Here is a 113,228-nt window from a genome sequence, read left to right on the forward strand (position 1 = left end):
GAGGCGCAAAAGCTGCTGGAGGCACGCCGCCACCGCATGTTCAAGATAAAGATCGGCGCCCGTGCACCGGCGGACGACGTCGCCCATGTCAGTGCGATCGCGCGTGCGCTGGGTGGCAAGGCAACCCTCACGGTCGATGTCAACCAGGCATGGGATGGCAACACTGCCCGCCGCTGGTTGCCGGAAATGACTGCCGCCGGCGTCTACCTAGTCGAGCAGCCGGTGGCGCAGTGGAACGTGGAAGCCATGCGCGATCTTGCAGCATCTCGCGAGAATGGCCTGATCATGGCCGACGAGACGGTCTGCTTGCCGCAGGATGCAATGCGGCTGGCGCGCAGCGAGGCCTGCCATGTTTTTTCCTTGAAGGTGGCCAAGCATGGCGGACTGCTGCGCACGAAGAAGGTGGCGGCGATTGCCGAGGCCGCCGACATCGGCTGGTACGGCGGCACCATGCTGGAGACCTCGCTTGGCAGCGCGGCTTCGGCCCATGTTTTCTCGACCTTGCCGGATGGGGGTTATGGCTGCGAACTGCTCGGTCCGCAGTTACTGGTGGACGACATCGTGCAGAAGCAGATGGAGGTTCGTGACTTCGAACTTCACATTCCGGATGGCCCCGGTTATGGCGTCGAAATCGACCTGGAGAAGCTGGAGCGTTTCGACCGCAGCAACGCCGGCCGCGGGACCGTTGTCGTCGACCTGGGTGCCCGCTGACCCGGATTCAGGACACGTAATATCGAACAAGTAATACCGTACAAGTAATACCGTACAAGTAAAACAGGCAAGACCGACCTCAAGGAGATCAAGATGCTTTACCTGGTTCGCATGGATGTGAATATTCCCGCCGACATGCCTGAGGCGCTCGCTGCCGACATCAAGGCACGCGAGAAGGCATATGCGCAGGACCTGCAGCGTAGCGGACAGTGGCGTGACCTGTGGCGGGTGGTCGGCGAATACGCCAACTACAGCGTGTTCGACGTCGAGTCCAATGACGCGCTGCATCAACTGTTGTCAGGGCTGCCCTTGTTCCCCTACATGAAGATTCAAGTCACCCCGCTGGCGCAGCATCCGTCAGCAATCTGAGACGCAACAAAGCGCAATTATTCCAATCGGAGGAAACATGAAATTACTGAAAATCGCGGCGGCACTGACAGTGTCAACTCTTGCCTGGCTTCAGGCCATGCCAGCCCATGCGCAGGAATGGCCAAGCAAGCCGGTCCGCTGGATCGTGCCTTTCCCGCCAGGCGGCGGCGTCGATGCGACCTCGCGCGCGCTTGGCGAGAAGGCCAGCAAGATCCTGGGTGTGCCATTCGTGATCGAGAACAAGCCGGGTGCGGGCGGCAACATCGGCACCGAACTGGCGGCCAGGGCGCCGGGCGACGGCTACACGATCATGATCACCTCGATCGGTATGGCCGCCAACAAGTTCCTGTACAAGAAGCTGTCCTATGACCCGGTGAAGGATTTCACGCCGGTCAGCCTGCTGGTGGTGGTGCCCAACGTGCTGGTCACCAACCAGACCCAGCCGAACGTGAAGTCGGTCACTGACGTGATTGCCACTGCCAGGGCCAATCCCGGCAAGCTGACGTTTGCCTCCGCCGGAACCGGCACCTCGATTCACCTGGCCGGCGAAATGTTTACCTCGCTGGCGAAGGTCGACATGGTGCACGTACCCTACAAGGGCAGCGGCCCTGCAGTGACCGATCTGATCGGCGGGCAGGTCAACTACATGTTCGACAGCATCACCTCGGCCAAGCCGCATATCGACGCCGGCAGGTTGCGCGCGCTGGGCGTGACCACGGCCAAGCGTTCGTCGACCCTGCCGAACGTGCCGACCATTGCCGAGGCAGGACTGCCGGGCTACGACGTTTCGCCGTGGTTCGCGGTCTTCATGCCGTCGGCAACGCCAAAGGCCATCATCAACAAGATGAATGCGGCGCTGCTGGAAGCAATGAAAGACCCCGATGTCCAGAAAAAATTCGCCGCCATGGGCGCTGAGCCGGTAGGCTCGTCGCCGGAAGCGATGACTGCCCATCTGCATGCGGAAATAGCACGTTGGGGCAAGCTGATCACTGATCACAAGATCGCGCCCCAGTAAGCCTGCACAAGCTGCCCAGGCATTAAAAGCAACAGCAGCAAAAGCAAAAGCAAAAACAAAAGCAAAAGCTCCGCAAGGGGCTTTTGCTTTTTGTGCATCTGGCATGCCGTGCGTGGCCTGGCCGGCAAAAGTAGTCCACAGGCGGAGTGGATAATCATGTGGACAAGTCCAATTCGGGTGTTGCAAGTGCTTGATTTTCAAGGCCGGAATACAGATTGATGAAAATCAACGCATGTGTCCGGGTGGGCAGGGCCCAGTGCAGGGAACGTCACCATCCATTGCGCGAAGTCAATAGGGCGAGGTCTGCAGAACGTAGACTTTTGCACTTCTTTCAGATATCCCCGGAACCCGTTCGATGAATCCCACGATGATTAAGCCTGAAGAGCAACTTGAAGCCTTGGCACGCGCCGTCAGTTACGACCTGAACAAGTTTCGCGAACGCCGCCTTGCGGACCGTCGATTTCATTCGCGCGCGACGGCCGACCGCCGGCTTGGTCCCGAAGAGTCGGATAGCGAACAAGTGTCTACACCACCGGACGAGCCGGGGCAGGACCGCTAGGTGACATCTCTTTAGTGTCGCCTCTTTGCGACCCGAGTGTTGCGCGCGATCTCCGCACAGTGGACACAAAAAATTCCTGCCAGTAATATTCCCCATGAGACTCGCCATTTGGCGAGTTGTCGGAAAGACCACTGGATCAGAGAATGCTTCTTCGGAAATTTGTCGCAGCCATATTATTCGTAACCGGCCTTACCCAGGCCGCCGCCCAGGACCTGGTCCTGGCCATCAATGAAGGCGTTACTTACCAGGACGGCGGATCGACGCAGGAACGTTATCGGCCCTTGCTGGATTTGCTTTCGCGTGAATTGAAGCGGACGGTCAGGGTGGTTTCGGTCGACAAGTATGCGGAGTTCGAGAAAGGCTTGGGCGAGGAGCGTTACGATCTTGCCTTCATCCATCCGGCACACGTCGGGCTCAAAGCCGTCAAGAGCGGCAAGTACTTCGGACTGGCGACCGCCAAGGGTTTTACGGACTACCGGGCGCGCGTGCTGGTGAGCGGCAATTCGCCGCTGAAGTCCATCGAGGATTTGCGTGGTAAAAAAATCGGCGTGCCGAGCATGGAGTCGATCACGACCGTCATGTTCACCGCAGCGCTTCGAGACCTGAAGTTCGATCATCCGGAAAAAGCGTTTACGGCCACTCGTTATCAGGATGCAGTTCCATTCATGGTCGAAAATAAATTTGTCGATGCCGGCGTTACCGGCTCCGGCGCGGTGGCGAAGGCCTGGGTCAGCAAGGGCGGGAAAGTGATTGCCGAAGCCAAGCCGGTCGCGATCAAGCAGTTCCTCGCTTCGCGCAAGCTGGCCGATGCCGACCGTGCCCGGGTGCAGGCCCTGATGCTGGGGCTGTCGGGTAGCGACGCTGGCCGCGCCGCGCTTGGCAAGATCAACATGAGCGGCTTCGTGCCGTGGGACACCGCAGTCATGAACGAAGCCACAGCGCGGCTGGCGCTGTAGTTCTTCCTTGCAGGGCGAAGCTTGACGGTGGCTTTTCCTGGCAGGGTCTTCATCAGCCTGATGGAGGCGAGAATGGATGGAGCAAGAGCCAGGATCCCGACCGCAGACGTGTCGCCGGACACGATTGTGCAGTTCATCAAGCGCCATACCATCGGCCCGCTGGATCGCATGGACCAGCGTATCGAGATGGCGGAAAAAATGATCAGCCAGATGTCTGACATCCAGCGGGTGAAATACAATATCCGCATAGCCAAGGCGGCATTCCTGATCGCCAGCGATATCGTGGAAGAAGGCTGAGCGAAAGTATGTCCATTGATGTGCCTGAGCGTCCCGACACGCCTTGTGTCGCGGTGTGTTCGACTACGTTCGACGAAATCTGCCGCGGCTGCGGCCGCTCGGTACTCGAAGTGGCCAACTGGGTGTTCATGACAGCAGCCGAAAAAAATAACGTCTGGGAACGCATCACTGCCGAGGGCTACCCGCGCAGGAAGGGTTGAGCGCAAGGCAGTTGCGGCTCAGTCCCCGGCGAGCACTGGTATCGCCACTCTCACCGCGACCCCGAGTCCGGGTTTGCTGTCCAGGCTCATCGCTCCGCCGAGCATGCGCACCCGTTCCTCGATTCCCTGCAGGCCGAATGAGTGGCGCCGCCTTTTCTTTGCTTCCGGCAGTCCGGTGCCATTGTCGGCCACCACCATGCTCAGCTGCGGACCGGCGCGTCCCAGGCGCACCCATACCGCACTGGCCCGCGCATGTCGCAGTATGTTGGTAAGTGACTCCTGCAGGATCCTGAACAGTGCCGTCGCTGCATGTTCATCCAGCCCCTGGTCGAAATTGTCGGCGTCGACGATCAACTCGCAAACCATGCCGCTGCGGCGGCGGAATTCCTCCAGCTGCCACTCGATCGCTGCCTGCAGGCCGAGGTCCAGCACCGGCGGACGCAGGTCGTTGATGATGGAGCGCACGCTCTTGATGGTGGTGTCGATATGGTTCAGCGCGTACTTGGCCTTCTGGCTGATGCGCGGATGACTGGTGGCGGTGCGCTGATATAGCAGCGACGCATCGATGCGCAGCGCAAGCAGGTTCTGCCCGAGCTCGTCATGGATCTCGCGTGCGATCCGCTTGCGCTCCTCCTCCTTGATTTTTTCCTGGTGCGAGGCGAGTTGCTGCAACAAGTGCTTGGACCTGACCAGTTCCTCGGTCTGCAGTTCCAGCTTGCGTCGCATGTAGTACGTCTCGATGAACACGTGAACCTTGGCGCACAGCACTTCCGGCACGATGGGGGAAAAGACATAGTCGACTGCACCCATCGTGTAGCCGCGGAAGCGGTCGGAATCGGTACTGGCTTCGGCCGTGATGAAGATCACTGGCGTGTGCGCCGAGCGCGGGCGGCCGTGTATCAGGGTGGCGGTTTCAAAACCATCGATCATCGGCATTCTGACGTCGAGCAGGATCAGCGCGAAGTCCCGCTTCAGCAGCAGCCGCAGGGCATCGCGTCCGCACGTGGCGGTGGTGATATCGAGCCCCAGTTGCGAAACCATGGCAATCACCGCCTGCAGCTTGCCATGATTGTCGTCGACGATCAGTACCGGCGCTGGAATACCGTCGGGTGACGTCGGCGCAGGCCGCTGGCGCATTTCACGCAGAATCGGAACTTCGATCAATTCCATGCCATCAATCCCTCGTTGCGATGCCGGATCCCCGGCGCCCCGGCCCGGAGATGTTTCCTTCATTTGGCGCTGCGGGCGCCTCAACGGTAGAGCCAGACCCGGATCATGGCCAGCAACTGGTCCGTGTCGACCGGCTTGCTGACGTAATCGGATGCGCCGGCTTCGATGCACTTCTCGCGGTCGCCGGTCATGGCTTTCGCGGTCAGCGCAATGATCGGCAATTCCTCGAACTCCGGGACCCGGCGTATGCGTTGCATGGTTTCGTAGCCGTCCATCTCCGGCATCATGATGTCCATCAGGACCAGTTCGATGCCTGGCTCCTCATGCAGCAGGGCGATGGCTTCGCGTCCGGTTTCGGCGGTGACGACCTCCATCTTGTGATGCTCCAGCACGCTGACCAGCGCGAAGATGTTGCGGACATCGTCGTCGACGATCAGGACCTTGTGCCCCTCCACGCTGGTGGCCCCCTCGTACAGGCTGTCGATAAGCTTGCGCTGCGGCTGGGGCAGGTGGTCGACCTGGCGATGCAGGAACAGCGTGGTCTCGTCCATCAGCCGCTCCGGCGACCGGGCTTGCCGCACCAGGGCATCGTCGATCAGGACGCGCACGGGATCGGGCAGCTGGCGGCCGCGCTCCGGGTCGCCGTACAGCACGACCGGCGATCCGGCCGATTTCCCGCCTTGCAGCGAGTCGAGCAAGGCTATTCCGCACTCCTCGCTGTACTTGCGGTCGATGACAACACAGTCGAAACGCTTGCGGCGGGATGCGGCGATCGCATCGCGCGCATTGGCGCATGCCTTCAGGCGAACATCCCTGTTGGCCAGCAGCGCGGTGATGCCTGCACGCCGCTCGTCGTCGCCGCACAGGAGCAGCAGGTATTTCTGCTTGCGCAAAGCGAAGCTCACGGCGCTCCCGATCGCCTGCTGCAGGACTTCCGGCGTGCCAGGCTTCAGCAGGTGCCCGAACGCGCCGCTGCGGCGGCTGCGCAGCGGATCGAATTCCACAGACACGATCTGGACCGGAATGTGGCGCAGCAGCGGGTCACGTTTGAAGCGCTCCAGCAGTGACCAGCCATCGATGTCGGGAAGGTGCAGGTCGAGAGTGATCGTGGTCGGCCGATAGACCTCGACCATCGGCAGGGCATCGCCGCCGCGCGTGGCGACAACGCCCTGCATGCCGCTGTCGCGCGCCGCTTTCAGCAGCACGCTGGCAAAGCGGGCATCGTTTTCGATGATCATCACCAGTGGCTGGCCGGGCTGCAGGTCGTTGCGGTCGTCCTGCACATGTTCAGCGGGGGCTGGCACCACCCGTCGCAGCAGCGGCGGCCGGGACTCGACCTGCTGGCCGTACTGGTCGCTCATGGTGTCTATCATGTTCTGGTTGCAGCGCAAGGGAACGAACAGCGTAAAGGTGCTGCCGCCGCCCGGCTTGCTGCGCAGCAGCCGCAGCTCGCCGCCCAGCAGGCGCGCAAGCTCGCGGCTGATCGACAGCCCCAGTCCGGTGCCGCCATATTTGCGGGAGGTGCCGGTGTCGGCCTGCTGGAATGCTTCGAAAATCAGCTTCTGCTTGTCAGGCGCAACGCCGATCCCGGTATCGGTGACGGCGAAGGAGATCACCGAATCTGCATTGTTCAGGTTGTCGTGGTCTACGCTCCAGCCGGATTGCGCGGGTTCGATCATGAGAGTGACACCGCCGCGTTCGGTGAACTTGAAGGCATTCGAGAGCAGGTTTTTCAGCACCTGCAGCAGGCGTTTTTCATCGGTGGTGATGGTGCGTGGCAGGGACGGCGACAGCTCGATGTGAAGTGCCAGGGCATGCCTGTCAGCGAGTGGCCGGAATGTGCGCTCCATCTGGTTGTGGACGTCGTCGAACAGCACGTCGTCAAAGTCCAGCGTGACAGTGCCGGATTCGATCTTCGACAGGTCGAGGATTTCGTTGATCAGCCCGAGCAGGTCACGGCCAGAGCCCTGGATGGTGCGGGCGTAGTCAACCTGTCTTGGCGTCAGGTTTTTTTCGAGGTTGTCGGACAACTGTTGTGCGAGGATCAGCAGGCTGTTGAGCGGCGTGCGCAGTTCGTGCGACATGCTGGAAAGGAATTCCGACTTGTATTTCGATGTCAGCATCAGCTGCTCGGCCTTTTCCTCCAGCGACAACTTGGTGATCTCGACCTCGCGGTTCTTGTGCTCGACCTCTGCCTTCTGTTCCTCGAGCAGTGCGGCCTTGTCTTCCAGTTCCTCGTTGGTCTGGCGCAGCTCTTCCTGCTGCATCTGCAGTTCCTGCGCCAGCGACTGCGACTGCTTCAGCAGCTCCTCGGTGCGCATGTTGGCTTCTATCGTGTTGAGCACGATGCCGATTGATTCGGCCAGCTGGTCGAGGAATGTTTCGTGTATCCGGCTGTACAGCGAAAATGACGCCATCTCGATCACGGCCTTGACGCGGTTTTCGAAAAGGATAGGCAGGACGATGATGTTCAGCGGCTTGGCATAGCCCAGCCCGGAACAGATCGGGACATAGTCGCCGGGCACATTGGTCAGCAGCAGACGTCTTTTGTCGTAGGCGCATTGGCCGACCAGTCCTTCACCGATACGCCACTCGGCCTGGGCTTGCTGGCTATAGGCATAGGCGGAGAGCAGCTTGAGACGTGGATTGTCGTACTGCGTCTCGTCCATGATGTAAAACAGCCCGTGATGCGCATTGATCAGCGGCGCCACCCCGGACAGAACCATCTTCGACACTGCGGACAGGTCGCGCTGGCCCTGCAGCAGCCGGGTAAACCTGGCGAGGTTGCTCTTGAGCCAGTCCTGGTCCGCATTCTGGCGCGTGGTCTCGCGCAGGTTGCGGATCATCTCGTTGACGTTGTCCTTGAGTTGTGCCACCTCACCCCGGGCGCCGACCTGTACGTTGCGGGTCAGGTCGCCCTTGGTCACCGCAGTCGCCACTTCGGCGATTGCGCGCACCTGGTTGGTCAGGTTGGCTGCCAGTCCGTTGACATTGCCGATCAGGTCTTTCCATGTTCCGGCGGCGCCCGGGACATGGGCCTGGCCGCCGAGTTTGCCCTCGACCCCGACCTCCCGCGCGACCGAGCTGACCTGGTCGGCGAAGTCCGCCAGCGTATCGGTCATCTCGTTGATGGTGTCTGCCAGTTCGGCGATCTCGCCCTTGGCCTCGACCGTGAGTTTCTTCTTCAGGTCGCCCTTTGCCACGGCGGTCACCACCCGCGCAATGCCGCGCACCTGGTTGGTCAGGTTGGCGGCCATGAAATTGACGTTATCCGTCAGGTCTTTCCAGGTGCCGGAAACGCCGGTCACCACGGCCTGGCCGCCGAGCTTGCCCTCGGTGCCCACTTCGCGCGCCACCCGCGTCACTTCCGCGGCGAAGGAGTTGAGCTGGTCGACCATGCGGTTGACGGTGCTCTTCAATTCCAGGATCTCGCCCTTGACGTCGACCGTCACCTTCCTGCCGAGGTCGCCGTGCGCGACTGCCGTCGTCACCTGGGCGATGTTGCGCACCTGGTCGGTCAGGTTGGATGCCATCATGTTGACCGAATCGGTCAGGTCCGCCCATGTGCCGGCGACACCCGGCACGAAGGCCTGGCCGCCGAGCTTGCCCTCGATGCCGACTTCGCGCGCCACCCGTGTCACCTCGGCCGCGAACGAGCGCAGCTGGTCGACCATGGTGTTGATGGTTTCCTTGAGCTGCGCGAATTCGCCGCGCACGTCGACAGTGATCTTGCGTGACAGGTTGCCGTTGGCCACCGCGATCGTGACTTCCGCGATGTTGCGCATCTGGGTCGTCAGGTTGGCGGCCATTCCGTTCACCGATTCAGTCAGGTCGCGCCAGGTGCCCGACACGCCGGCGACTTCCGCCTGCCCCCCCAGTTTGCCGTCGGTTCCCACCTCGCGCGCGACGCGGGTCACTTCTGCGCTGAAGCTGGACAACTGGTCGACCATCGTGTTGATGGTGTTTTTCAGTTCCCGGATTTCTCCATTCGCTTCGACTGTGATTTTCTTGGTCAGGTCGCCGTTCGCGACCGCCGTGGTCACATAGGCTATGTTGCGCATCTGGCGGGTCAGGTTGGCCGCCATGCCGTTGACAGAATCGGTCAGGTCGCGCCAGGTGCCGGATAGGCCGCTCACCTGGGCCTGGCCGCCCAGCATGCCTTCGGTTCCCACCTCGCGGGCGACCCGCGTCACTTCCGAGGTAAAGGAGCCGAGCCGCAGCACCATGGTGTTGACGATTTCAGCGGAACGCTGGAACTGCCCCTTGAGCCGCAGGCCGTCGATTTCCATCGGCACCTGCTGCGACAAGTCGCCATCTGCCACCGCGGCGATCACGTGGATCATCTCGTTCATGGGCGTGACCAGGTCGCTGACTACCGAGTTGGTCGACTCGACCAGCTTTTCCCAGTCTCCGCGCATCGCCGGCAATTCAATCCGCTCGTTGACCCGACCCTGCTTGCCTGCCAGGCGCGCCACCCGGTCGAATTCGGTGACCGTTCCACTGGCCATGATGATGATCTCGTTGACCGTGTCCGATATCTTGCCGGCCAGGCCGGTCAGATCGTCTGGCATGCGAACGGAGAAGTCGCCGTTCCGATATGCGCGCAGTGTAGCGAGCAACTGCTGGAGGTCGAGTTCTTCTCCTGATGGCGCCACAGTGGACGCCAGGACCTGATCCATGAACGAAACTCCCTTGTTTTGTCAGCATGGTGCGGGCTGTTTTATGCTCTTTTTCAGGAAGGGGCGTGTCGCGGCTACACCCACGCAGGATCCTGGAAGGCACCACCCGTAGCGGACCTTTGATTGAGCAAAATATAGCACCAATGGCTGGCTTGATAACGCCCGTCAACAGCCGGCGGAGGCGGAAAAATTGCCGATGAAACCAGGCATTGATAAATATCAAACCGGGGAGTCTCGCTGAATTGCGCATTCTGTTCCCGGCTTGCAACGCAACATGAAGCACTGAGCGTGCGCACACGCTGCTGTCTGGCGTGGCCGGGAGTGATCAAAGATTGATGGTCGGGATTGACGGTAGACTGTTATCAGAAGTGCAGCGGCCTTCGATTATCGAAAAGGATCCCATGCAGGAGCAGGAGCAGGAGCAACGTCGACGGCACCACCGGATTCGAGCGATTGCCACCGGGCTGCTGGTGGCAATGGCAATGCTCTTTCTTGTCGCGCATCTGTTGCGCGGCCGCTATCCGTGGCTGGTTCATGTCGGTGCCTTCGCGGAAGCAGCAATGGTTGGCGCCTTGGCTGACTGGTTCGCCGTGACCGCGCTGTTCCGGCATCCGCTTGGCTTGCCGATACCGCATACCGCCATCATCGCGCGCAACAAGGATCGGATCGGCGCCAGCGTGGCGAATTTCCTGGAATACAACTTCATGACGCGCGAGGTGTTGTTCGAGGAATTGAAGCCCATCGACTTCGCTGGGGCGGCGGCAAGCTGGCTGGCCGTAGAGGCTAACAGTCGGACAGTAGCCGCCGAACTGGTGGCTGGATTACCGTCAGTGATCCGGATGGTGGAAGACGAGGATGTTGCCAGGCTCATCCAGTCGGCAACTGGCAGCGCGCTGGCGCGGGTCAGGCTGGCGCCGGTAGTTGCCGAGGTGGCAAGTGTGCTGATCGCGGATCAACGGCATCTTCTCCTGTTCGACCGCATCCTGACCATGGCGGCCAATGTGCTCGAGAATAATCGCGGTTTCATCCGCGAGAAAATCCACGAAAAGAGCCCGCGCTGGTTGCCGCGCATGGTGGATGAAAAGTTGTTCGAGAAGCTGCTGGCTGCGATCCACGAGACGATAGCCGGGATGCGGGAGGAGGGCAGCCCGTGGCGCGCACAGTTCCAGCAGGCGGCGCAGGAACTGATAGCGCGGCTGAAAGACGATCCGGAGTACGAGGAACGCATCAAGCGTGCGCTGTCCGGGGTAGTGCACCATCCGCTTTTCCTCAGTTACAGCGAGCAATTCTGGCAACTGGTGCGGCAGCGCCTGATGGAACAAGCCGAATCGCCGGACTCGCCGCTGGCGGGGGCCATCGAGCGCGGCCTGCGGGCGCTGGCCGAGGGCCTGCGCGACGACCCGGCGGTGCAGGCCCGGCTCAACGACTGGCTGCGCAGCTTCATCGCCGACGCGGTGGCGGCACGTCGCCATGCAATTGCCGGCCTGGTACGGCGGGTGATCGAAAAGTGGGATGCGGACACCATCGCTGAGAAGTTCGAACTGTATGTCGGGCGCGACCTGCAATATATTCGCATCAACGGCACCGTGGTTGGCGGCCTGGTCGGGCTTGGCCTGCATTTCCTTACGCTGGCGCTCTAGCAGCGTGCCCGATGGCAGTGTGCTTGACAGCGCCGGCAGCACTCACCATAGTGCCGTCCTGTACACCCGGCCGCTGCGGCACGCGGCGGCCAGCATTCACGAACGCCAGAGAACATCATGAGCAGTGACAAGCCAGAGATCCTCATCGTCGAGGACGAGCCAGCGATCGTCCAGTTGGTCGAATACGCGCTGCAGGCAGCAGGATGGAGCACGCGGGTTGCGGGCGATGTCAAATCGGCATGGGACTGCCTACGCGAGCGGGTGCCGCAACTGGTGCTGCTCGACTGGATGTTGCCGGACGAGCCTGGCCTGCGGTTGCTGACCCGGATTCGGGCCGAAGCGCGGCTGGCGGACCTGCCGGTGATCATGCTGACGGCGAAGAGCACAGAGCAGGACAAGATCGCGGGCCTGGACGGCGGCGCCGATGATTACGTCACCAAACCTTTCTCGCCGCGTGAACTGGTGTCGCGCATGCGCGCGGTCCTGCGCCGCCGCCTGCCCGAACATGGCGAGTCGGTGCTGGGCAACGGGCCGCTCGCGCTGGATCCGAATACAGGCACCGTGACCGTGCATGGCCAGCCGGTCGAAATCGGGCAGTCCGAGTACCGCCTGCTGAAATACCTGCTGGCGCATCCCGGACGGGTCCACACCCGTTCCCATTTGCTGGATCGGGTCTGGGGCGACCATGTCGCCATCGAGGAGCGCACCGTCGATGTCCATGTGCTGCGCCTGCGCAAGGCGCTGGGCGACGCCGAGACGCTGATCAAGACGGTGCGCGGCATGGGCTACATGCTGGGTTCCTAGCTGCAGCCCTCCAGCAGCTTTGCCGCCTCCCTGAGTTCCTGGGCGCGCTGCTCGTCGGTCAGGAAGCTGCGTTCGCCGTTCCGGTCGACCCGCGCCACGCGGGCACCCGATTCCAGGTTGCGCTTGTAGCTGGCGGCCCGTTCGCAGTTCTTTGCTTTCTCCTGCGCCAGCCGCTCCTGTTCGCCCGCCTTCTTGTCTTTCGCCGCCTGTTCGGCACGGCGCTTGTTGAAGTCGGCATTCCGGTCAGATAACGAGGGCGCGGGCTTGTTGCCTGCCGGCGCGGCGGATGCGGCCGGGCTGGCGCCACCCGCACTGGCGGCGGTTCCTGCGGCAGGCTCGGCAGGCTGGACCGCCGCAGCGGCCGGCCCGTTCCTGGCGGGTTTCAGAATCCGGTTGGCCGGCACCGACGGCGGCGGCGGCCGATCCGAGTATTGCTTGACACCTTTTTCATCCATCCACACGTACTGGCCCCAGGCCACGCCACAGCATGCCGCGGCGCCGAGCAGCGCAATCCCTTTTTTAACCCATCCCTTGCTGCGCGGCTGCATGCCACTCTCCCTCTGTTGGTATCGAATGATGGATTTCGCCATGCTTTGCCGTCGCCGTCAATGCGAGCCGTAGCTTGACTGCCGGTGCGGGACTTGAGTGATGTATTTCTGTATAATTCGGTTTTGCGCCTACAGGAAACGCCATGCGTCTACTCCAGAAAGCACTCACGTTCGATGATGTGCTGCTCGTGCCGGCTTACTCGGCCATCCTTCCCAAGGATACTTCGCTCAATACCCGCCTGACCCGCAATATCGCCTTGTCCATTCCGCTGGTTTCTGCCGCGATGGATACGGTTACCGAGGCGCGCCTTGCCATCGCCATGGCACAGGAAGGCGGTATCGGCATCATCCACAAGAACATGAATGCGCGCGAGCAGGCGCGGGAAGTCTCCAAGGTAAAACGTTTTGAAGCCGGCGTCGTGCGCGATCCGATCACGGTCCCCGGCGACATGAAGATCCGGGATGTGATCGCCCTGACCCAGCAGCACGGCATCAGCGGTTTTCCGGTGGTCGAAGGCAAGAAAGTAATCGGCATCATCACCAACCGCGACCTGCGCTTCGAGGAGGAACTCGACGCTCCGGTGCGTGCCAAGATGACGCCGCGCGAGAAACTGGTGTACGTGAAGGAGGGCGCCGACCCTGCCGAAGCCAAACGCCTGATGAACAAGCACCGGCTGGAGCGTGTCATCGTCGTCAATGACGAGTTCGAACTGCGCGGCCTGATCACCGTCAAGGATATCCAGAAGTCGACCGAGCACCCGTCCGCATCCAAGGATGAACACGGCAAGCTGCGCGTCGGCGCTGCCGTCGGGGTCGGCCCCGAGAACGAGGAACGCATCGACCTGCTGGTAAAAGCCGGCGTCGACGTGATCGTTGTCGACACTGCCCACGGGCATTCGCGCGGCGTTCTCGAGCGCGTCAAATGGGTCAAGCAGAATTATCCGCATGTCGACATCATCGGCGGCAATGTCGCCACCGCAGCCGCCGCGCGGGCGCTGGTCGAGCATGGCGCCGACGGCGTCAAGGTTGGCATCGGCCCCGGATCGATCTGCACCACGCGTATCGTGGCAGGCGTTGGCGTGCCGCAGATCACCGCGATCTCCAACGTGTCGGAGGCGCTGGCCGGCACCGGCGTGCCCTGCATCGCCGACGGCGGCGTGCGTTTTTCGGGCGACGTGTCGAAGGCGCTCGCTGCCGGCGCATCCACCGTCATGATGGGCAGCATGTTTGCCGGTACCGAGGAAGCGCCCGGCGAAGTGATCCTGTTCCAGGGACGCAGCTACAAGTCGTATCGCGGCATGGGCAGCCTGGGCGCAATGGCCGATGGTTCGGCCGACCGCTACTTCCAGGACCCGTCCAACAACGCCGACAAGCTGGTGCCCGAGGGCATTGAAGGACGCGTGGCGTACAAGGGCAGCGTGCTGGCCATCATTTACCAGCTGGTAGGCGGCGTGCGTTCTTCCATGGGCTATTGCGGTTGTGCGAGCATCGACGAATTGCGCGAGAAAGCCGAATTCGTGGAAATCACCTCGGCCGGCATGCGCGAGTCGCATGTGCATGATGTCCAGATTACCAAGGAAGCCCCCAACTACCGGGCGGAGTGAACCACCTCCGGTGTTGAAGCAATACTGACATACTGACAGGTACAGGGGCGGCACGTTGTGTCGCCCTGCTTTTTTTGATTAGCGGCCCATCCCATGCACTCCAAGATACTGATCCTCGACTTCGGCTCCCAGGTCACCCAACTGATCGCGCGACGCGTGCGCGAAGCGGGCGTCTTCTCGGAAATTTTTCCGTATGACGTCAGCGATGATTTCGTTCGCAACTACGGCGCGGCTGGCGTGATCCTGTCGGGCGGGCCCAGTTCGGTCACCGAAGGCGACACGCCGCGCGTGCCGCAGGCCGTGTTCGAGCTCGGCGTGCCGGTGCTCGGCATCTGCTACGGCATGCAGGCGATGGCCGAGCAACTGGGCGGCAAGGTCGAGAATGGCAAGCTGCGCGAATTCGGCTACGCCGAGGTGCGCGCCCGCGGGCATACCGCGCTGCTCAAGGACATCAACGACTTCGTGACGGACGAAGGGCACGGCATGCTGAAAGTCTGGATGAGCCATGGCGACAAGGTGATCGACATGCCGCCCGGCTTCAAGCTGATGGCGTCCACGCCGAGCTGCCCGATCGCCGGCATGGCCGACGAAGCGCGCCGGATGTATGCAGTCCAGTTCCATCCGGAAGTCACGCACACGCAGCAGGGCAAGGCGATCCTGAACCGTTTCGTGCATGACATCTGCGGCTGCCGTTCCGACTGGAACATGCCGGATTACATCACCGAAGCGGTGGACGCGATCCGCAAGCAGGTCGGCGCTGACGAAGTGATCCTCGGCCTGTCCGGCGGCGTCGACAGCAGCGTGGCTGCGGCGCTGATCCACCGCGCCATCGGCGACCAGCTGACCTGCGTATTCGTCGACCATGGCCTGCTGCGCCTGAACGAAGGCGAGATGGTGATGAACATGTTCGGCAAGAACCTTGGCGTGCGCGTGATCCACGTCGACGCCACCGAACAATTCATGGGCCAGCTGGCTGGCGTCACCGATCCCGAGGCCAAGCGCAAGATCATCGGCCGTGAATTCGTGGAAGTATTCCAGGTCGAGGCTGGCAAGCGCGCGAACGCACGCTGGCTGGCGCAGGGCACGATCTACCCGGACGTGATCGAAAGCGCAGGGAAGGGCAAGAAGGGCACGCATACCATCAAGAGCCACCACAACGTTGGCGGCTTGCCGGATACGCTGAACCTGAAGCTGCTGGAGCCGCTGCGTGAACTGTTCAAGGACGAGGTGCGCGAGCTGGGCGTGGCGCTCGGGCTGCCGCACGACATGGTCTACCGGCATCCGTTCCCGGGCCCCGGCCTGGGCGTGCGCATACTTGGCGAAGTGAAGAAGGAATTCGCCGACATGCTGCGCGAGGCGGACGCGATCTTCATCGAAGAACTGCGCAACACCCCGATACCGCTGCCGCAGGAACTGGCAGAGGGCGGGGTGGTCGGCCATTTCCACAAGAACTGGTACGACGCCACCAGCCAGGCCTTTGCCGTGTTCCTGCCGGTACGTTCGGTTGGCGTGATGGGTGACGGCCGTACCTACGAATACGTGGTCGCGCTGCGCGCGGTACAGACCCAGGACTTCATGACCGCACACTGGGCGCACCTGCCGCATGAACTGCTGGGCAAGGTGTCGAACCGCATCATCAACGAAGTGCGCGGGATCAACCGGGTGGTGTACGACATTTCAGGGAAGCCGCCGGCCACGATTGAGTGGGAGTGATTTGATGTCTGGCAACTGCTGGCACTGATAGGTAGTAAACCACACCTAAGCCCGTGATTTAACGGGCTTTGTTGTTATTTCGTCTGGCACTGCCTGGCAACGACTAGCACGGTTAAGCAATGTTTTTTCATGGCATTCTTAATGGAATGATCTCGCAACGATGCCACGATCGGCGGTCGATACCATGCGATGGTGCTGGGTGCTGCCATGGTATCTGTTTTGTGTAAAGGTTTTAAATTCAAGGCCTTAACTGCAAATTTGACGTGCTTTTCGATCTTGGTATTTCTAGCCCTTTGCTGAACAGATACCATGCTGACCGATACCAAACTTCGCAACCTCAAGCCACAAGACAAGCTCTACAAGGTGAACAACCGGGATGGTCTGTATGTCGCTGTCACAAAAGCTGGCTCGATCTCGTTCCGCTACAACTATTCAATCAACGGCCGCCAGGAAACGCTTACGTTTGGGCGCTATGGCGTCGGCGGCATTACATTGGCTGCGGCGCGCGAGCAACTGGGCGAGGCAAAGAAGATGATCGCGGCCGGGAAATCGCCGGCGAAAGAGAAGGCGCGGGACAAGGCCCGCGTCAAGGACGCCGAGACATTCGACGCATGGGCGGAAAAGTGGCTCCGCGGCTATCAGATGGCCGCCTCCACGCGAGACATGCGCAAGGCCGTCTACGAGCGCGAATTGAAGCCCAAGTTTGGCAATCAGAAGCTGGCCGAGATCACGCACGAGGACCTGCGGGCGTTAACTGACGCCATTGTGGAACGCGGCGCGCCGGCAACTGCGGTTCACTCCCGTGAGGTGATCCTACAGGTCTATCGATGGGCCATTGAGCGTGGCCAGAAGGTCGAGAATCCTGCCGAATTGGTGCGGCCTACCACGATCGCCAAATTCGAGCCTCGGGACCGCGCATTGACGCCTGGATTGGGCGGACATGATTGATGAATGGGCGCTTAGGCGACAAAGGCTTGCGGCGTGATGCTGGGGCGCACTGCGTGAGCGCCCGACAATTTGCGTGCTTCAATCCATTCTTCTATCTCGGCTAGATCCCATGCAACGTTTCTACTTGTGAGTGCGATGCGGCGAGGGAATTCACCTCGCTGCTCCAAGTTGAAAATGGTGCGATCAGAAAGCGGTATCATCGCAAGCTGAGCGAGGCGTATCATCGGATGGAGGGATGGCTCCCGCGGACAATCAAGTAGGGACTTAGCGCTTCATCATGACGATGATATTTTCAAGCCTGCGCAGCAGGTCGTCATAGGTCATTATGTCGAGCATGTTGGCGTATTTGCGCCGGATGATTTCAAAGTCAAAGCGCTGTTCGGCGTTGAAATCGTAATCGCGCCCGAGCAAAATCAGCGCCTTGGGATTCGTGATCTTCAGCTCCATCCCATCTGGAAGCTCGCTCTTGCGCTTCCTGTGGATCTCCTTCTCGCCAGCGGAGCCCCATTTGCTTAAGTGGAAGAGGTACTTTTCGGCCTGCATAATAGTGCCGGCTAATTCGTTCCTCGGTGTGTGGTTATTCCGGTATTTGTTGCGAGAAAGTAGTGCATTCGGAAAGGGCTTCTTGACCTCGATTATGTCGATGCTGCCGTTGGCATCGACTAACATTAGATCGATGTAACGATCACTTACGCCGTCTGGATTTGAATAAAAATCTTTGACGTGGACGTTTTCGAGTACTGCGATGTACTTTGGGAAAATAAACATTAGCAAGCCAAGAATCTTTTTCTGCCAGTCTTTTTCGATGTAGCCCTCCACGGTGGCAAGCATGGTTTTCAGCTCGGCGTGGATGTATTCAAACTTTTGCAGCTCAAAGGTCGCAAGCAGACCTTTCCTGGAATTAGCGGTAAGTTTTTTCTTGCTTTCTAGATAGCGGTTCAGTCGCTCGTCGGCGTCCGACAGCGTGCCAAAATAGTCCCTGAGTATTCGTGCAATACGGGACCTGGCGTAATGGGTCAGCTCGGTGGTTGTCGGGAAGTTTTTCAGCAGTTGCTCGAAATCGGCCAGCGGAAGTGCATTTGCTTCATTGCCGCCAACGATAATAGGTTCAGCGATCAGCTCGTCGATCCTGCGGAAAACAGAGATGTCTCGCTCGGCGATGAACGTTCTCGGCTCAAGCTTCATGACACTGTCAAGCCTCAGGTCGTGCTTGAGGCCAAGAGTTTCCCTACTGATCTCGTAGTATCCGGCCTCCAAAACACCCAGCACGAAGATTCGGTCACTGTCATCATCAGGATCAGCATCAGAGTCAGCGTCTGTTTGTTCAATTTGCGAAACAAGATCAGCGCTGGTGAACGTGAACGTTCGGCGTAAGGTGACACTGTCGCCTGCTTCAAGTTTCTCGTCCAGCCAACGGGCGTCCCCGAAGCGATCAGGCTGATATTTCAACAGCAAGCGCCCGTTTTCCTTAGATATCTTAATCACCGTCTGTCCCCTCAATTCCGGCCATTCTTTCAGGTTGGGCAGTATGTAGCAGCCAATACGACCGCGTTGTTATCACTGGTCAGCTTCCACGTTAAATAGTGCGCCGGCACTGCTCCCGACATTCATTCCGGGAGCGCGTTGAATAGTTACTCGTTATGAAGGAGGAGAAGCGCCGATGAACGGCGCTCCTTTCGCAACTAGATGATTACTTTGTCTTGCTGCTTTTTTGCAGAGCCTTCAACTGATCCTGAAGTACGGTCAGTCGAACGGTCTTATGCAAGCCTACCCAATGCTGGCGATTTTTTCCAAGCATATCGGGGTTGCGGCCAATATCTTTGGTCGCACGATATGTCTCTGCAACCAGCTCAGGGCCAAGGTCCTTCCAAGCTTTAAGGACTCCCTTGAAACCACCACGCCAAATCGCGTCGCCAGTCTTCTCGTCAATGGCAACGTAGTTGCGGAATGCGCCCAAGATCGGGAATGCCGCGCCTTTGGTCAGCCGGTAGGCGGCGCCAGGAAGTGGTGCGAAGGGGAACTCGAAAACACCTTTCTTGACCGGAGCTCTCTCAACGATATTTAGCTTACCTGCAGAGCCGCCGGCTTCATTATGAATTTCCGGAAAATCGTGGCGGATGTGATCCCAGAGCTTGAGTGCGTCCGCAAGGAGATTTCTAAGACGGTAGTATTTGCTCTTTGATAGGTCGTCGCGGCTAGCTTCGTGATCTGCAGCGAAACGATCAAGGACCAGAGAAGACTTCTCGTACGCTGAAATCGGATGCTTCGGCTCATCATTGTCGAAGTCGAAAATATTAATCAACTCCAGAACACCAATGAGGTCGCGAACATCGTACTCGGCCACATCGCTTTCCTTCCAAGATAACTGATCGCAGTAAGTCTCGGAGGATATGGTGTCTTTCAGCCAGTCAAATACACCATCAATGTTGTAGATTGATTTTGGCGCAACCTGTAGGCTTGTATTGAGACCGCGTGCAATGTCAGTAATCATCCGGCCGGAAATATTCGTACGAATGTACACCTCGACATGCTGCTCGGGTGGAATTGAGCCGGACGAGTTAGCATCTGCAATAATTCTTGCCGTGTGCGCTCCATCCACAATCCCGCCTTCTTCATCATCTATGACGATTTCATACTCGCCACGGGTCTTGCTGATGAGGCGCACTTCTTCCGCGAGAATTGTAATTCCCTTGTTCATCAGATCAAAAGTGCCAAGTTCTGCTGATGACAAGCCCAGCAATGATTCCTTCACGTCGCGGTACACGCGGCGATTCAAGCCAACGGGGTCACGGGCATTTACGGCTGTGCTTATTCCGGAAGGAAAATTTTTTGCGGGAACAGTGAGCCAGTATTTGGCGACACCATCAATGACAGGGTGGGTGATTTTGCGCGCTTCATGCGCGACGATACGGTGGACGGATTGTCCCATTTGACTTCCTTTCAATGCTCACGATGGAGCTTGGTTAAAATTGTCGTGCTGCACGATGGCGGACGACGGCTGTGGTCACGATGAACCACTGCTGGGAAGGCTACTCTTGGGAAAGTTTCCTGTCAACAGGATGACTGCTGGTAAAATTTTGTGGCGTTCCGCCCGAGCTGTACCATGAGAATGGTGTTTTTCATGGTATTGGCGCGCTGATGTGTAGTAACCTATTGAATTAGAACATGATTTTGGTGCAAAACATAAGAGTGGGAGTGACTGGCAAAGACCAGGAGACGGGGCTCGCTCAACGTGACATGGCTGGTCTATGCAATGTCAGCCTGCCATTCGTGAATCAGGTGGAGCAGGGGAAACCGACGGCCCAAATCGGCAAGGTGCTGCAGGTGTGCCGGCGACGCGGGATTGAAGTGGTATTTCACCTGCCTGAAAAGCCTGATGGCGTAGGGGACAAAACCCGGCTAGGGGAGCCCTGCGGAGATAAGCCCTCCCGATCTCAGCAATTAGTGCGGAGAAAAGCTGGTCACCACATGTAGCACGTGAGTGCTACCATGACGGTTAATCTCTCGCCGGAGTGCCTGCCATGACGACCACGACCATTCGCCTCCCCGAGGACCTGAAGGCCCGGGTGACTGCTGCTGCGAAACGCTCCGGAACAACTGCTCATGGATTCATTCTCGAAGCCATCGCCGAAAAGACTCGACAGGCTGAACTCAGGGCGGATTTTGATACTGTTGCTGAAGATCGTTACGCCAACATCGTGTCCTCCGGGAAAGCCATTCCCTGGGCTGAGATGCGCAAGTATCTCGAAGCGCGTGTCGCTGGAAAACCTGCCAAGCGTCCCGTAGCCCGAAAACTGGCACGCTGAGGTGGCCAGGATCGAACTGGCACCCGAAGTTGCCGAGGACTTTGATCGCATCCTTGATCACTTGGCGACCTGTCAGGTTGAGAATCCCGATCACCGCATTGGCGAAATTATTACCGCTCTGGATGTCCTGGAGCACAACCCCCTCATCGGTCGTCCGGTGGCGAATGGCAAATCGGCGCTCGTCATTGGGCGACGTACCAGCGGCTATCTTGCGGTCTATCGGTATGTACCGGAAATGGACATTGTCTTTGTACTGGCGATCCGCAGCCAGCGTGAAGCGGGGTACGCCGAGAGAGCGGAGGTGGGCTAGGAAATGAACGTGGCATGAGTCGCACTAGCCATACCCTGCGCCTGGTCCTCGGCGATCAGCTCAATCCCGAGCATTCATGGTTTCAATCCGTGGATCCGGAAGTGGTTCATGTGCTCATGGAGGTGCGGCAGGAAACCGACTATGTGCTGCACCATGCACAAAAAATCCTGGCCATCTTTGCCGCCATGCGCGACTTTGCCCGCCATCTGCGCGAAGCGGGACACCGGGTGCGGTACGTGGCGCTGGACGATCCGAGCAACCGGCAATCCATCACGGAAAATCTGGATGCGCTGATGCAGCACTACGAGGCTCGGCGCCTGGAGTGGCAGTCTCCGGACGAATGGCGGCTCGATACCCTGCTGCGCACCTGGGCTGAGCAGCAGCAATTTACGACGGTGGAAGTCGGCAGCGAGCATTTCCTGACTGCTCGAAACGAGTTGGCCGAGCTGTTTGCAGGCCGCAAACAGTGGCTGATGGAGCATTTCTATCGCCACATGCGCCGTCGCTTCGTGCTGCTGCTGGACGCGCAGGGCAAGCCGGAAGGCGGGCAATGGAACTTCGACCACGACAACCGCAAGCCTTGGCCGGGTACGCCATCTGAGCCGGTCGATGCGCGTCCAGTGCACGACCATCGCGCCCTGTGGGCCATGCTGCAGCGCTGTGGCGTGAGAAGCTTTGGTGATCCGCAGGCCGAATCCATGCGCTGGCCCTTGAATCGCAGCGAGGCGCTGGTTTGCCTGGACACCTTCATCCAAACCACGCTGCCGCACTTTGGCGATTTTGAAGACGCCATGAGCAGCAAGAGCCAGCGCCTGTTTCACTCGCTGCTGTCGTTCGCGCTGAACGTGAAAATGCTCCACCCGCTTGAAGTGGTGCGGCGTGCCGAAGCGGCCTACCGTAGCGGTGATGCGCCTTTGGCGGCGGTGGAGGGTTTCATTCGCCAGATTGCGGGTTGGCGCGAGTATGTGCGCGGCATCTATTGGGCGCACATGCCCGGGTACGACGAGCGCAATGCGCTTGGTCACCACCTGCCATTGCCGCACTGGTTCTGGAGTGGCGACACACGGATGCGCTGCATGCAGCATGCGATTGGCCAGTCACTGCAAACTGCGCATGCCCACCACATTCAGCGCCTGATGGTGATCGGCAATTTTGCCCTGCTAGCCGGATTGGACCCAAAGGCACTGCACGGCTGGTACCTCGGGGTATACATCGACGCCTTCGAGTGGGTGGAGCTTCCCAACACCCTGGGCATGAGCCAATGGGCTGATGGCGGCCTCATTGCCACCAAGCCCTATGTCAGCAGTGGTGCGTACATCAGCCGCATGAGTGATTACTGTCAGGGCTGCACCTACGACCACAAGCAAAAACTCGGCGAAGGAGCGTGCCCCTTCAATGCCTTGTACTGGGATTTTTTCGACCGCCATGAGCCGATTTTGGGCGGCAACACTCGCCTGGGGATGGTGTATCGGCAGCTGCAAAAAATGCAGGGGTCGCAGCTTGACGCCCTGCGGGCGCAAGCAGCAGACATCCGTGCGCGTATTGAAAAGCTTTGAATGCCTGGAGGGCGAGTCGGACGATGCACTCGCATCCTCTGGGCTATCGCGCCTTGTCTCGGCTCCTCCGCTGTCATCGGTGCTGCCATCGGCAGCCAACTGAACCCGGTTTTACTGGGGATGATTTCCCTCTCCGCTATGCGAGGTCCTGGCGCATGCCAGACCATTCGAAGTTGCCGTGCTCGTGGCACGGACCTGCCTGGATTGCTCAGCTAATCGTTCACGGCTTTCATGTGCTGGCTGGTTTCATTATCATGGCACAGCTGCCTTGTTGGCCAGGGCTTCGACTTCACTGCAAGCCTGCATCAGTTGATCGAAGCTCAGAGCGTCACCGAGCATGACTTGGTCGGCACGCATGTTTGCGTAGTCGTCGGCCAATGCGATGCGCGCGTCGCCCGTGCGAAAAGCAGGCTTCAGCCACGGGCCGCTTCCTCACCGATCGCGCGTGCCATCCAGGATGGCAATGCCGCACGTGAGGATGCCAATGCACGCCATTCAGATGGAGGCAGAGTCCGGCGCAAGGTCGCCAACGACTCGTCAGCATGTATCGGCCCCATCCGGGCGAGGGCGCGCACTGCTGGGCCAGCCGGGCCGGTGCCCAATGCCAGCATCCATCGTGGTACGTGCTTCACCAGCACTTCAGAGCGGCCAATTTTCAGTTTCCGGGTGCGCCCCGAAGTCAGGTACACCTCGCGGATAGGCACCTGCTGGGTTAGCCCTAGCGCATTGGCAGCGAGTGCGCCGTGCTCGGCAACCACTTCGCCACTTTGCGCAGCAAGGGATTCCACGACTTTTCCTGGCGCGGGCGGGCGCGTGCCGAACCGGCTGGATATTGGCGTGACATAAGTTCCGCGCCCCACACGCAACAGCTTGCCTTCCTTGGTCATCCTGGAAAAAGCTTGATCGATGGCGGCCCGGCTGCCCAGATGCAGGAATTCCTTGGGCGAAAGCACGCCGCCCTCGGGCAGGGATTGAGCGTACAGCAGGATGGTCTCGGGCAGCGTGTTCATAAGGGCCCTTTGAATAGTCAGTGTCTTATGCCTGTTTCTGACATTTATCCGGGAGGATTCGGTACCGGGAGAGCATCTCGGAAGGGCTTGAGAGCGCGTCTGCAGCTTTCATTGGCCTTCTGGCCGGACGAAATCTTGGCAAGCAACTGGTACGCCTTGTTCCCGCGGATCCGCTCAGTGAGAATTCAGCAGCAGCCAAATAAACCGCGGTTGAAGTTACATTTCAGTGATTTCGGCACGGCTTTGTTCTGATGTCGACCCCATGCCGCCGTTCTGCACAAACGCCTCGAACTCCTGGACTGGAAGCGGTCGGCTGTACAGATAGCCCTGGTAGGTGTGGCAGCCCAGGCGGGCGAGGGCGTCACGCTGCGCTGCCGTTCCTACGCCTTCGGCAATCACTGTCAGCTCCATGCTGTCAGCCAGTGCAATTACCATCCTGGCAATGGCGGCGTCGTTCCGGTCGACCAGGATATCGCGCACGAATCCCTGGTCGATCTTGAGTTGATCCAGCGGCAGGCGCTTGAGGTAAGCGAGCGAGGAATAACCGGTACCAAAATCATCCAGCGAAAAGCCGACACCCCTGGCCTTCAGGGCGCGCATCTTGGCGCTGACGATGTCAATATCGGTGACCAGCATGCTCTCGGTCAGCTCCAGTTTGAGGCGATGCGGGTTGGCGCCGCTACGCTCCAGCGCGGACGTTACCTGATGGACGAAATCATCCTGGTGGAACTGGCGCGAACTGACGTTGACCGACAATGTCAGGTTTGCCATCGTTGAGTCGTTTCTCCAGCGGGCAAGCTGTTTGCAAGCGGCCTCCAGTACCCATTGCCCCAGCGGCAGGATCAGGCCAGTCTCCTCCGCGAGCGGGATGAAATCTGCTGGCGAAACCAGCCCGAAACGGGGATGCTGCCAACGCACCAGTACCTCGGCGCCAAGGATGATTTCCTTGTCAGTCACCTGGGCCTGATAGTTCAGGAACAATTGATTCTCTGCGATGGATTCACGCAGCGCTGTCTCCAGATCTGCCCTGGCAGTGACGGCGTCCTGCATCGCCGGATCAAAAAAGAAAATGTTGCCTCTGCCTGCGGCCTTCGCTCGGTACATGGCCAGTTCAGCGCGCTTCAACGGCTCCGTGGCGCTTTCAAATTGGCCGTCCAGCAGGGCAATGCCGATGGAAGAAGTGCCCTGGTAGGTCGAGCCTTGCGAAACTTGCGAGCCTCCCAAGTCATAGGGCTGGTTGAGCGCGGCGTGAATCATTTCGCTCACCAGCTTGGCCTGGGTGGCTGCTTCCTGCATCCTGGGGCCCAGATTTTCCATCAGCACGACAAAGTCGTCACCGCCAATACGGGCCACGGTGTCACCCTTGCGGATGCAATTGCTGATCCGGCTGGCAACCTGCTTCAGCAAAAGGTCTCCCTGCTCATGACCTCTCGATTCGTTCAGCGTCTTGAAATCATCCAGATCAACGAAAGCCAGCGCGCCAAAGTGATCTGGAAGAGCCTTGCCGAGCAGCACCTGCGTGAGCCGGTCCATGAAAAGCCGCCGGTTGGGAAGCGTGGTCAATGGGTCAAAATACGCCAGGCTGTGGATCTGGGCTTCTGCACGCTTGCGCGCAGTAATGTCCCGGTTGACTGACAACACGCACTGCTTGCCATTCAGGGTGATGACCTGCGCTGACATGAGCGTCGTCACTATCTTGCCGTCCCTGGTGACGAAGTCGGCCTCGAGATTCTCGACTGTGCCATCACGCTTCAAGGTGTAAATCACCTTATCCCTGTCTGCTATGTGGCGCCAGCCTTTGATGTCCGCCGCCCGCTTGCCGATGACCTCGTTCCTGGTCCAGCCAACCAGTCGGGTAAATCCATTATTGACTTCCAGATAACGCCCCGTCTCAAGCTCGGTGATGACGATGGCATCCGGACTGGTCTGGAATGCAGTGTGAAAGAGTTCCTCGCTGGCCCGCAACTTCACCTCTGCTTGCAAGCGTGCGTCCAACATTTCATTGAGCTGGGTCGCGATCTGGCGCATCTCCCTCGAACCGGTCGGATTCACGCGAGCATGGACATCTCCACGGCGAATGGCGCTCATGACATTGAAGATGTCTTTTATTTGCCTGGCAAAACGTCGTGCCAGCGCGATCGTGGACATGACTATCAGGAGCAGGATGGCCAAGATGTAAGCAATTCGCTCAAGCGCCAGGCGAACGGCCGGCGAGATTACGGCAGCTTCATCCAGGGAAACAAAAATTATCCAGTCCGAGAGCGCTACCGGAGCGAAAGAGTAGAGCCGTTTATTTCCCTGGTGATCGCTGGAGCGGAGCGTGCCTAGCTTGTCCCTCACCATGATCTTCACCCCTTCAGCGTCAGACTTGACGCCCACGCGCGCGGCAGCGTCGACCGAACGGGCGATGATGACGCCTTCGCCGTTGGCAATGCCGATGACTGTATTGGGCGGTAGCTTTGCTTCCGGAAGCAAAGGCGCGTAATTAACCAGGTCTACCGAAACGGCCACAACACCGGCGAATTTACCGGTCTCGTTCAGGATCGGGTAGGCCAGGGTCGACACCCAGCGTCCGGAAAGGAATCCCTTCGCCGGCTTGCCTACAGTAAATTCGTGCGTGCGAGCGACTTCATCGAAATAGTATTTCGGGTCAGGCCTGTTTGGCGCCTTTGGATCGATGGGATTTGCAGAGCAGACCAGTTTTCCGCTCGCATTCAGCGTGAGCACGTTGGCGTATGCGGGTTGCCTTTCCTTCAATGCGGCAAGCTCCGGGTCGCAGCCTGCCGGATCCAGTGCTTTCACCCTTGGATGTCGTGCAAGCTCGGCCAGGATGATCCTGGACTGCGCCAGGAATTGCTCGGTGTGCGCCGCTGATGCGATACGGATTGAACTTGCGTCCCGGTAGGCATCGCTGATCGCGCGTTCGTACTGCCGGTAGGACTCCAGTGACGCCAAGGCTATTAAAGCGAACAGGGGGAGGGCAACAACCCCAAGCAGGGCTGTGAGAACGCTGACCCCCTTGCCAGGTGGGCCGACCGCGCGTTCTGCGATCACCGGGGACGCATCAGGCGCTACTCCGAGGGGGGATTGCTCGATTGACAAATATTTCCCGATTACTTGGGCAACGGTAATGCCGTGTCCCGGCTCTCAGGGTAATAAAAGTCGGGGTGATTGCCGGCGTCTGCGAACCATGGCGAAGCATGAATCCAATGTGTGGATCGTAGAGAATTCGCAATCTCTTGTCACGCCATAAATGACTGAAGACAACAAGATCCGGCCATGCTGGCGATTGCGGCACTTGTTCGGCGCATTGCCGGGCTTGGCTCCGCTCCGGCACATCGGGGGAAAAGGGAGCCTCGCCCTCAGTTGCAGTTGCCGGCAGGAAGCTGACTGGCAATCTTTTTTAGCGCCAGATCAGTCCTTTAATTTGCTGCCATCCACATCCAGGACCACGATCTTGATGGGAATGCCTTGCCCCACGCTTTGGGTGACGGTGCAATAGGTCTCAAAAGTACTGAGCACCCGGTCCAGATACTGGAGTTGGCCGCTCGCCACACCGATTTGCAGGGTCGCCGTCATCTGCAGCACGCGCAGGCGTCCTTCCGCGTTGCGGCCCACTTCTGCCTGGACTTCGCAACGCAGTGGATCGGGGTTTTGTTTGAACTTACGCAAAGCGAAAAGCAGCGAATCGCTCAGGCAATTTCCCACCGCTGCGCACAGCAGGTGCACTGGCGACGGACCCGCCCCCTGGCCCAGTGGCGGCGGTTCATCCGCCAGCAAGCGCGGTATGGGCGCGCCAAAGTCGACCTCGAATTGGTAGTCGTGTTGCTGGATCAGGCTGACGGTAACGGAAGAATTGCTCATGTCGTAGCTCCATCCTTGGTTGGGGGACTTGGATTTACAGCGCGTTCAGCGGAATTTTGATATAGCTCAGGCCATTGGCTTCGGGCGGCGGCATTTCGCCGGCCCGGATGTTCACTTGTACCGAAGGCAAGATCAACACAGGCATTGCCAGCAGGGCATCGCGCTTGGTCCGCAATGCTACAAAGTCCTCTTCGCTCACGCCATCGTGGATATGGATGTTCCTCGCGCGTTGCTCGGCCACAGTGGTTTCCCATTGCGCCTGGCGCTCGGCTGGCGGGTAGTCGTGGCACATGAAGAGCCGTGTTTCAGGCGGAAGGCTCAGTAACTTGCGCATGGAGCGGTAGAGCGTTTGGGCATTGCCACCGGGGAAGTCGCAGCGGGCCGTACCCACGTCGGGCATGAAAAACGTGTCACCCACGAAGACGGCGTCATCCACCTGGTATGCCATGCAGGCAGGGGTATGGCCCGGCACCGACATGGCCTGTGCTGTCAACTGGCCGATGGCAAAGACCTCGCCGTCCTGGAACAGGTGGTCGAACTGCTTGCCATCCGGGTGGAACTCGGGCTCCAGATTGAAGATGCCCTTGAACACGTTTTGCACTTGGGTGATGTTTCCACCGATCGCAATTTTTCCGCCCAACGCACGGCGCAAGTAGGGGGCTGCAGAAAGATGATCCGCGTGTGCATGCGTTTCAAGGATCCAGTCCACAGTGAGGCCCTGTTCCTTGACGAACTGGATGAGCTGGTCGGCAGAAGTGGTTTTGGTGCGGCCGGACTTGGCGTCGTAATCGAGCACGGAGTCAACCAGGGCGCAGTGTCCACCGGGGGCGTCGAACACGACATAGGACACGGTCCATGTGGCTGGATCGAAGAAAGCTTGCACTTGTGGCTTCATGGCGAACCCCTTGGTAACGTTTAATGAGTATATATTCTATTGACAGACAAAGTATCTGTCAATAGAATGTAGGTTATTGAAGTGTTGAAGGGATTCTCTTTATGGGCGAATTACTTGAAGCCAATATGGATGTGGGCCAGATGCGCCGCGCGGCCGACGGGGCCTGCAAGCTGATGAAGGTGCTGTCCAACCCCGACCGCCTGTTGCTCTTGTGCCAGTTGAGCCAGGGCGAGAAGCGGGTGGGCGAGCTGGAAGAGTTGGTTGGTGTGGTTCAGCCAACCCTGTCGCAGCAGTTGGGTGTGTTGCGGGAAGAGGGTTTGGTCACAACCCGTCGCGAAGGAAAACACATTTATTACCAGATCGACAGCCCGGCCACCCTGGCGGTGATGGGCGTGCTATTTAAACATTTTTGCGAAACTAAGGAGTGCAACTGATGACGATCGATTGGGCAAATTTCACCCCCTGGGCGGCTTTGGCGGGCGGGATTCTTCTGGGACTGGCTTCGGCCATGTTCGTCTTGTTGAATGGCCGCATCCTGGGGATAAGCGGAATTCTGGGTGGGCTGTTGCGCCCCAGGACGCGTGATGTAGTCTGGCGCTTGTCCTTCTTGCTGGGAATGCTGGTCGCACCGTTGCTGTACCAGGCAGTCATGGGGCCGACCCAACCCCGAATTGATGCCAGCTGGGGCATGGTGATACTGGCAGGTCTGCTGGTCGGTGTTGGCACCCGGTACGGTTCTGGTTGCACCAGCGGTCATGGCGTCTGCGGCCTGTCGCGCCTGTCGCCACGTTCGCTGGTCGCCACACTGTCCTTCATGGCGGCGGGCTTTGTAGCTGTCTTCATCATTCGCCACGCGCTGGCCTGATCCCACCCGTCTACAGGAGTTGAGCATGAAAAACCGTTTAACCGAATTTCTCGTGGGCCTGGTGTTTGGCATCGGCCTGATCATTTCCGGAATGACCGACCCCGGCAAGGTGTTGGGTTTCCTGGACCTGGCTGGTAACTGGGACCCGTCGCTGGCCTTTGTGATGGGCGGCGGCATCATGGTGGGTCTGGTGGCATTCATGGTGGCCAAGAAGCGCACCACCAGCTTCCTGGGCGGAGCAATGCAGCTGCCGACCGCGAGTCAGATCGATCGTCGTCTGGTGGTGGGTAGCCTGATTTTTGGTGCGGGTTGGGGTGTCGCCGGTTTCTGTCCGGGACCTGCCATCGTGTCTGCCGGTGCGGGGCAGCCGAAGGCGATCGTGTTCGTGATTGCGATGATCGCCGGCATGGCCATTTATGAATTGCTGGAGGCGCGCCGCGTCAAAGGAGTAGCGTGACATGTCGGTTCAAGTCAAACAGGTGAGCGCGTCGTTTGCGGTTTGCCCGCAGTTGGGTCCCGATGACATGTCCTGGGTGGCCTCCCAGGGCTTCAGGACGGTCATCAACAACCGGCCTGATGGCGAGGGTGGGGCAGTGCAACCTGATAGTGAGGAGATGCAGCGTGCCGCACTGTCCCAGGGCCTGCACTATGTGTATCTGCCAGTCGTCAGTGGCGCGATCACCCAGGAGCAGGCAGCGGCCATGGCTCAGGCGCTGAAAAGTGCTCCGGGTCCCGTGCTGGCCTTCTGCCGCTCTGGTGCGCGATCGACACAGCTGTTCAGCATGGCCCAAGCCTTCACCTGATGGTACTCCCCACGACACGACCGAAAGAGTGTCATGAGGCTAGTTCCGACTGGTTGCGCAAGCACTGGCAGTCCTGACAGTCCTTTGCATTGATCATGAAAAAAGGCCCTTGTTCAAGGGCCTTTTTTCTTTGCTTCCAGCGAGCATCAGCACGCAGCGGTTCACCCTGCTGCGGCCCCGCTGCTTGGCTTGGTCCAAGCGTGACATGACCGGCCACCGGGTTTTCTCTGCGATTGTCAAAGCGCTCCCGATGCCAGATTTAGATCCGCCCGACCGGAGCGCTTGCCCGCATTCCGGCGCCGATTCAGGTCAGACCGATACCCGCATCCGGTCCGATGCGACGAAGAATTTGCGGGCATGCGCCAGCAACTGGCCGTCCGTCGGATGATCCGATGACTCGACCGAAACCACTTTCTCGGCAACCACATGGTGGTTTTTTTGCATGTGCTTGAGCAGCGCCAGCTTTTCCAGGCCTGGGCCGACGATCAGGATCGCTTCCGAGTCTTTCACGCCATTCACGACCGCGTCCAGGTAGGTCCGGTCCTCGGCTGCGTGGCCGCTGCCGCCGCTACCGCTTGCCTTCACATGCAGATGCGGCTTGCCGGACGCATTGATATGAGTCACTTCCGAGGTTTCGCGGTTGAAATGAATGATGTGGGCTTCGCTGTGGTCGAGCCAGACGACGACGTGTTGTGTTTGCATTTTTTATTTCCTTTGAGGGGTTTTGATTGTCTTTGGTCTAGGCGCGGCGCGCCTGTCGCTGTTCGAACTTCTGCTGGCAGGCCACGCAAGTCATCGCTTCCGGTTGCGCTGCCAGCCTTTGCGCGGGTATCGCCTGGCCGCAGTCGTGGCAGACGCCGAACTGGCCGGAATGCAGGCTTTGCAAGGCGGCGTCGATCTTTTTCAGGGATTCGACTTCATGCTGGATCAGTGCGAGGTCTTGCAGGTTTTCATTGCTTGCCTCGGCCCAGTCTCCTGTTTCTTCGAGATGGTTGACCAACGCAAGTTGGTCATGCTCTCCATCGGCGTGCAGCCGCCGGCGAAGGTCGTCGATTAGCAGTTTGCGCCGGATCTGCAGCGCGGAAATGATGCTCTTCGTGTCTGGAATTTCCATTAACCTTTTTCCCTGGATGAAATCAGCGTTCCTGTTCAGGGTAAGGATTGGCGTCCGGAATTTGTTTGATTCAGATCAAGTTTGTCTGGATGGAACAATTGAAGCGGGGAAAGCGGGCAAGAAAGTGCGGCCATGCGCTGCTTCCAGTTAGCAGGCCGCTTGTGCCTGGATAGCGGAAAGCGCGCAAGCAGTTATCGGTGCAGCCTGTGCGCGGGCCGAGATCTGGCCCCAAGAAAGGAAGATCAGCGCAAGTATCAGATATTTTCTCAGTGTTGGTCTCATGTTGTCTCATGTTGTCTCATGGCGGCTCATGGAAGGAATCTGGCGGTGAGTAGCGCCGCCAGCCTTCCAGTTCCCGCAACACGCCGCCAATGCAAACTCAGTTGGAAGCCGCCTGGCTGTAATCAGCGGCCAACTGGCGCAGGGCTTGCTCGAACACGTCGACCGGCTGGCCGCCCTGGATCAGGTGACGGTCGTTCACGATCACCGATGGCACCGAGTTGATGCCGAGGCCAAGGTACAGGCGTTCGCGCTCGCGCACTTCCTGCGCATGTTCGTCCGATGCCAGGATCGCCCTTGCGCGGTTCTCGTCGAGGCCGGCCTCGCGGGCCACGCTGGCCAGCACCTCGTGGCTAGACGGATCGCGGCCGTCGGTGAAATAGGCCTTGAGCAGGCCCTGCTTCAAGGCTGCCTGCCGCCCCTCACTTTCTGCCCAGTGCAGCAAGCGGTGGGCGTCGAAGGTGTTATAGACGCGGGTGCGGCGATCGAGGTTGAAGCGGAAGCCCACTTCTGCACCACGCTCGGCAATCACCTTCTGGTTGGCCTGCATCTGTTCTTCGCTGGCGCCGTACTTCTGCGTCAGGTGCTCCATCGTGTCCTGGCCCTCGGGAGCCATGTCCGGATTCAGTTCGAACGGCTGGAAATGCAGTTCGGCCTGCACTTCGCCATCCAGGCGTTCAAGCGCTCGTTGCAGCGCGTTGAGTCCCACTGCGCACCATGGGCAGGCAACGTCGGATACGAAATCGATCTTGAGAGTAACGGTCATTGGGCTTCCTTTCGGCATGGCATAGCCGGATTGTTTGATTTCGGTCGGGTGGCGTGGCGTCGGCATTGCATGTTCATCAACGGAAAAGATTGCCGAATCGATAATGTGGCTGGAGTGTCTTTTTCAAACCCGTCCCGTTTCCTTCCGGAGTGTTCCATGCTTACGTCTTCACAGGCCCGACTCTTTCCCGTGATTCTATCCGCCTTGCTGTCCGCCTGCGGTGGCGGATCGTCGGGCGGTATCGACACCACCATCGCCAACGCCAGTAGCGGCAATGCGGCAGTGGGCAACGGCGGCAATCCGGCGGGGGGCAGTGGCGACACGCTGGCCAACCTGACCATGTCCTGTGCTGACGGCAGCGGCTGGCAGTGCAGCGGCGGCTCCATCCTGCGTGTTGACAATGGCATTGCGCTGACGCGCTCCGGGGTGCAGGCGTATGGCAAGTCCACCAACGATCTTGAACCGGTGGTGGTCGAGACGGGGAGGGCGATTGGACTGATGCCCGCATCGGGAGGAACGGCCGAGGTCCGGATCAGGAAGGACGGCAACAGCGCGGTCAGCACGCCGGCGCTGCTGCTGAGCAATCTCGGCATTTCGTGGGATGGCAAGACCGACCGGCCCATCATCATCGAGACCTTCATGACTTCGCAGGGGCGGGTCGAGCTGGGCAACGGCGGCACCCTCAGCTTCCGTGCGCTGCCGCCCGCGACCGACCTGAGTTACTGGGACGTCGGCATCAAGGGGGCAAGCGGCACCAAAATCAACTATGCCAACAACTCCTATTTCCCGCGCTCGGATCCATCCCGTTGTCCGGCCGACCTGATTCCCTGTCCCACCATCGAGTCGACCGGCCTGCGGATCACACAGGGTGACTGGCGCAGCGGCGGCATCGAGCCCGATCTGCTGGTCGGCGGCCGCTTGCACGAGGACGGCGATACCTATGCCGGCAATGGCCCGACGGATGCCAATGGCAATGTCACCTACATCACCACGTCCACCGGCCCTGGCGTGCCGTTCCCGGGCTCCAAGGGCTATCGCACCCTGGATAACTGGAGCTATCGTTACGGCAACTTCGCCAGTTGGGTAACCCAGGACACCGTCGACATCATCGAATGGGGCGGCACCTACGAGATCAATCGCGGACGGCGCGGCGTGCTTGCATACGGCGATGCCACCGATCCGGCTGCCGTGCCGGCCACCGGGTCGGCGACATACACTGGCCTGGCCTACGGGTGGTATTCGCCAAATGGCACTGACGACCCGGTGGTGTTTCGTGCCGCAGCGACGATCACGGCAAACTTTGCCACCCGCCAGGTTACTGTCGCGCTCAGCAACGCGGTCACTTACGACGCCAGCCTGGCGCCAGTGCCGACGGCGGTGTCCGTGATCACCACCCTCGGCGCGGCCGGGCAGGCCAGTGCCAACTACATGACGGGCGCGGGCGCGAATGCCGTGCTGTCGGGTGGCCTGAGCGCGCGCTTCTTCGGCCCGGTGGCAGCAGGCGGCAGTGGCACCGGTCCGGCCGAACTTGCGGGCGTGTTCTCGATGAACAATCCGGCCACCGGCCAGGTTTCGCTGGGCGGCTTCATCGGCGCCAGGCAATGATGGATCGGGCGGCATCAGGTCGGCGCTGCGGCGAACGGCCGGTGCCCCCGGGTGCGGTCCGAGCGCTTTTGCGGAGCATCAACGCCGCGGCAGAAACGCAGCGCAAGCTGCTGTTGTCCACTCATGATGATGCTACCTTGGAAGCTCATCCGGGGCGAGGTCAGGCATTGGCGCTGTCCCATACCGGTTCTTCCTTGCCATGAACAAAGTCGGTCTCTACAGCAGGTCGCCGAAGTCCCGTCGCCAGCCGGACCGCGATGGCGAACTTGCTGCGGAGCTTGAAGGTGGCACCGGTTCGCCGGCCAAGGAGCGCACGCAGCGCATCGAGCCACCTGCCTCCGGCGCAACCCGCTCCACCCATGAAGATGATCCCCTGCCGGCGGCAAGCTCTCGCCCTGCAGCGGCGCGCTCACGGCTGCGTGCGGCGTGCGCACGCCACGAGCGGATGCTATTGTTCCTGGGTTGCGTGCTGTTCAGCCTGGCTGCCTTTGCCGCCTGGCAGCATTGGATGACGGCGCCGGTGCGCCAGTTGACCCAGAAGGAAATCGACCGCGCCGTGTTGCATGCGCTGGACAAGAATGTGCTGCCCGCACAGGAGGCCAAGGCCTTCGAAGCGATCCGGCGTTCCGTGGTGCGGGTACGCCAGTTCGGGAACAAGGCCGGGAACGGGGATGAGCCGCTTACCGGGATCGGAACCGGGGTCGTGATCGTGGAGCAGGGGACCATCCTGACCAACCTGCATGTAGTTGCCGGCGCGCAGCGGGTGCAGGTGATTTTTCATGACGGCAGCGTGTCCGATGCCACTGTGATCTCGCGCCAGCCGGAAAACGACCTGGCGGTGCTGCAGGCGCGCAGTCTTCCCGATGACCTGGCTCCCGCCACCCTGCGATCCACCGGCGATCTGGTGCCTGGCGACCGTGTCATCGCGGTCGGCTTCCCGTTCGGTATCGGTCCTTCGGTGTCATCCGGCGTGATTTCCGGCCTGCGGCGGCAGTACTCGTCCCCCGATGGCGAAAAGGTGCTGAGCAACCTGATCCAGTTCGACGCCGCTGCCAATCCCGGCAATTCGGGCGGGCCACTGGTGACGATGGATGGCGCGGTGGTCGGCATAGTGACCGCCATCCTGAATCCGGTCGACCAGGGCGTGTTCATCGGCATTGCTTTTGCAGTCCCTATCGAAAATGCTGCTGCGGCAGCCGGCGAGTCGCCGTTCTGACCTACCTGCCAGGGAAACGCCATGAATCAATTCCGGCCATTGAATGAATCTGTCGCGCAACAGATGGAGCACGTGCTGTATGAAGTGAAAAAAGTGGTGGTAGGGCAGGATCATTTCCTGGAGCGGGTGCTGGTCGCGATCCTGGCCCAGGGCCATCTGCTGGTCGAGGGCGTGCCCGGCCTGGCAAAAACCCTGACCATCAAGACCCTGGCCAGGACCATAAGCGGATCGTTCAAGCGCATCCAGTTCACGCCCGACCTGGTGCCGGCTGACCTGATCGGCACCCGCATCTACAACCAGCGCAACGGAGAATTCGGTACCACCTTCGGACCGGTCTTCACCAACCTGCTGCTGGCCGACGAAATCAACCGGGCGCCGGCCAAGGTGCAGAGCGCGCTGCTGGAAGTGATGCAGGAATACCAGGTAACCATTGCTGGCGAAACCTGGCCAGTGCCGCGTCCCTTTCTTGTGATGGCAACCCAGAATCCGATCGAGACCGAAGGCACCTACCCCTTGCCTGAAGCCCAGGTCGACCGCTTCATGATGAAGGTACTGGTCGACTATCCGACCGAAGAAGAGGAGTTCGTGATCGTCAATCGCGTCACCGGCGAGATGGCCGCTGTCGCTGCGGTCACCGATACCGGGCAACTGGCCGCGCTGCAGCGTGAATGCCGCAACGGCTTTGTCGATCCGTCACTGGTGCAGCACGCGGTGCGACTGGTGGCTGCCACCCGCGACCCTGAAAAGTACGGTGTTCCCAACCTGCGCAAGTACCTGAATTACGGCGCCAGTCCGCGTGCGACCATCCAGATGGTCGAGGGTGCGCGGGCTCTCGCATTCCTGCGCGGCCGCAGCTACGTGCTGCCAAAGGATCTGGTCGACATCGTGCCGGATGTGTTGCGCCACCGGCTGGCGCTGTCCTATGAGGCGTTGTCGGACGGCGTCACCGCTGACCAGCTGATCATGCGCCTGATGAAACATTTGCCTGCGCCAGAGCGCCCACTGGAGAGCCATGTACGAGTCAGTGCAAACGCCTGAAGCCCTGCTGCGGCGGCTGGAGTGGACCGTGATCCGGCGGCTGGACGGCATGCTGCATGGCGACTACCGCTCGCTGTTTCGGGGCAGCGGGATCGACCTTGCCGACCTGCGCGAATACCAGTATCACGATGACGTGCGCCACATCGACTGGAATGTCACCGCCCGCCAGCAGATGCCGTACGTGCGGGTTTTCAATGAAGAGCGCGACATCACCGCCTGGTTCCTGCTGGACCTGAGTCCATCCGTCGATTTCGGTTCAGCGGCAATCAACAAGCGGGCGGTCGCAACCGAGCTGGTCGCGGTGCTGGCGCGCATGCTCACTCATCATGGAAATCGCGTCGGCGCGCTGTTTTACGGCAACGCGATGGACACTGTGATACCTGCCCGCGGCGGCCGCAGGCAGGTTCTGCATCTGCTGCACCGGATGCAGGCGCGTCCCGAAACAAAGGCTGCATCGGCGACCAATCTGCAGGATTTCCTGCAGCGCGCCCAACCCTTGATGGCGCGCCGCTCGATGGTGTTCATCGTGTCGGACTTCATCAGCACACCGGGCTGGAGCAAGACGCTGGTACAACTGTCCCAGCGCCACGAGGTGGTCGCCGTGCGCCTGTATGACCGCATGGAGATGGATATGCCCGACCTTGGCATGTTGGTGGTGCAGGATGCGGAAACCGGCGAGCAGCTCACCGTCGACACGCATGACCGCGGGTTCCGGCAACGTTTTTCAGCCGCCGCCCGTTATCGCGAGGCGGCACTGCGGCTGACGCTGTCCGAGGCCGGCATCGACGCGCTAGAACTGGCCACCGACGACGACCTGATGGACGCAATCCAGCGCTTCGCCGACATTCGCAAGTTGCGCACGGCGGTTTGCGCCGGCGGCGTCATGCCGCGCCATATGGAGCATTGACGTGAGCTTCCTGTGGCCCGAGATGCTGTTCCTGCTGCTGGTGCTGCCGGTATTGGTGGCGACCTACCTGCTGATGCTGCGGCGGAAAAAGAAGCTGGCGCTGCGCTATGCCAGCCTGGCCGTGGTCAGGGAAGCAATGGCCGCCAGCCAGGGCTGGCGGCGGCACCTGCCGCCAGCCCTGTTCCTGCTGGCGCTGACGGCCATGCTGGTAGCGATCGCGCGGCCGGCGGCGCTGATCACCTTGCCCTCGCAGCACGAGCTGGTCGTGCTTGCGATCGATGTGTCGGGAAGCATGCGTGCGGCTGACGTCGAACCGACGCGGCTGGCGGCGGCACAGGCCGCGGCGCGCAGCTTTGTCGAAGACACGCCAATGAATACGCGGATTGCCGTGGTGTCCTTCGCCGGCACTGCGGCGGTGGTGCAACAGCCGACCCTCTCGCGCGAAGATGTGATCGCGGCAATCGACCGCTTCCAGTTGCAGCGCGGCACCGCGGTCGGAAGCGGCATACTGGTCTCGCTGAAAACGATATTCCCTGACATCGAATTCGATCTCAACTCATCCGATCCCCGCCCGGGTGCCAACGCGCGCAGCGCAGAGCGCGGCATGTCGCTCGACCAGCCGCCGCGCAAGGAGAGCGAATCGTTCAAGCCGGTCGCGCCCGGGTCTTACAAATCTGCTGCGATCATCCTGCTGACCGATGGTCAGACCACTACCGGGCCGGAACCGGTGGAGGCGGCCAAGATGGCCGCCGAACGTGGCGTGCGCGTGTTCACGGTCGGCGTCGGAACGCCGACCGGTGAAATCATCGGCGCCGAAGGATGGTCGATGCGGGTCCGGCTGGACGAGGATGTGCTCAAGCAGATCGCCACCGCTACCAACGCGGAGTATTTCTATGCTGGCAACGCGCCCGACCTGACCAGGGTGTACAAGACCCTGAATTCAAAGTTGGTCATGGAAAGGAAAACCACCGAGGTGACGGCGATATTCTCGGCGCTGGCGGCATTGCTGGCAGTGATGTCGGCGATGCTGTCGATGTTGTGGTTCAACCGGATACTGTGACCCGGCAGGAACCGTCCGGTCTTTCCGGCAGACTCTTTCTGCAATAAATGCGAAAATGCCGCCTTGTAGCGGCGCATTTTTGCCACACATACACGATACCGGTCCAGCCGACCGGCCGCCGCGAGCCTTGCAGCGGCCCCGCCGATCGTATGCATGCCCGTGCTGGCCCGCCAGCCTGGCCGTGCCCGCCTACCCCTCTCTCGGAAAGCCAGCGCCTTGACTTACAGCGTAAAGGAAATCTTTTATACCCTCCAGGGCGAAGGCGCCCAGGCCGGGCGTCCCGCCGTGTTCTGCCGTTTTTCCGGATGCAACCTGTGGTCCGGGCGCGAGCAGGATCGTGCCACGGCGGTATGCCGCTTTTGCGACACCGACTTTGTCGGCACCAACGGCGAGGGCGGCGGCAAATTTGCCGCGCCGGAGGCGCTGGCCCAGGCAATTGACAGTCTCTGGCCGCAAGAGCATCCCGCGCGCAAGTATGTCGTCTTCACCGGCGGCGAGCCGCTATTGCAGCTCGACACTGCACTGATCGACGCCATGCACAGTCACGGTTTCGAGATTGCGATCGAGACCAACGGCACACTGGAAGCCCCGGCCGGCGTCGACTGGATCTGCGTCAGTCCCAAGATGGGGGTGCCGCTGCGCCAGAGGCGAGGCAACGAGTTGAAGGTGGTCGTGCCGCAGCCGGGGCAGTCGCTGGCCGGATACGAGGAGCTCGATTTCGAGCACTACTACCTGCAGCCGATGGACGGCCCGCTGCTCGAACAGAACACCCGGCTGGCGATTGAAACCTGCAAGGCCCGGCCCAACTGGAAACTCTCGCTGCAGACGCATAAACTGCTGCAAATACCATAATCGACATGCTCACCATTACCCGCAAGCTGGAATTCGACGCCGGCCACCGTATCCCCGACCACAAGAGCCAGTGCCGCAACCTGCACGGGCACCGCTACACGCTGGAAGTGACTCTGGTGGGCGAGGTCATCGAACAGGAAGGCCATTCCGACAATGGCATGATCATGGACTTTTCGGACATCAAGACCATCGCCCGCGAGAAGCTGGTGGATGTGTGGGACCATGCATTCATCACCTATTCGAAGGACACCGCCGTGCGCGAATTCCTTGAGTCGCTGCCGGGGCACAAGACAGTCGTGATCGACTGCATACCGACCGTGGAGAACCTGGCGCGCACCGCGTTCAACATCCTGAAGCCGGCCTTTCATGACCGCTTTGGCACCGGATTGCGGCTGCAGCGGCTGGTGCTGCATGAAACACCGAACTGCTGGGCCGAGATCAGCGCCGATGAGTGAGCCGATGGGTGAGCCGATGACAGAGCAGATGAGCGGGCAGATGACCGCGCAGCGCGATGCCAATTTCATGCGCCAGGCGATATCCCAGGCGCACAATGCCTGGGCGCTGGGCGAAGTGCCGGTCGGCGCACTGGTGGTGCGCGACGGCGAAATCATCGCGACCGGATTCAACCAGCCGATCGGCACCCATGATCCGACCGCACATGCCGAGATCATGGCGCTGCGCGCTGCCGCCACCATATTGGGCAACTATCGCTTGCCTGGCTGCGAACTGTACGTGACGCTGGAGCCGTGCGCCATGTGCTCGGGCGCGATGATCCATGCCAGGCTGGCGCGTGTCGTGTACGGCGCACCTGACCCCAAGACCGGTGCTTGCGGCTCGGTAGTGCATTTGTTTGCGCAGGAAAAACTGAATCACCATACCGAACTCGTGGGTGGCGTGCTGGCCGGGGATTGCGGCCAGCTGCTCAAGGATTTTTTTGCAGAGCGGCGCGCGCGGTCACTGGCGTCCTGACCAGCGCGGGCCTGCACAGGCGGAGGGAATCGATTTGCCGGTAGCTTCATCGAACCAGCCCGAAAACAGCGGCATGGGCCTGACCCGTCCCGGGATTGCGATCGTCGCGCCCGGCGGCTATGCGCCGGACGGCGAAGCCCTGGCCCGCGCCGTCGATGGGCTGCGCGAGCGCGGCCATCTGGTGCGCAACTATTACCAGCCGGATGACCGCTACCAGCGCTTCGGCGGAACCGACCAGGCGCGGCTGGCCCAATTGCACGATGCGGCCGGTGATCCGGACATCGAGATCGTGATCGCGTTGCGCGGCGGCTACGGCACCTCGCGCCTGCTGGGAGAAATCGACTTCGACCTGCTGGCGCGCAGCGGCAAATTGTTTGTCGGGCACAGTGACATCACCGCGCTGCAGATGGGCCTGCTGGCCCGCACCGGCATGCCGAGTTTTTCCGGGCCCATGATCTGCGACGATTTCACGCGGCCGGATCGCAGCGAATACACGATGCGGCAGTTCCGGGATTGTATTGCGGGTCCGCGGCACAATATCGATTGGGAAGCCGCAGGCAACCCTGAACTGGAAGTGGAGGGCACATTGTGGGGCGGCAACCTGACAATGCTGGCGCATCTGGTCGGAACGCCCTACATGCCACGTATCGACGGCGGTATATTGTTTCTTGAAGATATCAACGAGCATCCCTATCGCATCGAGCGGATGTTGCTGCAATTGCTGCATGGCGGGATCCTTGAGCGGCAGCAGGCGCTGGTGCTGGGCGATTTCGGCACGGTTCGCATGAGCGACTACGACAACGGCTACGGATTCGACGCGATGCTGTCGTGGTTGCGCCAGCGCCTGCCGCTGCCGGTCGTGACCGGCCTGCCTTTTGGCCATGTTCGCGACAAGGCGACGCTGGCGATTGGCGCCGATGCGGTGCTGGTGACGGGCGAGGGCAGGGCCAGGCTGGACATGCGCAATTACCCGGCCTTGCCGGCGCGGTTCCGGAATTCCCTGCTGGCGCGAGGTGACGGGTAAGCCGCCGGATGCCTGGCTGATCGGCTTCAGAACCTTTGGCTTGCACTTCCGGTCCCAATGGGATTGGCCGGCGTGAACGATGACCGAGGCCCGATGCGCGAGGCTTGGCATGGGGCGCATCAACGAACGAGTTTTGTGGAGCATGCAAATGAACGAGCCGCAGCCGAACCAGTCGGACCAGTCGGACTACGGGCAGCAACCAGACCTGGAACAGATGGCTGCCATGATGGCCGCCGCGCTCGACCAACTCGATTGCCCGGACTGCCCCGGCGCCACGCATGAATTTATCGAAATCGGCGCGACCATTCACCAGGAAGAGCTCGAATGGGCTTGCGTGGTCCATGTGGTGCTGCGCGCCCAGCGCTGAAGATCGGCAGTACTGCGCGGCTCTACTGCGCGTCTGTACTGCGCGTTTGTACTGCGCGGCGGCACTGACATCCACGGACAAGCGGCAGCAATATCTCCACATCCCCGATTCCGGGCGGCTTCAGCATCCTTCATGCGCCAGGTCGTCGATTTCGATCAGTGCCCCAAGTCTCAACCGCATGCGCTCCCAATGCGTCCCTCCCCAATAGACCCGCCCGCATGACGGGCACGACTTGAAGCGCCGGTGGCGCGCCCATACACCCGGCGGCACCTGCTTCTCGACGGCTTGCCGCGCCACTGCCACCAATTCGACATTGCAGACCAGGCACCGGCTGAACGGCCGGGCTTGCCGCGTCAGCGGGAAGCGTCTCGCCAATTCGCCCAACTGTTGATCCGGCTTGAGTGACCTGACATGGCAGCCGAGTTCGACATCCCTGCGTTTTAGCAGGTCGGTGTCCCGCGTCAGCACGATCCGCTCACCTGCGCCTGACAGCAGCACGATTTCGTCGTCCTGGAAGCCACTGTCATAGAGCGTGTCGAAACCCGCCATGCGCAGCAAGCGCGCCAGGCCGCCGAGATGGGCATCCGCCACGAAGCGTAGCCGCACCTCATCCGGCCCGCCTTTACCGGGCGCGCAATCCTCGCTGCGGCTGTGAGGATAAACCTCGACCTGTGCCCCTTCGTGCAGGCGCTCGTTCATGCCGGCGCTTTTTCCGTCTATCAGGACCAGGCCGACTTCGGTGTGCGGCACGCCGAGCGCCTCGACCATGTGCTTGACGGTCGCATCCGGCGGGCAGGCGCAGGCGAATTCGCGTTCCCGGTTCTGGCGCGCAATGAACTGGCCCAGTTCGTCGTGAAAGCGAAAGCGGGCGCCCAGCCGGGGGGCTTTTTCGTGGCTTGTGATCATCTCAATCAGACGCTGCAGGTGGAACAGGGTTCCGGCGGCAACTTGCCAGGGCGATATTGTCGATATGGGAATAATGAAGCAAATTGTCACAACTTAAAGACAAGAAAGGCGCTGTTGTTGTCTTTTGGAATATTGTGGCAGGGCAATCAGGATGGTCAAATCGGCCTTTTCCATGTTCCGGCGGCCGCTGGTCGGCTTGCCACCATCGATGACATCTTCCCTGACGATTCTGCTACGACGTTCCATTCCCGCCCTGCTGGGCATTTCGTTGATTGCCTGTGGCGGCTCTGGCGAACTGGCTGCCGGTTCCCAGGGCGCTCTGGCGAATGCAAGCGGGTCGGCCCCCTCGCCGGGTGCAGGCACGCCGGTCGTCCTGCCGCCTATCCTCACGCCGGACACTGCACTTCCGGCGCTGGCCGTTCCGGCAACGATCGCCAATGGCAGCGTGGTCGAACTCAGTTGTGGCCGGACCTACCGCGGCACGCTCGACCTGCGTGGCAAGTCGAACGTCACGGTTCGCACTGCCGGCACCTGTGGCAAGGCCGTCATCAGCCCCGGGCAGCCGATCACGGGCTGGAGCCAATACCAGGGGCAGATCTGGTCGGCGCCGATTTCTTTCGATGCGGCACAGGTGCTGGTCGATGGCGCACCGGCCGAGCGGGCGCACTGGCCCAACCGGCCGCAGACCTGGGCAAAGGCGAGCGGGTCCAGCGCCACGACCCTGAGCTACGCGATGCCGAACGCCGACCTCGCTGGCGCCACGCTGGTGTTCCGTCCGTTCGAATGGGCGATCGAGGCGCGCCGGATCACGGCTTATGCGAACGGCGTAATGAGCCTTGCAAGCCTGAACGATGCTGCGTTCGGCGGATTCGCGCCTGCCGGCCAGCCTGACTTCTATGTGGAAGGAAAGTTGTGGATGCTGGACGCGCCGGGCGAATGGGCGATCGCCAATGGACGACTGTACCTGTGGACGGCAGACGGCCAGTCTCCCGAGGGACGTGCCTGGGCCTCGCCGGACCAGCATGGCGTGGATGCCGACAATGCCAGCAATGTGATCCTGCAGGACATCAGCATCTTCGCAGCGGCAAACGGGATCAACGCAGCCGGTGCCCGCAACCTGCAAGTGAACGGCGTGGATATCAGCAATGCGTCCCGCTACGGCATCTGGAATTCCGGCGGCAGCGCGCTGCAAGTGGATGGCGCCAACATTCGCAATGTGCGCAATGACGCCATTGCGGTGCGCTGGGGTGGTGGCGGCGAGGTGGTGCGCAACTCACGCATCGAAGCAGCGGGCGTGGTCGGCATGCCGACCAACTCGCGTGCGGCGATCAACCTCACGCTCTCGGCCAATTCGACGATACAGAACAACACCGTGATCAACTCCGGCTATATCGGCATCCGCTTCTTCCGAAACAGTTCGGTGCTGAGTAACACGGTGGACGGCGCTTGCCTGGTGCTGACCGATTGTGGTGGCATGTATGGCATGGCCGACGACGGATCTCCGCTCGGTGGCCGGATAGACGGCAATACGATCAGCCGCGTCGGCGCCGGGCAACGGCTGGCGTGGGGGATTTATCTCGATGCGGCGAACGGCATGTCCATCCTGAACAACCGCTTCAGCGGCAATGCCAACGGCATCAACATCCAGGACAGCAGCAACCTGACGGCGAGCGGGAACAGCTTTGAAAACAGCCAGCGCGCTCATGTGCAGATGGTCGAGACCGCCGGCGCGCCAAAGGTGCGTGGCAACAGCTTGCGCGGCAATTCCTTTGTCGCCCGTAACGGCGAGGAATCGTACCGGCTGAGCAGCGACCTGGGCACCGAGTCAGTCCTGCAGTTCGGTGTCTTCGACGCCAATGGCTACCTGGGTTCATCCCCGGTTTTCGCCAATTTCAATGGCGAGGCACTGTCTTTCGCCCAGTGGCAGGCGAGGACAGGGCAGGATGGGGCGTCGACCTCAGGTGTGCCCTGAGCATGCTTTACAGCGGAGCCGGCAAACCCACCCCCAGGATTGCCGCGGCAGCGGCCAGCGCCTTGAAGGCGCTGGCTCCAACCGGCACCCCTTGCTGCACCGCTTCCCGTTTTTTCTTCAGCGCCTGTTCGCCCGGCACCCGTACCCGGTCCACGCCCGGCCGCGGCGGATTGCTGTGGCATTGCTCGACCAGCCAGCTGGTCTGGCGCTTGTAGGCGTCGATACCGGCGAACGCGTTCGGGTCGATCACCTGCAGGTACACGCCCATCAGGATCCCGCCCGGATTGTCCATCCGGCCGTATCCAGGCAGGCCCTGCGTCAAGGCCTCGATCAGCAGTGCCATGCTGTAACCCTTGTGACCGTGGTCCAGCCCGCCGGTCGGCAGCAGCGTGCCGCCGCCGCTCATCACCACTTGCGGATCATCGGTCGGATTGCCTTGCGCGTCGATGGCCCACATGGCCGGATATTTTTCGCCGCGAGCATGCAGCTGCCGGGTACTGTTCATGGTCGTGATCGACGAGCTGATGTCGAGCAGGATCGGGTCGCCATCGGTCGGTATGCCGGCCGCCAGCGGGTTGGGGGAGAGCAGCCCTTTGGTCCCGCCGTAAGGTGCGATGCCGCGGGTCGGCGGCGCCGAGCAGGCCAGCACGGCCATCAAGCCGCGCTCGGTCAGCTTCGGCATGTACACGGCCAAGGCGCCGGTGTGGTAGCTGTTTGCCATCACGATGGTGACCACGCCCAGCTGCTGCACACGGTCGATTGCGATGTCGATCGCCTCCGACAGCAGCCAGGCGCCGGGCAACTTGCGCCCGTTCCAGGTAATGCAGGCGCCGTGGTCGGCGATCACTTCTGGTTCGCCAGCCAGCGTGACCCAGCCATTCTTGATCCCTTCCAGATACCAGGGCACCAGCGCCACGCCGTGGGTGCTGTGACCCATCATGTCCGCATCGACCAGCGAAGCGGTGACCGCGGCGGCAATATTTTCCTGCATGCCGGCGGCGCGGAACATGGCATCGACCGCTGCGCTCAATTGCGCGGCAGGATAGCGGGAGGTGTCGTTTGCTGCTTGCATTGTTGTGTTTCCTTGAATTCGGCGGTGGGCTCAGGGTAGCAGGCGGCCCGGGTTCATCAGGTTGTCCGGATCGAAGGCGGCTTTCAGGCGCGCCATCAGCTTCAACTCGACTTCGCTCTTGTACCGGGACAGCTTGTCGCGCTTGAGCTGGCCGATGCCGTGCTCGGCCGAGATCGATCCGTTGGCCCTGGTTACCGCTTCATACACGATGTCGTTGAACAGACCCTGTTGCGCACGGAAGGCCGGACCGCTGCCGCCAACCGGAGCGGTCACGTTGTAGTGCAGGTTGCCGTCCCCGAGGTGGCCGAACACCACCATGCGGATTCCCGGGCTGGCATGCTCCAGCGCTGCGTTGGTCTGGACCACGAAGTCGCCGATGGCCGAGATCGGTACCGAGACGTCGTGCTTGATACTGTCGCCTTCACGGCCCTGGGCCTCGGCCAGGTGATGGCGTATGGTCCAGAATGCCTCCGACTGTGCCAGTGAGGTGGCCACTGCGGCATCCGAGATCAGTTCTTTTTCCATCGCTTCCTCCATCAGCCGGTCGAAGCTGTCGCGCGCGTGCTCCTCGCTGATCGGATCGCTGCTTTCCAGCAGCACATGCCATGGCGACGGCGTCGCCAGCGGCCGGCGGCTGGCAGGGAAATGGCGGGCTACGCTCTCGATGCAAAAGTCGTTCATCAGCTCGAATGCAGTCAGCGAGGATGACAGGCGTTGTTGCGCCAGTTCCAGCAAGCGCAGCGCCGCATGCGGCGAATCGACAGTAGCGATTGCCGTCATGCGTGCCGCCGGCTGCGGATACATTTTCAGCGTGGCTGCGGTGATGATGCCAAGCGTGCCCTCGGCGCCGATGAAGAGATCGCGCAGATCGTAGCCGGTGTTGTCCTTGCGCAGTCCGCGCAGCCCGTTCCAGACCTGGCCATCGGCGGTCACCACCTCCAGCCCCAGGCACAACTCGCGCGCATTGCCATAGCGCAGGACCTGCACGCCGCCGGCGTTGGTGGAAAGGTTGCCGCCGATGTTGCAAGTGCCTTCCGCGCCGAGTGACAAGGGAAACAAGCGGCCAGCCTCACGGGCCGCCTGCTGCACTTCGAGCAGTGTCACGCCGGCTTCGACGGTCAGGGTATTGTTCAGCGGATCCACTGCGCGCACGCGCCGCAGGCGCTGTGTGGACAGCACCAGCGAGCGGCCATCCTCGCCGGGAATGCCGCCCCCGACCATGCCGGTATTGCCGCCCTGGGGAACGATCGGTACCCGGTTGGCGGCGCACCAGCGCACGATGGCTGCCACGTCTTCGGTGGTGTCGGGCTGCGCGACTGCCAGCGCGCACCCGCTCCATCGTTTGATCCAGTCAGTCAGGAACGGCGCGGTATCGGCAGGGGCTGTGAGCAGGCGGCCGGAAAAGCTGGCCGCGAGGGACTCGAGCGCGGCGGATGGCACCGCGGAGGCTGGCTGTATCAACAAATTCTCCTTTGATCGATCGGCCAGGATTGCGGGGCGATTGCGCCTGCTGCATCCGGCCAAGTGTTAGCGGCCGTAATGATGCGCCAGATTTGGCATGACTTGTGGATGAGGGACCACAAGTGAAGACGAAATGATAAACGTCGGACGCACGCCACGAACGCTCCCTCCCCTTGAAAGCAGAGTATCGCCCATGACCTTGGGTGAGCGGTATTGTGGCTTTGTGGCTCTTGGGCTTGCGGTTCGTGTGGCTGGGTTTGTTGGTTGTCGTTGTGAAGCCGGGAGACACCCCGGCGGGTGTGTTCCTTTCTTTTAGAAAAAGAAAGGAACCAAAGAAAAAACGTCAAAACCCACTTGGCCAACGCCCGCTTCGATAGGCAACCAGACTCGGATGTCTGGGCTAATCCAGTGCGACGTTCGCGAGAGATGATCCCTCGGCTGGGTGCCGCTTACCTAATCAGCCAACCCCATGAAGTGTCTTATACCGATGCCCGGCGCACCGTTGACTCTTAATGTTTTTCGAAGCCTCAAACAAGCGACGGGTCTGTTTCACGAAAGGCCGAGCACCGCAGTTGTTTCCGGAGATCCCCGCGCCCCCTGGCAACCCGCCCTCAAGAATCAATTAGCAGCTTCGAAAAACATTGAGAGTCAACGAGCGGTAGTGTGCGGTCGGCGGCATTGAAGCGGGTTGGCTGATCCCGGTCAGAGGCGAACGTGTGGCAGGACCTTCCTCGCGAACGCAGCAATGGTTCGGCCCAGACATCCGCGTCTGGTTGCCTATCGAGGCGGGCGTTGGCCAAGTGGGTTTTGACGTTTTTTCTTTGGTTCCTTTCTTTTTCTAAAAGAAAGGAACACACCCGCCGGGGTGTCTCCCGGCTTCACAACCACAGCCATCAAACACAGATAAACCAACCGCAAGCCAGAGAGCCGCATATCCACAAAACCACAAAACCGCACACCCACGGTTATGGGTAACGATCACCCGCTACTTTTCCTTCTCCATCTCCACCACCGTGTACTGGCCCTCGATCTTCTCGGCAGTGAACCGCACCTTGTCGCCGGCCTGCACCTGGTCCAGCATCGCCGGATCCTTCACGCGGAACACCATCGTCATCGGCGGCATATCCAGGTTCTTCAATTCGCCATGACGAATGGTCAGCTTGCCCGCTTCCTTGTTGACCTTGCGCACTTCGCCTTCGGCCAGCGGCGCGGCCCAGGCGAGGGCAGGGGCTGACAATGCCAGTGCCATCAGACCCGCCCGGATTGAACGATTGATTGTCTTCATGCTCCACCTTTCTTGCGTACGGTAATGCGGCCCACCATCCCTGCATCGAAATGGCCGGGAATCAGGCAGGCGAAATGAAAGCGCCCCGGCTTTGCGAATTGCCATGTCAGTTCGCCGCGGGCGCCCGGCTTGAGGTGCAGGCCGTCTTCTTCCTCATGCTCCATGTCGGGATGCTTCTTCATCAGTTCGGCATGCGCCTTCAATTCGGCCATGTCGCCGATCACCATCTCGTGCATCAGCCGGCCCTTGTTGATCAGAACGAAGCGCACGGTCTGGCCTTCATCGACCACGATTTCAGATGGCGTGAAGCGCATGTCGTCGCTCATCGTAATCGTGATCGTGCGGCTGGCCCTGGCTGCCTTGCCAGGTTTGCCCCAGGCTTTCTTCTCGTGTGACTGCGAACCATGCGCACCGTTCGTGTCCTTGTGTCCCGGCCCGGCCATTGCGGCCGACGGCATCAGCGCCGCCAGTCCGACCAGGCCTGCGAATACTGCTGTAATTCCTGCCTTGTTCATTCTTTTCTCCTGTGTTTTCTTGAATCAGGCCGCTCAGTGATGGCTGCCATGTCCATCCGGCTTGCGCACGTTCAACTCGATCGTGCCCTGTTTGCCCGGACCTTCTGCCCTTGGCATGGACTGCCCGCCGGCGTTGCTGCTGCGCACCGCGTCCGGCGCGGCGCCTTTCCACTCCCACGCCACGGTGCCTTGCGGATGGGCAAACCATCCGGGGTCGCGATAGTCGCCCGGCTTCTGTTCGCGGCGCACCTTGAGCACAGTGAACATGCCACCCATCGCGACGCCGCCGAACGGGCCCTTCCCGGTCATCATCGGCAGCGTGTTGTCCGGCAGCGGCATTTCCATCTCCGCCATGTCGTGCATGCCGCGCTCGCCCATCACCATGTAGTCCGGAACCAGCTTGCTGATTTTCTGGGCAATGCCGCGCTGGTCGACGCCTATCATGGTCGGGACGTTGTGGCCCATTGCATTCATGGTGTGATGCGACTTGTGGCAATGCAGCGCCCAGTCGCCCGCTTCAGTGGCGTCGAACTCGATCGCGCGCATCTGACCGACGGCGACGTCGGTAGTGACCTCCGGCCAGCGCGCGGCTGGCGGGACCCAGCCACCATCGGTGCCGGTGACGACGAATTCATGGCCGTGCAGATGAATCGGGTGATTGGTCATGGTCAGGTTGCCGACCCGGATGCGGACGCGGTCGCCCTGGCGCACCACCAGGGGATCGATGCCCGGGAATACCCGGCTGTTGAAGGTGAACAGGTTGAAGTCGAGCATGGTGTTCACGCGCGGCGTGTAGCTGCCGGGCGCGATGTCGTAATTCGACAGCAGGAACACGAAGTCGCGGTCCACCTTCATCTGCGCCGGGTTTTTCGGATGCGTGACCCAGAAGCCCATCATGCCCATCGCCATCTGCGTCATCTCGTCGGCATGCGGGTGGTACATGAAGGTGCCGGCGCGGCGCGCCACGAACTCGTAGACGAAAGTTTTGCCCGGCGCGATGGCCGGCTGCGTCAGGCCGCTGACGCCATCCATGCCATTGGGCAGCCGCTGGCCGTGCCAGTGAACGCTGGTGTGCTCGGGCAGGCGGTTGGTGACGAAGATCCGCACGCGGTCGCCTTCGACCACTTCGATCGTGGGCCCCGGCGACTGGCCGTTATATCCCCACAGGTTGGCCTTCATGCCGGGCGCCAGTTCGCGCACGACAGGCTCTGCCACCAGGTGAAATTCCTTGACGCCATTGTTCATCCGCCATGGCAGGCTCCAGCCGTTGAGCGTGACCACCGGATGGAAGGGCCTGCCGCTCGGTGGCGGGGGTGGCGGCTGGGTTCCGGCCGTGGCTGCGCTTGCCGCTTCCGGCAGGCTGGCAGCGCCGACGCGGCTGACCAGCGTGGCGCCGACCGCCAGCGCGCCCGCGCTCCTGAAAAAATTCCTGCGTGATTCTGAAGACATCTTCATTCCTTTCAGTGTGCTGCACGGGGCGCTGAGGCTGACGCGGCGCTGCGCGACGGGGCGCTACCGCTGCTGCCGGTACCGCTCCCATTCACGGCTGATTCCAGGTCGGTCTCGGCCAACCAGAAGTCGCGTTGCGCATCGATCGCCCCATTCACGGTGTTGATCTGCTCGCGCGCATCGGCGAGCAGTTCGAAGACGCCAGTCAGCATGCCGTTGTAGCGCAGCAGGACTTCTTCCGAAATTCGCTTGCGAAGGGGCACCAGGTCCTGCTGGTAATGGCGGGCCAGGTCGTATGAAGTGCGATAGGCCGACCATGATTGCCGCACTTCCGAGCGCGCGCGCACGGCCAGGTCGGCGGTGCGCTGCACCGATTGCATGTAGATCGCCTGTGCCCTTGCCACGCGCGCGCCGCCCCAGTCGAACAGCGGCAGTTCCAGCGAAATTTCATAGCCGTCGCTGCGGTTCTTGCCGGTGTCGGTCTTGTTCTGATATCCGAGCTCGACGGCATTGATGACGCCGGTCTTGCGCGTCAGCCCAAGCATGCTGGCGGTGGCCTGGGCACTGCGCGTTGCCATCTGCAGGTCCAGGCGCTGGCGCATGGCGTCTGCCTCCAGCTGGCCAGCCGCGCGTGGGCTTGCCGGTAATGCAGGCAGTCGATCCGGCAGGGAGAAGCCGGCCTGCGCGCCCCATACCCCCATCAACCGCGCGAGCTCTTCGCGCGCCGCAATCGCCGCATGCCTGGACCGTGCCAGTTGCGCCAGCGCGTCAGACTGGAATGCCTGTTCGCGCAGCCGGTCCAGTTGCGGCAGGTTGCCAACCGCGGCCATGCGGCTGGCCAGTTCCGCACTGGCCTGTGCGGCGTCGCGCACCTGTTCCATGTACTGCGCGGTCTGGGCCGCCGCCACGGCGCGGAACCAGGCGCGGCGGGTGGCGTGCGCAAGCTGCACCGCCTGCGCTGCAGCCTGCAATTTCGCCTGTTCGAAGCGCTGTTGTTCAATGCCGGTGCGCAGCGGCATGGTCAGCAGGCCGACCAGGTCGAACATGATGCTGCGGTCGATCTCGATCTCGTCGTCGCGCCGCATGCGGGCGAACGAGAAGCCCGGGTTGCGCAAGCGGCCGGCCTGCACCAGGTCGGCTTCGGCTATGCCCATGGCCTGCAGGTCCGCCTTGAATCCGGCATTGTTCAGCAGTGCGACCTGGACTGCGGCATCCGCCGTCAGCGGACGCGACAACAGCGCATCGACGGTCTGCGCGGCAGCGGCCGCCGCTTCGCTGGCGGGATGCGGGATGGCATGGCCGATCCGTTCCTGCGTCAGCGAGGAAACCGTCGACATGCCGCCATCCGGCGAGAAGCTGCTGCAGGCGGAAAGCAGCAAGGGGATCAGCAGCAAGGCAGGCAGGCGATGGCATGACGCACGCCGGCCCGCGGCACGCCGGAAACGGGAAAATCTCAAGGTGTTCATGCTAGTGCTTCCCATGCTGGCTGGCGCCAGCGGCTGGCTTGATGTGCCCCGCGTGGCCGCTCAGCTGGCGTACCTGGTCGTTGGCTGCGCGCCAGTTACGGTCCGGCCGGGTTTCATCCGGACGACCGCCGGAATCTGCGCCGAAGACAGATGCGTGCATCAGGGGTGGCACAGGAGAGGCCGGATCGGCCGGGTCGCGTGCCTGGATGGAGGCGGGTGGCCGGGACGGCGGGCCGGACTGAGCGCTGGCGCCAAGCGGCAAGCATAGCGACAGCCACGCCAGCGCGGCCGGCAAAAGCCGGTATTGAAAGGACATGTTTTCCTCGTGCAAAAAAGCGTGAACGTACTGTGGCAGCAGCGGCCCTCAGGCCGCGGCGTGCCGCGTGATCAGGCGTGACGAGGACGGGGTGGTCTTTCCAGACCGGGCGGGATGAAATTCACAAGCAGCGTGGACGGTGCGGCGAACAGCGCGGCCGTCGGCGGCACATCAGGAGCAGCCAAGGCGGCCGGGGGAGGCGCTGTCGCGCCTGCGCAGCAACTGGAGCAGGCGCTGCAGGCGCTGTGGTCGGGCAGGCTGTCGGCAGCTTGCGCCGCGCTGGCAGGCGGCTCGCCGCTCGCCTCAAGCGAGGCGTGTTGCTGATCCTGCGTGACGCCATGATGGGCGTGATGATCGTGCGAGTCGCCATGCCCGTGAGCGGAAGCCTGCGGCTGCTGGATAGCCCCTGGTGCCAGAGCGGAGGCATGCAGCGATGGAGCGTGGTGGCGCGTATCGCAGGAAGCCTTCAGCACGGCGGCCCAGCCCTGCAGGGGCAGGGCGGCAACCAGCAGCCAGAGCATCATCAGCTTCACAAGACGCATTGCGCGCAAATCCAAGGGTTGATCAGTCGGGTGATGATAAGGCTTACAGGTGCAGTAAGGTCAAGTGCTTGTTATTTTTATTATCCATGAGTTTGAAGCTTTGTTCCTGACCCCGAACCGCCTGACCTGGTTCAGAATGAAGGCTGGACCCCTGATTTTTTCCAGAATGACAAGCAATCTCCTCACATCACAAGCCGCCGGGCAGCTCCGGCCACTGTTCCCGCCGCTGGAGCCGCACCGCAGCGGTCGCCTTGCCGTCGATGCAATCCACGAGATCTACTGGGAAGAGTGCGGAAATCCTGGCGGCATTCCTGTGCTATTCCTGCATGGCGGGCCAGGAGGAGGCCTGTCGCCGGCCCACCGCCGTTTCTTCAATCCTGCGTATTACCGCATCATCCTGTTCGACCAGCGCGGTTCCGGAAAATCAACGCCGCTGGGCGAGGTCCGCGCCAACACCACCCAACTGCTGATCGGCGACATCGAACAACTGCGCGAATTGCTTGGCGTGCGGCAGTGGCTGGTTTTTGGCGGCTCATGGGGTTCGACTCTGGCGCTGGCATATGGGCAGGCGCATCCCGATCGCTGCCTTGGCTTCGTGCTGCGCGGCATCTTCCTGTGCGGGCCGGACGAGATCGACTGGTTCATGAATGGCATGCGCTGGTTCTATCCCGAGGTACACAACGCCTTTGCCGGCCATATTCCGGAAGCGGAAAGGGGTGACTTGCTGAAGGCCTATGCCAGGAGGCTGTTCTGCGACGACCCTGCCGAGTACCTGCCGGCGGCACGGGCATGGGCGCGTTACGAAGGCAGTTGCTCCTATTTGCAGACCAATCCGGAAGCGATCGCCGATTTCAGCGCTGATCCGGTGGCGCTGGGCGTGGCCCGCCTGGAAGCGCATTATTTCCTGAACGGCGGGTTTTTCGGACCGGACCAGTTGATCGGCAGTGTGGATCGCATCCGGCATCTGCCAGCGGTGATCGTACAGGGGCGGTATGACATGGTGTGCCCGCCGGCAACGGCGTTGCGGCTGCATGAAAAATGGCCGGAAGCGCGGCTGGAAATCGTGACGACAGCCGGTCATTCCGCGCTGGAGCCGGGGATTACGGATGCGTTGATAAGGGCTACCGAGGAATTTCGCCTGCGGCCTTGATGTCAGAGGATCGAGAGGGTCAGGTGTCCAGTCGTTCCGGCCGATTGCTTCACATTGATCTCGATGTCGTAGCCAAGGCGGTTAAGGCATTCCATCAGTTTGCGCTCGGACAGGTTGTCGAATTGACCGCGCAGCAAGCCGGAAACCTTGGGTTGCGGAATACCCATGCGGCGGCCGGCCTCTTCCTGGGTCAGGCCAAGGCGGCGGACGGCGCGGGCGATTTCGATCACCAGGCCTGACTTGATCCTGAGCCTGTTGGCATCTGGCACGCCCAGGTCAGCAAAGACGTTGCCGGATCCGGCTTCCACGTCAATTCCGTCAATGCTTCGTGTGACAGTGCTCATTTTGAAGCTCCTTTACCAGTGCCTCGGCCACCTTGAGCCGGGCACGTATCAATTCAATATCTTTTTTTGGGGTGGCAATGCCACATTTGCTCTTCTTCTGGAAGCAATGGAGCACGAACACAACTGCTTCGAAGTTGACGGTATAGACTGCCCGGTACGTGCCGCCCCCATCGTCTTCAACGACTTCCAGTACCCCGGCACCGCCGAAACCTCTCCGCGGCTTGGCGGCGGGGTGCTGTTCGCCATGTTGGGCCCAGTGCAGTGCGTGTCCGAAGAATTTCCTGACTTCGAGGGGCAGCCCCATCAAGTCTTTCTTGCTGCTACCTATCCAGAACAGAGGTTTTTCTTCTTCCTGATTCAATATACTTGAAGTGGTATAAATATTCAATTGGCGTCGATTCAATCCGGGCTGATGAAGCCACTTCTAGCCGTTGATGATCATGATTCGCAAAAAAATTAGGCCACCGCGAGCGTAATTTGACCAAGGCATCAGATTTCCGACCATCCCTCCGGTAGCCGGAGCGTTCGCGTTCAGGATTGACATCGCATCGGAGTGAAACGCCGGCTTCCGTTAAAATCGGGTCATACAAATTTCCTGGCACCACAATGACCGACAACACCGGCAGCGATAGCGACATCGCCTATCTTTTCGACAACAACCGCAAGTGGGCCAAGGCCCACCTCGACCAGGATCCTGATTTCTTCAACCGGCTTGCTTCCCAGCAGGCGCCGGAGTTCCTGTGGATCGGCTGTTCCGACAGCCGGGTGCCGGCCAACGAATTGCTGGGGCTGCTGCCGGGCGACGTTTTCGTTCACCGCAATATTGCGAACGTGATCGTCCACAGCGATTTGAATTGCCTGTCGGTGCTGCAGTTTGCAATCCAGTTGCTGAAGGTGAAGCACATCATTGTTTGCGGGCATTACGGATGCTCCGGCGTGCATGCTGCGATGACAAATCGCCGCATCGGACTGGCCGACAACTGGCTACGACACGTCCAGGACGTGCACCAGAAACATGGCCGCTACCTGGGCGAGGTATTGCCGGATCGCGAGAAGGCGGAGCGCCTGTGCGAACTCAACGTGATCGAGCAGGTGACCAATGTCAGCCAGACCACGATCGTGCAGGATGCCTGGGAGCAGGGGCAGCCGCTGACCATACACAGCTGGGTTTATGACGTGCGGGACGGCTTGCTGCGCAACCTGGACCTGACCCTGGCGGGGGCGGACGACCTGGCAGTCAAGCTGCCGGGTGTCTTTGAGCGCTACCAACCGCGTTCGCTGCCTGAATCGGAGAAATAAGCTGTACCGAAGCTGGGGATGCTGGGCTCAATAGCCCAGCATGTTCCTGCGTACCTGCAGCAGGTGACCGGTCAGCAGCGAACGCGCGCGGTCGATGTCGCGCTCCTTCAATGCCGCGACCAGGTCGCGGTGCTCGCGCTGGTACAACTGGCGCCGCTCTGGTGTCACGCTCTTCTTCTTCAGCATGCCCCAGTCGCCCTGTTCGCGCACCGTGTTCATCATCTGGAACAGGCTGCGCACGAAGTTGTTGTGGGTGGCATCCGCAATTGCCTGGTGCAGCGCGCCATCCCAGTGTTCGAACTCCTCCAGCGTCTGTGCCGATTCGCCGCGCGCGCAGCAGTCCTCCATGTGCACGAAATCGGCAGTGGTGCCATGCCGGATCACGAGGTCGATCATTACCGGCTCCAGCAATACCCGCACTTCCATCAGCTCCGCGGGGCTGGTATGCATGGTCGGCATGCCGCCATCGGCTGACTGCAGGCGGGCGGCGGCGTCGGGCGAGACATAGGTGCCGCTGCCGACGGTTTGCGTGATCAGGCCCTTTTCCTTCAACTCGGACAGTACACGCCGGACCAGGGTACGGCCGATGCCATAGGTTTCGCCCAGTTCGCGTTCAGGAGGCAGGCGGTCTCCGCTTTTCCAGATGCCGGCTCGCAGCTTGTCGAGCAGCGCCTGCCGCAAACCTGTTGCGCTGTCAGTCGAGGATTTCATCGGGGCTCCGGAGCTTATGCATAATTGGTTCAAATTATAAACCAATTCCCTTCGGTGAAGATTGGACAAATCATGTTCGCCTGCCTGAACAGGCTTCTGCCCCTTGCCAAGTAATATAGGTGAATTCTGGTGGTTGACGGCCCGTCCAACATGTTTTATCTTGGGCGACCTTTCCAACCCAATACGTACCAAAAGGACCAAGCATGCGTTTTGCGACCATCGAAGTGAACGGCGCCCCCACCGTCGCCATCGTCAGCAGTGACAGCCAGCGTTACTGGCCAGTCGAGGAAGCGCTGCCTGGCTTCAAGGGCGACATGGTTGACCTGATCCGCGCGGTACCCAATCCGCAGGCCACGCTCAAGACCAGCGGCGAAGGCCGGCCGCTCGCCGGCGTGCGCATCCTGGCGCCGATCGCCAATCCGCGTCGCAACGTGTTCTTGGTCGGCAAGAATTATCACGAGCACGCGAAGGAGTTCAACAAGTCCGGTTTCGACGGTTCCAAAGAAGATGCGCCGCCATTGCCTTCCTTCTTTACCAAGCCGGCCTCGACCATTGTCGGTCCCAATGACCCGGTGCTGTCGCACCAGGAAGCGACCAGGGAAGTCGACTACGAGAACGAGTTCACCGTCATCATCGGCAAGGGCGGACGCGGCATCAAGAAAGCGGATGCCTACAGTCATGTATGGGGCTATACGATCGTCAATGACGTCACGGCCCGCGACCTGCAGAAGCAGGCCCGTCAGTGGTTCCTCGGCAAGGCGCTCGACACCTTCTGTCCGATGGGCCCATTCATCGTGACCCCGGACGAAATCGATCCGGAGAACGTCCAGCTCAAGACCTGGATCAACGGCGAATTGCGCCAGAACGCGAACACCGGCGACCTGATCTTCAATATCCCGACCATCATTGAAGTGCTGTCGGCTGGCATGGCGCTGGAGCCGGGCGACATCATCGCGACCGGCACCGCAGCCGGTGTCGGCATCGGCTTCACGCCGCCCAAGTTCCTGAAACCGGGCGACGAGATGAAGCTGGAGATCGAGGGAATCGGGACACTGGTCAATCGTATGCAGTAAAGCGGGTATGCAGTAAAGCGCACTTGCAGTAAAGCACGCATGCAGCAAACGCGACGGCGCCCGGCAAAACGGGCGCCGCGTGGAACACACAATAAAACTATCAGAAACCGGAAGGAGACATTCCAGATGAAACATGAAGCAATCCGTATCGCCGCCTGCCTCGCGCTGTTCGGCGCGGTGGCCGCGCCAGCGCTGGCGCAGGATGCCTGGCCTTCAAAGCCCTTGACCATGATCGTGCCGTTCCCGCCGGGCGGCGTTGCCGATACCGTCGGCCGGCCCGTGGCGCAGGCAATGTCGCGCGAGCTCAAGCAAACTGTGCTGGTCGAGAACAAGGGCGGCGCTGGCGGCGCCATCGGCATGGGCGCAGCGGCCAAAGCCGCGCCGGACGGATATACGATCCTGATGTCGCTGGCCTCGATGACCACGATTCCCGAGGCTGACAAGATCAACGGCAAGCAGTCGCTGTTCCAGTTGTCCCAGCTGAAGCCGATCGCCCGATTCACCGCCGACCCGACCGTGCTGGTGGTGCGCGCTGATGCGCCGTGGAAAAACATCCAGGAGTTCGTCAAGGATGTGGGAAGCAAGCCGGGCAAGTACAGCTTCGCCTCGTCCGGCAACTACGGCACCATGCACGTGCCGATGGAAATGCTGAAGTCAAATGCCAACCTGCGCATCCTGCACGTGCCGTACACCGGTGCCGGCCCGGCACTGATCTCCTTGCTGGGTGGACAGGTCGATGCAGTCGCGACCGGCCCGGCCAGCGTGCTGCAGCACATCAAGGGCGGCAAGCTGCGCGCCCTTGCGCACTGGGGCGATGCCCCGTTGGCGTCGATGCCCGACGTGCCGAGCCTGAAAAAATCCGGCTACGCGGTTGAATATGCGCAATGGGCGGGTCTGTTCGTCCCGGCCGGCACGCCGGACGCGATCGTCGAGAAACTGCGTGCGGCCGCCCGCAAGGCAGCCGAGGATCCTGCAGTGCGCCAGACCATCGGCGCTGCCGGCAGCCCCATCCTTTACCTCGACATGCCGCAGTTCCAGGAGTACGTGAATGCGGACGCCAGGAAGATGGCCGAGGTTGTCAGGAAGATCGGGAAGGTTGAATAAGGGTATCGGGGGCCGGTGTCAGGTTGAGCGAGTTTTTCAATAGATCGAGGACTGGCTCCCCCATGAAATCAGGACTTGCGGCGTGGTGAATGCTTTGCCGGCCGCAGCGACAGCATCGGTGGCTGGTCGGCTTTATGGCTTCGTGAGTGGTCTTGGAGTGTTGTGGTTTTGTGGTTTTGTGGTTTTTTGGCTCTTGGGCTTGCGGTTCGTTTGGCTGGGTTTGATGGTTGTGGTTGTGAAGCCGGGAGACACCCCGGCGGGTGTGTAACTTTCTTTTGGAAAAGAAAGTCACCAAAGAAACCAAATTCAACACCCACTTGGCCAACGCCCGCTTCGAACGCCAACCAGATGCGGATGTCTGGGCTAATCCAGTGCAACGTTCGCGAGAGATGATCCCTCGGCTGTGTGCCGCTTACCTAATCAGCCAACCCCATGAAGTGTCTTATACCGATGCCCGGCGCACCGTTGACTCTTAAATTTTTTCGAAGCTTCAAACAAGCGATGGGGCTGTTCAAAATCAGCCAACCCCATGAAGTGTCTTATACCGATGCCCGGCGCACCGTTGACTCTTAAATTTTTTCGAAGCCTCAAACAAGCGATGGGGCTGTTCAAAATCAGTCAACCCCATGAAGTGTCTTATACCGATGCCCGGCGCACCGTTGACTCTTAATGTTTTTCGAAGCTTCAAACAAGCGACGGGACTGTTCGACGAAAGAAAAGGGACAGCGAAAAGGGACAGCGAAGAACGACAGTAAATTTCCAGGTCGCCTTGCCCCTTGGCAACCCGACCTCAAAAATCAATTAGCAGCTTCGAAAACAATTGGGAGTCAACGAGCGGTGGTGTGCGGTCGGCGGCATTGAAGCGGGTTGACTGATCCCGGTCAGAGGCGTACGTGTGGCAGGACCTTCCTCGCGAACGCCGCACTGGTTCGGCCCAGGCGACCGAATCTGGTTGGCTATCGAAGCGTGCGTTGGCCAAGTGGGTGTTGAATTTGGTTTCTTTGGTGACTTTCTTTTCCAAAAGAAAGTTACACACCCGCCGGGGTGTCTCCCGGCTTCACAACGACAAACAACAAACCCAGCCACACGAACCGCAGGCCCAAGAGCCACAAATCCAAAAATCCGCTCACCCACGGCTACGGGCAATGCCCATCCTTGAAAGGGAGAGAGCGCCCACAGTGGTTCGCCTCCGCATCAAGATGTGCAAGCTCTCCATCAAGAGGCGCATCACTTTCCGCCAGCATCCCCCTGAACCCTCTTATTCTCCCGTTCCTGCAATTCCCGCCACTGCACCTTGCCCGACGGCGACTTCGGCAAGGCATCCACGAACGCGACGATCCGCGGGCACTTGTAGGCAGCCATGTTGTCATGCGCCCAGGCGATGATTTCGTCTTCGGTCGGCTTCGGCGACACGCCATCCCGCAGCACCAGCAGCGCCTTCACTGTTTCTCCGCGCTTCTCGTCGGGAGATCCGATCACGCAGGCTTCGCGGATTGCCGGGTGCCCGTATAGCAGTGCTTCGACCTCGGCCGGCCAGACCTTGAAGCCGGACGCGTTGATCATCCGTTTCAATCGGTCGACCATGAAAAAGTAGCCTTCCTCGTCGACATAGGCCAGGTCCCCGGTTCGCAGGAAGCGCTTGCCATCGCGTTCGATGAAGGCGTCGCGGTCGGCCTCCGGGTGGTTCCAGTAGCCGCGCATCACGTTTGGCGCATGCACGATGATTTCGCCGGCTTCGCCCGCTGGCAGCGGATGAAGATCGGTCGGGTCCACGACACGCGCATCGACATCGTACAAGGCAATGCCGAGGCACTGTTTCTTCGGGCGCTCCGGCGGGTTGATGTGGGTCGCTGCCATGGTCTCCGACATGCCGTAGCCCTCGACATAGGGAAGACCCAGGACCTCGTGCATCTTTTGCGCCACCGCTTCCGGCATCGCGGCGCCGCCGCCGCGGATGCCGCGCACGCTCGACAAGTCGAATCGGGCCAGGTCCGGATGGGATAACAGGTCGACCACCATCGTGACGATCATCTGCAGGCTCGTTACCCGATAACGTTCGACCAGCCGGGCAGCCATGTCCCGGTCCCAGCGCGGCAGGATCACGATGGTGGCGCCCGCATGGAGCGGGGTGTTCATGCTGCCCGTCATGCCGGTCACATGAAAGTAGGGCAGCGTCGCCAGGATCGTGGCGTCCTGCTGGGTGTGAAACCACTGCATGCTGGCGACCAGGCTGTACATCACGCCATGATGGGTGTGCATGCATCCCTTCGGGTGTCCGGTGGTACCGGAGGTGTAGGGCATTACGCACAGGTCGTCCGGACCTGCGGTGGCGGGGCCCGGCACGCAGCTGCTGTCCATCATGCGGGTCCACAGCGTTACGCCGGGGGTGGTGATCTCTGCCCGCGGCGCCGCCACGAAATCCGGCACTTTCAGTTCCGTGGGCTGGCGCAGGAAATCCGAATAGGCAGCGACAATCGCATGCTGCAGGCCCGCGCCCAGCAGCGGCTCCATTTCGGCGAACAGGTCCTGCGACACGAAGGCAGTGGCGGCGCCAGTGTCGCGTACGAAATATTCCAGCTCGCCGGTCCGGTTCATCGGGTTGACCGGAACCACGACGGCGTTGGCGCGCAGGATGCCGTAATATGCCAGCACGAACTGCGGGCTGTTCTGCATGCAGAGCAAGACCCGGTCGCCGGCCCTGACCCCGCATTCATGCTGGAGGAAGCCGGCGATACGTTCCATTTCCTCCTTGAATTCCCGGTAAGTGATTACCGTGTCATAAAAGATGATGCAGGGCTTGTCCGGGAAGCGCGCGGCCGATACCTCGATGTTGAACACCAGGCTGGTGTGCGGGACGGTCAGGTGGCGTGGCTGGGTCGGCGGCCAGTAGGTGCGTGCGAGAGCTGACATGGGGTTCCTGCAACTGAGCGAACGACCATTCTAGCGCGGCGAACGGGCGGTTGGACGCATACGGCCCTGCCGGCCCTGCAACTTTCCGGCGCGATAATTGTCTCTCTTTTGATATCGGGCAATATACTTGCCTGGACGCATTACTTGAAGCCGGCATGGTATCTGCCATGCCCGGTTCCGGGTTGCAACCCGGATTCAAAGCTCGCTGAGGAGGAAACATGCGAATGGGCGGAGCCGTTTTCGGCCTGAAATTCATCATTCCGCTGGCGATCGTGCTCGGCCTTTCCGCCTATGCCGTGGTGCCGCTGGTGGACGACCTGACGCTGCGCTGGTTCGTCAAGGACCTGGACATCCGCTCCAGCCTGCTCGCCAACACATTGCAGGAACCCTTGCAGGAATCCATTGCCGAGCGCTCGCGCCGCAAGGTCGTGAGCTTGCTGGACCGCGCTGCCAGGGATGAGCGCCTGCTCGCGCTCGCATTCTGCGGGCCGGATGGCAATGTGCAGTACAAGACCTCGGGCTGGCCGGCTGCCGTGGAATGCCGCGACCCGCAGGTCGAGGGGGCGGCGCCACAACCGTTGGTGAAGCTGCTGCAGGGCCCGGTACATGTGAAGCGCAGCCGCATCGAGCGCGACGGTGACTACATGGGCGACCTGATCCTGGTGCACGACATGAGCTTCATCGAGCGCCGCAGCGCCGATACCAGGAAATATGTGGTGGTCCTGTTCGCCATCCTTGGCATCGTCATCTCGATGATCACCGTGTTCATCGCGTGGCTCAGTTGGCGTGGCTGGATCACGGCCATGAAAGGCTTGTTGCGCGGCGAACTGACGCCGCAGTTGGGCAGCAGCAATTCATCGCCGGCGGTGCAGCCGCTGCTGAGCGACCTGCGGGCGCTGGTGCATGAACTCAATCTCGAACGGCGCCAGCAAGTGGGGAGCGGGCAAACGTGGACGCCCGAGCGGCTGCGCGAACTGCTGCGGGACGAATTGGCCGGCGACGAAATCCTGGTGCTGTCCAACCGCGAGCCCTACATCCATCAGCGCACCGCCGACGGGATCGAGGTCAGCCGCCCCGCTAGCGGGCTGGTGACCGCGGTCGAGCCGGTGATGCGTGCCTGTTCCGGCACATGGATCGCGCACGGCGCCGGCTCGGCCGACCGCGAAACGGTGGACAAGAACGATCGCGTGCAGGTGCCGCCGGGCCAGCCGTCTTACATGCTGCGCAGGGTCTGGCTGTCGAAGAAGGAAGAGCAGGGCTATTACTACGGCTTTGCCAATGAAGGATTGTGGCCCTTGTGCCATATCGCCCATGTGCGGCCGGTATTCCGGGTGACCGACTGGGAAGAATACGTCGCGGTCAACCGGCGCTTTGCCGACACCGTGGTGGCAGAGGCGCGCACCGACAATCCGGTGGTGATGGTGCAGGACTACCATTTCGCGCTGGTGCCGGCCATGGTGCGTGAGCGGCTGCCCAAGGCGACCATCCTCACCTTCTGGCATATTCCCTGGCCCAATCCCGAATCTTTTGGCATCTGTCCCTGGCGCGAGGAGATACTGAAGGGCCTGCTGGGCAGCACAATCCTGGGCTTTCATACAGCTTTCCACTGCAAGAATTTCATGGAGACGGTCGAGCGCTACCTGGAGGCCCGCATCGAGCAGGAGGCGTCCATGATCTCGTTCGGCGGCAAGCTGACGCAGGTCGAGGCTTACCCGATTTCGATCGCCTGGCCCGAGGACGACAGGTCGCCGTCGATCGAGCATTGCAAGCTGGAGGTGCGGCGCCTGAACGCATTGCCGGCGACGCACCGGATCGCCGTCGGCGTCGACCGGCTCGATTACACCAAGGGCATACTGGAGCGCTTCCAGGCGGTGGAGCGGATGCTGGAACTGCATCCGGAGATGATCGGCAAGTTCTCCTTGATCACGATCGCGGCGCCCAGCCGTTCCTCTCTCGACGAGTACCAGAATTTCGAAGCGCGGGTGAGGGCGCTGGCGCAGCGCATCAACAGCCGTTTCTCGGATGGCGGCCCGGCACCGATCATCCTGCGCATTGCCCATCATGACCACGATGAAGTGCAGCGCTATTACCGCGCCGCCGAAGTGTGCATGGTGACCAGCCTGCACGACGGCATGAACCTGGTGGCCAAGGAATATGCCGCTGCCCGCGATGACGAACGCGGGGTGCTGATGCTGAGCCAGTTCACCGGCGCCGCGCGCGAGCTGGCCGAGGCCCTGATCGTCAACCCCTACCATATCGAGCAAGGCGCCGAGACGCTTTATCGGGCGCTGACCATGCCGGAGGCGGAGCAGCGCGAACGGATGCGCAGCATGCGCGCGCTGCTGAAGGATTTCAACATCTACCGCTGGGCCGGAAGGATGCTCAACGACGCCGCCCGCCTGCGCCGGCGTGAACGGATCCAGGCCAAGATCCACCAGCACAGCGAGCCGGCGCTGCTCAAGCGCGTGGTGTAAGGGACAGGCCCGGCAGCGCCGGCAGCCCGTCCAGGTAGCCCGGCCAGGCGTCGGGCTACGCGTTCGCCCGCCACTCCGGATCGTTTCCCGCGTTGATCTCATATTCAGACTTTCTGGTAAATCCGCGGACTGGGCGGTAATGGCATGCCCGACTGCATCGCATAGCATCCTGACCATAGTCGCCCTCAGGGATCACGACTGCGGCGGCCAAACGGTCGTTAAAACAAATAACAGGAGACAAAGATGCCGATCCTTCAAAGGGCGAAACGGTTCGCCATGTTCGCTGTAGCCAGCATGGGTTTGTTCGCTGGCAGCGCCCACGCCACGCCCGGTTCATGCACTGACCCGATCGTCTTCGGAACCACGATTTCGGAGTCTGGTCCGTTCTCCACCCTGGCCGACAAATGGCGCAAGATGTCCGAGGTGTTCGCCGAGGAGATCAACAAGGGCGGCGGCATCGAGGTCAAATCCTGCAAGAAAAAACTGCCGCTGAAGTTCGTGATCTATGACGACCAGAGCGTGCCGGCCACCGCCACCTCGCTGTTCGAGCGCATGGCGACCGTGGACAAGGTTGACTTCTTCGTCGGCCCGGACTGGTCCTCGCTCGGCGGCCCGGTGCCCCCGATCGCTGAAAAGCACAAGATCCCGATGGTGGCGGCGAACATCGCCACGCCTTCCTTCTACGAACGCGGTCTGAAGTATTTCTGGGGCACGCCGTATCCTGTAGTGCCGCGCTGGTCCGAGCGCTACTTCGACATGCTGTCGAAGATGGATCCGAAGCCGAAGACCATCTACTTCATCACGCATGACAATCCGGTGATGAAGGCAATCACCGGTTACTGGTCCAAGAAGGCAGCGGAACAGGGCCTGACGGTGCAGGGCAATGAAGTGTTTCCTGCCGACCTGAAGGATTTCACCGCACTGATCTCCAAGGTGCGCGCCGCCAAACCGGACGTCATCTACATCAGCTCCTTCGACGGCGCCTCGGTGCCGCTGGTGCAGCAGATGCGCCAGCTCAAGGTGCGTGCAATGGACGTGCATCACGCCATGCTGACCGGTTCGCTCCAGCGCCAGGTGGGCAAGGACCTGGAAGGCATGACCGGCGAGCTGTCATGGTATTCCGGCCTCAAGGGACCATATGCTGAATTCGTCGACCGCGTGCTGCAGCGCTCGGGTATCGACATGTTCGATTACATCTTCACGCTGGGCCGGGTCGGTTCCTACCTGACCATGGTGCAGGCAATCGAGCGCGCCGGCGCCGTCGACCGCGAGAAGGTCCGTGAAGCGCTGACCAAGGGCACGTTCAAGTCGCCGGCCGGCGATATCGTGTTTGACGAGCGCGGCTTCCCGACCACCAACGGCGCATTCACGATCCAGATGCAAAACGGCAAGACATCCGTTGTCTGGCCGGCAGGCGTGGCTACTTCGAAGCCGATCTGGCCGTCACCGACCTGGCGTTGAGTCGTCAATCCCGTTGATTCATTCGTCAATCAGTTAATCAGCCGGCGCAGGCCGACCAACCAACATGACAATTGAAACCATCATCCAGGTCTCGCTGGGTGGGTTGCTGCTGGGAGGGCTGTATGCGCTGGTCGCATTCGGCCTTTCCCTGATCTACGGTATCGTGCGCATCCTGAATTTCGCGCACGGTACCCTGCTCGCAGTGACTGGCGTCGTCGCCAGCATCCTGTTCTCGACCTACAAGATTCATCCGTTCTTCATTACGCTGATGCTGGCGCCGGCAGTCTTCATCGCCGGCTACGCGTTCTACCTGAAGCTGCTGCATCCGCTCGGCAAGCGCAACCACTTCGAAGGCACGGTCGGCACCGTGCTGGTGACGGTGGGGGCGATGCTGATCATCAGCGACATCACCGCGGTGCTGGCAGGTTCGACCCAGCGCAACATCGCGATGCGCTTCGACGCTTTCGAAGTCGGCGACATCGTGATCTCGACCACCCAGTTGAACATCCTGCTCGGTATTGCCGCGCTGACGATCGCCATGCACCTGTTCCTGACCCGCACCTGGTTTGGCCGTGGCATCCGCGCCGTCACCCAGGACCAGGTGGGCGCCATGGTCTGCGGCGTCAACAGTACTGCGCTGCGGGCGCTGACTTTTGCCTTCGGCTCGGCTACGGTGGCGGTTGCTGCGGTGCTGTACACGATGTCGTTCCCGGTCAGCCCCTACATGGGTTTCCCGCTTACCGTGAAGGCCTTCACCATCATCGTCGTCGGCGGCATCGGAAACCTGCGCGGCGCACTGCTGGCCGGCATCTTCCTCGGTATTGCCGAAAGCCTGACCGCGCTGTTCTGGAAAGCGGAGTGGGCGCCGGCGCTATCGGTGGTGCTGATGCTGCTGATCCTGGTGGTCTGGCCTGAAGGACGTTCCCGGAGGCCTGCATGAGGACTTTCCTGACACTCGGCATTGTGGTTGCCGCGCTGGCGGCGGTGCCGTTCTTCGGCAGCGCCTACCTGACTTCCTTCCTGTTCACCGTGCTGATCGCCTACATCCTGGGCCAGAGCTGGGATTGGGTCGCAGGAGAGATGGGCTATGTCAACCTTGGCCATTTCGTCTTTTACGGATTGGGCGCCTATGTGTTTGCCATTGCGCTGGTAGCCAAATATCCCTCGACGGTTGCGATCCTGATCGCAGTGCTGCTGACGGTCGCGGTGGCCGCCTTGCTGGCGTTCCCGCTGTTCCGGCTGCGTGGCGACTACTTCGCATTCGCCACGCTGGCCCTGCTGCCGCTGGCGGAGCTGCTGGCCTACAACCTGAGCGACCTGACCAAGGGTGGCGACGGCATTGTGCTGCCGATCGAAAACGTGATGCGCCAGACCTACATGATCGCGCTGGCGATCTGCGTGGTCACATTCATCGTCACGATCCGTATCAACGGCGTCCGCTTCGGCTATGCCCTCAAGAGCATCCGCAATGACGAGGATGTGGCCGAGGTGCTTGGCGTGCGCATCGCGCCCGTCAAGACTGCGGTGCTGGCGCTGTCGGCAGCCTTCGCTGCAATGGCCGGCGCCACCCAGGCCTGGCAGATGAGCTATATCGACCCGGCTACGGTGTTCGGCCTGAACGTGGCCCTGATCCCGGTGGCGATGGTGCTGTTCGGCGGCTCCGGCCTGCGCTGGGGGCCGCTGGTTGGCGTGGTTCTGTTGGCCTGCCTGCAGCAGTGGCTGCTGGTGCGCATGGAAATCCTGCACGCCACCGTCTACGGACTGATCATCCTGTTGATCGGACGCTTCATGCCCGGCGGCCTGTTGCGCGCAGCCTGGGTACGGAACAGCCGCTGGCTGGCGCCGCTATCGCGCGAACATCACAGCTTCATCGTGCAGGCGCCGGTGGCTGTTGCCGCCGTCAGAGCCGAAGGAAGCTGGCCCAGGTTGCCGCTGCCGGCGATCAAGCCGCGTCCGGGTACGCCGCTGCTCCAGTGTCGCGGCGTGCGCATGGTTTTCGGCGGAAACGTGGCTGTCGACGACGTCACGCTGGACATCAACGAAGGCGAGATAGTCGGCCTGATCGGGCCGAACGGATCCGGCAAGACGACCTTGTTCAACTGCATCTCGCGCGTCTATACGCCGACCGCCGGCGAACTGAGCTTCGGCGGACAGGCGCTGGCTTCGATGCGGCGCGACCAGATCGCCAAGCTTGGCGTTGGCCGCACCCATCAGATTCCACGTCCGTTCGGTGACCTGACGGTACAGGAAAACATCGCGATCCCTCTGATGTTCCACGACCACAGCCTGAGTCCGGCGCAGGCGTTCGAGCAGTCGCGCGCCTTCATGGCCTTCGCCGACCTGGAGCGACGCAGCGGCGACCGCGCCGACTCGCTGTCGTTGCAGGAGAAGAAAGCACTGGAATTCGCGCGTGCACTGGCCTGCAAGCCAAGGCTGCTGCTGGTCGACGAAGTGGCGTCCGGCCTGACGCCGGCAGAGGTCAGGCGCTTCGTCGAGCAGATCCGCCACGTGCGTGACGAGTACGGCATCACGGTGATCTGGGTCGAGCACATATTCTCGGCGCTGGCACAGGTGGTGGACCGGGTGGTGGCGCTGGAGCAGGGCGCGGTCATCGCCAACGGCTCGCTGGATGATGTGGTGAAGAACGAGCGCGTGCTGCAGGGCTACCTGGGCAGCGCAGCAGAGGAGGCAGCCTGATGCTTGAACTGAAAAGCCTGGCCGTCGACCACGGCAAGCTGCGCGCATTGTGGGATATCAGTCTCGAGGTGCGGCAGGGAGAAAAAGTGGCGCTGCTCGGCGCCAATGGTGCGGGCAAGTCGACCACGATCGGCGCGATCGCCGGTATCTATCCGGTGGCAGCAGGCAGCGTCACCTATGAAGGCCAGTCGCTGACCAACGCCAGCCCGGCCGAGGTCGTGCGGCGCGGGATTGCCGCAGTGCCAGAGGGGCGGCGGCTGTTTACGGCAATGAGCGTGCAGGAGAACCTGACCATGGGTGCTTACTCGCGCCATTTGCGTGGCAGCGTGGACGAGGGGCTGGAAAAAGTGTTCTCGCTGTTCCCGATCCTGCGCGACAAGCGGCGCCAGAACGCCGGCGAGCTGTCAGGTGGCCAGCAACAACAGGTGGCGATTGCGCGCGGCCTGATGGCCTCGCCCAGGTTGCTGCTGCTGGACGAACCCTTTATCGGCGTTGCCCCCAAGGTGATCGATGAAATCCTCGATGCGTTGCGGCGCATCGTGGCAGAAGGGGTGACGGTCCTGCTGGTGGAGCAGAACATCCATCGCGCGCTGAATTTCGCCAATCGTGCCTACGTGATCGAGAACGGCCGCACGGTACTGGAAGGGAACCGGGAAAGCCTGCTGGACAATCCGGCATTCGCCGACAAGTTCCTCGGGCTGGAGTGAGGCAGGGAGGCAAGGAATACCAGGAGCAAGACCAGGAGCAAGACCAGGAGCAAGACCAGTACGAAGTTCAAAAGGAAAACGGAGACTGACATGCACTATGACGACGAAACCGAGGCGCGCTCGCGCGCCTACCGCGACCAATACCGGGAGAGCACCCCGTCCTGGTACCGCGGGGAGATGCACCTGGCTTTCACGCTGCTGTTTACCGGTGGCGTGCTGGCATACTGCGCGTCGAAGCTGAGCGGCACGACCTGGCAGGAATGGATGCTGGTAGTGCCGATGTTCCTGTTCGGGAATTTCATCGAATGGGCCGGGCATCGCTACCTGCTGCATCGCCCGACCAAGCTGATGAAGGCAGTCTACAAACGTCATGTCGGCACCCATCACCAGTTCTTCAGCCACAAGTCGCTGGACTACAATGGCCAGCGTGACTGGCGGGCGCTATTGTTCCCGCCGTTTGCGCCGGTGCTGTTCGTGCTGACGGCGCTGCCGGCGGCGCTGATCCTGGGCATGGCGTGGACGGCCAATGCCGGCTACATCGTGATGCTGACGATGGCAGGCTATTTCATCATGTACGAGGGGTTGCATACCTTGTCTCACATAGAAAACAGCCCGTTCCTGGACAAGTTGCCGCTGGTGAACAGCGTGCGGCGCATGCACGTGATGCACCACAACCCGGACTTCATGCATACGCACAATTTCAACCTTACCTTCCCGATCTGCGATGCGTTGTTCGGCACCAGCGATCTGGACAAGGGGGTCATAGGCACGCTCTTCAACGGCATGTCGGATGAGGCCATGAAGCCGGAATACCAGGAAATCACAAGAAAGCAGCGCCGCGAGGGCTGATCACAATCAACAACAGGCAATACAGAGGAGAGATACAGATGGAGCAGGCAGGCAGGCTGGCCGGGCGGGTGGCAATCATCACCGGCGCCGCGCAGGGGATCGGGGCGCAGTATGCGCATGCGCTGGCAGCAGCGGGCGCGGGCGTGGTCGTGGCCGACATCCAGGATGCGCAAGCGGTGGCGCAAGCCATCGTTGCGGCGGGCGGGAAGGCGCTGGCAGTCAAGGTCGACGTCACCGACGCCGAGTCCGTGCGCGGCATGGTGGCGGCCACCGTCAAGTATTTCGGGCGGGTCGACATCCTGGTCAATAACGCAGCGTTGTTCGGTAATGTGTCGCTCAAGCCCTTCGAGGAAATCGAATCCGCTGAATGGGACCGCATGATGATGGTGAACGTGCGCGGCTCGTTCGAGTGCAGCAAGGCGGTGTCGGCTGAAATGCGCAAGAACAAGTACGGCAAGATCGTCAACATCGCATCCGGCACGGTATTCAAGGGCGCGCCGATGATGCTCCATTACGTCGCCTCCAAGGGCGCGGTGGTGGCGATGACGCGTGCCCTGGCGCGCGAGCTCGGTGCCGACGGCATTCGCGTCAACACGCTGGCACCGGGACTGGTGATGAGCGAAAATGTGCTCGCCAATCCGGCCTGGAAGGGCGCCATCGTGGAAAACAACGTGGCCAGCCGCGCCATCAAGCGCGAGGCGACGCCGGAAGACATGTGCGGAACGATGCTGTACCTCTGTTCCGCGGACAGCGACTTCGTCACCGGCCAGGTCCTGGTCGTGGACGGTGGCTCAGTAATGCATTGAAGGGGAAGAAAATGGACAATATTTCAGCAAAAAACCTGATCAATGGCGTCTGGAGCGGCGCCCAGGACGGCGCCAGCGCCGCCAGCCGGAATCCGGCTAACCAGGAAGTCATCGGCAGCTTTCCGGCCAGCGGCCGTGCCGATGCGCAGGCGGCGATCGCCGCCGCAGCAGCAGCTTTCGAACTGCCGAACTGGGCCCAGAATCCGCGCCTGCGCCAGCTGGTCATGCTGCGCTGGGCCGACCGGATGGAGCAGCGCGCCGAATTCCTGGCGCAATTGCTCACGCGCGAGAACGGCAAGGTAATTGCCCAGTCGCGTGGCGAGATCATGGGGGCGGTCTCCGAGATCCGCTATTACGCAGGCCTGACGCGTTACATCCCCGGCCACGTTTTTGAAGTGGAGCCGGGCGTGTTCTCCACCATGCTGAAGGAGCCGGCCGGCGTGGCCGGCATCATCGTGCCGTGGAATGCGCCGGTGGTGCTGTTGATCCGCTCGCTGACGCCGGCGCTGTGCGCCGGCTGCACCACGGTGGTCAAGCCGGCGCCGCAAACCGCGCTGATCACCTACGAGGTGCTGCGCGACCTGCATGATGCGCAGGGCCTGCCGCCTGGCGTGCTGAACCTGGTCAGCGAAACAGGACATGCGGTGGCACAGGAAATGGTCAGCAGCCCGGACGTGGCCGTATTGAGCTTCACGGGTTCCAACGCCACCGGCGCTCGCATCATGGCCGATGCCGCACCGACCATGAAAAAACTATCGCTGGAACTGGGCGGCAAGTCGTGCTGCCTGGTGTTCCCCGATGCCGACATCGCTACCGCGGCACCGGCAATTGCGCAGGCCGCGGTCATCATCTCCGGCCAGCAATGCACGGCTGCGCGCCGGGTGCTGGTGCATGGCAGCCGCTACGATGAAATGAAGGCTGCCCTGACCAAGGCTTTCACCAACATGCGGGTTGGTCCTGGCGCAGCCGAGGGAATGCAAATGGGCCCGCTGATCGATGTCCCGGCCCTGAAGCATATCCAGGAGCGAGTGCAACTGGCGCTCGATACCTGCGACGAAGTGATCCTGGCCGGTGGCCGGCCGGAAGGCGATCTGAAGAGCGGTAACTTCATGACGCCGACACTGGTGGCGCACCGGGACACCAGCGCCTTCTTCTGCCAGGAAGAGATTTTCGGACCATTCGTCGTGCTGGAGCGCTTCGAGGATGAAAAAGAGGCAGTAGCGCGCACCAACCACACCGAGTACGGCCTGTCCGCCAGCGTGTGGACGCAGGACGGTTCCCGTGCATTGCGGGTGGCGCGTGCCTTGCGCAACGGTACGGTCTGGATCAATGACCACAACAAGCTGTTTGCGGAAGCAGAAACCGGCGGCTACCGCAAGTCCGGTCTCGGGCGCTTGCATGGCTATGATGCGCTGGTCGACTTCATGGAAATCAAGCACATCTACCAGAACGCCGGCATGGTCTGATCGCTTTCCAGCGGCTCAGCTTGAGCAGCTGGCAAGATGAAAAAGGGAGCCCCAACGGGCTCCCTTTTTCGTTCACCGCTCAAGCCGGCAGAAAGATTTCCGGCACCGCGCCGCGCAGATCCATCTCGTATTCCAGTCCCTTGACCGGTGGCCGCGCGAAATGCCAGGTCAGCCCGCTGCGCATGCGCCCGCGAGTGGCCATCATCTCACCGACCAGCGCGCCAATGTCATGCACGGTGTACGCTTGGGCGCGGCCTACGTCCTCCCAGCCGAATCCCAGCTCGACCAGGCGTTGCTCCATTTCGTCCAGCACATGGGCCATCTTGAGGCGCAGCCCCGCCGGCGAGGTGTCACCCAGGGCGACGATGCGTTCATGGTAGGGCTCGCTGCCGTTGCGGGCATCGCCACCGCCGGACAGCATGAAGCTGGCGGGCGCCGCCGAACCCGTAGGCAGCGTATAGGTGAACGCATACATGCAAACCTGCTCGACACCGCCGTGTTCCGGGCACACATTGGTGCGGGCAACCGGATTGACGACGCTGCTCGACGGCGGGTTAGCCGGCTGGTACAGGCCCCATTCCTGCAGCGTCTTCACGTACTCGCGGTTGAAATCGATGAAGCCCTGGTCGCTGAACTGGCCCGGCGAACGCAATTCGCAATGCGCGAAGGCCGTCATCGGCCGGCCGAGGGCCTGCAGGTGCTGTTCGACCGCCCGGAAGGCTGCCTGCAAGGGCAGCGGCCGCAGGAAGCGCGCCTGCTGCAGCATGAAGCCCGGTTCGGCCGCCACGCCGGCGGAGTACTGGAACACGGCCGGCAGGTAGCGGTAACCGCCGGCGGGAAAGGATATGGCTTTGCTCATTGTCGGGGGCTCAATCTATTTTCATGTTGGATGTGGTGACAATCTGCGCATACTTCGCGATCTCGCGCTCTATGTGCTGGCCGAAGCTTGCACTGCTACCGCCCATTATCTCGATTCCGCGGTCCCCGAGGTTCTTGCGCACGGCCGGTTCCTGCAGCGCGCGGTTCACCAGTGCATTCATTTTCTCGACGGTCTCGCGCGGCATCCCCGCCGGCGCCAGCAGTCCGTACCAGGAGTCGGTTTCGAACTTTGGATAGCCCTGTTCGGCTATCGTCGGAATTTCCGGTGCCAGCGGCGCCCGCGTCAGGTAAGTCGTGCCCAGGGCTTTCAGCTTGCCGCTGCGGATGTGCGGCAGGAAGTCAGGCAGGTTCCCGAACATCAGGTCGATGTTCCCGGCCAGCAGGTCGGTCAGCGCCGGCCCTTGTCCGCGGTAGGGAATGTGGACCATGTAAATGCCGGCCATCTGCTTGAGCATCTCGCCGGCGAAATGCGCGGTGGTGCCATTGCCGAAGGAGCCGTAGGAGAGCTTGCCGGGATTCTTTTTGGCCCACACTATCAGGTCGTTCAGGTTGGTGAAGGGCAGCCCGGGCCGTACCGCCAGTACGTTGGCCGTGCGTGCCATCAGCAGCACCGGTTGCAGGTCGCGGGTGCTGTGGTAGGGCAGGGTCTTGACCAGTGTATGGTTGACGGTGAAGCTGTTGGCCACGCCGCCGAAGCTCAGGTTGTCGGTGGCCTTGGCGGTAGCATCAACGCCGATTACGGTGCCGGCGCCGGGCTTGTTGTCGACAATGACCGGCGAACCCAGATAGCGGGAAATTTCCGGTGTCAGCACGCGTACCACCGAATCCATGGTGCTGGCGCCGCCGGGGAAGGGCACGATGATGCGCACATTGCGGCCATCGGGCCAATTCGAAGCAGCGCTGGCCGCTGGAGACTGGGCCAGTGCAAGCTGCGACATTGCCAGCAAGACGGTGCCGGTGGCAAGGAGCAGGCAGCGCTGCAGGAAGGAATGACGCGGAGCGTGAAGCGGAAAATGACGCTGGGAAGGGACTTCGGACATCAACGGCCTCCAATGGAAACACTCGAATGAAATCGTCGTCACCGAAGGATTGCCCGGCGCATATGTCCTGATAGTAATGGAGCGCGCGAAATCCTGGCAAGATTTTGGTGAGTCCGATTGCCTGGGAATCGACAATGCATTAAGCATGCCCGGTAGAAACCATTACTGAGGCCGCGCGCTGCTGCGGCGCAGCACATCTGCTGCCCACGGTGTCGTGGTTTACAGATAAGATGGCACGCTCGTGCGGTTGACTCCGCCTCTGCAATGCAGCATCCGATCAATAGCTAAGCAATAGCTAACGCGCACAATGTCCACTGCCATTCGTATTTTCCAGGGCAAGTTCGGCAGGGTGGCTCTCCTCGACATGGACGGGCCACTGGTGACGCACGCCCATTCGCAGTGCCATGTGTTGCTCAAGGCCAGCGGCGCGGATACGTTTTTTTCGGTGCGCGACCAGTTGCAGCCCTTGGCGGACAACACTGCGGTGCTGGTCAACAGCTGGGAGCCGCATTGTTATGCGCACCAGAACCCGGATGCGCCGCGCACGCAGATCCTGGCGCTTTACATCGAGCCGATCTGGCTTGGGGCAATCGAGAGCAAGCTCACTTCCAGCGCCCATCCCGGATTCTTCCGCCGTCCCTGCGTGGAGATCTCTCCGCATATCCGCCGGCTGGCCAATGAGCTGGCGATGCAGATGATGTGTGGCGAACACTTCAGGGAAGAACAGCTCGAAGTGTCGCTGTCAAACCTGATGATGTCGGTGATCGATGCCTTCTCCGAATGGCGCAGCTTCGATCTGGTGGGGGCGACCCGCCCGCAACTGGTGCAGGATCGCCGGATCCGGCGCGCGATCACGCTGATGCGCGACAACATGGGTGGGGAACTGAATGTCGACCGGCTGGCGAGCGAAGCGTGCCTGTCGCGTGCACATTTCTTCAAGCTGTTCCAGCAGTGCACTGCCGTCACGCCGCATGTTTATTCGAATGTGCTGCGCATGGAGGATGCCATCTCCAGCCTGGCCTGCAGCGACGATACGCTGTGTTCGATCTCGCAGCGCCTGGGCTTTTCAGCCCAGAGCCACTTCACCCGCTTTTTCCAGCAACATCTGGGAATTGCGCCCAGCCAGTATCGGCGCGTGGTCGACCTGTACGAGGCGCAACAGGGCCGGCTCGATCAGAGCGAGATCGCGGCCATCAATCGTTCGCGGTCGCTGGCCGAGCTGGCATCGCCGCTGAAGATGACCTGGCCCCGCTCCAAGGCATAGAAACGGTCCGACACCTTGATCGCACGGTGGACGTTCTGCTCGACCAGCAGCACGCCCATGCCTTCCTCGCGCAGGTTCTCGATGATCGCGAAGATCTCGTCCACGATCATCGGCGCCAGTCCCTCGGTCGGTTCGTCGATCAGGACCAGGCGCGGCGCGCCGACCAGCACGCGCGCCACCGCCAGCATCTGCTGTTCGCCGCCCGACAGGGTGGTGCCGGCCTGGCGCCGGCGTTCCTGCAGGCGCGGAAAACGTTTGAAGGTGGATTCCAGCGCGTCGCGCTCTTGCGCGCGTGAGCGGCCGGGGTGCTGCAACAGTCCCAGGCTCAGGTTTTCCTCGACGGTCAGGCCGGGGAAAATGCGGCGGTCTTCCGGCACGAAGCCCACGCCCATGCGGGCAATCCGGTCCGGGCTCAGGCTGCCAAGATCGACGCCGTCGAGACTGATGCTCCCGGCGGACGGCTTGAGCCATCCTGCGATCGACTTCATGACCGTGGTCTTGCCGACGCCGTTGCGGCCGAACAGGCCGACCACTTCGCCCGGCTTGACGACCAGGTCGACGCCCTGCAATACATGGCTCAGGCCGTAATGCGTGTTGAGGTTGTTCAGTTCAAGCATGATCCACTTTCTCCGTGCCGAAGTAGGCTGCCTGCACGGCCGGATTGGCACGCACATCCTGCGGCGTGCCCTCGGCCAGCCGTGCGCCCTGGTTCAGCACCACGACATGGTCCGACAAATCCATCACCAGCGCGACATCGTGCTCGACCAGCAGCACCGACAGGTCGCCCTGCGCCAGTTCGCGTATCAACTGCGCCACCTGGGCAGTGTCGCTGTGCGACATGCCCTGGGTCGGTTCGTCCAGCAGCAGCATTTGCGGCTTCGACGCCAATGCTACGGCTATCTCGAGCCGGCGCTGTTCGCCGTGCGACAAGGTGCCCGCAATCTCGCCGGCCTTGGAAGCGAGCCCGAAACGGGTGATCAGTTCGTCCGCCCGTTCCACTGCGCGTGTGCTTCGTCCCAGCGGCAGCGCCAGCAGGCTGGCCGGCTCCAGCGCCTGCGCTGCCAGCCGCAGGTTTTCATAGACCGACAACTCGGCGAACAGGTTGGTGATCTGGAACGAGCGCGAGAGTCCCTTGCGCAGCAGCGCATTGGGGCTGTAGCCGGTGACGTCATCGCCATTGAAGCGCACCCGCCCGGACGACGGCCGGATGGCGCCGCTGACCAGGTTGAACAGCGTGCTCTTGCCGGCGCCGTTGGGCCCGATGACGGAGGTGATATGGCCGCGCTGCGCACGGAAGCTGACGTCGTTGACGGCAACCAGGCCGCCGAAGCGTACGGTCAGGCCCTCGACTTCGAGGATGGTGTCAGTTTTGCTCATTGACTTGCCTTGCGCCGCGCCAGCCATGCAGCCAGGCGCGGATGGAGATAACCGATCAGGCCCTTGGGGAAAAAGATCACCGACAGCATGAACAGCACGCCGATCACGATCAGGTGATGTTCGGTGTAAGTGCCCAGCACCGATTTCAGGCCGGTCAGCAGCACGCTGCCATAGAGCGGGCCGATCAGCGTGCCGAGTCCGCCGACGATGACGGTGATGACTGCATTGCCCGAGGTCTGGAAGTACAGCAGTTCCGGCGAAACGAAGCCGCGCAGCATGGGATACAGCGCACCGGACAGCGCGGCGACATTGGCAGCCAGGATGAAGGCCACCAGCTTGACGCGGCCGGCATGGAAGCCAAGGAAGGGCACCCGGGTTTCATTGGCCCGCACCGCCTTCATCAGCCGCCCGAACGGCGTATCCAGCAAATAGGCCAGCAGGAAATACATGCCCATGACCATGGCCAGCACCAGCAGGAAGAAGCCCAGCGGGTTGGCCGCATCGACCGAGAACAGCAGGAAGTTGGCCTTGACCACCGGGATGCCGATGATGCCGTCCGAGCCGCCGATCTCGCGGGTGTTGAACACCGCCTTGGCCACGACCTCGGCCAGGCCGAAGGTGATCAGCGCGAAGTAGACGCCGCGCGCCTTGATCGCGATGAAGCCGGCGAGCGCGCCAATCAGCGTCGCCGCCACCGCCACCACCAGCAGCGCCAGCCAGAACGATGGCGTCAGTTCCTTGAGCACCAGCCCCGCAACGTAGGCGCCGAGGCCGAAGAACAGCGCATGCCCCAGCGACAGCAAGCCGGTGAACCCCAGCAGCAGGTCCACGCTCATCGCGAAGCCGCCGTAGATCAGCGCCTCGGTAGCCAGCCGGAAGAAAAATGTGTCGCCGCTGACCCAGGCAGCACCTGCGAACAGAAGGCCGATCAGGATGAACACGACCGCCAGCAGCCGCGACGCGCGGCGCACCGAGCTCTCGCTTTCCTGCACGGCATTGCGGGCGGGCAGGACGCCAGCAGCGGCGCCCGCTTGTTGAGCGAGGATTGCGTCAGCCATGACCGAGCCTCCCGAACATGCCCTGTGGCCGCACCATCAGCACCGCAACCATGATCCCGAACACCAGCGGATCGGCCCACGAAGGCGAAATGAAAAGGCTGGCGATGGTCTGGATCTGCGTCAGCACCAGGCCGGCCACCACGGCGCCGGTAATGCTGCCCAGTCCGCCGACGATCACCACCGAGAACGCCATCAGGATGAAATCCTTGCCCATGGTTGGGAACATCGAATACAGCGGCGCCAGCAGCACGCCCGACAGTCCCGCCAGTGCCACGCCGAACGCGAATGCGCCGGCGTAGACCTGGGTAACCGGCACCCCGAGCGACGACGCCATGTTCTTGTCGAACGCGGCAGCGCGCACCATCGCGCCCAGTCTGGTGCGGTACACCACCAGCCAGACTGCAACGATGATTGCGCTGCCGATGGCAATCAGGAACAGCCGATAGTTCGGCAGGAATACCCCGAGGATCTCGCTGCCGCCGGTGATCGGGGACTCCGGCTTGATTGCCTGCGGCCCCCAGATCAGCTTGTAGACATCCTCCAGCACGATCGCCAGTCCAAAGGTCAGCAGCAGGGTCAGCATGTGCCGGTCCTTCTGGTGGAATACCCTCTGGATCAGCAGTCGCTCGGCACCGTAGCCGATGACCGCCATGGTCAGCGGCACCAGCACCAGCAGGAGCCAGAACGGCGCCCCCATGGCGGCCATCGAAAGGCCAACATAGGCGCCCAGCGCGTAAAACTCGCCGTGCGCCATGTTGATCACGTCCAGCAGCCCGAAAATGATCGTCAGTCCGAGCGCCATCAGGATCACTGCGACCCCGATGGACAGCCCGTTGGCGACCTGCGGCGCAAGTACGAATTGCAGCCAGTCGATGAAAGCAGCCATGTTGCGGTTAAACCCCTTGCCTTAGTAGCGTGACTTAGAAGCGTGTGCAGGTATCGGGGCCGATTGCCTGGTCGGCCGGCACCTTGCTGATCGGCTTGAACTGGCCACCGGTCATGCGCAGAGCGTACATTTCCTGCATGGCCTGGTGGTCGCCGGCGCGCATCTGCTTCTTGCCTTGAGGCGTCATCCATTCCAGCCCGCGCATCGCAGCACGCAGTTTGTCGGTGTCGGTGCTCTTGGCCTTTTCAACGGCGGCCTTGTAGAAATAGATCACGCCGTAGGAGTCGGCGCCGTACAGGTCGGGCGCAGCCTTGTTGGCAGCATTGAAGGCGGCAACGAACTTCTTGTTTTCCGGGGTATCGAGGTCGATCGAATAGCCCACGCCGGTTACCAGGCCTTCAGCGGCGGCGCCGATTGCCTTCACGTTCTGGGAGGTCACGGTGCCCGAGGCGGATACCAGCGTCATGCCTTTCAGCACGCCGTATTCACTCATCTGCGTGAGCAGGCGCACCGTGTCGTTGCCTGCTACCGAGGTGTACACCACGTCAGGCCGGGCTGCGCGCAATTGCCCGAAGAACGGCGAGTAGTCCTTGCTGTCGAGCGGCGGGAACACTTCGCCTACGCTCTTGGCGCCGGCCTTCTCGGCAGCAGCCTTGAAGGCGGCAACCGTGCTGCGGCCCATTTCATAGTCCGGGCCAAGGTAGAACACCTTGGCGCCCGGCTTTTCCTTGGCCAGCCATGCTGCCAGCGCTGCCGACTGCTGTCCTGCCTTGGCATTCACGCGGAACACGTTGGGCGAGCATTTGTCGCCCGTGATGGCGTCCGAGAAGGAGACCGTGGTCGCGATCAGGCGGCTGTTGCGCTCGGCGACCTGGCCCACTGCCAGCGTCGAACCGGAGTTGACGGTACCGGTCAGGAAATCGACCTTGGCCGACTGGAACAGCTTCTCTGCTTTCTGGGTGGCGACGGCCGGATTGGCTTCTTCGTCCTCGAACAGCAGCTCGATCTTGCGGCCCATGATGCCGCCGGCGGCGTTGACTTCCTTGGTCGCCAGCTCCAGGCCCCATTTCACCTGCTGTCCGATGCTGGCGTAGGTGCCGGACAGCGGCGTGACCACGCCGATCTTGATCGGGCCGGTCTGTGCTGCGGCCGACGTGCAGAAGGCGGCGCCGACCAGCGCTGCCAGCAATGTGAGTTGATGTCCGCGTGTATTCATTTGTCTCTCCATTTTGTGATTATCAGAATAAATCCGGTGCGCCCGCCTCTCAGCGGTCGCGTCTCCAGGGCAGTACCAGCATTTCAACTTCATTCAACAGCAAGGTGATCAGGAATCCGAGGATGGCGATCATGACAAGGCCGACGTACATGATCTCGACCGACAGCACCTGCCATGCGTCCCAGATCATGAAGCCGATGCCGGTCTTGGCCCCGACCATCTCGGCGATCGCGATCAGGATCAGTCCCATGCCGACGCCGAGCTTGATGCCGGCCATGATCGACGGCATCGCGCCGGGCAGGGCGATGGTGCGGAAGGTCTGCCAGCGGCTGGCGCCGAAGTTCTTGCCGACGTCGAGATAGATGCGATCGATCTGCAGCACGCCGGTCAGGGTGTTGATCACCACCGGGAAGAACACGCCGAGCGCCACCATCACGATCTTGGAGGATTCGCCGAGGCCGAAAATCAGCAGGATCAGCGGCAGGATCGCGCTCTTCGGTATCGGATAGGTGGCGGCGATCAGTGGATCGATCGCGACCCGGATCGGACGGTACAGTCCCATCAGGATGCCCAGCGCCAGCGCCGGTATGCCGCCCAGCAGCGAGCCCAGCAGCAGCCGCAACAGGCTGGCCGACAGGTGCTCCCACAATTCGCCGGACGCTGCCATCGTCAACGCTTTTTGCCCGATCACGGTGGGGGCCGGAAAGAAGCGGGTGTCGATCCCGCCGGTGCGTGCGGCGACCTCCCATGCCAGCAGCAGCGCCAGCGGCGACGCCAGGGCAATCAGGCGTTCACTTGTTTTCGATATGCGGCTCATGCTCGTGCCTCTTCTTGTTCCTTGGCGCGGCGAACCTCATCACGCAGATGGCTCCAGATCCCGTACACCATCTCGCCATATGCCGGCTGGGCACGCAGTTCCAGCACGTTGCGGGGCCGCTCGAACGGCACATCGATCAATGCCTTGATACGTCCGGGGTGGGCAGACATGACCATGATCCGGTCGCCCAGCGTGACGGCTTCATCGACGCTGTGGGTGATGAAGACGACGGTCTTCTTGTCCTCATCCCAGATGCGCAGGACTTCCTCCTGCAGCAGGGTCTTGTTCTGCTCATCGAGCGCCGAGAACGGCTCGTCCATCAGCAGCACTTCGGGGTCATTGGCGAAAGCGCGGGCGATCGATACCCTTTGCTTCATGCCGCCGGAAAGCTGATGGGGATAACGGTCGGCGAAACGCGTCAGTCCGGTCTTGTCCAGGTAATGGCCGACCACCTCGCGGATCTCGGCCTTGGGCGCGCCGCGCATGCGCAAGCCGTAAGCGGCGTTGTCCCACACGGTCATCCAGGGGAAGATGGAATCGCCCTGGAAGATCATTGAATTGAGCGGCTTGCCCGGCCGCTCGGCGCGGATCTCCATGCTGCCACTGCTAGGTTGTTCCAGTCCGCCGAGCATGCGGATCAGGGTGGTCTTGCCGCAGCCGCTGGGGCCGACGATGACGAAAAACGAACCAGCGGCAATATCCAGCGTCATGTCGTCGACGGCCGTGAACAGGCCATCGCGCGTGTCGAAATGCTTGCTTACGTTACGCAGCGAAATCTTGGGCTGGGCGCTTGTGGCTGCGCCTGCAGCCGAGCTTGCAGCCGTTATTGCGGCTGGTGCATCAGAAGCGTAGTTCAATCTGGAGTCCCGTTACTTTGCTTTGTAGGGGCCGAGCGCCTTGACAGCGGCTTCGGCAAAAGACCTGTCCACCACCTGGTCGACCGTGACGCTGCCTTCAAGGTAGCCCTGATCCTTGTAGAACGCGAAATCTTTCTTCAGGCTGGCGTCATTGAGCTTGCCATTCGGGTCGACGGCGCTGGGCACCATCTTCTTGTACAACTCGGGGTCCTTGACGTTGGTGTCGACGGTCAGCATCGAGATCAGCTCGGCGGCATTGGGGCCGGCGAACTTGCCGTCCTTCAGCGCGTCGTTGTAGAAGCGTGCACCCTTCAGGTAGGCGATCATGAATTTGCCCGCCAGCTCCGGCCTCTTCTTGATGAAATCGCCGCCGTACAGCAGTACTGCCACCTGCTGGTCGCCATAGGCCTTGTCGGTCGAGATCTTCACCGCAATGCCGCCCTCGACTGCCCGGGTGGCCGATGGCTCGGTCGTTACTGACGCATCCACTGCGCCATTGGACAAGGCCGTCACATGTTGCGGATAGCCCATGTACTCGTGCTGGACATCCTTGTAGCCCAGGCCGGCGCTTTTCAGCGCCTCGTTGAGCTTGGAGCCGGGCGAACCGCCCTTGGCCGCTTCGGCAACCTTCAGACCCTTGAGGTCGGCGAAGCTCTTGACCTTGCCGCTGTCGACCAGCGCCTTGCGCACCAGGATCGGCATGTAGTCGTAACCCGGCTCGACCGATCCCTTGTCCGCGACAACCTTGATGTTGATGCCGCGAGCGGCGGCGTTGTACAAGCCGGCCGACATGGCGCCGGCGGCAGCATCGAGCTGGCCGGTGCCCAGAGGCGCGATCATCTTGGGGCCGGCATCAAAGGGAACCAGGGTGATGCGTATCCCCTGTTCCTTGAAATAACCCTTGCGATTGGCGATGAAGAATGGGGCGTCGCTGACCACGCCGTTGGTGCCGACCTTTACTTCAGCCAGTTCCTGTGCGATGGCGGGCGCCGCCGGCAGCATGGCGATGCCGGCGGCAACGCAGGCTGTGGCGAAGCTTGTGGCGACCAGCAGCCTGCGACCCTTGCGCAATGGTTTGTCCATCGATGTCTCCTCTGTTTTATGAATTATTGTGTACTGCTTGCAGCGGATTTTTCCTGGATCTATTTGCCCTCGAATTTCGGGGGGCGCTTGCCGTGGAAAGCTTCGACGCCTTCCTTGAAATCCTGCGACTGGCGCAGCCGGCTATAGCAATGGCCTTCGAGTTCGATGGCGATCGACAGCGGCGAATCTTCGGTATCGTTCAACATCTTCTTGGCGGTGCGCTGGGCCAGCGGCGAGAAACCGCGCAGCTCGTCAACCAGGCGGTCGGTCGCGGCTTCGAGTTCGGCATCCGGCACGCATTCGGTCGCGACACCCCAGTCATAGGCCTGCTTGCCCGGAATGCGGCGCGAGCGCATCACGATGTCCTTGGTGCGGGTGATGCCGACCATTTTCTGCAGCCGGGCCGATCCGCCGGAACCCGGGATCTGGCCCAGCTTCTGCTCGGGCAGCGCGTACAGCGTGGTTTCGCTCGCAATACGGAAATCGCAGGCCAGCGACAGTTCAAAGCCGACGCCGAAGCAATAGCCGCGGTTGGCGGCGATCACCGGCTTCGAGCAGCGCGTCGGCGCCGCGATATTCCAGGCCAGCTTGGACACGTGCTCGGGCGATGCTTCCATGAAGCCCTTGATATCGCCGCCGCTGGAGAAATGCTCTCCCGCCGCGCGTACCACGATCACTCGCACCGAAGGATCTTCATCCAGCGCCTCGAACACCAGGCGCAATTGGTCGCGCTGCGGCATCAGGATGATGTTGAAGGGCGGGCGGTCAAGGATGATATCGGCGCGTTCGCGGGCGGCATCGATGACCACGGAAAATCCGTTCAGGTTTTCCAGCATCGACTGGGCGGGGTGTTTCAACTGACTCATGAGAACTCCTTGTTCCTTGTTTATATTCGTTGTTGGCGTATCCGCTCCGTGGCGGAGATTATGGCAGAAGGGAAAGCGCGTGCGCATCCCCCGTTATCGGTTCAGTTTTCAGCTTCGTATTCGTTGGACAGCAGCTTGCGGCGCAACAGCTTGCCGACCGGCGAGCGCGGCACTTCGCGCACGAACACATAGCCGCGCGGGCGCTTGAAGTTGGCCAGGCCGGAACTCACGCAATGCTCATTGAGTTCCTCGCCGGTCACCGGCGCGCTGCGCTTGATGAAGGCGGTGACGCGCTGGCCCCAGCGTTCGTCGGGCAGGCCGACCACGGCAACTTCATCCACCGCCGGGTGCAGCGACAGCATGCTTTCGATTTCCACCGGCGAGATATTTTCGCCGCCGCTGATCATCATGTCGTCCACCCGGCCGGTCACGAACAGGTCGCCTTGCGCATCGACATAACCGGTGTCGCCGGTGAAGTACCAGCCCTGGTGCAGCGATTTGGCATTGGCGTCGGGGCGGTTCCAGTAGCCTTCGAAGGACTCCTCGCTCGCCATGTCGCAGATGATCTGGCCTTCTTCGCCGACCTCGGCGCGCTTCTCGACGTCGAAATTTTCGAGCTTGATGACGCGGATGCGCTGGTTGATTCCGGCGCGGCCCGCGCTGCCAGGTTTTTCGGCGGCGCTCTGGTCGATGGTGAAGGTGTACACCTCTGACGATCCGTAGTGGTTCACGAACAGCTCCGGCTTGAAGCGATCCACCAGCTTGTGCACCAGCGCCTCGTTCATCGGCGCGCCGGCGAAACCCAGCTTGCGCACGGAACGGAGGTCGGCGGCGGCGGCGTCGGGATGCGCCAGCACGTCGTGGTACAGCGTCGGCACCAGGTAGAGATTGGTGATGCCCTCGGCCGGAATCGACTTCAGCACGGCAGCCGGGTCGAAGCGGGGCACGCAGACGAAACGGCCGTCGATCAGCGCCATGGACAGCAGCGAACGCACGCCCATCGTGTGGTACAGCGGCATCACGCCCAGCGTGCGCTCGCCATAGCGGTACAGGTTCTGGGCGACGTGGGCGAGGGCGGCGTGGCGCTCATGGCGGTGCCGCCGCGGCACGCCCTTGGGCTTGCCGGTGGTGCCGGAGGTGTAAAGCATCAAGGACCAGTCCTCGGCCGTTGCCTCCAGCAGCGTGCCTTTGGCCGCGGTGGCCAGCAAGGACGCGAAGGGGACGTCGCCGGGTGCATCGATGCCGACCGCAATCCTGGTCATCTTGCCAGCCACCGATGACTCCGCTACCGCTTCGGCCGATGCGTCCTGATAGACCAGCACGCGGGCGCCGGCATCGCTGGCGCAGTAGTCGATTTCGTCCGGCTTCACGCGCCAGTTCAACGGCGTCATGATCACACCGGTAAACTGGCAGGCCCAGTGCAGCGTCGCCATTTCCCAGCGGTTCTGCAAGATCACTGCGATGTGGTCGCCGCGCCCCAATCCCAGTCCGGCCAGCCCCGCGGCCACGTTTTGTATGCTGGCGAACCATTGTTCGTAGCTTAGCCGGCAATCGCCGTCGACGATCGCCGTCGCGCCCGGATTGCGTTCGACCGATGCCAGGAAACTGCGTCCCAGATCAAGCATTTTCGGATCCCCTTTTTTTATTATTCCGCTCGTCGGCAACGTCCAACACTGCCTTGACGATCGGGGTATAGCCAGTGCAGCGGCACAGATGGCCCGACAGCATCTCGCGGACTTGTTCTTCAGTCGGGCTGGGCACGCGTTCCAGGAAATCGCTGCACGACATCAGGATGCCGGCGGTGCAAAAGCCGCACTGGAGCGCGTGATGGCGGCGGAATGCCTGCTGCAGGTCGTTCAGTCCCTCGTCGCGTGCGGAGATGCCTTCCACGGTGTCGACCTGGCGTCCATCCACCTGCACCGCCAGGGTCAGGCAGCTGCGGGCGGCGACGCCGTCGATGCGGACCGTGCAGGCGCCGCACACGCCATGTTCGCAGCCGACATGGGTGCCGGTCTGGCCCAGCGTGTGGCGCAGGAAATCCGACAGCAACATGCGCGGCTCGGCGTTCCCGCGGCACTGAACACCGTTCAGGGTGAGGTTGATCGGATGGCTTGCATCCCGTTCCAGGCGCTTCATTGCGCAGTCTCCATGATCAGTTGCCGGCCCAGTTGCCGCACCAGGTGGCGGCGGTAGGCTGCGGTGGCGTGCGTGTCGCTTTCTGCTTCCAGCGACCAGCTGAAATCGTTCAGCGCGGCGTCCAGGTCGAACCCGACCAGCGCGTCAGGCTTCACCTGCCAGCGGATGCGGGTCGGCCGGTCGGCGACACCGCCGGCGCTCAGTTCGATGGCATCCGGGGTAATGGTGGCGGCCAGCGCCACCAGCGCAAAGTCGCCATGGCGCATCGCCACTTCCTTGAAGCCGTGACGATGGCCGGGCCGGTGCAGCGGGAAGCGCACCTCCTCGACGAACTCCCCGGGCTCGAGTGCGGTGGAGAGCATGCCACGGAAGAATTGCTCGGCTGCCAGCACCCGCCGGCCGCTGGCCGAGCGCAACACGACGCTGCCCTGCAGGGCAACCAGGCACAGCGGCAATTCCGCGCTGGGATCTGCATGCGCGACCGAGCCGCATACGGTGCCGCGGTTGCGCACCTGGAAATGCGAGATCCACGGGAACACCTTGTGCAGCAGCGGCAGTTCCGTCGCCAGCTCGGGCCGCCATTCGATGCTGGCCTGGGTCGCTGCCGCGCCTATGCACAGGTGGCCGTCGGCGATGCGGGCATAGTTCAGGTCGGCGCAGCGGCTGATATCGAGCAGCACCTTCGGCTGGGCCAGCCGGATGTTCAGCATCGCCATCAGCGACTGGCCCCCGGCCAGGATGCGCCCGTCGGAACCGACCTGGTTCAGCAGGGCGGCGATTTCGTCGCTGCTGTCGATGCGGATGTAATCGAAGGATGCGGGTTTCATGAGCGGATTCCGAGCAGGGACAGCAGGCGCTGAATCAGGCCCGCCGGTTTTGCGGCAGCAGCCGCAGCAGGGGCATCGGGCGCCCCTGCTGCGCTTCCCGTGTTTTCTGTCGCGGCAGCATGGCGTCCGAGTTGTTCGAACAGTTGCCGCAGGATGATCTTGGCGGCGCCTTCCAGCATGCGGGAGCCCACCGCGGCGACCTTGCCGCCGACGGCGACGTCATAGTCGTAGTGAAGGAGGGTGCCGCCGGCGACTGCTTCCAGGCGCACGCTGCCCGCGCCCTGGGCCTGGCCCAGGCTGCTGGTGCCGCTGCCGGCCAGCCGCAGGGCGTGCGGCGGCTGCAGGTCGGACAACTGGACCTCGGCTGCATAGCGCGCCTTGACCACGCCGATTCCTAGCGTGATATCGGCACGGTAGTGATTCTCGCCAACCTGCTCCAGCGAATGGCAACCGGGAATGACCTTGGCCAGCACGGCTGGATTGAGCAACACGTCGTACACCGCTTGCGGGGTGGCTGCCAGTTCGATCTGGCCGCGCATCGCCAGCGTGCGGGCGCCGGGTGGCCTGGCCGGCATGGACACGGCTGGGGCCGGCGCTGCATGGCCCGCTTGCGCGGTTTGTGCGGCTTGCCTGCGCGGCGGCGGATCGGGTGGATCGAGCATGGCGATCACCCGGGCTGGAGTCAGCGGCAGGCGGATGTCGGATTGGCCCAGGGCATCGGCCACAGCGTTGGCGATGCAAACCGGCGTGCTCATGTTATTGCCTTCGGCCAGGCCCTTGGCGCCGAGCGGCGTGAAGGGCGAGGGCGTCTCCAGATGCACGATCAGCGGGTCGGGAACTTCGACCGCGGTCGGCAGCAGGTAGTCGGCCAGGGTGCCGGACAGGAAGCTGCCGTCGGCGCCATAGGCAAACTCCTCCATCAGCGCCGCGCCGACCGCCTGTGCGAACGATCCGCGCACCTGGCCATCTGCCATGCCCGGATGCAAGATGCGGCCGGCATCATGGGTGGTGACATACTTGTCGATGCGCACGCGGCCGCTTGCCGGGTCGATCTCGACACCGCAGATGTCGAACACGAAGCCGTAGGCAAGCGAACTGTTGATGATGTCGTTTTCGTCCGGCGGCTCCAACCCCGGTGGCGACCAGTACACGGTTTCGCGCACGCCAGGCATCATGCCTTCCGGCAGCGAGCCGGGTGACCAGTGGGTGGCGCCGGCCAGCCGGTGGAAGGCGATGCTGCGGGACGGATCGTCCGCCACGCCGGCCTTGCCGCCGGCGAACACGATCTGTTGCGGCGCCACCTTGAACAGGTCGGCGGCGATCAGCGCCAGCTTGTCGCGCACCTTGACCGCAGCCAGGTGGACGGTGCCGGCCACGGCACCGGCGAAGCGGCTGGAATAATTGCCGGAAGCGATCGACCACGCATCCTTTTGCGTGTCGAGCTCGGTATTGACCATGATTTCGCGCGGCTGCAAGCCGAGCACGTCGGCGACGACCTGCGAGCACACCGTCATGTGGCCTTGGCCCTGCGGCGCCGAGGCGATCACGACGCTCACCGCCCCGAGCGCATCGACGGAGACCGTGGCGCTGGAATTGGCGCCGCCTTTCGGGCCGGCCTTGGCGCGTTGCCCGGGGGTCAGGGCGGTGGTGATGTAGCCCATGTTCGAGATCGACGGCTCGACGATTGCCGCGTAACCGATGCCATACAGGCGCCCGGCCTTGCGCGCCTCGTCGCGCCGCCGCCGCAATCCAGCCAGGTCGCCGCGCTCCTCGGCCAGCTTCAGCGCCAGCTGGTAGTTGCCGGAGTCGACCAGGGCGCCGGCTGGGGCACGATAGGGAAATGCATCGGCAGCGATCAGGTTGCGGCGGATGACTTCGAGCGGATCGAGGTCGAGTTCGACCGCGATCCTTTGCATCAGCCGTTCCAACGCGAAATACACCTGGGGTCCGCCGAACCCGCGCACCAGGCCGGCCGGGGTCTTGTTGGTCAGCACCACCCGGTTATGAACCTCCAGGTGCTGGATCCGATAAGCGCCGGTCAGGATGCCGTGCATGCGGTAGAAGGTCGCCGGTTCCGGCGCGCGCAGGTAGCCACCGCAATCGTCGAGCTGCTGCCACCGGAGCGCGCTGACTTCACCCTGGGCGTTGACCGCGGCCGAAAGCGTGGTGACGCGGTTGGTGGCCGAGGTTGCAGCCTGCAGGTGTTCAAGGCGATCTTCAACCCATTTCACCGGCGCCCCGGCCTTGCGCGAGGCCATGCACATCAGCACGATATAAGGGAAGACGCCTTGCTTGACGCCGAAGCTGCCGCCGGAGTCGCGCGGCAGGCGCAAGCGCAGCTTGGCCCCGGGCACCTTCAGCGCCAGCGCCATCACCGGATGCAGCGCAAACGGGCCCTGGAAATTGGAAAACACGTCATAGCCGAGGTCGGCCGACAGGTATTCGGCCTGCACCACATAGCATTCGATCGGCGTGCATGTATTGCGCGGGTAGTGAACCTTGAGCGACACCACTTTTTCCGCTGCCGCGAAAGCCTGGTCGGGCTGTCCGTATACAAAGTGACGGTCGTTGACGACGTTGCTGCCCACGGCCTCATGCAGCAGCGGGCTGCCGTCCTGGGCCGCCTGCTCCGGATCAACCACTGCCTCCAGCGCTTCGTAACTGACCTTGACCAGTTCGGCGGCGTCTTCCGCGATATAGCGGTTTTCGGCCACGACCACCGCCACCGGCTCGCCCGCATAGCGCACCTTTTCCATCGCGATGCACCAGTGCTCCATCGGCTGCTTGACGCCGACGACAAAGGGATTGGACCACTGGCGTACATCGGCGCCGGTCAGCACCGTGCGGACACCGGGAACGGCCAGCGCAGCGCGCGCATCGATTTCCAGCACGCGGGCATGGCCGTGCGGGGAACGCACGATGGCGGCATGCAGCGTGCCCGGCTTCACGCCGGCATCATCGGCATAGACGCCGTGACCGGTCAGCAGGGCGGCATCTTCCACCCGTTCCACGGAACGGCCGAGGAATGGCGTGCTCGCCGCTACTGCTTCTTTTTCCTTTCTGCCTTGCTCCACCTTGCATCCTTGACGGATTTGATCACGGATGGAGTGTAGGAGTGAAGCGCACCCGGCGCGTTACCGCGGAGTGAGACGATTTACCCAGAAGTCTCATTTTTGGAAGAGTTTGATCTGGCGCCCAGATTCCGGTGAGGGGATCACGGTTTCATCCTGGCATGCCGCCGTCATGGTCGGCCCGGACGGGGAAGTCGGCGGAAAGCGGACGAGCCCTGGTCGGTCACTTCGGATGGGGCTTCCAAAATCCAAATGAGAAGTGTTATCATTCGCATTCAGAAGAAGGCCAGCGACAAGGGATCTCCCGAAATCGTCTGTCCAGGCGGCTCCTGTGCCACAAAGCAAAATGAATATTTCCCTGCCATCGCGGACGGGCCTGCTGGCCCTGATTACTGTCACGCACATCGCCATCCTGTGGATGCTGGCGACCCGCATGGCCGCGCCTGATGCCACCGCGCCCGTGCCCTTGCCCGCGGTGATGGTGGCGATGCTCGCACCCAGCCCGGCAGTGGCGCGGCCGGAGCCGCCCCAGCCCAAAGCACCGATTCCGACGATAAAGCCACAACCGGCGCCTAATCCGAAGCAAGAGACGCCGCGGCCGGCGCTTGCCGAAAAGGCGCCCGCAGCTGCACCAACATCTGCAACAGCAGCATCGCCCGCAGTGTCCGCAGCTACAGCGGCAGCCGCCGAACCGTCACCGCCTCCCGCGCAGTCGGCCACTGCCGCGGCCGGGGCCCCGGTTTCCGCGCAGCCTCAGCTCACACCGCCACGCTACAACGCCGCCTACCTCAGCAATCCGGTGCCGGTCTATCCCGCGATGCTGCGCCGTGCCGGCGAGGAGGGCAGGGTGGTGCTGCGCGTGCTGGTGACCGCGGAGGGTAACGCGGGCGAGGTGCAGGTATTCAAGCCGGCAGGCTCACCCTTGTTCAACGAGGCCGCCATGACGGCAGTACGCAAGTGGCGCTTCGTGCCGGCTCGCCGCGGCGATGTCGCCGTGGCCGAGTGGGTGCAGGTGCCGATCGAATTCAAACTGAACTGAGGCCGGCACCGGAGAATTTTCGGCGCCGCCTGACCAACTCTCATCAAACATATAGTGAGCGCAAAGCAGATGAACAATCCCTACGGCATAGCCAACCTGTGGCAACAGGGCGATTCCGTCACCCGCACGGTAGCCCTCGTGCTGCTGGTGATGTCGGTGCTGTCCTGGTACGTGATGATCGTCAAGGCCCTGGGCCTGATACGCCTGCAGCGGCAAGCCACGGCAGCGGCCGACGAATTCTGGCACAGCAAGAGCATGGAAGAAGGCATGCAAAAGCTCGGATCCGACCGCAATGCCAACCCGTTCCGGGCGCTGGCCGAGGATGGCGTCAACGCCGCCCGCCACCATGCGATGAGCCGGGACGACCTGCACGGCGCGCTGAACGTCAGCGAGTGGGTCACCAGTTGCCTGCGACGTTCGGTCGAGAATGCAACCGGCCTGCTGCAGGGCAAGCTGCAGATCCTGGCATCGGTCGGCAGCACGGCGCCCTTCGTTGGACTGTTCGGCACGGTATGGGGCATTTATCACGCGCTGGTCGGCATCGGCGTCTCGGGGCAGGCCAGCATCGACCGCGTCGCCGGCCCGGTGGGCGAGGCGTTGATCATGACTGCTTTCGGGCTGGTGGTGGCGATTCCTGCAGTGCTTGGCTACAACGCACTGGTACGCAGCAACAAGACGATGCTGTCGCGCCTGTCCAATTTCGCGCACGACTTGCATGCCTACCTGGTCACCGGCGGGCGCGTCGGCCAGCCGGAGAATGTGGTCAGCCTGCGCGCCAGGGGAGAGTCGGCATGAGCCTGTTCACCGCCGACAGCGAGGATGACGTGATGTCGGAAATCAACATGACGCCGCTGGTCGACGTCATGCTGGTGCTTCTGATCATCTTCATCATCACCATCCCGGTCATCAACCATGCGGTCAAGCTTGATCTGCCGCGTGCGGCCAGCCAGCCCAATGATGTAAAACCCGCTCATGTGGCTGTCTCCATCGCCGCTGACGGCAACATCAGCTGGGACGGTACGGTGGTCGACGAGCAGGCGCTGAAAGACCGGATTGTGGCGGTGGCTGCGCAGTCGCCGCAGCCCGAGTTGCACCTGCGCGCCGATCGCAAGACGCCCTACGAGCGCGTCGCGCAGCTGATGGCTGCGGCGCAGGCCGGTGGACTGCTCAAGATCGGCTTTGTCACTGAACCCAATGCGGCCCGCTGAGCGCGGCAACACTGAACCATGATTATTTTTGTGTCCCCGAACAAGAAAGGAACAACGATGTCCAGCTTCCCGGCAAAACGCATTTCCGCTGCGGTGCTCGCGCTGTCAGCGATCGCCATCACCGGTGCCGCCAGCGCACAGGAAAATGTGCTGAACCTGTATTCGGCGCGTCATTACCAGACCGACGAGCAGCTCTACACCGGCTTCACCCGCCAGACCGGCATCAGGATCAACCGCATCGAAGCGGACGACAACGCGCTGTTCGAACGCCTGAAGACCGAGGGCAAGAGCAGCCCGGCCGACGTGATCCTGATGGTGGACGCAGCCCGCTTGTGGCGGGCAGAAGCGGAAGGCTTGTTCCAGCCGGTGCAGTCGAAGCTGCTGAAGGAGCGGATTCCGGCCAACCTGCATGGCGGCGACGAGGGTCGTGGCGCGCAATGGTTCGGATTGTCGACCCGCGCTCGCATCATCGTCTACAACAAGGTCAGCGTGAAGCCGGAGGATGTATCGACCTACGAATCGCTGGCCGATCCGAAGAACAGGAAGAAGGTGTGCACCCGTTCCGGCTCGCATCCCTACATGCTGTCCCTGATCGGCGCGATGGTCCATCGCAGCGGTGAAGCAGCCACTGAAAAGTGGGCGCAGGGCATGGTCAGCAATTTCGCCCGTCCGCCGCGCGGTGGCGACACCGACCAGATCAAGAGCGTTGCCTCCGGGGAGTGTGGCGTGACGCTGGCCAACTCCTACTACTACGCCCGCATGCTGCGCTCGACCAAAGCCGAAGACCGTGAGGCGATGAACAAGGTCGGCTTCATCTGGCCGAACCAGCAAACCTCGGGCACGCATATCAATGTGTCGGGCGGGGCGGTCGCGCGCAATGCGCCGCATCGCGACGCCGCAATCAAGTTCCTCGAATACCTTGCCAGCGACCAGGCCCAGGGCTATTTCGCCGACGGTAACAACGAATGGCCGGCGGTACCCACTGTGGTGGTGAAGAACCCCGCCATCGAATCAATGGGGAAATTCAAGGCGGAGAACGTGCCCATCGGCGCAATCGGCCGCAACCAGATCGCAGCGCAGAAGATATTGGATCGGGTTGGGTACAAGTAGCGCTGACCGGCGCACGGCACGAACGCTCCCTCCCCTTGAAAGGGAGGGAGCTATAAAGTCTATCGGCCATTAGAGGGAAGGGCTCGACCAAAAGTAAGTGCACGACCGCAGTAATTCGCACAGTTTTTAACCATCGCAGCCAGCCACTCTGCTTCAGATAGCCAGCCCGACGATACCAGCATCTTCACCGTATCCGAAAGGTTTGACCATGTCTGAACGATTCACCCCCGGCCTCGCGCCGGACCATGCCATTCCCGCTCTCGCTGACCGGCCTTCCAGCCGTCCTTCACCCCGCATGGCGCTCGGCGCCATGATGCTCGCGACTTCGATGTCGACACTCGCCCAGACCGCTGCCACCGCTGACCAGGTGATGCCAGCGGTCGAAGTAAAAGGTGCGCGCGAAAACGAGGCCAAGGAATCCATCCGCACCAGCACCTCCAGCATCGGCAAAGGCCAGCAATCGATCCGCGACATCCCGCAGTCGATCAACGTGATGACCGAAAAGCTGATGGACGACGCCAAGCTGACGACGCTGCGTGAAGCTTTGCACTATTCCGCCGGCATCACCTTCGCGGCGACCGAGAACGGCACCGACCAGGACATCCGCCTGCGCGGCTTTCCTGTTGCCACCACCGGCGACCTGCTGATCGACGGCATGCGCGATCCCTCGCAATACGACCGTGATACCTTCAACGTCGATCGGGTGGAAGTCATGCGCGGTTCCGCGTCCATGCTGTTCGGCCGCGGCTCCACCGGCGGCGTGATCAACCAGGTGACCAAGAAGCCCTTCCTGTCCACCCAGCATGAAGTGATGACCACGGTCGGCAGCCATGGCAACGCACGCGTCACCGGCGACTTCAATTTCAAGACCGGCGAAAATGAAGCATTGCGGCTTAACGTGATGCGAACGAAGGCCGGGAACAAGGGCGCGGAAGTGGACAAGTTCGGCATCGCACCCACCTACTCCTGGGGCATAGGCACGCGCGACGAAGTCAGCCTCGGTTTCTTCCATCTCGAGACCGACAACGTGCCGATGGCCGGCGTGCGCTACCTTGGCGGCACCGTGCCGGACCTGAATGCCGGCAACTTCTATGGCACGAACAGCGACTATGTGCTCGGCACCGCGAGTTATGCGACGGCTTCGCACATCCATCGGTTCGGCGAGGGCGCCGAGTTGCGCAGCCAGTTGCGGGTCGGTCAGTTCGATCGCTCGCAGTGGGGTACCACCGCCAGCTTTGCCGCCGGCACCACGCCCGCCAACCTGACTGGATCGACCAGGCTCAATCTGGTCGGCCTGGCTCCGCGCAAGGACCAGTACCGCGGCACCTACCTGCAGAGCGACTACAACGACAAGTACAACTGGTTCGGCCTGGAGCACAAGATCACGGCCGGCATCGATGCCGCGGTCGAGGAGGCCGACCGCTATGGCGCCTATGGCGCGGTCACCACCAACTTCAACAAGGGCTCGACCACGGCCGGCAATCCGGATGCCGGCCTGCAGTTGAACGCGATCCCGACCTTCCGGCCCAACAGTGCCTATTCGGCGCAGGCAATCGGCCTGTATGCGCAGGACCTGGTGCAGATCGCACCGGCGTGGAAACTGCTGGGCGGCATCCGCTTCGACCATTTCAACGGCCGCTTCAGGCAGATTGCCTATCCGATCGGCGGTGCGCCGTCGGAAACCACCACCAGCTTGTCCGAATCGCCGTTCAGCTACCGGGGCGGCGTGCTGTACCAGCCGACCGACCGCGCTTCCTTTCACTTTTCCTATGGCACCTCCTTCAACACCTCGGCCGATACCTATCAGTTCGTGACCGCGCAAAATGCCAACACCCCGCCCGAGAAGAGCCGGAATATCGAACTGGGCGCGAAGCTGGACTGGCTGGATGGAAAATTGTCGACCCGCGCCGCGATCTTCCATACTGAAAAATTCAACGAGCGCACAACTGACGCCGATTTCGCGGGCAGCGCTTACCTGCTGTCCGGCCGCCGCCATTCACAGGGAATTGAGCTCGACGTGGTCGGACGCCTGACGCGCAAGCTGGAGCTGTACCTGTCGTATTCGCTGATCCCGACGGCGGTAATTGACCAGATCGGCAGCGCCCAGGCCAATGTGGTCGGCTCGCGGGTCGGCCTGACGCCGCGGCAAAGCGGCGCGGCCTGGCTCAGCTACCAGGTAACGCCGCAGTTGCGCGTTGCCGGCGGCCTGCACGGCGCATCGCAGAACCGTCCGCTGCAGGGAACCTCTGGCGCGGCCTCGACTACTGCGCAGGCGCCTGGCTACGTGGTTGGCGACTTGATGGCGGAATATGTTTTCAATGAAAAATACACCGCCCAGCTCAACGTCAACAACGTCGCCAACCGCAATTACGGCGACCAGCTCTATCCGGGCTTCGTGATCACCGGTGCGCCGCGCACGGCGCTGTTGTCGCTGATTGCCCGCTTCTAGCAAAGGCCATCATGATTCTTCATCTGCAAAACGTGTTGTCCAAGGACGAGGTCCGACGGGCCAGGGCGCTGCTCGACAGCGCGCCGTGGAGCGACGGCCGGCCGACTGCGGGGGAGCAGGCGGCGCAGGTGAAGAACAACCTGCAACTGCCTGAAGCCTGCGAGCAGGCGCAGGCGGTGCGCGAACTGGTGTTGTATGCGCTCAAGCGTCATGAGCTGTTTTTCTCGGCGGCGCTGCCGAAAAAGATTTCGCCGCCGCTGTTCAACAGCTATGGGGGCCAGGCCAATACCTTCGGCAAGCATGTCGACACCGCTGTGCGCTTCGTCGGCAGCGGAAACCTGGTTCGCACCGACCTGTCCTGCACCCTGTTCCTGTCCGAACCGGATCAATACGATGGGGGCGAACTGGAGATCATGGACAGCCCGTCCGGGCACCGGGTGAAACTGCCGGCGGGTGACATGGTTCTGTATCCCGCCAATACCCTTCACGGGGTGGAGCCGGTAACACGCGGCCGGCGTACTTCCAGCTTTTTCTGGATCGAGAGCATGGTGCGCAGCGAAGAGCAGCGTGCCTTGCTGTTCAACATGGACCAGAACCTGATCCGCCTGCGCTCATTGATGGGGGAAACCGACCCGGCCACGGTTGGACTGACCAGCACGTATCACAACCTGCTGCGGATGTGGGCCGACACCTGATTCAGGCGCCAGGCCAGGTTCTGCGCTGGCCCTGACCCATCAGGGCCAGCTCGGCAGGCGGGACTGCTACTACGTAGCCTGTGCTCCCTGGCCGGATCCAGCCAAGGCCTCTGCCGCCAGCATGCGGGCCAGTTCTTCATGCGTCATCGGCGCGCCATACAGCATGCCCTGTGCCTTCCCGCAACCGTGCGTGCGCAGGAAGTCGGCCTGGCCGCGCTTTTCTATCCCCTCCGCGACCACCTGCAGTTGCAGGTTGTGCGCCAGCGCCAGGATGGTCTGTACGATTGCGCAGTCGCCGCTGTCTCCCGGCAGGTCGCGTACGAAGCTCTGGTCGATCTTCAAGGTATTGATCGGGAACATTTTCAGGTAGCTCATCGATGAATAGCCGGTCCCGAAGTCGTCAATGGCCAGGCCGATGCCTATCGACCGGAGGGCATGGAGTTTTTCGATGGTCGGGTTTCCGGCATCCATCAGCATGCTTTCGGTCAGCTCCAGTTCCAGTGCGCGCGGATCGATGCCGGTGCGTGCGACCACGTCCTCCACCTGGCGCACGAAATTCGGCTCGCGCAATTGACGTCCGGAGAGGTTGACCGCCATTTCCAGGTGCCTGTGTCCGTCGTCATGCCAGCACTTCAACTGCTCGCATGCGGTGCGCAGCACCCATTCGCCGATCTGGATGATCATCCCGGTCTCCTCGGCCAGGGGGATGAACTCATGCGGGCCCAGCAGCCCCAGCTCCGGTGAGTGCCAGCGCACCAGGGCTTCTGCGCCGATGATACGTCCGGACAACATGTCGACCTTCGGCTGGTACAGCAACTGCAGTTCGTTGCGCTCCAGCGCCCTGCGCATGCTTCCTTCAATGGCAAAACGCCGCTCGGCAGCGCCGCGCATCGATGGCGCAAAGATGCAATAGCCATTCTTGCCGCTGTTCTTGGCGTGATACATGGCGGAATCGGCATATTTCAGCAGGTCCTGCATGTCGGTCGCGTCATCCGGGCAGACGCTGATGCCAATGCTGGCGCTGATGAAAATCTCGGTGCCGCCGATGAATACCGGCGCCGCCAGCGCTTCGAGAAATTTCTGCGCGACCCGCTCGGCCAGCTGCACATCCGGAATGTCCCTGACGATAATGGCGAACTCGTCGCCGCCGACCCGGGATAGCACGTCGTCGGCGCGCACCGTATGTGAAACCCGCTGGGCGACGATGCGCAGCACTTCGTCGCCCGTCGCGTGGCCGAGCGTGTCGTTGAAGGTCTTGAAGTTGTCGAGGTCGATGAATATCAGCGCGGCGCACTGCTGCAGCCGACAGGCCCGGCCCACCGTCAGTTCCAGTTGCTCGTTGAAATAGTGACGGTTATGCAGGCCCGTGACATTGTCAAAATGCGCCAGGTAGTCGAGTTGTTTCTGCACCCGTTCCCGTTGACTGATCTCTTCGGTCAGTTCGACCTCGCGTCGCTGGATGCGGTCCAGCATGGTGTTGAAGGTCTGGGCCATGCGCCCGATGTCGCCGCCCGGGTGAACCTTGGCACGGATCGAAAAGTCACCCCGTTCGGAAATTTCTCCGGCGGTGTGCGACAAGGACTGCAAGGGTTGCGTGATCAGTGCCTGTATCCGCGTCAGCGCCAGGTTCGCCAGCGTCAGGCTGGCAGCCAGCAGCAGGACGAGCATGCCGATATAGCTCAGTAGTTGGGTGTACAGGATATTGACGTCGGCCAGCACGAGGATGGTACCGAGCGGCTCTCCCTGGTAGTTGAACGCCTGGTGCCAGCCAACTTGTTTCCAGGAAATGCGTTCACCGGCACGTCCCGCGGGGAGCGCCTCCGGTGCCGGATCCGGGGAAGCGGGGACGCCACTTCGATGGTAGTCGGCGAACAGCTTCCCATGCTTGTCGTACACCCAGGCCGACTGGATTGCCCGGGATGCATGAAGGAACGACAGGATGTCCTGGGCCGATTTCCGGTCCTGGAAAACCATCGCGACCGCCAGGTTTTCGCTGGTCATCATGGCGTCTGTCCGGGTCCGGTCCAGCAAGGCGTGGATGGAAAGCCATGCTTGCAGGAAGAGCAGGAAGATGCTGGACAGGACGATCACCGTCCCGCTGGTGACCAGGTTCGCCATCTTGAGCTTGGCGCTCAAGGGTTGCTTCGCCAGCCAGCCGTGCAGCCACTTCATCGGCATTCCCCCCGATCACAGGACGACATCGCTCGGCAGCCACGACTGAAGGCGTGGTGCCCGGCGCTGCAGGCAGGAAGAGTGGCAGGTCCCAAACGCTATCCCGGATGGCAAATGTTAGTAAACCGGACCCTGGGGCGCCCGCCCGTGCCGTCCTTTATCCAGCGCCGGGGGGGCGGGCCGCTTTCATTCGGACAGCAGGCTAATCCGGTGATAACCCGGTAACCATCGGTCACCCATTCTTGCCAAACAACAATTGTTAGAAGATTAGTGTTTTTCATAACATCTGTTGTCGCAGGAAGCCTCGATGGGAAAAGTGGTTCCCGGACGCAATAGTTCGGTACCCGAGCACATGGTTCCAATTTATTCGGGGTAGCAACACATCCCCCTGCCGTCCCGGCAGCGTCCTATTTCGGCTCAACAGGAGATCGAGACACCATGAATAGAGACTGCAGGATCACGGCCAGGCGGCCATGCGGATGTATTCCACTGCTGCTGGTCATGCAGCTGGCGTTGATTCCAGCGGCGCGGGCCCAACTGACAGCGGACAGCGTCCTGAAGATGTCACCGGAGGAGCTGGTCAACCTGCAGGTGACGTCGGTTTCCAAGAAGCCGGAGCCGCTGGCGGACGCGCCGTCGTCTGTCTATGTGATCACCGCCGAAGACATCCGTCGCTCGACAGCGACCACGCTGACGGAGGTTCTCCGGCTGGCACCGAACCTGCAGGTAGCATCCGATAACGGCATCCCTGGCTATGTCAGCGCCAGGGGGCATAACCTGGCTGTCTATACCGGCCCGAACAAGATGCTGGTACTGGTCGACGGCCGATCGGTGTACTCGGGCTTCTTCTCGGGCGTGCTGTGGGATGCGCAGGAGATGATGCTGGAGGACATCGAGCGCATCGAGGTCATCAGCGGTCCGGCCGGCGTGCTGTGGGGTGTGAATGCGGTGAATGGCGTGATCAACATCATCACGCGCCCGGCCCACGCGACCCAGGGCGCGCTCGTCAGCCTGAATGCCGGCGAGCGTGCGCGCGACAGCAGTTTTCGCTACGGCGGGCAGCTCGGGGAGAGTGCAAGTTACCGAGTATACGGACGGGTACTGGATCGCGGCAGCAGCGTCCGCGAGGCCGATGGAAAACACACCATGGACGACTGGCGCAGCCACACGGTCGGGGCGCGCGGTGACTGGAACCGTGGACCGGAGAAATTCAGCGCGCAGGTGAATGCACTCTCCGGTTCGTCAGGACAACCCGAGCCGGGCGCGATCAACATCAATGCGCCAGGTCCTTTTCCGCGCGTGCGCTTCCAGGGACTGAACGGCACCGTACGCTGGACCCGGCCCACTGACGATGGCGGGTCGCTGGCAATCCAGGCCTATTACGATCACTCGGCCCGCACCATGCAACCCGCTGCGGACGACGCAACCGATACCCTGGACTTCGAATTCCAGCGCAATTTGCCGGCCGTCGGCCGCCATAGCCTGACCCTGGGCGGCAATTACCGCCATGCCTGGGATCGGACCAACAATAGCGCCAGTTACGGCATGTTCCCGGATAGCGTACGGCAGCATTGGCTAAGCCTGTTCGTGCAGGACGAGGTGGCTCTGCGCCCGAACCTGAAAATGACCGCGGGCCTGCGCATCGAAAGAGGTGCCTATGGCACAGTCGACGCCTTGCCCAGTGCGCGGCTGGCCTGGCGCCTGTTGCCTGAACATCTGCTATGGAGCGCTGTATCCCGCGGCGCCCGCGGACCGTCCCGGTTGGACACCGACTTCGTGCTCAGGGTGCCAGGCGGCCCTGTCATCTTTCAAGGCGACCCGAACATGCGTTCCGAGATCGTCGATGTGGTCGAAGTCGGCTACCGTACCCAGGGCCGTCGCGGCAGCTTCGCAGCAAGCGTGTACCGGAATTTCTACGACAAGCTGACTGCAGTGACCACGCAGACCGGCGGCATCCCTTTTTCAACGGCAAACACGGCAGACGGCAATTCGCTCGGAATTGAAATGTGGGGCGAGTGGAAAGTCACCCCCAAATGGCGCCTTGCCGGAGGACTGACCGCCCTGACCGAGACCTACCGCGGCCGGCCGAGCAGTCCCACGGACGGGGTGGTTGCCATTGCTGGCGCAACCGCGGGCCAGACAGCGCAGTTGCGCTCGTACTGGAATGTCGGTCCGGGCAAGGAAATCGACGTTTCCGTGCGGCGGGTTTCTTCGCTGGGACTGTTCCCGGTGGATTCCTACAATGCGATCGATGCGCGCTTCGGCTGGAAGCTGGCGAAGAACCTTGAACTCTCCATTTATGGCCAGAATCTCTTCGGTACCGCGCACGCCGAATTTGGCGACCCGGCACTGCGTGCCACCATGGCGACCAGGGTTTTCACAAAACTGACATGGCGGCAATGAGATCCTGATACGACCTGTTAACACTGGAGTGCAGTGCATTTGGCTTGTCCTGCTCATCGCAGTGGCAGCGCTGGCGGCGCTTTGTCCGGCGCTGGCGCAAGCCGATGAAATTCGCGCCGAGCGACTGGTCAAGACTGCATATCTGTTTCATTTTTCCGGACTGGTCGAATGGCCTGACGGCAGCTTCGCCAGCCCGGACAGCCCGCTTCGGGTCGGAATCATGGGCGCGGATGACATCGCCGACGAGCTCGTTCGCATGATAGCCAGCAGGCAGTTGCAGGGGCGCCCGATCATCGTCAGCAAACTCAAGCCCAGCGCACCGCGTTCCATGGTCCACATGCTTTTCATCGGCGATTCCTTGCGCGAACAATTGCCGGATATCCTGGATGCAGTAAAAGGCCAGCCGGTATTGACGATAACGCAAACCGAGAACGCATTGGCCTTCGGCAGCATGATCAACTTCCTCTCGATTGACGGATCGCTGCGTTTCGAGATTTCCCAGCAGGCACCGGCGCAAGCCAGGCTGACAATCAGCAGCCGGCTGCTATCCGTGTCTCACAAGTTCTCGCCGGGCTCGCCAAAATTCAGGTAACAAGTGAAGGTTCCCGCTTCGCACGAGAACGGTGTAAGGTCTGTGACCGGACGTCGCAGCCTGAAGATGCGTCCAGGCTGGCAACATCAATTCCAGATGAGGATGCATATGGAGCAGCGTGTAGCAGTCATTACGCTCCCGGTCGAGGATCTTGCCGCTTCCAGGTCGTTTTATTGCAGCGGCCTGGGCTGGTCACCGGTTTTCGATAACGGCGAAGTAATTTTTTTCCAGTTCAATGGCTTCGTGTTCGCGCTCTGGTCCCGAGCGGCATTTGAAGCCGATATCCGGGTGCCGGTGGCACGTAATGGCCATACCTTCGCGGTCGCCCACAACGTCGGCGGTCGCGACGAGGTCGACTCCATCATTTCGCTGGCCCGGTCCATCGGGGCCAGCATATTGCGCGAGCCGGAGGCGCAGCCGTGGGGCGGGTACAGCGGCTACTTTGCCGACCCGGACGGGCATGTCTGGGAGATCGCCCACAATCCGGCGTGGGAAATCTCGCCGGAGGGCTACACATCGTTCAGGAGCTGAAGCTCGCAGATGGCGCTGCCGCAACGAAGCCGCATGCGTTGACCGGAATGAGCGGCGCGCGCAGCAAGAGGGCGGGAATCGACTCCGGCGCACCCGGACGGTGGAAATAAAAACCCTGGACTTCGTCGCAGCCTGCGGTTTTGAGATGAACCAGCTGCTCGCTGCTCTCGACGCCCTCGGCAACCACACGCAATCCGAGGTTATGCGCGAGGATGATGGTGGACGAAACGATCATCATGTCGCTGGTATCGTTGCGGATGTCCTGGACGAAGGAGCGGTCGATCTTGATGGCGCCCACCGGCAGGCGCTTGAGCTGGTTCAGGCTGGAAAAACCGGTGCCATAGTCGTCGAGCGATATCTTTATTCCGATCTGCTGGAGATTCAGCAATTGCTCCGTGGCGGAATGGGCATTTTCCATGAAGCAGCTTTCGGTCACCTCCAGTTCCAGCAGGCAGGGCGCGATGTCATGCGCCTCCAGTGCCTCCATTACCCGCCGTGACAGCGAGCCGTCGTTGAGCTGCCTGGCCGAGATGTTGACGGCCACCGGAACCACCGGCAATCCGGCGTCCTGCCAAAGCCGCAATTGCCGGCAGGCGGCATCGATCACCCATTCACCGAGCAATCCGATCAAGTCATTCGTCTCTGCCAGCGGTATGAATTCGCTCGGATAGATCAGTCCATGTTCCGGATGGCGCCACCTGACCAGCGCCTCAAGCCCGGCGATGGAAAAATCGGACAGCCTGACCCGTGCCTGGTAATGCAGGCAGAATTCATTTTCGCTGATAGCACGCCGGAAGCGTGACACCAGCTCGTAGCGGCGGGCGGTGGTTTCGTTGAGCGCGGGATCGCAGAACCGGAAATTTCCGCGGCCGCTTCCTTTTGCAAGGTACATCGCGCTGTCTGCGCGAGCCAGCAGCGTCGCCATGTCATTACCATCGCGCGGAGCGAGTGCGATGCCGATACTGGCGCTGATCTCGATGTCATGGCCTTCGATGTCGAGGAAGGGCGTGCATATGGCGTCGATCAACTTCCTGGCGAGCGCTGACATATGATCCTCGGACGGAAGCTCTGCAACCAGCAGGACGAATTCGTCCCCGCCGAAGCGGCCGAGCAGGTCGTATTCCCTGACCAGGCCGCGCAGGCGAACTGCCACTGCCTTGAGAAGCTCGTCGCCCACGGCATGGCCGAGGGTGTCGTTCACAGGCTTGAACTTGTCCAGGTCCAGGAAGAAGAGGGCGCAAAGTTTGCGGCTGCGCCGGGCGCGCGCCAGTTCCTTGTGCCCCAGCGCCAGGAATTCCATCCGGTTCGGAATTCCTGTCAGGTAGTCATGCGATGCGAGCTGGAAGGCGCGGTTACGTTCTTCGCGCAGTTGCTCGATCAGATCCTGCTTTTGCCGCTGTGCGTGCTCCAGCTGGACGTAAAGTCGCTGCTTGCGGCCAAACACATGGATGATGGAAGCGGCGGCCAGGATGATCAGCAAGGAAGCAATCCCGGCCCGCAGATACTGGGTTTGATGACTCGCATGAAGTCCAGCACTGATCGCTTCGCGATCGCGCAGCACTGTAATTGCCAGGGATTCCTGCTCCTGCACCCGGATCCGGGTCTCCAGTCCGACAACGCAGATCAGCATGACTGCTAGCAGTCCAACAATCCTTCGGATGGTTTCCTCGGAAAATCTGAACTGGGTGCGGAATCGGGACGACGTACGAGAACTTTCCTGTGTCACGCATTGAACGATGCCGCGCATCTGGTTGAGAATGATGAGTGCATTGTCTATTTGCAACATTACTGCTTGATGACATTGCTGATATGGCATGACGGCGTGGCGCGCCATGGCGGTGCGTGGTGCCGGTTCACCCAGCCAGTCGCATTCATCCCTTCGCAGCCATCCCGTCTCAGCCATCCCTTTGTTGCGCGGCCCTTTGTCCGATGCAGATTCCGTCAACCCGGGATTCTCCTGACGCGCTAGACTCCACCAGCAGTTCCATCAATCATGGGCGGGCAGGTCTCTCATGGCGATACCATCTTCCGGCACGATCTTCTGGTGCGCCACCGGCAGGGCAGTCCTTGCCTGCTTGCTGGCACTCGTGATGGCCGGATGCGCGGCATTGCCTTCGCTGGATGCGCGCAAGCCAATCGTACCGACCGGAGATACCGGTAATACGACGCTGGGTCGCGCGGTAGCCAGGCTTGCAAGTGCCCATCCCGGCCATTCGGGAATCTATCCTCTGCCGGATGCCGGCGACTCATTCGCGGCGAGGATACAGCTGGTCGATGCCGCCGAGCGCTCGATCGACGTGCAGTCCTACATCTGGCGCAACGACCACTCCGGATCGCGGCTTTTCCAGGCTCTTCTGCGAGCAGCCGATCGCGGGGTGCGTGTCAGGATCCTGCTGGACGACAACAACACCTCGAGCCTGGACGTGGTCCTGGCCGACCTTGCTGCCTGCCGCAATATCGAAGTCAGACTGTTCAATCCTTTCACGCTGCGGCGGGCGCGCTTGCTCAACTACCTGACTGAATTCGGCCGGTTGAACCGTCGCATGCACAACAAATCCTTCACGGTCGACAATCAGGCGACGATAGTCGGTGGGCGCAATATCGGCGATGCCTATTTCGATGTCACCGACAGCACCACCTTTGCCGATATGGACGTGATGGCCGTTGGTCCGGTGGTCAATGAAGTTGCGCGCAGCTTCGCGCAATACTGGACCAGCGACTCGGCCTATCCGGCCGAGTCCTTGTTGCCGCCTGCCGTTCCGGGGCGACTTGACGAGACCCTCGTCATGGCATCGGATGAGGGAGGCGACAAGCTGACTTCGGCAGAGGATGTGCTTGCTGCCCATGCCTATCTGGATGCATTGAGGCAGTTGCCGATTGTGAAGGACCTGCTGCGGGGAAGCTTGTCGCTGGAGTGGGCACCGGTGGCATTGGTGGTCGATGCGCCGGCAAAAGGCCTGGGCCAGGCCGCGGAGAGCGAGTTCCTGATCAGCCGCTTCCGGGAGATGGTCGGCAAGCCGGAGCGAAGCCTGCATATCATCTCGCCCTATCTGGTGCCGACGGCCGGGGCCGTGAAGAATTTCACCGCATTGGCCCGAGCGGGGATCAAGGTCCGGATACTGACCAATTCGCTGGAAGCGACCGATGTCTCGATCGTTCACGCCGCGTACGCAAAATGGCGCTTGCCCCTGGTGGCTGGCGGCGTCGAGTTGTTTGAAATGAAACGTCTAGCGGGAATGCCGCAACGGCCAAAGCACCGGCTGCTTCGCGGCAGCTTGCCTACCAGCAGTGGCACCAGCCTGCATGCGAAGGTAATGGCGATCGATGACACCCGTTTCTTTGTCGGATCGTACAACCTCGACCGCCGCTCCCGCGACACCAATACCGAAATGGGCTTCCTGATCGACAGCCCGGTACTGGCCAAGCGCCTGGCCAATGCGTTCCTCACGGCTATTCCGAGCACGTCTTATCGTGTCGGGCTGAGGGAATCAGGGGGATTGCAATGGACCGAGCAGAAGGATGGGGTGCCTGGCGTGGTGCATGATGCTGAGCCAGGCAGGTCGGTCTGGAGCGGGATCGGGCAGGATTTGCTTACTGTGCTGCCGCTGGATTTTCTGTTTTGATTTCGGGCGAACTATTGTTGGTGATTTTTTTGGTGGCTTGCGGTTCGTTTGGCTGGGTTTGATGGTTGTCGTTGTGAAGCCGGGAGACACCCCGGCTGGTGTGTTCCTTTCTTTTGGAAAAAGAAAGGAACCAAAGAAAAGCAGGTCAAAACCCACTTGGCCAACGCCCGCTTCGAACGCCAACCAGACTCGGACGCCTGGGCCGAACCAGTGCGACCTTCGCGAGGAAAGCCCTGCCACACGTTCGCCTCTGACCGGGATCAGTCAACCCGCTTCAATGCCGCCGACCGCACACCACCGCTCGTTGACTCCCAATTGTTTTCGAAGCCGCTAATTGATTCTTCAGGTTGGGCTGCCAAGGGGCGCGGGTACTCCGGGCATCTCTGCTGTTCTTTGCCCGACTTTGAACAGATCCCCTCCGTCGCTTGTTTGCAGCCTCGGCATTGCTGGGGTCAGGTCTTGACTTTTACTGCACAATCGTTCGGTACATATCAAGATCTGACCCCATATTCGCTGATCTCATATTCGGTCGCTTGTTTGAAGCTTCGAAAAAATTTAAGAGTCAACGGTGCGCCGGGCATCGGTATAAGACACTTCATGGGGTTGGCTGATTAGGTAAGCGGCGTACAGCCGAGGGATCATTTCTCGCGAAGGTCGCACTGGGTTAGCCCAGACATCCGAGTCTGGTTGGCTATCGGAGGGGGGCGTTGGCCAAGTGGGTTTTGAATTTGGTTTCTTTGGTGACTTTCTTTTCCAAAAGAAAGTTACACACCTGCCGGGGTGTCTCCCGGCTTCACAACCACAACCACCAAACCCAGCCACACCACCCGCAAGCCAAAGAGCCGCAAAACCGCAAAACGGCAAAACCACCGAGCCAGAACGCTACAAGCGCCCACCAAGGCGGATGGACTCCAATAGCGTCATACCGGAGTTGAAGTTGTGCAGCATCTCGCAGTGCCAATGACAAACGTGCAGGCCTGTCACCCCAACCACCTCGCCCCCGGCCACTTCCCCTGATCCACCACCGCTTTGATCTGCGTGCGCAACTCGTTCGCCGCGCACCGTATCGCAACCGACGGGCTTGAATTGGCGCGTCGTCCCAGGACGATGCGGCGATCCAGGTCCGGTTGGGTGATCGGCGCCGCCGTCAGCAGTTTGCTCGCAAGATCCTCCGCCACCGCCACGCTCGGCAGCAAGGTATATCCCAGCCCGTTCATCACCAGGTTCTTCTGCACGTTCATCGCATTCGTCTCGGCGGCAATGGTCAGCGGTATCCCTTGCTCCTCGCAAGCCTTGTCGATCAACAGCCGCAAGCCATGCGGCAGGCTGGGCAATATCATCGGCTTGTTTTCCACGAAAGCCAGCGGCACCGGCCGCGACGGATCAAGGTCTGCGCCTGCCGGCCCGACCAGGTACAGCACCTCGTCCAGCAAGGGCTCGGTTTCGAGCGCGGCAGAAGGCTTCGGGTCATACAACATGACGACGTCGACTTCGCCGGCTTCCAGCCATTTCTGCAAATAGCCTGCATAGCCGGTGGCGATCCGTACCGACAGCCGCGGGTACTGCCGCTTCAGCGAGATCACCAGCGGTGCCGCCAACAGGTCGGCAGTGCTGGGCAGCAGGCCGATCGTGACAGCGCCGGTCACGGTGCCGGGGACCGGCGCGATCTCGGCGGCGGCCTGGTCCAGTTCACGCAAGGCGCGGCGCGCATGCTCCACCAGTATCTGGCCCGCCTCGGTCAACTCCATGCCACGCCGGCCGCGCGAGAACAGGGCCGCGCCCAGGTGTTCTTCCAGCATGCGCAGCTGCCGCGATACCGCGGGCTGGACTATGTGCAAGGCTTCGGCCGCGCGCGACACGCTGCCGGTATCTGCGATCGCGAGCAGTGCGCGCAGCTGTTTGATATCCACTTGTATTCCCCATTGCCTTCAGGCCGGCTGGCACCATCGCTGGCGGCTTGCAGGGCATCGCTGCCCCGCTTTTGCCGCATTTTGTCCCGCACTGCCGATGCTGGTATGCCGAAAATTGATCGAAGCCGGTCGTTTTCTTGATTGGACACGCCATTCTGCCATTCCTATCATGTGCCTTTCCCTGAATTGATACTAAATATAAACATGAGTGGAGCAGATACTGCGGTCCTGCCGTGGCAGGAAGAGATCTTCAGCATCCTGAAGGAAGGCGGAGTCAGGCAGGTCGCCTACGTGCCGGATGCAGGCCATGCGCACGTGATCCGTCGGGTGCATGCAGATCCCGACATGCGCCCGGTGGTGCTGACCACCGAGGAAGAGGGCGTGGCAGTGGCTTGCGGCGCCTGGCTTGGCGGCCAGCGCGCAGCCTTGCTGATGCAAAGCAGCGGCGTGGGCAATTGCATCAACATGCTGTCATTGGTTCAGAACTGCCGTTTTCCGTTCTTCACCATCATCACCATGCGCGGCGAATGGGCAGAGTTCAATCCCTGGCAGGGGCCGATGGGCCGCGCCACCCAGGCATCGCTGGAGCTGATGGGCGTGACCGTGCTTCGGGCCGACACGCCGGAGCAGGTCGCCGATACGGTAAGTGCCGGATTCGACATGGCCTTCCAGGCGGGCGACGCGGTCGCCGTGCTGCTGTCGCAAAAACTGATCGGGCGGAAAAAATGGGTGAAGTGATGGGTGAAGCGATGGGTGAAGCGATGGATCAAAACATGGACAGCCGTGCGGTCGATCGCCGCGAATTCGTCGCCAGTCTGCTGGCTGCCTGCCCGCAGGCGCTTGTCGTGACCGGGCTCGGCTCGCCGGCCTATGACGTGTTTGCGGCCGGGGACCGGCCTGAAAACTTTTACTTGTGGGGCGCGATGGGCGGCGCTGCCGCAATTGGCCTCGGACTGGCATTGGCCCAGCCAGAACGCAGCGTGCTGGTGATTACCGGCGACGGCGAGGCCCTGATGGGCATCGGCGCGCTGGCGACCATCGGCGTGCAGCGGCCGCCCAATCTGGGCATTGTCATCCTGGACAACGGTCATTTCGGCGAAACCGGCATGCAGCGCAGCCACAGCAGCCTCGGCACCAACCTGTCATCGGTGGCACGGGCCTGCAGCATCGCCGATGCTTTCGACGTCAGCGACATGGATTCGGTGGCGGCCATTGCGCGCCGCTCGGGCCAGCGCGAGGGGACCTTCCTGGCCAGGGTGGCGATTCGCGCCGAAGAAAAACCGCGCGCATTGCCTTCGCGCGACGGCGCTTTTGTCAAGGAGCGGTTCCGCACGGCGCTCGGCTTGCCGACATTTTGATCGGGCACGCACCAATACATGGCTAAACAAAAAATTACCGGCCGCGATGCATTCCTGCAGCTGCTGGTCGATGAAGGTGTGACCCACCTGTTCGGCAACCCCGGCACCACCGAGCTGGCGATCATGGAAGCGGTGCCGCAATTTCCGCAGCTGAAATACGTGCTGGGCCTGCAGGAATCATGCGTGCTTGGCATGGCGGACGGCTTTGCCCGCGCCTCCGGCAAGCTGGCGGCAGTCAACCTCCACTGCATGCCGGGCCTTGGACACGCGATGGGTGCGCTGTACAGCGCAAAATTCTCGGGCTCGCCGTTGATCATCACCGCCGGACAGTATGAGATCGGCTATGGCCTGACCGAGCCCTTGTTGTACGAGCCGCTGGTGCCGGTGGCGCAGCCGCTGGTCAAATGGTCGTTCGAGGTGACCCGGATAGAAGACTTGCCGCGCGTGATCCGGCGCGCCGCCAAGATCGCCATGACGCCGCCCATGGGGCCGGTGTTCATCAGCCTGCCCGGCAGCGTGCTGGACCAGGAAGCAGAGATCGATCTCGGAACGCCGACGCGGGTGGATGCCGCCAACCGTCCCTCCGACGACACCATCACGCGCATGGCCGAGCGCCTGTTGCGGGCTGAAAACCCGGTCATCATCGCCGGCCGCGAACTGGCCAGCCACGGCTTGTTCGAGGAAGCCGGCGAACTGGCCATGCTACTCGGCGCAGCGGTTTACCAGGAGCCGGTACCGTATAACGCCCGCTTTCCGTCCGATCATCCGGCCTGCATGGGCGACCTGACCCGCAACCAGGAAAAGGTGCGTGCCACGCTGCTGCCGCACGACTTGCTGTTGTGCCTGGGCGCGGACCTGCTGCGCATGTCGCCCTACAGCCCGGTCGAACCGCTGCCGGATGGCATGCCGGTGATCCACGTCACCGAACGCGACTGGGAACTGGGGAAAAATTACCCGACCGAGATGGCGCTGCGGGCCGATGTCGGCGAAACCCTGCGCGCGCTGCTGCCGGTATTGAAGGCACTGCGCACGCCCGCCATGGCATCGCGGGCAGAGCAAAGGCTGGCCACGATTTCTGCGCGCAACTGGAGCGCCAGGCGCGAGCAGGCGCGCACGGTCGCGCGGGCGGCGGCGTCGGCGCAACCGATCGATCCGCGCTATCTCATGCTGGAACTGGTCGCGGCGCTGCCGGCCAATGCCATCGTGGTGGAGGAAGCATTGACCTCAACCATCGCGCTGACCAACCTGCTGCCAGCCAGCGACCCGCACAGCTTTTACGGCCTGGCCAGCGGCGGCCTTGGCTTTGCCGTTCCGGGCGCGGTCGGGATCAGCCTGGCGCAGCCGGGGCGGCCGGTGGTGGCCGCGATCGGTGACGGCAGCTCGCTGTACAGCATCCAGGCGCTGTGGAGCGCGGCCCATCTCGGCTTGCCGGTCACCTATGTGATCCTGAACAACCGCAGCTACCGTATCATCAAGGAGCGCTTGCTGGCGGGCCGCAAGACAGACCGCTTCACAGGAATGGATTTCCGCGATCCGCCGCTGGATTTCGTGGCGCTGGCATCCGGTCTCGGCATGCAGGCGCAACGCATTACCGAGCCGGCGGACCTGCGTCACGTATTGCAGCAGGCTGTCGCCAGCGGCAAGCCGAACCTGATCGAAGTCATGATCGACGACGGTTTCGGCAACTCAAAATAAAATTTATCAAGGAGACCCCATGACATTCATAAGAAAAAGCATTGCCCTCGCCGTCGCCACCGCCTCGCTGGCCGCAGTGCCAGCCGCCATGGCGCAGGACGCTGCGGCCGGCTACCCCAACCGGCCGGTGACGCTGGTGGTCGGCTTCCCGCCTGGCACCGCCACCGACAGCGTCGCCCGTGTGCTGGCCGAACGCTTTGCCGCACGCCTGGGCCAGCCTTTCATCATCGAGAACCGGCCGGGGCAGGGCGGCAGCATCGGCGCCGCCGTTGTGGCCAAGGCCAAGCCGGATGGCTACACGCTGGTGGTGTCCGCCACCGCGCCGATGAGCATCAACCCTTATGTGTACAAGAACCTCACGTACGAGCCGATGCGCGACTTCGCGCCGATCGGACTCCACACCTGGTTGCCGTACTCGCTGGTGGTAAACACGAAATCATCGATCAATTCATTCGAGGACCTGAAGTCCAAAGCGGCGGCCAATCCGGGCGCGCTGACCTTCGCATCGATCGGCAACGGCACTACCAGCCATCTGGTGATGGCGTTGCTGATGCAGCGAACAGGGATGAAGCTCACGCACGTTCCATACAAGGGCAGCAGCCAGGCGCAAACCGACCTGATCGGCGGCCAGGTCGACATGACCTTCGATACGGTGGTCTCGATGATGCCGCACATCAAGAGCGGCAAGCTCAAGCCGCTGGCGGTCAGCACGATGAAGCGTTCCAGCCATTTGCCGGAAGTGCGCACGCTCAATGAAATGGGTGTCCCCAACTTCGAGGTCGGCGCCTGGCTCGGCATGCTGGCCCCGGCCGGGACGCCTCCGGCCATCATCGCCAAGCTGAACCGCGAACTCAATGCGATCCTGGATGAACCGGCACCGCAACAGAAGCTGCTGGGCATGGGCTCGGAAATCCTGAAGAGCACGCCGGAAGAATTCACCGCGCACATCAAGGCCGAAAACGAGCGCTGGAGCAAGCTCGTGCGCGACACCGGCACCAAGATCGACTAGCACCGGCCCGGGCAGCAAGGGAAGACAGTGACCGGACCCCTGCGCCAGCCGCTGGCGCAGGGATCCCGATTCAAATGATGGAGAAAACATGAACGCTGCAGTCAGCGATGTCCGTTCGCAGGTTTCGGAAGCGGAATGGAACACCCGGGTCGAACTGGCCGCCTGCTACCGGCTGGTGGCGCATTTCGGCATGAGCGACCTTGTGTACAACCACATCACCGCCCGCGTGCCGGGCGGCGAAGAACACATGCTGATCAACCCCTACGGGCTCATGTACGAGGAGGTCACCGCTTCCTCGCTGGTCAAGATCGACCTTGCCGGCAACATCGTGTTCAACCCGGATCCGGCCTTCGGTATCAATGCCGCCGGCTACGTGATACACAGCGCGGTGCATGGCGCCCGGCCCGAGGTCGGTTGCGTGCTCCATACCCATACCCGTGCCGGCATGGCGGTGTCGGCGATGAAGTGCGGACTGCTGCCGCTGACGCAAACCGCGATGCGCTTCGGCGACATCACCTACCACGACTATGAAAGCGTGGCGATCGACCTCGACGAACGCGAGCGCCTGGTGCGCGATCTCGGCAATTCGAACGCGATGATCCTGCGCAACCACGGCCTGCTGGCTGCCGGCCCCGACATTGCCCAGGCCTTCAACACGCTGTACTGGCTGGAACTGGCCTGCCGTGCCCAGGTCGATGCGATGTCATGCCAGACCGAACTGGTGATGCCGCCGCAAGCCGTGATCGAGCGTACCCATCATCTTTACCAGCCAGGCACCCGCCGTCCTTTCGGCGTGATGGAATGGCCGGCGATGCTGCGCCTGCTCGACCGGCGCGACCCTTCATTCCGCGACTGACTTTCCGCGATTAATATTCCGCGATTGACTACAGCAAAGACAGCGTCGCCCGGCGCCCTCCGCCGGGTGCATTCCGATTCGCGTCTGCTGATTCGCGACTTTTCTTTTCGGCTCCTGCCCCACGACTTCTGGTCCTTCAATTGAACACTTCTTCCCACGCATTCATTTCCGTCCTTGCCGACAATGGAATAGACCGCATTTTCCAGGTGCCGGGCGAGAGCTACCTCGGCCTGCTGGACGCGATCGCGGATTTTCCGCAGATCGACCTGGTCACCTGCCGGCATGAAGCAGGTGCCGGCTTCATGGCCTGCGCCGACGGCCGCCTGACGCGCCGACCCGGCGTGGTGATGGTCAGCCGCGGTCCCGGTGCGACCAATGCCTCGATCGCGGTGCACACTGCCCAGCAGGACGCGATACCCCTGATCCTGGTAATCGGCCAGATACCGAAGAAGGACCTGCGGCGCGAGGCTTTCCAGGAGATCGATTATCACAAGATGTTCGGCTCGATCGCGAAATGGGTGGTTGAAGCGACCGATCCTTCGCAACTGGCCGAGATTGCTTTCAAGGCGGTGCGCATCGCTACTTCCGGCACGCCCGGACCGGTGGTGATCGCCGTGCCGGAGGACGTGCAGCAGCAAGCCGTGCCGGCGGTCCACTACGTCGCCCGGCCCAATGCCCCGGTCACCGCGACCGCCGAGACCATCGCGCAGATCGAATCCCTGCTGCAGCGCGCCGAACGGCCGCTGGTGATTGCCGGCGGCGCCTTCGACCAGCCCGGCGGGCGCGAAGCCTTGCTGGCGTTCGCGCAGGCATGGCAGGTGCCGGTGGCGGTGTCGTTCCGCCGGCACGACGTGTTCCCGAACAGCCATCCTCTATTTGTCGGCGACCTGGGCCTGGCAAATCCGCAGCGGCAGATCGAGCAGTTCGCCAGCAGCGACCTGATCCTTGCGCTCGGGACCCGCTTCGACGATGTCACCAGCCAGAATTACAGCTTCCCGGCATTGCCGCAGCCGGCCCAGACCTTCGTGCACTGCTATCCGGACCCGCACATGGTCGGCCTGCATTTCGCGCCGACGATCGGCCTGGTTTGCGACCCGGCGCCACTGGTGCGGGCGCTGACGCCAGCCACACCTCCCGCTGTCCCGGGCGTGCGCCGCGCATGGGCCGCTTCGCTACGCGCCACGCAGCAGGAAATAGCGGCCTGGCCGCAGCGCCGGGAGGATGATGGCGTGGTGTTTTACGAAGTGGTGCGCTCGCTGGCAGCGCAAGCGCCGGACAACATCCATGTTTGCCTGGATGCAGGAACTTTCGCGGCGCCGGTCTACCGGCATTTTCCTTTTGTCCATCCACAGCGCCTGATGGCGCCGCTGGCCGGCGCCATGGGTTACGGCACGCCGGCTGCGATCGCAACCCAACTGCGCCATCCCGAAGCCCGCGTGGTCTGCATGGTGGGCGATGGCGGCTTCATGATGACCGGGAACGAGATGATTGCTGCCGTCGAGCGCAAGCTGCCGATCCTGTTCATCGTGTCGAACAACGCCTGCTATGCGTCGATCCGTATCCACCAGGAACGTTCCTATGACGGGCGGTATCCGGGGACGTCCCTGTTCAATCCCGACTTCACCGCGATTGCGCGCGGCTTCGGCA

General features: G+C 61.8%; 102 protein-coding genes and 2 pseudogenes (2 of these 104 running past the window's edge). 59 read left to right on the top strand and 45 right to left on the bottom strand.

The annotated features are described in order from the left end of the window. The 7 genes from FVE66_RS06415 to FVE66_RS06445 form a co-directional block, all read left to right on the top strand. Nucleotides 1–711, top strand: partial view of a muconate cycloisomerase family protein gene (locus FVE66_RS06415; RefSeq protein ID WP_151446587.1) — the 3' portion only. It extends 459 nt beyond the left edge of the window; only the last 711 of its 1,170 coding nucleotides appear in the window; its start codon lies beyond the left edge, outside the window; its stop codon occupies nt 709–711. Nucleotides 712–804: 93 nt separating this feature from the next. Continuing rightward, nucleotides 805–1,080: a muconolactone Delta-isomerase gene (catC, locus tag FVE66_RS06420; RefSeq protein WP_151446588.1), complete on the top strand. Its 276-nt coding sequence runs from the start codon at nt 805–807 to the stop codon at nt 1,078–1,080. Between the two features lie 37 nt (nt 1,081–1,117). After that, nucleotides 1,118–2,095, top strand: a complete 978-nt coding sequence (locus FVE66_RS06425) for a Bug family tripartite tricarboxylate transporter substrate binding protein (protein ID WP_151446589.1) — start codon at nt 1,118–1,120, stop codon at nt 2,093–2,095. A 367-nt stretch (nt 2,096–2,462) separates the two neighbouring features. Beyond that, nucleotides 2,463–2,654: a hypothetical protein gene (locus FVE66_RS06430; protein ID WP_151446590.1), complete on the top strand. Its 192-nt coding sequence runs from the start codon at nt 2,463–2,465 to the stop codon at nt 2,652–2,654. Between the two features lie 143 nt (nt 2,655–2,797). Then, on the top strand, nt 2,798–3,610 hold the full coding sequence (locus FVE66_RS06435) for a phosphate/phosphite/phosphonate ABC transporter substrate-binding protein (RefSeq protein ID WP_151446591.1): 813 nt from the start codon (nt 2,798–2,800) through the stop codon (nt 3,608–3,610). A 72-nt stretch (nt 3,611–3,682) separates the two neighbouring features. Next, nucleotides 3,683–3,907 (top strand): hypothetical protein, encoded by a 225-nt coding sequence (locus FVE66_RS06440; RefSeq protein ID WP_151446592.1) that lies wholly within the window; start codon nt 3,683–3,685, stop codon nt 3,905–3,907. Between the two features lie 8 nt (nt 3,908–3,915). Further along, the gene (locus FVE66_RS06445; RefSeq protein ID WP_151446593.1) at nt 3,916–4,107 is read left to right on the top strand and encodes a DUF1289 domain-containing protein; all 192 of its coding nucleotides are present in this window, start codon (nt 3,916–3,918) and stop codon (nt 4,105–4,107) included. Nucleotides 4,108–4,125: 18 nt separating this feature from the next. Here FVE66_RS06445 and FVE66_RS06450 read toward each other — a convergent pair whose 3' ends face one another. After that, nucleotides 4,126–5,277: an ATP-binding response regulator gene (locus FVE66_RS06450; RefSeq protein ID WP_151446594.1), complete on the bottom strand. Its 1,152-nt coding sequence runs from the start codon at nt 5,275–5,277 to the stop codon at nt 4,126–4,128. Between the two features lie 80 nt (nt 5,278–5,357). Further along, on the bottom strand, nt 5,358–9,956 hold the full coding sequence (locus FVE66_RS06455) for a HAMP domain-containing protein (protein ID WP_151446595.1): 4,599 nt from the start codon (nt 9,954–9,956) through the stop codon (nt 5,358–5,360). Between the two features lie 401 nt (nt 9,957–10,357). On the opposite strand from FVE66_RS06455, the gene FVE66_RS06460 reads away from it, so the two are divergent. Next, entirely contained in the window at nt 10,358–11,596 is a 1,239-nt protein-coding gene (locus FVE66_RS06460; RefSeq protein WP_151446596.1) for a DUF445 domain-containing protein, read from the top strand. A 117-nt stretch (nt 11,597–11,713) separates the two neighbouring features. Further along, the gene (locus tag FVE66_RS06465; RefSeq protein ID WP_151446597.1) at nt 11,714–12,400 is read left to right on the top strand and encodes a response regulator; all 687 of its coding nucleotides are present in this window, start codon (nt 11,714–11,716) and stop codon (nt 12,398–12,400) included. On the opposite strand, the gene FVE66_RS06470 is transcribed toward FVE66_RS06465, so the two are convergent. Beyond that, nucleotides 12,397–12,948 carry a DUF4124 domain-containing protein gene (locus FVE66_RS06470; protein WP_151446598.1) on the bottom strand — a complete coding sequence of 184 codons (552 nt, stop codon included), beginning with the start codon at nt 12,946–12,948 and terminating at the stop codon, nt 12,397–12,399. The genes FVE66_RS06465 and FVE66_RS06470 overlap by 4 nt on opposite strands. 143 nt (nt 12,949–13,091) lie before the next feature. Between FVE66_RS06470 and guaB the strand changes: the two genes are divergently transcribed. The 3 genes and pseudogenes from guaB to FVE66_RS06485 form a co-directional block, all read left to right on the top strand. After that, on the top strand, nt 13,092–14,552 hold the full coding sequence (guaB, locus tag FVE66_RS06475) for an IMP dehydrogenase (RefSeq protein WP_151446599.1): 1,461 nt from the start codon (nt 13,092–13,094) through the stop codon (nt 14,550–14,552). Between the two features lie 93 nt (nt 14,553–14,645). Further along, nucleotides 14,646–16,265 carry a glutamine-hydrolyzing GMP synthase gene (gene guaA / locus FVE66_RS06480; protein ID WP_151446600.1) on the top strand — a complete coding sequence of 540 codons (1,620 nt, stop codon included), beginning with the start codon at nt 14,646–14,648 and terminating at the stop codon, nt 16,263–16,265. A gap of 309 nt (nt 16,266–16,574) precedes the next feature. Further along, a pseudogene (locus FVE66_RS06485) lies at nt 16,575–17,192 on the top strand (tyrosine-type recombinase/integrase); the annotation flags it as partial. A 32-nt stretch (nt 17,193–17,224) separates the two neighbouring features. On the opposite strand, the gene FVE66_RS06490 reads toward FVE66_RS06485, so the two are convergent. The 3 genes from FVE66_RS06490 to FVE66_RS06500 form a co-directional block, all read right to left on the bottom strand. Continuing rightward, a complete protein-coding gene (locus FVE66_RS06490) occupies nt 17,225–17,437 on the bottom strand; it encodes a helix-turn-helix transcriptional regulator (protein WP_151446601.1) in 213 nt (70 codons plus the stop codon). 40 nt (nt 17,438–17,477) lie between these two features. After that, nucleotides 17,478–18,668 carry a Shedu immune nuclease family protein gene (locus FVE66_RS06495; RefSeq protein ID WP_206668718.1) on the bottom strand — a complete coding sequence of 397 codons (1,191 nt, stop codon included), beginning with the start codon at nt 18,666–18,668 and terminating at the stop codon, nt 17,478–17,480. A 235-nt stretch (nt 18,669–18,903) separates the two neighbouring features. Beyond that, nucleotides 18,904–20,142 carry an AIPR family protein gene (locus FVE66_RS06500; RefSeq protein ID WP_151446603.1) on the bottom strand — a complete coding sequence of 413 codons (1,239 nt, stop codon included), beginning with the start codon at nt 20,140–20,142 and terminating at the stop codon, nt 18,904–18,906. A gap of 592 nt (nt 20,143–20,734) precedes the next feature. Between FVE66_RS06500 and FVE66_RS06510 the strand changes: the two genes are divergently transcribed. Genes FVE66_RS06510 through FVE66_RS06520 form a run of 3 tightly spaced genes read left to right on the top strand, consistent with a single transcriptional unit; the run spans nt 20,735 to nt 22,885 of the window. Beyond that, nucleotides 20,735–21,019, top strand: coding sequence for a CopG family transcriptional regulator (locus FVE66_RS06510; protein ID WP_151446604.1), 285 nt, complete (start codon nt 20,735–20,737; stop codon nt 21,017–21,019). A 1-nt stretch (nt 21,020) separates the two neighbouring features. Next, on the top strand, nt 21,021–21,329 hold the full coding sequence (locus FVE66_RS06515; RefSeq protein WP_151446605.1) for a type II toxin-antitoxin system RelE/ParE family toxin: 309 nt from the start codon (nt 21,021–21,023) through the stop codon (nt 21,327–21,329). A 14-nt stretch (nt 21,330–21,343) separates the two neighbouring features. Beyond that, complete coding sequence (locus tag FVE66_RS06520; protein WP_151446606.1) at nt 21,344–22,885, top strand: cryptochrome/photolyase family protein; 1,542 nt, start codon at nt 21,344–21,346, stop codon at nt 22,883–22,885. Between the two features lie 413 nt (nt 22,886–23,298). Here the strand turns inward: FVE66_RS06520 and FVE66_RS06525 are convergent, their stop codons facing one another. The 4 genes from FVE66_RS06525 to FVE66_RS06540 form a co-directional block, all read right to left on the bottom strand. Beyond that, entirely contained in the window at nt 23,299–23,895 is a 597-nt protein-coding gene (locus FVE66_RS06525; RefSeq protein WP_151446607.1) for a DUF6088 family protein, read from the bottom strand. Between the two features lie 216 nt (nt 23,896–24,111). Then, the gene (locus FVE66_RS06530; protein ID WP_206668719.1) at nt 24,112–26,850 is read right to left on the bottom strand and encodes an EAL domain-containing protein; all 2,739 of its coding nucleotides are present in this window, start codon (nt 26,848–26,850) and stop codon (nt 24,112–24,114) included. Between the two features lie 459 nt (nt 26,851–27,309). Continuing rightward, a complete protein-coding gene (locus FVE66_RS06535) occupies nt 27,310–27,759 on the bottom strand; it encodes an OsmC family protein (protein WP_151446609.1) in 450 nt (149 codons plus the stop codon). A 34-nt stretch (nt 27,760–27,793) separates the two neighbouring features. Continuing rightward, a complete protein-coding gene (locus tag FVE66_RS06540) occupies nt 27,794–28,654 on the bottom strand; it encodes an MBL fold metallo-hydrolase (RefSeq protein ID WP_151446610.1) in 861 nt (286 codons plus the stop codon). A 101-nt stretch (nt 28,655–28,755) separates the two neighbouring features. Between FVE66_RS06540 and FVE66_RS06545 the strand changes: the two genes are divergently transcribed. From FVE66_RS06545 to FVE66_RS06560, 4 genes are read left to right on the top strand one after another with little or no spacing between them, the layout of a single operon-like run. Then, nucleotides 28,756–29,088 carry an ArsR/SmtB family transcription factor gene (locus FVE66_RS06545; RefSeq protein ID WP_151446611.1) on the top strand — a complete coding sequence of 111 codons (333 nt, stop codon included), beginning with the start codon at nt 28,756–28,758 and terminating at the stop codon, nt 29,086–29,088. Next, the gene (locus FVE66_RS06550; protein WP_151446612.1) at nt 29,088–29,519 is read left to right on the top strand and encodes a YeeE/YedE family protein; all 432 of its coding nucleotides are present in this window, start codon (nt 29,088–29,090) and stop codon (nt 29,517–29,519) included. The genes FVE66_RS06545 and FVE66_RS06550 overlap by 1 nt, the downstream gene beginning before the upstream one ends. A 25-nt stretch (nt 29,520–29,544) precedes the next feature. Then, on the top strand, nt 29,545–29,976 hold the full coding sequence (locus FVE66_RS06555) for a YeeE/YedE family protein (RefSeq protein WP_151446613.1): 432 nt from the start codon (nt 29,545–29,547) through the stop codon (nt 29,974–29,976). Nucleotide 29,977: 1 nt separating this feature from the next. Further along, on the top strand, nt 29,978–30,322 hold the full coding sequence (locus FVE66_RS06560; protein WP_151446614.1) for a protein tyrosine phosphatase family protein: 345 nt from the start codon (nt 29,978–29,980) through the stop codon (nt 30,320–30,322). A gap of 309 nt (nt 30,323–30,631) precedes the next feature. On the opposite strand, the gene FVE66_RS06565 is transcribed toward FVE66_RS06560, so the two are convergent. The 3 genes from FVE66_RS06565 to FVE66_RS06575 form a co-directional block, all read right to left on the bottom strand. After that, complete coding sequence (locus FVE66_RS06565) at nt 30,632–31,024, bottom strand: translational machinery protein (protein WP_151446615.1); 393 nt, start codon at nt 31,022–31,024, stop codon at nt 30,632–30,634. Between the two features lie 37 nt (nt 31,025–31,061). Next, complete coding sequence (locus FVE66_RS06570) at nt 31,062–31,436, bottom strand: TraR/DksA family transcriptional regulator (protein ID WP_151446616.1); 375 nt, start codon at nt 31,434–31,436, stop codon at nt 31,062–31,064. A 379-nt stretch (nt 31,437–31,815) separates the two neighbouring features. Then, entirely contained in the window at nt 31,816–32,481 is a 666-nt protein-coding gene (locus FVE66_RS06575; protein ID WP_151446617.1) for a DsbA family oxidoreductase, read from the bottom strand. A 156-nt stretch (nt 32,482–32,637) separates the two neighbouring features. On the opposite strand from FVE66_RS06575, the gene FVE66_RS06580 reads away from it, so the two are divergent. The 10 genes from FVE66_RS06580 (at nt 32,638) to FVE66_RS06625 (ending at nt 41,519) form a co-directional block, all read left to right on the top strand. After that, complete coding sequence (locus FVE66_RS06580) at nt 32,638–34,086, top strand: HupA family protein (protein WP_151446618.1); 1,449 nt, start codon at nt 32,638–32,640, stop codon at nt 34,084–34,086. 199 nt (nt 34,087–34,285) lie between these two features. Continuing rightward, nucleotides 34,286–35,302 (top strand): S1C family serine protease, encoded by a 1,017-nt coding sequence (locus tag FVE66_RS06585; protein WP_151446619.1) that lies wholly within the window; start codon nt 34,286–34,288, stop codon nt 35,300–35,302. Between the two features lie 21 nt (nt 35,303–35,323). Continuing rightward, nucleotides 35,324–36,340: an AAA family ATPase gene (locus FVE66_RS06590; RefSeq protein WP_241673058.1), complete on the top strand. Its 1,017-nt coding sequence runs from the start codon at nt 35,324–35,326 to the stop codon at nt 36,338–36,340. Further along, on the top strand, nt 36,315–37,247 hold the full coding sequence (locus FVE66_RS06595; protein WP_151446620.1) for a DUF58 domain-containing protein: 933 nt from the start codon (nt 36,315–36,317) through the stop codon (nt 37,245–37,247). Before FVE66_RS06590 ends, FVE66_RS06595 begins: the two co-directional genes overlap by 26 nt. Nucleotide 37,248: 1 nt before the next feature. Beyond that, nucleotides 37,249–38,307, top strand: a complete 1,059-nt coding sequence (locus tag FVE66_RS06600) for a VWA domain-containing protein (protein ID WP_151446621.1) — start codon at nt 37,249–37,251, stop codon at nt 38,305–38,307. A gap of 216 nt (nt 38,308–38,523) precedes the next feature. Further along, the gene (gene queE, locus FVE66_RS06605; RefSeq protein WP_151446622.1) at nt 38,524–39,159 is read left to right on the top strand and encodes a 7-carboxy-7-deazaguanine synthase; all 636 of its coding nucleotides are present in this window, start codon (nt 38,524–38,526) and stop codon (nt 39,157–39,159) included. A 5-nt stretch (nt 39,160–39,164) separates the two neighbouring features. Continuing rightward, nucleotides 39,165–39,614 carry a 6-carboxytetrahydropterin synthase QueD gene (gene queD / locus FVE66_RS06610; protein WP_151446623.1) on the top strand — a complete coding sequence of 150 codons (450 nt, stop codon included), beginning with the start codon at nt 39,165–39,167 and terminating at the stop codon, nt 39,612–39,614. A gap of 16 nt (nt 39,615–39,630) precedes the next feature. Then, nucleotides 39,631–40,128: a tRNA adenosine(34) deaminase TadA gene (gene tadA / locus FVE66_RS06615; protein ID WP_151447222.1), complete on the top strand. Its 498-nt coding sequence runs from the start codon at nt 39,631–39,633 to the stop codon at nt 40,126–40,128. Nucleotides 40,129–40,162: 34 nt separating this feature from the next. Further along, on the top strand, nt 40,163–41,152 hold the full coding sequence (ldcA, locus tag FVE66_RS06620; RefSeq protein ID WP_338325376.1) for a muramoyltetrapeptide carboxypeptidase: 990 nt from the start codon (nt 40,163–40,165) through the stop codon (nt 41,150–41,152). 148 nt (nt 41,153–41,300) lie between these two features. Further along, the gene (locus FVE66_RS06625; RefSeq protein WP_151446624.1) at nt 41,301–41,519 is read left to right on the top strand and encodes a hypothetical protein; all 219 of its coding nucleotides are present in this window, start codon (nt 41,301–41,303) and stop codon (nt 41,517–41,519) included. Nucleotides 41,520–41,639: 120 nt separating this feature from the next. Here FVE66_RS06625 and FVE66_RS06630 read toward each other — a convergent pair whose 3' ends face one another. Both FVE66_RS06630 and FVE66_RS20670 read right to left on the bottom strand, forming a co-directional pair. Beyond that, nucleotides 41,640–42,218 carry a Mut7-C RNAse domain-containing protein gene (locus FVE66_RS06630; protein WP_421829476.1) on the bottom strand — a complete coding sequence of 193 codons (579 nt, stop codon included), beginning with the start codon at nt 42,216–42,218 and terminating at the stop codon, nt 41,640–41,642. Between the two features lie 3 nt (nt 42,219–42,221). Then, a pseudogene (locus FVE66_RS20670) lies at nt 42,222–42,329 on the bottom strand (ubiquitin family protein); the annotation flags it as partial. Nucleotides 42,330–42,576: 247 nt separating this feature from the next. Here FVE66_RS20670 and FVE66_RS06635 point away from each other — a divergent pair. Beyond that, a complete protein-coding gene (locus tag FVE66_RS06635; RefSeq protein WP_151446626.1) occupies nt 42,577–44,397 on the top strand; it encodes a right-handed parallel beta-helix repeat-containing protein in 1,821 nt (606 codons plus the stop codon). Between the two features lie 7 nt (nt 44,398–44,404). Here the strand turns inward: FVE66_RS06635 and FVE66_RS06640 are convergent, their stop codons facing one another. The 8 genes from FVE66_RS06640 to FVE66_RS06675 all read right to left on the bottom strand — a co-directional run bounded on the left by FVE66_RS06640 (nt 44,405) and on the right by FVE66_RS06675 (nt 52,503). Then, nucleotides 44,405–45,469, bottom strand: a complete 1,065-nt coding sequence (locus FVE66_RS06640; RefSeq protein ID WP_151446627.1) for an Ldh family oxidoreductase — start codon at nt 45,467–45,469, stop codon at nt 44,405–44,407. 30 nt (nt 45,470–45,499) lie between these two features. After that, nucleotides 45,500–46,909 carry an FAD-binding oxidoreductase gene (locus FVE66_RS06645; RefSeq protein WP_241673121.1) on the bottom strand — a complete coding sequence of 470 codons (1,410 nt, stop codon included), beginning with the start codon at nt 46,907–46,909 and terminating at the stop codon, nt 45,500–45,502. A gap of 1,006 nt (nt 46,910–47,915) precedes the next feature. Further along, nucleotides 47,916–48,215 (bottom strand): copper-binding protein, encoded by a 300-nt coding sequence (locus FVE66_RS06650; RefSeq protein WP_151446628.1) that lies wholly within the window; start codon nt 48,213–48,215, stop codon nt 47,916–47,918. Further along, nucleotides 48,212–48,730: a cupredoxin domain-containing protein gene (locus FVE66_RS06655; protein ID WP_151446629.1), complete on the bottom strand. Its 519-nt coding sequence runs from the start codon at nt 48,728–48,730 to the stop codon at nt 48,212–48,214. Before FVE66_RS06655 ends, FVE66_RS06650 begins: the two co-directional genes overlap by 4 nt. A gap of 33 nt (nt 48,731–48,763) precedes the next feature. Further along, nucleotides 48,764–50,185 (bottom strand): multicopper oxidase family protein, encoded by a 1,422-nt coding sequence (locus tag FVE66_RS06660; protein ID WP_151446630.1) that lies wholly within the window; start codon nt 50,183–50,185, stop codon nt 48,764–48,766. A 5-nt stretch (nt 50,186–50,190) separates the two neighbouring features. Beyond that, entirely contained in the window at nt 50,191–51,645 is a 1,455-nt protein-coding gene (locus tag FVE66_RS06665) for a TolC family protein (RefSeq protein WP_151446631.1), read from the bottom strand. Nucleotide 51,646: 1 nt separating this feature from the next. Next, nucleotides 51,647–51,961, bottom strand: a complete 315-nt coding sequence (locus FVE66_RS06670) for a hypothetical protein (RefSeq protein ID WP_151446632.1) — start codon at nt 51,959–51,961, stop codon at nt 51,647–51,649. Nucleotides 51,962–52,032: 71 nt separating this feature from the next. Continuing rightward, complete coding sequence (locus FVE66_RS06675) at nt 52,033–52,503, bottom strand: hypothetical protein (protein ID WP_151446633.1); 471 nt, start codon at nt 52,501–52,503, stop codon at nt 52,033–52,035. Nucleotides 52,504–52,669: 166 nt separating this feature from the next. Here FVE66_RS06675 and pip point away from each other — a divergent pair, with 166 nt between their 5' ends. After that, nucleotides 52,670–53,653: a prolyl aminopeptidase gene (gene pip / locus FVE66_RS06680; RefSeq protein ID WP_151446634.1), complete on the top strand. Its 984-nt coding sequence runs from the start codon at nt 52,670–52,672 to the stop codon at nt 53,651–53,653. Nucleotides 53,654–53,655: 2 nt separating this feature from the next. Here the strand turns inward: pip and FVE66_RS06685 are convergent, their stop codons facing one another. Beyond that, nucleotides 53,656–53,997 (bottom strand): helix-turn-helix domain-containing protein, encoded by a 342-nt coding sequence (locus FVE66_RS06685; RefSeq protein WP_151446635.1) that lies wholly within the window; start codon nt 53,995–53,997, stop codon nt 53,656–53,658. Further along, nucleotides 53,972–54,301: a type II toxin-antitoxin system RelE/ParE family toxin gene (locus FVE66_RS06690; protein WP_151447225.1), complete on the bottom strand. Its 330-nt coding sequence runs from the start codon at nt 54,299–54,301 to the stop codon at nt 53,972–53,974. Before FVE66_RS06690 ends, FVE66_RS06685 begins: the two co-directional genes overlap by 26 nt. A gap of 302 nt (nt 54,302–54,603) precedes the next feature. Between FVE66_RS06690 and can the strand changes: the two genes are divergently transcribed. Then, nucleotides 54,604–55,296 carry a carbonate dehydratase gene (can, locus tag FVE66_RS06695; protein ID WP_151446636.1) on the top strand — a complete coding sequence of 231 codons (693 nt, stop codon included), beginning with the start codon at nt 54,604–54,606 and terminating at the stop codon, nt 55,294–55,296. 27 nt (nt 55,297–55,323) lie between these two features. Here the strand turns inward: can and FVE66_RS06700 are convergent, their stop codons facing one another. After that, nucleotides 55,324–56,007, bottom strand: coding sequence for a FadR/GntR family transcriptional regulator (locus FVE66_RS06700; RefSeq protein ID WP_151446637.1), 684 nt, complete (start codon nt 56,005–56,007; stop codon nt 55,324–55,326). 203 nt (nt 56,008–56,210) lie between these two features. On the opposite strand from FVE66_RS06700, the gene FVE66_RS06705 reads away from it, so the two are divergent. Both FVE66_RS06705 and FVE66_RS06710 read left to right on the top strand, forming a co-directional pair. Next, nucleotides 56,211–57,080, top strand: coding sequence for a fumarylacetoacetate hydrolase family protein (locus FVE66_RS06705; protein WP_151446638.1), 870 nt, complete (start codon nt 56,211–56,213; stop codon nt 57,078–57,080). A gap of 126 nt (nt 57,081–57,206) precedes the next feature. Further along, complete coding sequence (locus FVE66_RS06710; protein ID WP_151446639.1) at nt 57,207–58,184, top strand: Bug family tripartite tricarboxylate transporter substrate binding protein; 978 nt, start codon at nt 57,207–57,209, stop codon at nt 58,182–58,184. A gap of 1,227 nt (nt 58,185–59,411) precedes the next feature. On the opposite strand, the gene FVE66_RS06715 is transcribed toward FVE66_RS06710, so the two are convergent. Beyond that, nucleotides 59,412–61,094 carry a long-chain fatty acid--CoA ligase gene (locus FVE66_RS06715; protein ID WP_151446640.1) on the bottom strand — a complete coding sequence of 561 codons (1,683 nt, stop codon included), beginning with the start codon at nt 61,092–61,094 and terminating at the stop codon, nt 59,412–59,414. Between the two features lie 224 nt (nt 61,095–61,318). Between FVE66_RS06715 and FVE66_RS06720 the strand changes: the two genes are divergently transcribed. The 8 genes from FVE66_RS06720 (at nt 61,319) to FVE66_RS06755 (ending at nt 71,554) form a co-directional block, all read left to right on the top strand. Next, complete coding sequence (locus tag FVE66_RS06720; RefSeq protein WP_206668720.1) at nt 61,319–63,568, top strand: alpha,alpha-trehalose-phosphate synthase (UDP-forming); 2,250 nt, start codon at nt 61,319–61,321, stop codon at nt 63,566–63,568. A gap of 243 nt (nt 63,569–63,811) precedes the next feature. Next, a complete protein-coding gene (locus FVE66_RS06725) occupies nt 63,812–65,029 on the top strand; it encodes an amino acid ABC transporter substrate-binding protein (protein WP_151446642.1) in 1,218 nt (405 codons plus the stop codon). A 64-nt stretch (nt 65,030–65,093) separates the two neighbouring features. Next, a complete protein-coding gene (locus FVE66_RS06730; RefSeq protein WP_151446643.1) occupies nt 65,094–65,969 on the top strand; it encodes a branched-chain amino acid ABC transporter permease in 876 nt (291 codons plus the stop codon). Continuing rightward, entirely contained in the window at nt 65,966–67,726 is a 1,761-nt protein-coding gene (locus FVE66_RS06735) for a branched-chain amino acid ABC transporter ATP-binding protein/permease (RefSeq protein ID WP_151446644.1), read from the top strand. The genes FVE66_RS06730 and FVE66_RS06735 overlap by 4 nt, the downstream gene beginning before the upstream one ends. Beyond that, complete coding sequence (locus tag FVE66_RS06740) at nt 67,726–68,433, top strand: ABC transporter ATP-binding protein (protein WP_151446645.1); 708 nt, start codon at nt 67,726–67,728, stop codon at nt 68,431–68,433. Before FVE66_RS06735 ends, FVE66_RS06740 begins: the two co-directional genes overlap by 1 nt. A gap of 90 nt (nt 68,434–68,523) precedes the next feature. Beyond that, nucleotides 68,524–69,282, top strand: coding sequence for a sterol desaturase family protein (locus FVE66_RS06745; RefSeq protein ID WP_151446646.1), 759 nt, complete (start codon nt 68,524–68,526; stop codon nt 69,280–69,282). Between the two features lie 38 nt (nt 69,283–69,320). Beyond that, nucleotides 69,321–70,088: an SDR family NAD(P)-dependent oxidoreductase gene (locus FVE66_RS06750; RefSeq protein WP_151446647.1), complete on the top strand. Its 768-nt coding sequence runs from the start codon at nt 69,321–69,323 to the stop codon at nt 70,086–70,088. 11 nt (nt 70,089–70,099) lie between these two features. After that, the gene (locus tag FVE66_RS06755) at nt 70,100–71,554 is read left to right on the top strand and encodes an aldehyde dehydrogenase family protein (RefSeq protein WP_151446648.1); all 1,455 of its coding nucleotides are present in this window, start codon (nt 70,100–70,102) and stop codon (nt 71,552–71,554) included. 79 nt (nt 71,555–71,633) lie between these two features. Here the strand turns inward: FVE66_RS06755 and cnbZ are convergent, their stop codons facing one another. Continuing rightward, a complete protein-coding gene (gene cnbZ, locus FVE66_RS06760; protein ID WP_151446649.1) occupies nt 71,634–72,413 on the bottom strand; it encodes a 2-amino-5-chloromuconate deaminase CnbZ in 780 nt (259 codons plus the stop codon). Nucleotides 72,414–72,423: 10 nt separating this feature from the next. After that, nucleotides 72,424–73,473, bottom strand: coding sequence for a tripartite tricarboxylate transporter substrate binding protein (locus FVE66_RS06765; protein WP_241673060.1), 1,050 nt, complete (start codon nt 73,471–73,473; stop codon nt 72,424–72,426). 307 nt (nt 73,474–73,780) lie between these two features. On the opposite strand from FVE66_RS06765, the gene FVE66_RS06770 reads away from it, so the two are divergent. Then, on the top strand, nt 73,781–74,737 hold the full coding sequence (locus FVE66_RS06770; RefSeq protein WP_151446650.1) for a helix-turn-helix domain-containing protein: 957 nt from the start codon (nt 73,781–73,783) through the stop codon (nt 74,735–74,737). On the opposite strand, the gene FVE66_RS06775 is transcribed toward FVE66_RS06770, so the two are convergent. From FVE66_RS06775 to FVE66_RS06835, 13 genes are all read right to left on the bottom strand, one after another. Beyond that, the gene (locus FVE66_RS06775; RefSeq protein ID WP_151446651.1) at nt 74,647–75,354 is read right to left on the bottom strand and encodes an ABC transporter ATP-binding protein; all 708 of its coding nucleotides are present in this window, start codon (nt 75,352–75,354) and stop codon (nt 74,647–74,649) included. The two genes, FVE66_RS06770 and FVE66_RS06775, sit on opposite strands and share 91 nt — an antisense overlap. Further along, the gene (locus FVE66_RS06780) at nt 75,347–76,114 is read right to left on the bottom strand and encodes an ABC transporter ATP-binding protein (RefSeq protein WP_151446652.1); all 768 of its coding nucleotides are present in this window, start codon (nt 76,112–76,114) and stop codon (nt 75,347–75,349) included. The genes FVE66_RS06775 and FVE66_RS06780 overlap by 8 nt, the downstream gene beginning before the upstream one ends. Further along, complete coding sequence (locus tag FVE66_RS06785; RefSeq protein WP_151446653.1) at nt 76,111–77,172, bottom strand: branched-chain amino acid ABC transporter permease; 1,062 nt, start codon at nt 77,170–77,172, stop codon at nt 76,111–76,113. The genes FVE66_RS06780 and FVE66_RS06785 overlap by 4 nt, the downstream gene beginning before the upstream one ends. Next, nucleotides 77,165–78,058, bottom strand: a complete 894-nt coding sequence (locus tag FVE66_RS06790) for a branched-chain amino acid ABC transporter permease (RefSeq protein WP_151446654.1) — start codon at nt 78,056–78,058, stop codon at nt 77,165–77,167. The genes FVE66_RS06785 and FVE66_RS06790 overlap by 8 nt, the downstream gene beginning before the upstream one ends. A 34-nt stretch (nt 78,059–78,092) precedes the next feature. Continuing rightward, entirely contained in the window at nt 78,093–79,274 is a 1,182-nt protein-coding gene (locus FVE66_RS06795; RefSeq protein ID WP_151446655.1) for an ABC transporter substrate-binding protein, read from the bottom strand. Between the two features lie 49 nt (nt 79,275–79,323). Further along, nucleotides 79,324–80,091: an ABC transporter permease gene (locus tag FVE66_RS06800; RefSeq protein WP_151446656.1), complete on the bottom strand. Its 768-nt coding sequence runs from the start codon at nt 80,089–80,091 to the stop codon at nt 79,324–79,326. Beyond that, nucleotides 80,088–80,948, bottom strand: a complete 861-nt coding sequence (locus FVE66_RS06805; protein ID WP_241673061.1) for an ABC transporter ATP-binding protein — start codon at nt 80,946–80,948, stop codon at nt 80,088–80,090. Before FVE66_RS06805 ends, FVE66_RS06800 begins: the two co-directional genes overlap by 4 nt. Before the next feature lie 12 nt (nt 80,949–80,960). Next, the gene (locus FVE66_RS06810) at nt 80,961–82,031 is read right to left on the bottom strand and encodes an ABC transporter substrate-binding protein (RefSeq protein ID WP_151446657.1); all 1,071 of its coding nucleotides are present in this window, start codon (nt 82,029–82,031) and stop codon (nt 80,961–80,963) included. A 59-nt stretch (nt 82,032–82,090) separates the two neighbouring features. After that, complete coding sequence (locus FVE66_RS06815) at nt 82,091–82,897, bottom strand: enoyl-CoA hydratase/isomerase family protein (protein WP_151446658.1); 807 nt, start codon at nt 82,895–82,897, stop codon at nt 82,091–82,093. A gap of 101 nt (nt 82,898–82,998) precedes the next feature. Continuing rightward, a complete protein-coding gene (locus tag FVE66_RS06820) occupies nt 82,999–84,522 on the bottom strand; it encodes an AMP-binding protein (protein ID WP_151446659.1) in 1,524 nt (507 codons plus the stop codon). After that, a complete protein-coding gene (locus FVE66_RS06825) occupies nt 84,515–85,033 on the bottom strand; it encodes a (2Fe-2S)-binding protein (RefSeq protein WP_151446660.1) in 519 nt (172 codons plus the stop codon). The genes FVE66_RS06820 and FVE66_RS06825 overlap by 8 nt, the downstream gene beginning before the upstream one ends. Beyond that, entirely contained in the window at nt 85,030–85,860 is an 831-nt protein-coding gene (locus FVE66_RS06830; RefSeq protein ID WP_151446661.1) for an FAD binding domain-containing protein, read from the bottom strand. The genes FVE66_RS06825 and FVE66_RS06830 overlap by 4 nt, the downstream gene beginning before the upstream one ends. Continuing rightward, a complete protein-coding gene (locus FVE66_RS06835; RefSeq protein ID WP_241673062.1) occupies nt 85,857–88,934 on the bottom strand; it encodes a xanthine dehydrogenase family protein molybdopterin-binding subunit in 3,078 nt (1,025 codons plus the stop codon). Before FVE66_RS06835 ends, FVE66_RS06830 begins: the two co-directional genes overlap by 4 nt. Before the next feature lie 343 nt (nt 88,935–89,277). On the opposite strand from FVE66_RS06835, the gene FVE66_RS06840 reads away from it, so the two are divergent. From FVE66_RS06840 to FVE66_RS06865, 6 genes are all read left to right on the top strand, one after another. After that, on the top strand, nt 89,278–89,970 hold the full coding sequence (locus FVE66_RS06840) for an energy transducer TonB (protein ID WP_151446662.1): 693 nt from the start codon (nt 89,278–89,280) through the stop codon (nt 89,968–89,970). Between the two features lie 69 nt (nt 89,971–90,039). After that, nucleotides 90,040–90,765: a MotA/TolQ/ExbB proton channel family protein gene (locus FVE66_RS06845; protein ID WP_151446663.1), complete on the top strand. Its 726-nt coding sequence runs from the start codon at nt 90,040–90,042 to the stop codon at nt 90,763–90,765. Beyond that, nucleotides 90,762–91,178: an ExbD/TolR family protein gene (locus FVE66_RS06850; RefSeq protein ID WP_151446664.1), complete on the top strand. Its 417-nt coding sequence runs from the start codon at nt 90,762–90,764 to the stop codon at nt 91,176–91,178. The genes FVE66_RS06845 and FVE66_RS06850 overlap by 4 nt, the downstream gene beginning before the upstream one ends. A gap of 57 nt (nt 91,179–91,235) precedes the next feature. Further along, complete coding sequence (locus tag FVE66_RS06855) at nt 91,236–92,288, top strand: extracellular solute-binding protein (RefSeq protein ID WP_151446665.1); 1,053 nt, start codon at nt 91,236–91,238, stop codon at nt 92,286–92,288. 208 nt (nt 92,289–92,496) lie between these two features. Next, nucleotides 92,497–94,737, top strand: coding sequence for a TonB-dependent receptor (locus FVE66_RS06860; RefSeq protein ID WP_241673063.1), 2,241 nt, complete (start codon nt 92,497–92,499; stop codon nt 94,735–94,737). Nucleotides 94,738–94,748: 11 nt separating this feature from the next. Next, nucleotides 94,749–95,432, top strand: a complete 684-nt coding sequence (locus FVE66_RS06865; protein WP_151446666.1) for a Fe2+-dependent dioxygenase — start codon at nt 94,749–94,751, stop codon at nt 95,430–95,432. Nucleotides 95,433–95,501: 69 nt separating this feature from the next. Here FVE66_RS06865 and FVE66_RS06870 read toward each other — a convergent pair whose 3' ends face one another. Further along, the gene (locus FVE66_RS06870; protein ID WP_151446667.1) at nt 95,502–97,604 is read right to left on the bottom strand and encodes a putative bifunctional diguanylate cyclase/phosphodiesterase; all 2,103 of its coding nucleotides are present in this window, start codon (nt 97,602–97,604) and stop codon (nt 95,502–95,504) included. A gap of 438 nt (nt 97,605–98,042) precedes the next feature. Between FVE66_RS06870 and FVE66_RS06875 the strand changes: the two genes are divergently transcribed. The 3 genes from FVE66_RS06875 (at nt 98,043) to FVE66_RS06885 (ending at nt 101,130) form a co-directional block, all read left to right on the top strand. After that, nucleotides 98,043–100,007: a TOL_0244 family TonB-dependent receptor gene (locus FVE66_RS06875; RefSeq protein WP_151446668.1), complete on the top strand. Its 1,965-nt coding sequence runs from the start codon at nt 98,043–98,045 to the stop codon at nt 100,005–100,007. A gap of 61 nt (nt 100,008–100,068) precedes the next feature. Continuing rightward, nucleotides 100,069–100,599, top strand: a complete 531-nt coding sequence (locus tag FVE66_RS06880) for a TOL_0243 family YfiR-like periplasmic protein (protein ID WP_206668722.1) — start codon at nt 100,069–100,071, stop codon at nt 100,597–100,599. 108 nt (nt 100,600–100,707) lie between these two features. Beyond that, a complete protein-coding gene (locus tag FVE66_RS06885) occupies nt 100,708–101,130 on the top strand; it encodes a VOC family protein (protein WP_151446670.1) in 423 nt (140 codons plus the stop codon). On the opposite strand, the gene FVE66_RS06890 is transcribed toward FVE66_RS06885, so the two are convergent. Continuing rightward, nucleotides 101,120–102,760, bottom strand: coding sequence for a putative bifunctional diguanylate cyclase/phosphodiesterase (locus FVE66_RS06890; protein WP_241673064.1), 1,641 nt, complete (start codon nt 102,758–102,760; stop codon nt 101,120–101,122). The genes FVE66_RS06885 and FVE66_RS06890 overlap by 11 nt on opposite strands. Nucleotides 102,761–103,142: 382 nt before the next feature. Between FVE66_RS06890 and FVE66_RS06895 the strand changes: the two genes are divergently transcribed. Next, nucleotides 103,143–104,753: a phospholipase D family protein gene (locus FVE66_RS06895; protein WP_151446671.1), complete on the top strand. Its 1,611-nt coding sequence runs from the start codon at nt 103,143–103,145 to the stop codon at nt 104,751–104,753. A gap of 980 nt (nt 104,754–105,733) precedes the next feature. Here FVE66_RS06895 and FVE66_RS06900 read toward each other — a convergent pair. Further along, complete coding sequence (locus tag FVE66_RS06900; protein WP_151446672.1) at nt 105,734–106,663, bottom strand: LysR family transcriptional regulator; 930 nt, start codon at nt 106,661–106,663, stop codon at nt 105,734–105,736. Nucleotides 106,664–106,867: 204 nt separating this feature from the next. Here FVE66_RS06900 and FVE66_RS06905 point away from each other — a divergent pair, with 204 nt between their 5' ends. The 6 genes from FVE66_RS06905 to FVE66_RS06930 all read left to right on the top strand — a co-directional run. Further along, a complete protein-coding gene (locus FVE66_RS06905; protein WP_151446673.1) occupies nt 106,868–107,401 on the top strand; it encodes a thiamine pyrophosphate-binding protein in 534 nt (177 codons plus the stop codon). After that, nucleotides 107,389–108,021, top strand: coding sequence for a thiamine pyrophosphate-dependent enzyme (locus FVE66_RS06910; protein ID WP_241673067.1), 633 nt, complete (start codon nt 107,389–107,391; stop codon nt 108,019–108,021). The genes FVE66_RS06905 and FVE66_RS06910 overlap by 13 nt, the downstream gene beginning before the upstream one ends. An 18-nt stretch (nt 108,022–108,039) precedes the next feature. Next, complete coding sequence (locus FVE66_RS06915) at nt 108,040–109,716, top strand: thiamine pyrophosphate-binding protein (protein WP_151446674.1); 1,677 nt, start codon at nt 108,040–108,042, stop codon at nt 109,714–109,716. Nucleotides 109,717–109,735: 19 nt separating this feature from the next. After that, on the top strand, nt 109,736–110,725 hold the full coding sequence (locus FVE66_RS06920) for a Bug family tripartite tricarboxylate transporter substrate binding protein (RefSeq protein WP_151446675.1): 990 nt from the start codon (nt 109,736–109,738) through the stop codon (nt 110,723–110,725). Between the two features lie 88 nt (nt 110,726–110,813). Further along, nucleotides 110,814–111,581: a class II aldolase/adducin family protein gene (locus FVE66_RS06925; protein WP_151446676.1), complete on the top strand. Its 768-nt coding sequence runs from the start codon at nt 110,814–110,816 to the stop codon at nt 111,579–111,581. A gap of 140 nt (nt 111,582–111,721) precedes the next feature. Beyond that, nucleotides 111,722–113,228: the 5' portion of a thiamine pyrophosphate-dependent enzyme gene (locus tag FVE66_RS06930; RefSeq protein ID WP_241673068.1), read on the top strand. 128 nt of this gene lie beyond the right edge of the window; 1,507 of the gene's 1,635 nt are visible here — the first part of the coding sequence; it begins with the start codon at nt 111,722–111,724; the stop codon falls past the right edge of the window.

The sequence above is a fragment of the Lacisediminimonas profundi genome (assembly GCF_008831265.1).
Taxonomy (GTDB): Bacteria; Pseudomonadota; Gammaproteobacteria; order Burkholderiales; family Burkholderiaceae_D; genus Lacisediminimonas; species Lacisediminimonas profundi.

Excerpts from the sequence above, each read along its gene's own strand:
- FVE66_RS06535 (WP_151446609.1), bottom strand. The coding sequence starts at position 27,759 with ATGAGCAATTCTTCCGTTACCGTCAGCCTGATCCAGCAACACGACTAC.
- FVE66_RS06460 (WP_151446596.1), top strand. The coding sequence starts at position 10,358 with ATGCAGGAGCAGGAGCAGGAGCAACGTCGACGGCACCACCGGATTCGA.
- FVE66_RS06665 (WP_151446631.1), bottom strand. The coding sequence starts at position 51,645 with ATGAACACCTTGAGATTTTCCCGTTTCCGGCGTGCCGCGGGCCGGCGT.
- FVE66_RS06920 (WP_151446675.1), top strand. The coding sequence starts at position 109,736 with ATGACATTCATAAGAAAAAGCATTGCCCTCGCCGTCGCCACCGCCTCG.
- FVE66_RS06425 (WP_151446589.1), top strand. The coding sequence starts at position 1,118 with ATGAAATTACTGAAAATCGCGGCGGCACTGACAGTGTCAACTCTTGCC.
- FVE66_RS06430 (WP_151446590.1), top strand. The coding sequence starts at position 2,463 with ATGATTAAGCCTGAAGAGCAACTTGAAGCCTTGGCACGCGCCGTCAGT.
- FVE66_RS06450 (WP_151446594.1), bottom strand. The coding sequence starts at position 5,277 with ATGGAATTGATCGAAGTTCCGATTCTGCGTGAAATGCGCCAGCGGCCT.
- FVE66_RS06545 (WP_151446611.1), top strand. The coding sequence starts at position 28,756 with ATGGGCGAATTACTTGAAGCCAATATGGATGTGGGCCAGATGCGCCGC.
- FVE66_RS06685 (WP_151446635.1), bottom strand. The coding sequence starts at position 53,997 with ATGAGCACTGTCACACGAAGCATTGACGGAATTGACGTGGAAGCCGGA.
- FVE66_RS06630 (WP_421829476.1), bottom strand. The coding sequence starts at position 42,218 with ATGAACGAGCGCCTGCACGAAGGGGCACAGGTCGAGGTTTATCCTCAC.
- FVE66_RS06875 (WP_151446668.1), top strand. The coding sequence starts at position 98,043 with ATGAATAGAGACTGCAGGATCACGGCCAGGCGGCCATGCGGATGTATT.
- FVE66_RS06905 (WP_151446673.1), top strand. The coding sequence starts at position 106,868 with ATGAGTGGAGCAGATACTGCGGTCCTGCCGTGGCAGGAAGAGATCTTC.
- FVE66_RS06580 (WP_151446618.1), top strand. The coding sequence starts at position 32,638 with ATGCTTACGTCTTCACAGGCCCGACTCTTTCCCGTGATTCTATCCGCC.
- FVE66_RS06550 (WP_151446612.1), top strand. The coding sequence starts at position 29,088 with ATGACGATCGATTGGGCAAATTTCACCCCCTGGGCGGCTTTGGCGGGC.
- FVE66_RS06705 (WP_151446638.1), top strand. The coding sequence starts at position 56,211 with ATGCGTTTTGCGACCATCGAAGTGAACGGCGCCCCCACCGTCGCCATC.
- FVE66_RS06745 (WP_151446646.1), top strand. The coding sequence starts at position 68,524 with ATGCACTATGACGACGAAACCGAGGCGCGCTCGCGCGCCTACCGCGAC.
- FVE66_RS06740 (WP_151446645.1), top strand. The coding sequence starts at position 67,726 with ATGCTTGAACTGAAAAGCCTGGCCGTCGACCACGGCAAGCTGCGCGCA.
- cnbZ (WP_151446649.1), bottom strand. The coding sequence starts at position 72,413 with ATGAGCAAAGCCATATCCTTTCCCGCCGGCGGTTACCGCTACCTGCCG.
- FVE66_RS06560 (WP_151446614.1), top strand. The coding sequence starts at position 29,978 with ATGTCGGTTCAAGTCAAACAGGTGAGCGCGTCGTTTGCGGTTTGCCCG.
- FVE66_RS06925 (WP_151446676.1), top strand. The coding sequence starts at position 110,814 with ATGAACGCTGCAGTCAGCGATGTCCGTTCGCAGGTTTCGGAAGCGGAA.
- FVE66_RS06890 (WP_241673064.1), bottom strand. The coding sequence starts at position 102,760 with ATGCTGATCTGCGTTGTCGGACTGGAGACCCGGATCCGGGTGCAGGAG.
- FVE66_RS06670 (WP_151446632.1), bottom strand. The coding sequence starts at position 51,961 with ATGTCCTTTCAATACCGGCTTTTGCCGGCCGCGCTGGCGTGGCTGTCG.
- FVE66_RS06870 (WP_151446667.1), bottom strand. The coding sequence starts at position 97,604 with ATGAAGTGGCTGCACGGCTGGCTGGCGAAGCAACCCTTGAGCGCCAAG.
- FVE66_RS06810 (WP_151446657.1), bottom strand. The coding sequence starts at position 82,031 with ATGGACAAACCATTGCGCAAGGGTCGCAGGCTGCTGGTCGCCACAAGC.
- FVE66_RS06750 (WP_151446647.1), top strand. The coding sequence starts at position 69,321 with ATGGAGCAGGCAGGCAGGCTGGCCGGGCGGGTGGCAATCATCACCGGC.
- FVE66_RS06860 (WP_241673063.1), top strand. The coding sequence starts at position 92,497 with ATGTCTGAACGATTCACCCCCGGCCTCGCGCCGGACCATGCCATTCCC.
- pip (WP_151446634.1), top strand. The coding sequence starts at position 52,670 with ATGACAAGCAATCTCCTCACATCACAAGCCGCCGGGCAGCTCCGGCCA.
- FVE66_RS06795 (WP_151446655.1), bottom strand. The coding sequence starts at position 79,274 with ATGAATACACGCGGACATCAACTCACATTGCTGGCAGCGCTGGTCGGC.
- FVE66_RS06700 (WP_151446637.1), bottom strand. The coding sequence starts at position 56,007 with ATGAAATCCTCGACTGACAGCGCAACAGGTTTGCGGCAGGCGCTGCTC.
- FVE66_RS06595 (WP_151446620.1), top strand. The coding sequence starts at position 36,315 with ATGTACGAGTCAGTGCAAACGCCTGAAGCCCTGCTGCGGCGGCTGGAG.
- FVE66_RS06735 (WP_151446644.1), top strand. The coding sequence starts at position 65,966 with ATGAGGACTTTCCTGACACTCGGCATTGTGGTTGCCGCGCTGGCGGCG.
- FVE66_RS06855 (WP_151446665.1), top strand. The coding sequence starts at position 91,236 with ATGTCCAGCTTCCCGGCAAAACGCATTTCCGCTGCGGTGCTCGCGCTG.
- FVE66_RS06895 (WP_151446671.1), top strand. The coding sequence starts at position 103,143 with ATGGCGATACCATCTTCCGGCACGATCTTCTGGTGCGCCACCGGCAGG.
- FVE66_RS06570 (WP_151446616.1), bottom strand. The coding sequence starts at position 31,436 with ATGGAAATTCCAGACACGAAGAGCATCATTTCCGCGCTGCAGATCCGG.
- FVE66_RS06790 (WP_151446654.1), bottom strand. The coding sequence starts at position 78,058 with ATGGCTGCTTTCATCGACTGGCTGCAATTCGTACTTGCGCCGCAGGTC.
- FVE66_RS06800 (WP_151446656.1), bottom strand. The coding sequence starts at position 80,091 with ATGAGCCGCATATCGAAAACAAGTGAACGCCTGATTGCCCTGGCGTCG.
- FVE66_RS06650 (WP_151446628.1), bottom strand. The coding sequence starts at position 48,215 with ATGAAGACAATCAATCGTTCAATCCGGGCGGGTCTGATGGCACTGGCA.
- FVE66_RS06490 (WP_151446601.1), bottom strand. The coding sequence starts at position 17,437 with ATGATACGCCTCGCTCAGCTTGCGATGATACCGCTTTCTGATCGCACC.
- FVE66_RS06845 (WP_151446663.1), top strand. The coding sequence starts at position 90,040 with ATGAACAATCCCTACGGCATAGCCAACCTGTGGCAACAGGGCGATTCC.
- queD (WP_151446623.1), top strand. The coding sequence starts at position 39,165 with ATGCTCACCATTACCCGCAAGCTGGAATTCGACGCCGGCCACCGTATC.
- FVE66_RS06465 (WP_151446597.1), top strand. The coding sequence starts at position 11,714 with ATGAGCAGTGACAAGCCAGAGATCCTCATCGTCGAGGACGAGCCAGCG.
- FVE66_RS06660 (WP_151446630.1), bottom strand. The coding sequence starts at position 50,185 with ATGAAGATGTCTTCAGAATCACGCAGGAATTTTTTCAGGAGCGCGGGC.
- FVE66_RS06510 (WP_151446604.1), top strand. The coding sequence starts at position 20,735 with ATGACGACCACGACCATTCGCCTCCCCGAGGACCTGAAGGCCCGGGTG.
- FVE66_RS06540 (WP_151446610.1), bottom strand. The coding sequence starts at position 28,654 with ATGAAGCCACAAGTGCAAGCTTTCTTCGATCCAGCCACATGGACCGTG.
- FVE66_RS06825 (WP_151446660.1), bottom strand. The coding sequence starts at position 85,033 with ATGAAGCGCCTGGAACGGGATGCAAGCCATCCGATCAACCTCACCCTG.
- FVE66_RS06525 (WP_151446607.1), bottom strand. The coding sequence starts at position 23,895 with ATGAACACGCTGCCCGAGACCATCCTGCTGTACGCTCAATCCCTGCCC.
- FVE66_RS06565 (WP_151446615.1), bottom strand. The coding sequence starts at position 31,024 with ATGCAAACACAACACGTCGTCGTCTGGCTCGACCACAGCGAAGCCCAC.
- can (WP_151446636.1), top strand. The coding sequence starts at position 54,604 with ATGACCGACAACACCGGCAGCGATAGCGACATCGCCTATCTTTTCGAC.
- FVE66_RS06720 (WP_206668720.1), top strand. The coding sequence starts at position 61,319 with ATGGGCGGAGCCGTTTTCGGCCTGAAATTCATCATTCCGCTGGCGATC.
- FVE66_RS06865 (WP_151446666.1), top strand. The coding sequence starts at position 94,749 with ATGATTCTTCATCTGCAAAACGTGTTGTCCAAGGACGAGGTCCGACGG.
- FVE66_RS06520 (WP_151446606.1), top strand. The coding sequence starts at position 21,344 with ATGAGTCGCACTAGCCATACCCTGCGCCTGGTCCTCGGCGATCAGCTC.
- FVE66_RS06910 (WP_241673067.1), top strand. The coding sequence starts at position 107,389 with ATGGGTGAAGTGATGGGTGAAGCGATGGGTGAAGCGATGGATCAAAAC.
- FVE66_RS06765 (WP_241673060.1), bottom strand. The coding sequence starts at position 73,473 with ATGTCCGAAGTCCCTTCCCAGCGTCATTTTCCGCTTCACGCTCCGCGT.
- FVE66_RS06445 (WP_151446593.1), top strand. The coding sequence starts at position 3,916 with ATGTCCATTGATGTGCCTGAGCGTCCCGACACGCCTTGTGTCGCGGTG.
- FVE66_RS06575 (WP_151446617.1), bottom strand. The coding sequence starts at position 32,481 with ATGACCGTTACTCTCAAGATCGATTTCGTATCCGACGTTGCCTGCCCA.
- FVE66_RS06830 (WP_151446661.1), bottom strand. The coding sequence starts at position 85,860 with ATGAAACCCGCATCCTTCGATTACATCCGCATCGACAGCAGCGACGAA.
- FVE66_RS06675 (WP_151446633.1), bottom strand. The coding sequence starts at position 52,503 with ATGCGTCTTGTGAAGCTGATGATGCTCTGGCTGCTGGTTGCCGCCCTG.
- FVE66_RS06690 (WP_151447225.1), bottom strand. The coding sequence starts at position 54,301 with ATGGGGCTGCCCCTCGAAGTCAGGAAATTCTTCGGACACGCACTGCAC.
- FVE66_RS06840 (WP_151446662.1), top strand. The coding sequence starts at position 89,278 with ATGAATATTTCCCTGCCATCGCGGACGGGCCTGCTGGCCCTGATTACT.
- guaB (WP_151446599.1), top strand. The coding sequence starts at position 13,092 with ATGCGTCTACTCCAGAAAGCACTCACGTTCGATGATGTGCTGCTCGTG.
- FVE66_RS06470 (WP_151446598.1), bottom strand. The coding sequence starts at position 12,948 with ATGCAGCCGCGCAGCAAGGGATGGGTTAAAAAAGGGATTGCGCTGCTC.
- FVE66_RS06770 (WP_151446650.1), top strand. The coding sequence starts at position 73,781 with ATGTCCACTGCCATTCGTATTTTCCAGGGCAAGTTCGGCAGGGTGGCT.
- FVE66_RS06850 (WP_151446664.1), top strand. The coding sequence starts at position 90,762 with ATGAGCCTGTTCACCGCCGACAGCGAGGATGACGTGATGTCGGAAATC.
- FVE66_RS06815 (WP_151446658.1), bottom strand. The coding sequence starts at position 82,897 with ATGAGTCAGTTGAAACACCCCGCCCAGTCGATGCTGGAAAACCTGAAC.
- FVE66_RS06775 (WP_151446651.1), bottom strand. The coding sequence starts at position 75,354 with ATGCTTGAACTGAACAACCTCAACACGCATTACGGCCTGAGCCATGTA.
- FVE66_RS06725 (WP_151446642.1), top strand. The coding sequence starts at position 63,812 with ATGCCGATCCTTCAAAGGGCGAAACGGTTCGCCATGTTCGCTGTAGCC.
- FVE66_RS06715 (WP_151446640.1), bottom strand. The coding sequence starts at position 61,094 with ATGTCAGCTCTCGCACGCACCTACTGGCCGCCGACCCAGCCACGCCAC.
- FVE66_RS06635 (WP_151446626.1), top strand. The coding sequence starts at position 42,577 with ATGGTCAAATCGGCCTTTTCCATGTTCCGGCGGCCGCTGGTCGGCTTG.
- FVE66_RS06655 (WP_151446629.1), bottom strand. The coding sequence starts at position 48,730 with ATGAACAAGGCAGGAATTACAGCAGTATTCGCAGGCCTGGTCGGACTG.
- FVE66_RS06785 (WP_151446653.1), bottom strand. The coding sequence starts at position 77,172 with ATGGCTGACGCAATCCTCGCTCAACAAGCGGGCGCCGCTGCTGGCGTC.
- FVE66_RS06440 (WP_151446592.1), top strand. The coding sequence starts at position 3,683 with ATGGATGGAGCAAGAGCCAGGATCCCGACCGCAGACGTGTCGCCGGAC.
- FVE66_RS06780 (WP_151446652.1), bottom strand. The coding sequence starts at position 76,114 with ATGAGCAAAACTGACACCATCCTCGAAGTCGAGGGCCTGACCGTACGC.
- FVE66_RS06625 (WP_151446624.1), top strand. The coding sequence starts at position 41,301 with ATGAACGAGCCGCAGCCGAACCAGTCGGACCAGTCGGACTACGGGCAG.
- FVE66_RS06885 (WP_151446670.1), top strand. The coding sequence starts at position 100,708 with ATGGAGCAGCGTGTAGCAGTCATTACGCTCCCGGTCGAGGATCTTGCC.
- FVE66_RS06590 (WP_241673058.1), top strand. The coding sequence starts at position 35,324 with ATGAATCAATTCCGGCCATTGAATGAATCTGTCGCGCAACAGATGGAG.
- FVE66_RS06500 (WP_151446603.1), bottom strand. The coding sequence starts at position 20,142 with ATGGGACAATCCGTCCACCGTATCGTCGCGCATGAAGCGCGCAAAATC.
- FVE66_RS06820 (WP_151446659.1), bottom strand. The coding sequence starts at position 84,522 with ATGCTTGATCTGGGACGCAGTTTCCTGGCATCGGTCGAACGCAATCCG.
- FVE66_RS06455 (WP_151446595.1), bottom strand. The coding sequence starts at position 9,956 with ATGGATCAGGTCCTGGCGTCCACTGTGGCGCCATCAGGAGAAGAACTC.
- FVE66_RS06640 (WP_151446627.1), bottom strand. The coding sequence starts at position 45,469 with ATGCAAGCAGCAAACGACACCTCCCGCTATCCTGCCGCGCAATTGAGC.
- FVE66_RS06435 (WP_151446591.1), top strand. The coding sequence starts at position 2,798 with ATGCTTCTTCGGAAATTTGTCGCAGCCATATTATTCGTAACCGGCCTT.
- FVE66_RS06555 (WP_151446613.1), top strand. The coding sequence starts at position 29,545 with ATGAAAAACCGTTTAACCGAATTTCTCGTGGGCCTGGTGTTTGGCATC.
- FVE66_RS06585 (WP_151446619.1), top strand. The coding sequence starts at position 34,286 with ATGAACAAAGTCGGTCTCTACAGCAGGTCGCCGAAGTCCCGTCGCCAG.
- FVE66_RS06915 (WP_151446674.1), top strand. The coding sequence starts at position 108,040 with ATGGCTAAACAAAAAATTACCGGCCGCGATGCATTCCTGCAGCTGCTG.
- catC (WP_151446588.1), top strand. The coding sequence starts at position 805 with ATGCTTTACCTGGTTCGCATGGATGTGAATATTCCCGCCGACATGCCT.
- tadA (WP_151447222.1), top strand. The coding sequence starts at position 39,631 with ATGACAGAGCAGATGAGCGGGCAGATGACCGCGCAGCGCGATGCCAAT.
- FVE66_RS06755 (WP_151446648.1), top strand. The coding sequence starts at position 70,100 with ATGGACAATATTTCAGCAAAAAACCTGATCAATGGCGTCTGGAGCGGC.
- guaA (WP_151446600.1), top strand. The coding sequence starts at position 14,646 with ATGCACTCCAAGATACTGATCCTCGACTTCGGCTCCCAGGTCACCCAA.
- FVE66_RS06710 (WP_151446639.1), top strand. The coding sequence starts at position 57,207 with ATGAAACATGAAGCAATCCGTATCGCCGCCTGCCTCGCGCTGTTCGGC.
- FVE66_RS06730 (WP_151446643.1), top strand. The coding sequence starts at position 65,094 with ATGACAATTGAAACCATCATCCAGGTCTCGCTGGGTGGGTTGCTGCTG.